Here is a 115343-nt window from a genome sequence, read left to right on the forward strand (position 1 = left end):
CTGAGCGCCTTCACGGACTATAATATCGATGAGAAAATGGGGCCCGAAGCGGCCGGCTGGAAGATCGATGGCAAATATTATGGTGTACCGACGACAAAAAGCTCCTTTTTCGTCGCGCTGAACAAGGATGCGCTGGATGCAGCCAACCTCCCGGTTCCAAAGGACTGGACCTGGGACGAGATGAGGGAATACGCCAAGAAGCTGAAGAAGGGCGAAGGATACGGTTTTATCCAGAATACCGAGCCGTTTGTCGACCCGATCGACTCCGTGCTTGCCAAAGAAGGCTATACCAAGGCGGACGGCAGCTCCAACTTGGATCATCCGCTTGTGCGCAAATGGCTGGAAAGCTTGTACGGCATGATGAAGGATGACAAGACGACGCCTCCGCTCGGCGAGCAGCTGACGTCCAAAATGCCGGTCGAGCAAATGTTCCTCAGCGGTGAAGTGCCGATGCTGAACATCGGGGCCTGGCTGCTCCGCAGCTCCAACAACTTTACCGATTATCCGCGCGATTTCAAAATTGCGTTCGCCCCGGTACCGCGGCTGGAGGAAGATGCGGCCAACTATGTCACGCGCGGCGGTATAGGCGATTATATATCGATCAACGCCAAGTCCAAGTATCAGAAGGAAGCGTGGGAGTTCCTGAAATGGTACGCGGACGGCGGCATGGCACCGATGGCAGCCGGCGGGCGTCTGCCTGCATCCAAGGATGCGGATCAGGATACGGCGCTGAAGAGCATGCTGGGAGACAAGGGAGACACCTACGATCAGGAATCCTTGATGTACGTCATGTTTGACAATAAGACGCCGACCTTCGTCCGTACCGTCCCGCAGGAGGTTATGGATCTGCGCTCGCAGGAATACGAGAAGTACTTCCTGGGGTCCCAGGACCTGGACGCGACGGTGGCGGCTATGGTGAAACGCCATGACGAATATTTAAAATCCAATCCGCAGCAGTGACCTATCGCCACGAGAGTGGTGCGCTCATCTGAACACAAGGGATGGCCAAGTCTATTGGCTGTCCCTTGCCGCATTCTGGATAACTTCTTGCCCCCTTTATTGATCCGATTGCCCGATTATAGATAGAACGATTTGATGAACAAGCGCAGCGAGTCGTCCTCGAAGCGCTTTTTTTGCATCATTTTGTGATATGAAGACGATGGTTTTGTTCCTTCTGCGAAACGTCCCGGCTTGCTAGACTGAGGACATCAAAAATATGAAAGTAGGCGAAACGCATGAACAACCATTGGATGAGAAGGCAGCGCAGGCTGGGTTACGTCTTCATCGGGCCCAGCATGATCGGCGTGCTCCTGTTCTTTCTCATACCGGCCGCATACTCTCTGGGTTTGGTCTTCACGGATTACAAATTCATGAATCCCAAGGTCGGGTTCGTCGGTCTTGATAATGTAACCCGGATGCTGCACGACAAGCTGTTTTACCTGTCCTTGAAAAACACCGTGCTGTTCCTCGTGGCGGTGCCGGTGTCCATCGCGCTCGGCTTTGTCGTCGCGGTCATCCTGAACCAGCGGATTTACTTGAAAAAGCTTCTGCGCGCCCTGTACTTTATGCCGTACATTACGAGCGGGGTGGCCGTCGCGTTTGTGTGGATGCTGCTGTTCCAGCCGAAACAGGGGCCGATCAACGGATTCCTCCGCGGCATAGGCATCGATCATCCGCCGGGCTGGCTGTCGACGACAACCTCTTCGATGTTTGCGATCGACATCATCTGGATCTGGTTTCTGATGGGGTATAACATGATCATTTATTTAGCCGCGCTGCAGGAGGTATCGCCGGAGCTGCTGGAAGCCGCGAAGATCGACGGCGCCCGGGCGGGACAGCTGCTCCGCAAAATCATCTGGCCGCTCGTCAGCCCCACCACGTTTCTGCTGCTGGTGACCGGAATGATCATGACGATCAAGACGTTCGGCATCATTCAGGCCACGACGCAGGGCGGCCCTGGGAACAGCACGACCATCTTGTCCCTGTACGTCTACCAGAACGCCTTCCGGTACTACGACATGGGCTACGCCGCCACGATATCGTGGGCGCTGTTCATCATCATCCTGATCATTACGGTGATCCAATGGATCGGCCAAAAACGATGGGTTCATTACTAAGAGAAAGAGAGGCCTGAAGCATCATGGAACTCCAAAAACGACTGCTGGCCGGCACGCCGGGCAGGCTGCTGGTGACGCTGATCATGCTGGCGCTGGCCATCGTGATGGTTATGCCTTTTCTATGGATGATCAGCACGTCTTTGAAAACACCGACCGATGTATTCAAATACCCGATCGAGTGGATTCCCGCGCATCCGACGTGGGAACACCACCTCAAGGTGTGGACCGGACCGAAAAGCTTCGGTACTTACTACCTGAATTCGCTAAAAATTGCCCTGATCGGCATGGCGGGCGCCACGTTCCTGTCCGCGTTTGCGGCATACGGTTTTGCCCGGATCGAATTCAAGGGAAGAAACGCATTGTTCATGCTATATTTATCCATGATGATGATTCCCCCGCAGGTACTGTTCGTGCCCAAGTTCATCATGTTTGAATGGGCCGGCATTTATAATACGCATCTCGCCCTGATTCTGCCCGGCCTGTTTACGATTTTCGGTGTATTCATGCTGCGCCAGTTCTTCCTGTCCATTCCCCATGAGATATCCGAGTCGGCTTTTATCGACGGGGCAGGGCATTTCCGGATCTTCTTCCGGCTCATTCTGCCTCTCGCCAAACCGGCGCTGGCCACCTTGGCCATTATCGATTTTTCCTGGCAGTGGAACGATTACGAGAACGCGCTGGTCTTCCTGATCGATGAGCGGCTGTACACCATTCCGCTTGGACTTCAGAACTTTATCCTGGAAAATACGGTGGACTACAACGGCATGATGGCCGCGGCGTCTGCGGGCATTATCCCGATGATCGTCGTGTTTGCGATCGGCCAGCGCTACATTATTCAAGGTTTGACCAACTCTGCGGTGAAAGGGTGAGAGGATGAAAACCACGACGATGCGAAGCGACGTAACCGTCATTGGCGGCGGACTGGCCGGCGTATGTGCCGCTATTGCGGCGGCAAGGCTCGGCAGCCAGGTCGTGCTTGTGAACAACCGCCCGGTACTTGGCGGCAATTCAAGCAGTGAGGTGCGGGTGTGGGTATGCGGGGCGACCGCGCACGGCATCAACCGGTACGCTAGGGAGACCGGCATCATGGGCGAACTGTTCGTCGAGAACCAGTACCGTAATCCGGAAGGCAATCCGTACCTGTGGGATTTGGTGATCCTGGAAGCGGTGCGGGCGGAGCCGAACATTACGCTGCTGCTGAATACCGATGTGCATGAAGTCGAAGCGAACGGGCCGGAGGAGAACCGGACGATCCGGTCGGTGACTGGCTGGATGATGGGCTCCGAGCGGCGCATCCGCATGGAAAGCCCTGTCTTTCTCGATTGTACCGGCGACGGTCTCGTCGGCTTTATGGCGGGCGCCCGCTACCGGATCGGCCGGGAAGCCTCCCGTGAATACGGGGAAGCGTGGGCGCCGGAGGAGGCGGACGGCATCACCTTGGGCAGTACGCTGTTGTTTTACACGAAGGATGCGGGTCATCCCGTCCGGTTCGTACCGCCTTCTTTCGCCAAGGACATTACGCAGACGCCGATTCCGATCAAGCGGGTCATCCGAAGCGGCGACTCGGGCTGCCATTACTGGTGGATCGAGTGGGGAGGCGAACTGGACACGGTCCATGATAATGAAGTCATCCGGGACGAACTATGGTCGGTCATCTATGGGATCTGGGATTATATTAAAAATTCAGGGCGGTTCGATGCCGAAACCATGACGCTGGAATGGGTCGGTTCCATTCCGGGAAAAAGGGAATATCGCCGCTTTGTCGGCGACTATGTGCTGAACCAAAACGACATCATAGGGCAGGAGCCGTTCCCTGACCGCATCGCCTTCGGCGGCTGGTCCATCGATCTGCACCCGCCGCAGGGGATGTATGCCGAAGCCAGCGGATCCAAGCATATGCACGCGGACGGCATCTACCATATTCCGTACCGCAGCCTGTATTCGGCGAACGTCTCCAACCTTTTGTTCGCCGGCCGCAACATCAGCGCTTCCCACGTGGCTTTTGGCACAACGCGCGTCATGGCGACCTGCGCGGTGATGGGGGAAGCGGCCGGAACAGCCGCTGCGCTTTGTGCGTCCAAGGGCGTGCCGCCGCGGGCCATTTACCGCTCGCATCTGCACGAACTGCAGCAGACGCTGCTGCGCCAGGACGCGGCCGTCATCGGCTTGCGGCATGAAGACGACCAGGATCTCGCCCGCCAGGCAAAGGTATCGGCCTCGTCGGTCCGCGGCAGCATCGGCGCCACCAAACCGCACTCAGCCTACCGGCTGGAGCGGGATGCCGCAATTTTGTTTCCGGTGGAGCCGGCAGTTGAAGGGCTGGAGCTGCTCGTGAACGCGAGCGGGGATACCCGGCTTGCCGTGGAGTTGTGGGACACCGGCCGTCCGGAAAATTACGTGCCCTGCACAAAGGTGGCTGAAGCCGAAGCAGCTGTTTCCAAGGGCGAAGCGCAGTGGATATCCCTTCCGCTGGCTTGGGCACCGGACACGCCGCAGAATGCTTTTGTCATCATCCGCGGGAATAAGGACATCAGCCTGTACCGGGCGGCTGAACCCCTTACCGGCGTCCTCGCATTTGAGAAGGGGGCGGTGCCTAACGCTTCAGCTGATTTGGAGGACCATGACGAGAATCAGCCCGTCGTGGCCTGGAGCATGAAGGCGCTGGTTCGGCAGCCGTTCTGCTTCAATGTTCTGGGTACGACCGCTGCCTATTCGCCGGCGAAGGCGGTCGGCGGATACAAGCGGCCATTCGGCGGACCCAATCTGTGGGCGTCAGATCCGATTGGGCCGGAAGACGAGGCATGGCTGCAGTTGACATGGGAGAGTGAAATCACGCTGCAGGAGGTGCGGCTGACATGGAACGACGACGTCAACGAAGACCTGATTAATCTGCATCATCACCGTACACCGTTCGAAATCATCCCTGAACTGGTCAAGTCATACCGGATCGAGGCATGCATCGGTGGGGAATGGGGCACGATCGCCAGTGTTAAGGATAATCGGCGAAGAAGCAATCGGATCGCTTTGAATGAGCGCATTTCCACCGACGCGCTGCGCCTCGTGATCGAAGAAACGAACGGGGCTCCTGCCGCCGAACTCTTGGAGATTCGGGTATATTGATTGGAAGGTCAAAGGAACCAATCATCGCAAAAGTACGGTTTAAGGCAGCCATCCACTAAGATGGCTGCCTTTTCGAGTTAGCGCAAGTTAGATAGATGGTCCTATGTCGAACCGCAGTATGAGACGATGTTCCCTTTTTGTTGGAAAAGTGAACCAAATTCGGGGTGATGAACGTAGTACCGAATAGTCCAACAAAAGGAGGTTCATTCATGAAAAAAAGGATGGCATGGCTTCTGACCGCCGCACTGACCTTGACCCCGCTGGTTCCAACCGCAGCGATGGCGTCCGGCACGGAAGCGACGGTTCCGGCCGCCAAAGGGCTTGAACAAATCGCCGCAGAGAAAGCGGAACTGCTCACGAAGCAGTACGGGACGATCAGCGTGCAGTACGCGCTCATCGACCAAGGAAAGATTCAAGTCTCCGGCCAAACCGGAACGAATGATCAAGGGGGCAAGGTTCCGTTAACGAGCGGCACGATGTACGGCATCGGCTCTACGAGTAAAATGTTTACGACCGCCGCCGTCATGAAACTGGTTGACGAGGGGAAGATCAACCTGGATACCCCGCTTGTACAGTACATACCGGAATTCAAAATGAAGGATGAGCGCTACAAGCAAATTACCCCGCGCATGCTGCTGAACCATTCCTCCGGGATTCAAGGTTCCAGCCTGAATAATGCGTTTTTGTTTGAAGACTCGGACCCTTACGCGCACGACACCCTGCTTGAGCAGCTGTCCAAGCAAAGCTTGAAGGCCGATCCGGGCGCTTTCTCGGTGTATTGCAACGACGGCTTTACGCTGGCGGAGATCTTGGTGGAACGCGTAAGCGGGATGAAATTTACCGCCTTCGTTCATCAATATTTCACCGGACCGCTGGACATGAAGAATACCAAAACTTCGCAGGATATGGTGGATCCTTCCAAAACGGCAGGTCTCTATTATCCCGGCATTCAGCAGCAGCTGCCGAACGAAACGGTGAACGTGATCGGCACGGGAGGCATTTATTCCACAGCGGAGGATTTGGCGCGGTTCTCGCAAATCTTTACCGGACAACAGCAGGGCATCCTGTCAGCCAAGTCGGTGGAAGCTATGGGTCAGCCTGAATACAAAAAAGGATTGTGGCCGAAAGATGCGGACAATTCCATTGATTATGGCCTGGGCTGGGACAGCGTAAGGCTGTATCCGTTTAATGATTATGGCATCAAAGCGGTCGTCAAAGGCGGGGACACGATTCTGTACCACGCTTCGCTGATCGCCCTTCCGGAGCAGAATATGGCTGCGGCTGTCGTATCATCGGGCGGAAGCAGCTCGACGAACCAGCTCCTGGCGACACAAATTCTGCTGGAAGCACTGAAAGAAAAAGGGAAGATCAAAGAGATCAAGCCGGACAAATCGTTCGGGAAGCCGGTTCCGGCCAGCATGCCGGAAGATCTGAAGAAGGATGCCGGATATTACGGCTCGACCAATCAACTGGTCAAGGTTGACCTGAAGGATGGAATGATGTCCGTCTCGGTTCCGAATGTGCCAGAGTATCCTGCGGAGAAATATGTGTACACTTCGGACGGAACGTTCGTGAACGAAGCGGGTACCGCGAAAGTAAGCATTGTGAAGGAAAAGAATGGCTTGACTTACCTATGGGTACAGGAATACAGCAGCGTTCCTGAGCTTGGGCAAATAGCGTTGTCCCATTACCTGGCCCAAAAGCTGGACAGCAACCCGCTTTCAAAGGACACGGCCAAAGCTTGGGATCAGCGTGAAGGTAAAACCTATTATCCGGTGAACGAAAAATACACGTCGGTCATGTATTTGATGAAGCCTACGCTGGAGATCAAGCGGGCCCAAGATTTCCAAGGGTATTTGAACGACAAAAAAATTACCGGACCGAATACGGCAGCCAGCGTTCTTCAGGTTCCGGGCATGGGCGGCCGGGACACGTCGGAATACAGCTTCTATAAAAAAGACGGAGCCGAATACCTGGAAGCCGCGGGCAGCGTATTCGTCAGCGAGGATCTGGTGAAGCCGCTGTACCATGGCAAACAATCGACCGTCAGCATCAAGGCCGATGGTTATGCAAGATGGTTCACGGTTCCGAAGCAAGCCGCCGGAAAAACGATGACAGTGAAGCTTCCGGTTGAAGGAGGATTCGTCGTTTATGACGCCGAAGGCACGCTCGTAAATATGAGTGAAGTCAGCGGATCTAACCAAGTTGTCCTGCCTAAGGACGGAACCGTTGTTTTCGCAGGAGACGCCGGATCTTCGTTCGACGTCAAACTCGATAAAAAGTAAGGTATAATACGTAACCTGCAATCATCATTCATCATTTCATAGCTATTGAATGCAGAACCACCGCATCCTTCATTTACTAAAGGGGCGGTGGTTTTATATTACAGAGGGAGCGAAATTCTGGCTGTAACCAACGAGCTGCCATTCACTTGGATTACCCGGCTCAAATACAGTAGAATAAGTAAAACCTAAGCTAACAGGGGGCGGTCGAACAATGAACAACAGTAACGAGTGGAAGCAGGCCGAACATGCTCTATCCCGAATGGAAGTGCTGAAACAAGGCAGCAACGAGCCGGTGGCGATAACCGGTGAATCGGAGGATTTAGTCTGTATCGGCATCGGAACCGACGCGGCTGTGTTTGTATACGAACCGCTTCCAGCGTATGCATATAAGCTGTACACGGAAGCTGCGCTTCCAAAGAAGCAGGCGGAAATTCATGTCTACAGCCAGCTGGAAGGCAGTCCGTTTTTTCCTGTGTTTTACGGATCCGGAGAACGCTATGTCGTCATCAGCCGGGAAGAAGGTATGACTCTGTATGATTGCCTCCTGTACGGAATTCCGGTGCCAAGGCAGGTCATCGACGACGTGGATGCCGCCCGTGCATTTGTAAGGAGCAGAGGGCTTAACCCAAGGGACATTCATCTGAAAAATGTGCTGCTTCAGGACGGGCGCGGGAAAGTCATTGACGTGTCTGAATATGTCCAGAGCGGAAACGATAAGCGGTGGGAGCATCTGGAATGGGCGTATGACAACGTGTATCCGCTGCTGGAAGGCAAAAGGATTCCCTTATGGCTGATCGAAGCCGTGAAGACGGCTTATAACCATCTCGATCCGTTGAACATTAATTTACAGGAATTTTCCGAACGCATACGAAAGCTTTTTATAAAAAATTAATTGGCCTGCCTCTTGACCCTCACATTAGTGTCAGGGTTTACGATAAAGACCTACCGGGCAGGAAGGAGGAGATGAGGCCTTGAACATTGGAGAATTGGCGGAGCGGACCGGTGTTAGCATTCGCTCCCTTCGTTACTATGAACAAAAGGGGCTGCTTACGCCGCTGCGAAAGGAGAACGGGTACAGGGAATATACCCTGTTTGCAGTCGAGCAGGTGCAGGCCATTCAGCTGTATTTGAACCTTGGATTGTCTACAGACGAAATATCCGGAATATTGCAGTGTGTCTTGCAGAATAAAGAAGCCTTTTGTAAAGACGTGCTGCCGATCTACCAGCAAAAGCTTCAGGAGATCGATAAACAGATTCAGGTGCTGACCAGCATCCGGGCCAATTTGACCGAGCGCATCGATTCCATCCTGCTCGAACGATCACTATCAGGTCAGGAGGAAGGTTAAATGAGTATTCAAGCGGTTGACGATACGACGTTTGCGTCGCAAATAAGAGCCCAGGGAACCACATTGGTGGAATTTGGAGCGGTATGGTGCCCTCCCTGCAAGAAGCTGCTCCCCATGCTGGATGAATTGTCTGAAGAGATGGGGGATCAGGTGCATTTTTTGAAGGTGGACTGCGATGAGTCTCCTGCTACCGCTAGCCAATATCAGGTGATGTCCGTTCCGACGGTCATCGTGTTCCGCGACGGTGAGGCTGTCGAGAAGCTGGTCGGCCTTCGGCCGAAGAGCGTTTACGAGCAGGTTGTATCCAAGCATAGCTGACATGGGGATTAAGCTGTAAGCGAAGCTGGACGATTTTCCCGGTAAGAAGGGTGGATTGTCGCATCCGCGGTGAGATTTGATAATTAGGATGAAGTCATCAGTAGACGGCAGTTCCGGAAGCATGGTTCGCATGCTGGCCGGGCGCCGTCTTTGTCTGTTTAGAGGAAGGAATAAGAAAACACAAACTGATCGATAAAAACGACATGTTAAACAGTGGAAAGCCTTGTTAATATGTAAGCGATTTCAAAACAAGAAAGGTGGGATATGATTTGATGGGTTGGAGGAAAAAGGTCAGCGCCAGTCTGATCGTATTGATGATCTGCTCCCAAGCGGCAATGGCCGGAGGGAAGCAGGCAGTTGACGCTGCCGCAGCCGGGGACGTGAACTTGGTGGTTGGCAGTACGGCGACAGCAAGCTCGGGCAGCGCAGCGAACGCGGTGGACGGCAAAGGCGAAACCGTATGGCAGCCATCAGCCGCCGACAGAAAGGATGATATGAACGTGTGGCTTTCCATCGACTTGGGTAAGGAGGAAACCTTCAACAAGGTGATGTTCAACCTGAACCGGGCAGACAATCTTAAGGATTACCAGCTGCTCTATTCGAACGACCAGACGAATTGGGATGAAGTATTCAGCAAAAACAAGGATTTAAGCGCATCGGAAACCGCCAGCTTTGAGGCGGTCAGCGCACGGTATTTGAAGCTGAGCCTGAATCTCAGCAAAGACCTGAACGTGCAGCTGTCCGAGCTGTCCGTGTATAACAGTACGGAGGCACCTGCACCGGCGGACCTTCAGCGGATCTATTTTACCGATGCGGCCGGAAAGGAATACCCGAACAACAGCGAAATCCGGCTGAACAAAGGAGAAGAAGCAGAGCTGTTTTTGAAAGGTGAACTGAAATCCGGCAGCGTCGTGGATTTAAGCGAAGTGGCGAAAACCTTTAAATCTTCCACCATGGACGTGTCCGTATCCCCTTCGGGAACCGTGACGGCGAACCAGGCCGGGGCTTCGCTGATGCAGGCGGTCGTACATACAACGGAAGATTTGAAGACAAGCGATCTATGGGTAGTCGTTGATGATCCCGCAGCCTTTCAAGGTGAAGCCTATGTCGTTAACTCGAAACTGACGCATCCGCGGATGAAGACGGAGATCGGACAGCCGGCCGTCATCGAACCGCGGGACGTTTATCCGACCGTGTCCCTGACGCCTACCGTAAACGGAAATGTCACAGGCGAATTGATTTATAACGGCAACAAGACAGTTGATGCCTTGCCAAAGACAGCGTTGTCTAAAGGAGAAGCGGTGGAATGGACGCCTGTGGGGAAGGCGGACCAGCAAGGGTCCTATCAGCTGCGATTGACGATTGAACAGAGCGGCAAGGAACCCGTGTACGAATCATATTATTTTACCGTGCTTGATCCCAAAAGCGTTCCTGCGGGACAGAGCCCAATCGCTTTCCTGGGTAAAGACGGGAAGATGGTATACGTCGGCGATTACCGCGGCAACCAAATTCTCGACTTCTCGAATGTCGGCTATATGGGCGGCGGTGTAAAGATACCGAACGTGCCTGTAAAAGCCACCGTATCTCCGGGAGACGGAGATGATACCGTACGCATCCAGGCAGCGATCGATGAGGTGGCCCGGCTTCCGCTCGGAAAGGACGGGTTCCGTGGCACGGTCCTGCTGAAAAAAGGCAGATATGACGTCGGTGGCACACTGACTGTCAAAGCCAGCGGGATCGTGCTGCGGGGCATGGGTCAAGACGAAAAAGGAACGCTTATATACGGCACCGGGGCCAATCCGCGCAATTTGATCGAAATCGGGGAGAATGTCGGCCTTGCTTTGGACAGTGGCTCTAAGCAGACGATCTCCGATTTGTACGTGCCATCGGGTGCGCGAACCTTTCATGTGAAAGACGCCAGTGCCTATCATGTAGGCGACCAAATCGTCGTCCGCCGGATCGGGGATAAAAACTGGATTCATGCCATCGGCATGGATTACATTTACAACCGTCCGGGCGGTACGGTAACCCAGTGGTCTCCGTTCAACCTGGATTTTGACCGGGTTATCACGGCCGTCGACGGCAATTCGATTACGGTCGATGCGCCGCTGGCAAGCGCGATCGAGCGCCAGTGGGGCGGCGGTGAAATCTACAAATACACGGATGAGGCCCGTATTCAGCAGGTAGGCGTCGAAAATATGCGGGTGGATTCGGACTTCGATCCGAGCGTCCTCGATACCGTCATGGATAACGATACGACCGACCCGTATTATGCGGACGAGAAGCATGCCGAGCGCTTTGTCGTGTTTAACAGTGTTAAAAACGGCTGGGTCCGGGAAGTGACGGGGTATCATCTGTCGTACTCTCTCGTTCAGATGAGCCGTAACTCCAAATGGATCACCGTTCAAGACAGCAAGATGTACGACATGGTCAGTATCATCACCGGCGGCCGCCGGTACGTGATCCATCAGATGGGCCAGCTGAATTTTGTGCAGCGGATCTACACGGAGACCGCGCGGCATGCATTTGTCGTTGACAGCAGGGTGCAGGGGCCAAACGTATTTCTGGACGGTGAGGCGGTCAAAAATTATAACACCAGCGAACCGCATCACCGCTGGTCCGTAGGCGGACTGTTCGACAATATCAAGGCTCCGATTTCCATCCGGGACAGAGCCTGGCTCGGCAGCGGCCATGGCTGGGCCGGGGCCAATTATGTGAGCTGGAACACAGAGGGAGAGCTCACCTCCCAGCAGCCGCCGACAGCGCAGAACTATGCGATCGGCCATGTCGGCGAGAAGGTGCCCGGTCTGGTTCCGAGCGACTATGATCCCCGTCCGCGAAGCGACGGATACTGGGACAATTACGGCCAGCATGTGACCGTTGAGAGCCTGTATAAGCAGCAGCTGGAGGAGCGGCTGGGCAAAAAAGCGCTGAACAACATACAAAAGTAACCAACAGCTAGTCCCGGCTGAGCAGCATCCACAATTTGTTGAATGAAGCCAGACGATGAAACCATGATTCCCATCCTATTCTCTTTAGAGTACGGCGGGCGGAATCATGGTTTTTTTATCTAAGCATAAAAAAACACAACCGCCAGGAATCTATGCCATGGAGAGACGGGCGGATCAGGAGTAGCATGGAGGCTGGAATTACGTAAGGTGCGGGATATATCTGAAAAGATGTTTTTACTAAAAGGAGGCCTATTTATGAAAGCGCTTCTCGTTGGTTTGGGAGGTTTTGGCGGCGGCTGGTACCGGAAGCTCCGGTCCCAGTACACGGATATAGAACTCGCTGTTGCAGATACAGACTCTGGTAAAAGGACGGCGGTAGAGGCGGATGGAATCCCTTTTTACGAAAATGTACGGGAAGCCATCGAGCGGGAACAGCCAGATCTGTTGATCAACGTTACCCCAAGGGAGGTTCACAAGCTCATTAACGACCTGGCATTTGATCATAAACTGCCGGTATTTTGCGAAAAGCCGATCGCTGACAATTATGAGGATGCCGCCGCGATGGTGCAGCGTGCTGAACAGGAGCAAATTCCGTTTATGATCGCGGAAAACTACCGTACGTTTCCAGCGGTTCGCAGGCTGAAGCAGCTTCTGGACGAAAGGGCGATCGGTGAGCTGCGGTCTATGGAATGCGATTTTTTCAGGCAGCGCCAAAAAATAACGCTGGAACGGGACGAGGTGCTGGAAGAAGTCATCATTCACCATTTTGACCTGCTGCGGTATTTGTCCGGCCGCGAAGTGAGCACGTTGTATGCTTCACGCAGGCATGTGTTTCATATTGTTATGGACCTGCAGGCCGGAATCCAGGCCTCGTTTCGCTGTTCCTTGACCAGCCTGGGGCGGGAAACGCAATGGGCCGGTGATTGGCGGATCGAGGGATCGCTGGGCAGCCTGACCTTTGTGGGCGGCGTGCTCGAGCTCGTGACGGCGGAAGGCGTCCGGCGGATTGAGGATTTTAGCGATGTGGACGCCCCGGGGCCGTTCACCGAGTTTTTACGGTCACTGGAGGAACACCGCCCGGGTGAAACGAATGCCAGGGATTATTTAAAAAATCAGGCTCTGGCGGATTACACGAGGCGGTCTCTCCGGACAGGCGTCCCAGTGGATCCTTCGGACAGCTGGGGTTATGGGCCGGCCGTCATCCGCAATTTTCTTCGGGCCGAACTTACAGGCTCCGTGAGCCATGGGGGGGAAGGCTTGGTGCATGGCAGCAAGCTGTTCGGGAGCGGCGATTTCGATACGCCGCTGAAATTTCTGCATTACACAATCATCCCGCCGGGGTCATCCATCGGCCTGCATGGTCACCGTGAGGATGAAGAACTGTATATTCTGCTTGAAGGCAGCGGGTTGATGACGGTGAACGGAAGAACGTACCGGGTGGAAGCCGGGGACATCGTTCTGAACAAGCCTTGGTGGAGGCACGGCCTGCGAAATGACGGGGATGTGCCGATGAAAGCGATCATTTTTGAGGTGGGTATACCAAAATAGATGTGTATGCAGCAAAGGCCGGAGGAAGAGGAGAGGTGAAGCATGTGGTCAAACAGGATGTCAGCTTGCAAGAGCGTACATCTACAAATACGAGGGACCTTCGATTATGGTACACCCGGCCGGCAGCCGGGTGGAATGAAGCACTGCCCATAGGGAACGGGCGGCTGGGTGCAATGGTGTTCGGCACGCCGGGTCTGGAAAAAGTCCAGCTCAATGAGGATTCGATTTGGTACGGCGGTCCGGGACGGGCGGCCAATCCCCGGTCCCAGCCCTATTTGTCTGAGATCCGGACGCTGCTTAAGGAAGGAAAGCAGGCAGAAGCGGAGCACTTGGCGAGAATGGCGATGACGGCTTCCCCTAAATATGAGCAGCCATACCAGCCTCTAGGGGATCTGATGATCAAATTCCTTGATCAGGAAGGGCCTGCGGAAGACTACGAGCGGCAGCTGGATTTGGAGCAAGCCGTTGTGGACGTTCGATACCGGCACAAGGGCGTCCGGTATCGGCGGAGCTATTTCGCCAGCGAACCGGATGGGGTTCTGGTCATCCGATTGGCCGCGGACCAGCCGGGCCAGCTTACGCTGGCCGTCAATCTCATGCGCCGTCCGCTCGATTATGGCTGCCGGGCTGACCCTTCGGGAGCCATCGTCATGGACGGGGAATGCGGAACGGACGGCGTCCGGTTTAGTGCAGCCCTTCGTGCCGTAATTCAAGGAGGACGGCAGCGGGTTATCGGTGATTACCTTTCGATCGAAGGAGCGGATGCCGTGACCCTGCTGTTGGCGGCGCACAGCACGTTTCGGGTGAAGCAGCCGGCAGAAGTTTGCCTGAAACAGCTGGAGCAGGCGGCGGCCAAACCGTTTGAAACGCTGCTGAAACGGCATACAGAGGAGTACGCGTCCCGGTTCGGCCGCTTTGCGATCGATCTGACGCCGGACGGTGATCCGCATGCCGCACTTCCTACAGACCAGCGGCTGCTCCGGTTGCAGAATGCGTTGGGACATGCAAGCGACGAAGGAAACAGAAACGATTTGCTGCCTAATGAAGCGGAGATTGAAGATCACGGTCTGGCAGCTCTCTATGTCCAATATGGGCGTTATTTGCTGATATCCTGCTCCCGGCCGGGCACCTTAGCGGCCAATCTGCAGGGGATTTGGAACGACAGTTATACCCCGCCGTGGGAATCCAAATATACGATCAACATCAACGTCCAGATGAATTACTGGCCGGCTGAAGTGCTCCATTTATCTGACTGTCATGAACCGCTGTTCGATCTGATCGACCGGATGCGGGCTAACGGACGGGCTACCGCTCGCGAGATGTACGGCTGCCGGGGCTTTACTGCCCATCACAACACGAATCTGTGGGCTGAAACCCGGCCGGAAGGGATTTTGATGACCTGCACGGTGTGGCCGATGGGCGCCGCGTGGCTGTGCCTCCATTTATGGGAGCACTACCGTTTCGGGGGAGATCTGGATTTTCTTGCCGAACGGGCATACCCGGCGATGAAGGAAGCGGCGCTATTTCTTCTTGATTACATGATCGAGGAGGACGGTTATCGGGTTACGGGACCGTCGGTTTCTCCGGAGAACCGGTTTCTTCTCCCGGACGGAGGCAGCGGCAGCCTGTGCATCGGTCCGGCGATGGATTCGCAAATCACGCTGACGCTGCTGTCCGCGTGCTCAGAAGCGGCGGCGATCATTGGCGAGGAGGATCAGACGTTTCTCGGCGAGTTGCGGGAGACGATCGAACGCATTCCGCGCCCGGCTGTTGGTAAACACGGGCAAATTATGGAATGGCTGCGCGATTATGAGGAGGCCGATCCCGGACACCGGCATATTTCGCAGCTGTTCGCTCTGCATCCGGGTGAGCTGATTGATGTTCGGCGCACGCCGGAGCTGGCGGCCGCTGCCGAGCGGACGCTCGCGCGGCGCCTCGCCGCAGGCGGCGGCCATACGGGCTGGAGCCGGGCCTGGATCGTCAATTTCTATGCCCGGCTTGGCATGGGGGAGGAGGCTTACGGGCATCTGATGAAGTTGTTTGCGGTTTCCACGTATCCGAATTTGCTGGACTGCCATCCGCCTTTTCAAATCGATGGCAATTTTGGCGGAACGGCGGGAGCGGCGGAAATGCTGCTGCAATCCCATGCGGGGGAAATCCGGCTGCTGCCGGCCCTGCCAATGGCGTGGCGCTCGGGCCGTGTTGAAGGCCTTCGGGCAAGAGGGGGGTATACCATAGGTCTGTCTTGGAGTAAAGGGACGCTTGACGAGGTGACGATCCACTCCTCCAAGGCGGGCTTGTGCCGCCTGTGGTCGCCCGTCCCCTTGGAGCTGGCGGTTGCCGGTCACTTGGAAGCCGGTGCCTCGGGCGATAAGTCGAACGATGACCCTTCCGGTTTTGAATATGTGATCACCATGGCAGCTGGGGAAAGGTGCGGCATTCGGGCACGCAAAGGATGAACGCGATCGTAATAAAACACAAGTGAAGCGACAAATCCCCATTCCGAGGGTCCGGACAAAAAGATTAACATTAGCGATGAAGCGATCTATACAAAAAGGAGCGATATTTATGCCAGAACAAGCGCCAGCCGCCATCTCAGCCTCCAGTCCGGCCTTGCCCGCACCAAAAAGGCGGATGAGCAATCTGCGCAAATACAAGGCGCTGTACCTGATCTCACTGCCTGGAATCATTTATTTTATCGTGTTTAAATACCTGCCCCTGCTGGGGTCCGTCATGGCGTTTCAAAACTACAACATCTTCAAGGGCTTTACAGGCAGCCCATGGGTCGGACTCGACCAGTTCCGCCGGATGTTCACTTACCCGGAGTTTCTGCGGATTCTTGAAAATACGGTTCTGATCGGATTTTATGATCTGATTTTTGCCTTTCCGGTTCCGATTATTTTTGCGCTGCTCCTGAACGAATTGAGGAAAGTCGTGTACAAGCGGATTCTCCAAACGGTCGTCTATCTGCCTCACTTCCTCTCCTGGGTCATTATCGGGGGGATCATGATCGGCATATTATCGCCGACGACAGGAATCGTGAACCAGGTATTGAACGCGTTCGGACTCAAATCGATTTACTTTCTGGGAGAGGATTCGTATATCCGGAGCATCCTGGTCGGAACGGGGATCTGGAAAGACAGCGGCTGGGGCACGATCGTGTATTTGGCCGCACTGGCCAGCGTCAATCCTGAGCTGTATGAAGCCGCCCGCATCGATGGTGCCAGCCGCTGGAGACAAACCCTGTCGATCACGATCCCGGCCATCCTGCCGACTATCACCATTATGTTCCTGCTCCATATCGGCAACTTCCTTGATTTCGGTTTTGAACGCGTATTCGTCTTCGTCAATTCGCTGAATGAAAGCAAGGGCGACATCCTCGACACCTACATTTACCGGGTCGGCCTCATTGATCAGCAGTACAGTTACACGACGGCGATCGGCCTCTTCAAATCGGTGGTCGGACTGGTGCTCGTCATGATCGGGAATACGCTGAGCAAGCGGGCTTCGGGCGAAGGACTATACTAGAAAGGAGAAGGATGGCACAATGAAAATTAAAGGCAGCTTATTTGACGGATTTAACTATATTTTCTTGACGCTGGTCGGATGCTTGATGGTGTTCCCTCTTCTCCATGTGCTCGCCAAGTCGTTCAGCAGCAGCCAGGCGATCAATGCGGGCAAGGTTAAGCTGATCCCGGTCGATTGGACGCTGACAAACTACCATGTAATTTTGGGTGACAGCTCCATCTGGCGTGCGTTTATGGTAAGCGTATTCATCACGGTCGTCGGGACGCTGATTAACTTGATCCTGACCGCATCACTGGCGTATCCGTTGTCCAGACCCGAGTATTCGATGCGCAAAGTCGTGCTGATTTTTATTCTGATTACGATGATCTTTCAGGCGCCGCTGATCCCTAACTACATGGTGATCAAAAACCTGCATCTGATTGACTCGTTATGGGCCTTGATCATTCCGTCGGCCATCAGCGCGTACAACCTGTTCATCATGCGCTCCTTCTTCGTCGCCCTTCCGTCGGAGCTGATCGACAGCGCCCGGATCGACGGGGCAGGAGAGCTGCGCACGATGTGGAGCGTCATTCTTCCGCTGTCCAAACCGGCCATGGCAACCATGGGGCTGTTCTATGCGGTATCCCACTGGAATTCGTATTCGTCGGCGCTGTATTTTATCAACAACCGGGCGCTTTACCCGCTGCAGCTTCGCCTCCGGGAAATCGTTCTGAGCAATGACCTCGGTCAGGCCGGCAACCTGCTTGAAAATGTGAACGAGATCTCTCCGGCTGGCGTGCAAATGGCGGTCATCGTCGTTTCCGTCGTACCGATCATTATTGTGTACCCGTTCCTGCAGAAGTACTTTATCAAAGGGATGCTGATCGGGTCGATCAAGGCCTGACTCTATCTTTTACAACAAAAAAAGTATACGTTTTCATAGATGTGAAATGTGATAAGATATTAAACATCAGTGTCATGCTATTCGCGCGCGCTCAAGTATAGGCTGGCAGACAAGGGTTTGGACTGGTGAGTGAATTTGGCTTTGCGCGCGCGCAAAACAAGAGAGCGAAGCAAGTCAAACAGGAGTCAAATGGATGCAGGGAGGAGAGACGGCATGAAAAGAGCAGCTTATTTCATTCTGGCAGCGGCCGTTATTCTCCTGTTCTGTTATCTGGCTGGAAGCGCGGACCGATTAGCCTCTCCTTCGCCGCAGCCGGCTCAGGAAGGTGTGAAAGAATCCTCTCCTCAGCCGACGGCCTTCAGCCTGGCGATATCCAACGGTGCCAGCCCTTATGCGGTGAATATGACGGATCCATCCGCGGACCGCTGGGTCAAACAATTGGAAGCGCTGACAAATACGAAGCTGTCCATCTCTTTGATCTCGCTGAAAGATTTCGACCGGCGCATGCCGGTTATTCTTGCAGGCGATACCTATCCGGATGTCGTGCAGATGATTGGCGGGGCAAGCTCGGCCGCCATGGCCGGATCGGTCCAAGCGGGACTGTTCCTTCCGCTAGACGATTGGATCAAGACTTATGCACCGAATTTGTGGAAAGCGGTGCCGCCTGAAGCCTGGAAGGAAACCAGCTATGAGGGGCATATTTATGGAATTCCAGCCTGGCTCGGCAACCCGTCGCGCCGGGCAACGTATATCCGATCGGACCTGCTGGCGCAAACGGGTCTGCCCGTACCGAGAACCGTCGACGAATTTCTGGACGTGCTCCGTGCCTTCAAGAAGCTGGGAGTCGAAATTCCCTATGAGATGCGGGAGAATTTCAAGTATGCGGACGTCATTTTCGGCGCGTACGATGTACTGGGTTACCAGTTTGAAGTCCGAAACGGTGAGGTAGTTCCGAAATTTTTGGATGCAGAGCATATGATGAAGGCGCTGCAGGTATACCGGACGATGCTGATGGAGGGACTCATCCCGGAGGATTTTGCGACAGTCTCGTCAACCGAATATACCCATGACATCGAAGCAGGCCGAGTGGGAAGCTGGACAGCGAACGCCGCCGGATTGCTGGACTTCCGCACCAAGCTCAGGGCATCGGTTCCCGGTGCTCAAATCGATATCATCCCCTCACCGGAAGGGCCGGAAGGGACGAAAGGCTACGGCTTGTACAGCTCCGTCATCAATTCGTTCTACATTAATAAGCATGTGCCCAAGGAAAAATTGATCGGCATTCTCCAATTTTTTGATTGGATGGTTTCGGACGAGGCTCAGCGTTTTTTTTCGTTCGGGATCGAGGGCGACACCTATACGGAAGACCATGGGACGATTTCGTATCATTTTCCGAAGACAAGGGAGGAGCAGGACGAGGAGACCTTCCGCGAACTGCTGTGGCTGACGCACGATCTGACGATCAACCGGGCCAGAACGGAACTGGTGCCGGGCGGGAAGGATCTGCTCCATGCTTTGGACGTGACGCTGCCCAAGGAAGGGCTGGGAAGCATCGTCTTTGTTCCCGAGCTGGAGTCCTTCAGCGCCTACCCCGATCTTGCTTCGGAGCGGCCGAACCAGGCGCCGCCCGTGATCGTTGACCATATGGTCAAAATGATTTACGGCAAGGAACCGATCTCGGATTGGCCGAAGGTCGTCCGGGAATACCGGGAACGCGGCGGAAATGCGATTATTCAGGAAGCGACGGCGAGGTACCGGGCCAAGCAGGGAGTGCTGATTCAGCACAACCGATAGGGATGCGACATTTCTTTCTCTTTTCGATAATGCAGCTGCGCTTTTTCTATCCGCTCTAGGAAGGGGTTTGATACAAGTGCGAGTTTTGATTGTGGAAGATGAGCCTGTCATTCAAAAAGGTCTGGTTAAGATGGTTCAGCGTTATCCGGCTTCCTTCTCCGCGATTTATACCGCCGATGACGGGGAAGCCGCTTTCGAGACGATCCGGAATCTGGAACCGCACCTGGTGCTGACGGATTTGCGGATGAAGCGGATGGACGGACTTGAGCTGTGCGAACGGATACACCGAGAATTCAGCCATGTCCAGGTTGTCGTCATATCCGGTTATAATGACTTTCAGTATGCACAGCGGGCTATGGCTTACGGGGTCAAGCGCTATTTGTTGAAGCCGGTGACCCAGCAGGACGTACACGATACGCTGAAGGAGCTGATATCAGGGATGACCGGCAGCATTATTCCTGTGCAAAAATATGTGGAGTGGGCGCATCAGCTCGAGCAGAGCATCTGGCTGCTGCAGCGGGACGAAACGATTCGCATCATCGAAGAGGGCGAACGGTCGGGCTTGTTCGATGGGCTGAATGTGATCAACATGGAAGCGGTGCTGAGCGACTGCCTTGGCATGATCACAGAACGGCTGGAGAGCCGCGGCTGGAAGCCGCGTTCCGGCTGCAGGGGTACACAAGGCTCGTCCAATACGAAGAAGGAAGTCATGACCGCCTTTACCGCCAGTATGGACCGGATTCTCGAGGAGCTTCAGCTGACACGGAAAGGCAATTTCAAGGATCCGATCGAAGAAGCCAAAGCCTTTATCGACCAGCATCTGTCGGAGGACATCACACTGGAGGAAGTGGCCAAGCGGGTGGGTCTCGCCAGGACCTATTTCAGCGCCCTTTTTAAGAAAATGACAGGGGAGACCTTTGTGCATTACCGGATCAAAAAACGGATGGAAGAAGCGCGCAGGCTGCTTGCCGTACCGACCCTGACGATCACCGATATCGCGGTCAAGGTGGGGTACGAGGATTATCCCCATTTTACGAAGACCTTTAAAAATTTCGTCGGCGTATCCCCGTCGGAGTACCGGTCTTCCTTTGGCATTGAATGATGAGAGTATCCCTGAGGCTGAAGCTGCTTTTGTATTTTACCATCGTGATTCTTCTTTCCCTGTCTGCGGTTGGCATCGCCTTCTACAGCATTTCAGCCAAGCAGCTGCAAAAAAGCGCAAAGAGCCAAATGGTCCAGATCGTGGACAATGCCGTACACCATACCAACCTGTATTTGTCGTCTTATCAGCGGTCGATGGTGGCGCTGCTGACCGACCTCAGGGTCAAACGGTACATCGATCTGCCGGCTGACCGGGAGGAGTACGAAAATTACCGCTACATGACCGATATCCGGGATGCGATCGTGGATCCGGTGTGGATCCGGAATCCCGAGATCGAAGCACTGTATATCATCGGTTACTCCGGGAATGCGCTCTATTATTATAACGGCGGGTCGGAGCCATCCTTTAAGCCGGAAGATACCGCCAAACAGATCCGATACTTTAAGGAGAACACGGATGAAAGCGGCCGGCTGACCATTATGAATTACAGCATTCTGGGCGAAAAGACGCCGATGATGACGCTGATCCGCCGCATCCGTGGACTTCGTTCCACGGACATGAAAGGTTTTGTGGGGATCGAGGTCAAGGCGGAGGAGCTGTCCACCCTGTGGAAGGGGATCGATCTGGGGAAGGACAGCTATTTTTTCATTGTGGACGGCGAAGGCAGGATTCAATACCACAACGATCAGACCAAGGTAGGATCGATCGTTCCGGCCAGCCTGGGCAAGCAGATCAGCGAGGCCGGTACCGAGATGTTCCGCAGTTCGGCGGAGGGAATGGACCGGGTATATATCAGCCGCAAAGCCGAATACTCCGGGTGGAATCTGGTGGTGTCCATTCCGTACAGCCAGCTGCAAAAACCGCTTAACACGATTCGCAGCTCCATTATCGTCGTTGCGGTCATTACGTTCCTGACGGCGTTATTCCTGGCGAGCCGATTCGGCAAGTCGATTACTACCCCGATCCGGACGCTGATGAAGGGGATGAGCCAGACGGAAAAGGGAAACTGGAAGTTCATTCCGCTTCCGAAGCACCGGGACGAAATTACCGAGCTGATGATCCGCTACAACCTGATGGTGAACCGCTTATCGGAGATGGTCGATACGGTGTACCGTGCGGAGCTGAGGAACAAGGAAATGCAGGCCGAACGGCAGAAGGCCGAGTTCCAATCCCTCCAGCTCCAGATCAACCCGCACTTCCTGTACAATACACTGGAAACGGTCGTATGTTACGCGGTCATTCAGGACTCGGACGAAATTACCGAGATCGTAGGGGCTCTGTCTTATATGCTGCACTATTCGGTACGGACCAATCTGGAAGAGATCACGGTAGCGAATGAGCTCAAGCACGTCATGTACTTCATGGTCATTATCAATCACCGGATCGGCCGGACATTCGAGATTGATGTTCGGGTAAGGCCGGAGCTGCTTCTGCGGAAAATGGTCCGGCTCACGCTTCAGCCGCTGGTGGAAAACGTGTTCCAGCACGCCTTCAGGCAAGGGGTGGAGGATCATCATACGATTATCATTGATGCCGGCGAAGAGGGAGATTCCTTCTGGGTCAGCGTGCAGGACAACGGCTGCGGCATGGCCCCAGAGCGGCTTGAGGAGCTTCGCGCCAAGCTGAGCGAGAACCGGCTTGCCGACGAGGAGGACCGGGGCAGTGCGGGCGGGATCGGCGTACCCAATGTCCACAGGCGGATTCAGCTGGTGTTCGGTGAGGACTACGGCGTAACCGTGGAAAGCAGTCCTGAGTGGGGAACCCGGATGATCATGCGGATGCCGATTTCCGGCGTAAAAGAACTGAGCAGCCCAGCGGGGCAAGAGGCAGCCGCGCCTATGCAGACCCTGCCCATGGCGGGCAGCGGCTAGGCGCAAACAAAGAAGAAAGTTAAGCAAATCCTGTATTCCGGAGCATGGAATACGGGATTTTTTTATGGTCAGACAGCCGTAAAAAACCGCAAAAAAACACATCACGACAATAATCCGCCCCATGGGAGCTTCCCTGGTTAAGCCTTATGATGGGGACAGCAGCAAAGAGAATATCTTTTGCACTTTGCATGAAGAGAGGGGATTATAAGATGAAAAAATGGGTCAGTCTGATCCTCGCGGCAGCGCTTGTCACGGGTCTGACCGCAGGCTGTGGAAACAAAAGCGCCTCGAGCGGCAGTGACGATGCGGCCGACGCATCGAAACCGGTGAAATTCAGCATTTCTTTAACCACAAGTGGAAACGCTTACGCGGAAGGCTCCAAGGACATCAACAACGAGAAATGGGTCAAGGAGGTCGAGAAGAGAGCCAACGTGGATTTGGACATCAGGCTGATTCCCTTGAAAGACTTTGATGCGAAGATGGCCGTCATGTTCGCCGGCGGCGATATTCCGGACGTCGTGCAAAACGTCGGCGGGGCAACGGATAAGTCTATGGCCGGTTCGGTTCAGGCCGGCGTGTTTATGCCACTGGACGACTTGCTGAAGGAGTATGCTCCGAACCTGATGAAAGCCGTTCCAAAGGAAGCGTGGGACGAGGTGAGCTACAAGGGGAAAATCTATGGCGTGCCGACCTGGCTCAGCAACCCTTCCCGCCGCGCCACTTACATCCGGACCGACCTGCTGGAAAAAACAGGCCTGCCGGCGCCCCAAACGATGGACGATTTCCTGAACGTCCTGCGTGCGTTTAAAAAACTCGGTCTCAGCGCGCCGTATCAGATGAGGGAGAATTTTAAATACGCGGACATCGTATTTGGTGCGTATGACGCCCTGGGCTACCAGTTTACCGAAATGAACGGCCAGGCCGTACCGAAGTTTTTTAACGCTGAAAATATGGAAAAGGCGCTGACCGTCTACAAAACGATGTATGACGAAGGCCTGATCCAGAAAGATTTCGCGACGATCCAGGCGCCTCAGTACAGCGAAAATATCGAAGCCGGCAATGCCGGCATGTGGACAGCCAACGCCGCCAGCCTTCTCGATTTCCGCACGAAGATCGGTGCGGCGGTTCCTGGCGCCAAGGTCGATATCATCCCTTCACCGATAGGGGACAACGGACAGAAGGGTTATGGATTGTACAGCTCGGTTAACACTTCGCTCTATATCAACAGCAAGGTCAGCAAAGAGAAAGCGGCCCGGATCATCCAAATGTTCGAGTGGATGCAGACGCCGGAAGCGAAAAACTTCTACAGCTTTGGCATCGAAGGCGAGGATTACACGGTCAAAGACGGAAAAATCGATTACAAGCTGCCGGAAGGCAAAGCCGCTCAGGACGAAGCCGGATTCCGCTCGCTGCTTCGCTGGGTCGGTGACGGAACGATCAACCGTGAACGGACCGAATTGCTCCCAGGCGGACAAGACGTGCTGAAGGCGCTCGATGATACGCTGGCCAAAGAAGGCGTGGGCGGCATCGGATTTGTACCGGACCTGGAATCCTTCAGCCAGTTCCCTGACTTGGCTTCCAAGCGTCCGGACCAGGCGCCAAAGCTCATCATCGACCACATGGTCAAAATGATCTACGGCAAAGAGCCGATCAGCGATTTTCCTAAAGTCATCGAGGAGTATAAGCAAAAGGGCGGCGATGAGATCGTCAAAGAAGCCACGGAGCGTTACAACAACAAAGACGGAATTATCGATCAGCAAAGCCGCAAATAGGTTGATTTCGGGGAAGCCTTTCATGCGAAGGGCTTCCTCCTGTTAGGAGGGGAATATATGGTCAGGAAAACCGGAGACGGACGGAATAAGCTGAAGCTTCTGACCCCTTCATCCTGGTGGGGAGCCAAGTGGAGGGAGGCGCTTCCGTCAGGCAACGGAATAACCGGAGCAGCCGTGTATGGCGGAGTCCATTTGGAAACGGTCATGCTGACGCACGGCGGCTTGTGGTGGCAGAGCCGCACGCCGGATCTGCCCGACGTGAGCGGTCGGCTTGGAGAGATGCGCCGATTGATGATGGAGGGGAAGGAGGCACTGGCCGAAAATGTATTGGTCGATGGTTTGAAGGAGCAAGGTTACGATCCGGTCATGGCCGTTCCGCTGCCGCTTGGCGACCTAAACTTGAGCATGGACGTAAGTGAAGGCTTTAAGGACTACAGCCGGGAGCTGGACATGGAAACCGGTGAAGTAACGGTGCGCTGGCAGGACGGGCATACGCGTTATGAGCGGGCGTTGTTCGTATCCCGGGCGGACGATTTGATCGTCTATGCGCTGCGGTCGTCAGGACCAGAACCGGTATCGGCAAAGATCGCCCTTGACCTGCATCATCGCGGGGATGTCAGGCGTCCCCCTGGCAGACCTGACGCTCCATTACCGACAGGATGCGAATCAGGGTCCGACGGTGAGTTCATATGGTATGCCGCATGCCATGACGACGGCAGCGATTTCGGTGCCGTCGCTCGGGTGGTCACGATCGATGGCAGGATAAGCAGCACAGGCAGTGAGTCCGTTCTTGAAGGCGCTACGCAGGCATTGATCCTGGTTAAACTGTTCGTTCATGAGCCGCGTCAAGCGGCCTGGAAACGGTTGAAACACGAGCTGGCCGCAGAACATCGGTCTTACAGCGAGCTGCTGCAACCGCACATTGAGGAGCATGAAAGCTTGTTTCAACGGATGACGCTGAATCTGGATGCTCCCGGACGAGAGGCCACGAACGAAGAGCTGCTGCTGCAGGCCTACCGCGGCGAAGCCCCGCTGGCCATGCTGGAGAAGATGTGGGCCTACGGGCGTTATCTCCTGATTGCAAGCTCGCGCGAAGGCGGGGATCCCTGCCATTTATACGGCTTATGGTGCGGGGAATATCGCGGCTTCTGGGCGTTCCATATGGCCAACGAGAACCTGCAGATGATGTATTGGCAGGCGCTCACGGGACATATGCCCGAGCTGCTGCTGCCCGTATTCGATTACGTGGAGCGGCAGATGGACGATTATCGCCGCAACGCGCGCTGTATCTATGGCTGCAGGGGGATCTGGATCCCCGCACCGACCGCGCCAGACTCCGGCCTGCTGAAGACGATCGCGCCCCACATTATCCACTGGACCGGGGCGGCAGGCTGGATCGCGCAGCACTATTATGATTATTACCTGTACACGGGTGACAGGGAATTTTTAAGAAACCGGGCCCTGCCGTTCCTGCGGGAGGCGGCTTTGTTCTATGAAGACTTCCTGATTACCGGGGACGATGGTCTGTACATCAGCTGCCCATCCAATTCGCCCGAGAACCGGCCGGGTAACGGCGCGGGTGGGCCAAAGGGAACGGCGATGAATGCGACGATGGATTTTGCCATCGCAAAGGAAGTGCTGACCCGGCTGGTTGAGGGTGCCGCTCAGGAAGGTTTGTATGCTGAGGAAGTCGATGGCTGGAAAGACATGATTGCCAAAATCCCGGCGTATCAGGTTAATGCAGACGGCGCAGTCCGTGAATGGATGCATCCTGCCTATGTGGATCAATACCATCACCGGCATCAGTCGCACCTCTATCCGGTGTTTCCGGGCAAAGAGGTAACGCGGGAGAGCGATCCCGGTTTGTTTGCAGCCTTCGAGACCGCGTTAAGAAAGAGGCTGGTCGTTGGATTAAAGGAGCAGACGGGATGGTCACTTGCTCATATGTCCAATTTGTACGCCCGCATGGGCGAAGCGGATAAGGCGCTGGAGTGCTTGGATCTGCTTGCGAGATCAGCCGTGATCAATAATTTCTTCACGCTTCACAACGATTGGCGCGGCATGGGCGTCGGCCTGGATATGGAGTGGGCTCCGTTTCAGATGGATGCGAATATGGGAATGACGGCTGCGCTTCAGGAAATGCTGCTGTACTCCGATCCCAACATGATCCGAATCCTCCCAGCCCTTCCGAAGCGATTCCTCTCCGGAAGCGCCGCTGGAATGCTGGCATGTGGAGGCTACGAGGTAGACATCGCCTGGGACAGGAAGAATGGCACGCTTGATGTTCGGCTCCAATCTTTGAGGGCTGGAGGCTCCGTTACCCTCGTGCTCCCCGAAGCTTGCAGCGGCTTCCGGGACGGGGGCAGACTGCCCGAGAATCGGCAAATCCACATCTTGCTTGAACAGGGAGAATCCCTAACCTTGCAGTTGACGTTCAGCTAATGAGAGGGGAGAGACAAGGATCATGAATATATCTTCATTATTAGAAGAAATTATGCGTCTGCCTGTGATCGATACGCATACGCATTTGATAGGCGACAAGCTGTGCGCGGCCGACTTTTGGGAGATCGCCGATTATTTCTGGTTGAACCAAGAGCTGCAGACGGCGGGATATCCGAAGGATGCGGCACAGCTGCCGGTTCCGGAGCGGGCGGAAGCCTTCGTTAGTGCTTATAAGGCTACCCGTAATACGATGATGAACCGTGCTTTTACGGCGATCATGGGGGATTTATACGGAATCACCATCCATGACACGGCGTCTGTGCTTCAGGCGGACGAAGCTGTACACGCGCAGAGTAGTACTTCAGGCTGGGCTCAAAGCGTGGCCGACCGGCTGCATGTGAAGCGGTTTGTTGTGAACCGCCCAGAACATGCCATATTTGACGGTATGCGGGAGGATGCTCTGCTGCTGCCCCGGATCGACGGATGGCTGCCGGAGCTTGCCGCCGGCATCGTCTCCTCCGCAGCCCATGAACGTCAGGATCGTTTCGCGCAGGCGAAAGCGTTCATTTCCGGGCAATTGAAGTCCTATCATGAGATGGGCTGTCCGGGGATCATGACGACGCTTCCCCATTATGAGGCTGCGGCGCATGAGGATTATAAGCTTGAAACCGCGGGGCGGACCGATGAGGGCATGATGCTGCTGCTCCATGAAATCTGCTCCGGTCTGCAGGAGCGGGGCATGTTCCTTCAGCTATTCCTCGGCGTGGAACGAAGATGGGGGAGCAGTTCGGCCGCCCCTGTGAACGATCCGCTCCGGATCGTAAAGCTGTATGGCTTGTTTGAGCGTTACAATATCCCGTTTGAGCTGGTGGTTGCATCGGAACAGAACAATTTGGACGTCGTACAGGCGGCCTGGAATTTTGCCAATGTTCACGTAGGCGGCATGTGGTGGTATAACTTCCGTGCCAGCACATACACGCAGAGCATGCAGTACCGGCTCGAGGCGTTATCCCCGCTCAAAAGCTCGCTGATCGTCTCGGATGCGCGCTGCATCGAATGGACGTACGGCAAACTGCTGATCGTGAAGCAGCTGCTGGCCCGATTTCTGGATGAACAGATCAAAGATGGATGGCTGAGCCGTGAGGATGCGCTGGCACTGGCGGCGGAATGGCTGCACGGCAGCGCGGCAAAACGGTACGGGTTGGCGGAGTCGACGATCTCATCGTGAAACCGGGACCGCTAAATCGTGAATGACGCGTGCCAGTTGGCAAAAACAGAAGTCGAGAAACTTAATGATGAACGGAGGGAGAACGTGACATTTTCACTGTTTGACCGGATGCTGCCTGCTCCCATGGAAGGGGGCTTTCGGATGGAAGGCTGGTGGGTATGGTGCGGGTCGGTCGTTCGCGGAGAGGACGGGCGCTTTCATATGTTTGCGTCCCGGTGGCCAAAGTGGATGCGGATGCATCCGGGCTGGCTGCTCCGTTCGGAAATCGTCCGAGCCTCGTCCGATACCCCGGAAGGACCCTATACCTACGAAGAAACCGTGTTCCCAGCGCGGGGAGCGGAGTACTGGGACGGAAGGAGCACCCATAACCCGCACATCATCCGGTATGGAGACAAATATTTGCTGTATTACATGGGATCGACGCATCCCTTCCCTGAGCCACGGCCAGGAGAGACGGTAGAGGCGGACGACTGTCGCGTCATTGCGGCAAGGGCGAACAAGCGTGTCGGCCTGGCTGTCGCCGACAGCGTCTATGGGCCGTGGAAGCGTCTCGATACGCCGATTCTGCCGACGAGGCCGGGCAAGTTCGACAGTTTCCTGACCTCGAATCCGGCGCCATGTATCCGGGAGGATGGCTCCGTGCAGCTTGTTTATAAAGCCCGGCGGTATGAGGGCACAGCCCATGGGCAAATGACGCTGGGCGCAGCAGAGGCAGCAGGATATGAAGGGCCTTATCGCGTAATCCGGGATGCGCCGCTGTTTCCGCCGGAACGGTATCATATCGAAGACCCGTTCATTTGGCGTACGGCGGAAGGGTACGCCATGATCGCGAAAGACATGGATGGGAAGCTGTGCGGAGAGAAGCACGGCGGCATTCTGGCACTTTCTCCGGATGGCATAGACTGGAGGCTCGCGGACCAGCCCAAATCCTATTCCCGGCGCGTCCGATGGGAGGACGGATCGGAGCGTTGGATGGGCAGCTTCGAACGGCCTTTCCTTCTGTTTCAGGATGGACAGCCGACGCATCTGTTCGCCGCTGTTGCGGACGGACCGGGGGGCTTCCGGCAAGCGGAACATACCTGGAACATGGTGATTCCGCTGCGGACTTCGCCTTGAAATAAGAATGGAACAATCAATTACAGGAGGAGATCATATGGGAGAGACCGTTTCGAAACAAAAGGGTAGCGAAGGGAGCTCGGCGCTAATATCGGAATCCGTTCAGCAGTGGGCGGAAGGGGCTTGGCAGCAAATCGTAAACAAAGTGGAGCGCACCAGTCAGCGGATTAGCGTCAGTTTTCCGCATGCATCCGTCAACGGGGTCTATGACAACCTGCGCCCGTCCTGGTGGACTGCCGGCTTCTGGCCGGGGATCTTGTGGCATATTGCCGAAGACGGGCACCATCCAGGGCTGCAGGGGATTGCCGAGCTGATCGAGGAGAAGCTGGACGAACCGCTGTATTCGCTCGCTGTGCATCATGATGCCGGATTTATATGGACGCTTTCGGCCGTGGCCGACTACCGGATTACCGGCAGCGAGCGTTCCAAACACCGCGGGCTGATGGCCGCCGCCCAGCTGGCAAGCCGCTTTAATGTAAAAGGCAGCTTCATCCGCGCCTGGCATGACCTGGAGCGGGTGAACCGGGCAGGCTGGTCCATCATCGACACGGTGATGAATCTGCCGCTGCTGTATTGGGCCACTGAAGTAACGGAGGATCCCCGGTTCCGCCATATCGCCGCGGCGCATGCAGATACGGTGCTGGCGCATTTTCTGCGTCCGGACGGATCCAGTTATCATATCCTCGAATTTGATCCCGAGTCGGGTGAACGAATCGGTGCCATGTCCGGTCAGGGGTATGCGGAAGAATCCGCCTGGTCCCGAGGCAGTGCCTGGACCATCTACGGACTCACCCTGTCTTATATTTATACGGGAAAAGAACGCTTTTTGACTGGCGCCAAGCGGGCCGCCCATTTTTTCCTGGCGAATCTGCCGGAGGACCATGTGCCGCACTGGGATTTCCGGGCGCCTGAAGAAGGGGGCAAGCCACGGGATACTTCTGCCGGGGCCTGCGCGGCATGCGGGCTGATCGAGATGTCCCGTCTGGTACCCGAGGCGGAAGCGCAGCTGTATCTCCGTTCTGCAGAACGCATTGTGCGCTCCTTGCATGAGCATTACGGGACATGGGATATGCCGGGGGAAGAAGGGCTGATCCTGTCCGGCACATCCAATCTGCCGGGTGGTGTGCATATCGATACACCGCTGATTTACGGCGATTATTTCTTTGTTGAGGCGGTATCCAAGCTGCGCGGCTCGGCGCTGAGATTATGGTAAAGTGTATCAGCGCTGAGGCAGTAATTCAGCGTGAAAGGAGATATGACGAATGAAACGAGAGGCCGAACAACAGGTCCAACAGACAGCAGCAGGGTCCGCGCCGGAGAACCTGCTCGATGATCCTTTTCATATAGAGACAGCCCCTGATGGCTCTCAGTCTGAGGAGCAAAATCACCGGATGAAATGGTGGAGGGAAGCCCGGCTGGGCCTGTTCATCCATTGGGGACCCTACGCACGGCCGGCAGGCGAGTGGAAAGGGAAGGAGATCCAAGCTTCCTACAGTGAGCACATCATGCTGCGCGCAAAGATTCCGGCCGCCGAATATGAAGAGATGGCGGCAGGCTGGAACCCTTCTTCTTTTGACGCGCTGAAGTGGGTGCGTACCGCCAAAAGGGCCGGTTTGAAATATATCATTTTCACGGCCAAGCATCATGACGGATTCGCCATGTATGATTCGCATGTGTCCAATTACTCCACTGTCCAGCATGCGGCCTTTCGAAGAGATCCACTCCGGGAGCTAGCGGAAGCATGCGAGCAGGAAGAAATGGTGCTGGGTATTTACTACTCGCACGCCATGGACTGGCATGATCCCGATTCCCAGGGGAACACCTGGGACTACCCCGGCAATATCGGTGCTTATGACGACGTGGAGAGCTGGGTGCACAATCCGGATAAGCGAAGCCGCTTCGAGCGCTATCTGAATAATAAATCGATACCTCAGGTTCGCGAGCTGCTGACGGATTACGGGAAGGTCGGCCTGATGTGGTTCGACTGCGGTGGCAAGCTGACCCGCGAGCAGGGGGAGCAGTTTCTGGACACCGTATACTCGCTGCAGCCGGACTGCCTGGTGAACAGCCGGGTGTGGAAGGCTCCCCTCGGGGATTACTCCAACACGTCTGATAATCAGCTGACCATCCGGACTTTGCGCCAGGATTGGGAGAGCATCATCACGCTAAACGATTCATGGGGGTACAAAAAATCGGATCACAACTGGAAATCTTCCGCATCCATCATCCGGCAGATGATCGATGTCGTCAGCAAAAACGGCAATTTGGTCATCAATATCGGACCGACAGAGACGGGAGAGTGGGATCCGGTATCCGAATCGATTTTGCTGGAAATCGGCGGTTGGTTAGATACATACGGAGACAGTATTTACGGGGCGGGGGCATCCCCGACGGCAAAGCCGTCATGGGGCAGGTGCACTGTGAATGGAAACACACTGTATCTGCATGTCTTCGACCGGCCAACGGACCGGAAGCTGGTCGTTCCCGGCCTGAAGACGGACGTTCTGCGGGCCTATATGCTGGAGGACGGCAGGGAACTGAAATTGACCCGGTTATCGGAACAGGATTTGGAGATTGAACTGCCTGAATCGGTGCTTTCCGAAGTGAACGAATTTTCCAAACCACAAGTGATCGCCATCCTTTGTTCCGGTCCGGTCGATGGCAATCCGGTGGGACTATTGGACTCACGGGCAGGCAGCATCCTTGAATTAGGCGTATTCGATGCCGAAATATCCGGAGCCGGACTGAAGTATGATACCGGGAAAAAGGGCCGTGACAACCTCCTGGATTGGACAGACGAAAGTGCCGAGGCGGTCTGGTCTGTCCGGACCATGGGGGCCGCGGATTTCGACGTGTGCATCGAATATGGCAGCGGTGACGCCGAGGGGGGAGGAGGCGGGACCTACCTGGTGACTACCGGAGACCAGTCACTGCGTGCTCAGGTGCAGCCGACCGGCGGACCGTATGACTTCCGTGAGTTTTACGTGGGGAAGCTGCGTTTTCCTGAAGAAGGGGAGTATTTGATCCGTCTTCAGGCGGAAAAAATTACGGGCCAATATTTAATGCAGCCCAGATGCTTGAAGCTGCAGCGTTAACCCGAACCGGATTGTGTTGAATTACGGAAAAGGAACCATTGCTCTGCAAGCCGCAGGCAGCGGTTCCTTTTTTCTTGACTTGGCTTCCTTATATCGCAAGAGAAATCGCCGCTTTAAGCGGTCTTCTTAGAATTTACTTCGATCGGTGTTTCTCTTACGTTCTTCTCGTCTGTTTTCCTTTTCGGGAAAAGAGCTTCTTCATTAGGACAACGGCTGCCAAAGCAAGGGGAATCCAGATTTGGAAAACCGGAAAGTCGTACATCAGGTTTCGCGTAAATCCGATCCAGGTATGGTAAATAAAATTGGGCGCAGCAAAAGAAATGGTATAAATAAACGCGCCGACGATGACCGTTAATTTTTTGTGGCTCATCTTTACCAGATAGGAAAGGCCGATGACCGCCCCCAAGTAAAAAGCCGTCATTTTCACAAAAATGCCGATATAAATCAGCAAAATAATGACCGGATCGAGCCGTTCGAGGAAATCAGCGATTTCGATCAAGCGGACCGATCTGAGCATGGGGAGGGTGGTAATGCTTAAGATTTGGGGGCTCAATATCGTTAAATTCAACAAGTTGAAGATCAGCAGCAGGATTCCCACGAACAGGTAGGATAAGATCGACAGCTTGGACAGGTTTTTTTTATTGTTCAAATGCTTCCAAAACGCAAGAAACACGACAACCTCGCCAAACGGGAAGCTGATGACTTTCGGAATGGCTTCCCTGATCACAGGCATGATGCCATGCTCGAGCACGGGTTGCAGCCGCTCCAGATGAATATTTTTAGAGACGATGAACATCAAGAAAATCAGGAAATAGCCCAAGATGGTAAAGGGGAGCAGAAATTCGACGACGCGAAAAAAAACTTCCGTTCCCTTGGAAATCGCATAGGCGGACAGCAGAATCATGATCAGCATCAGGAGGGACAGCGGCGTTTTGGGAAGAAAGGAAATGTTGATAATGTCCCCAAACTCCCTGGTGTTCCTCATGGATTCATAGGAAAAATAGAAAATATAAGCGATGGTGACGATAGTACCCAGAATACGACCCAGATGCTGGTTCAGAATTTCGAAGAGATTCCGTTCCTCGTTCCCCTTTTGGATGAAAAGGTAAACCAGGAGCAGCAGCAGTCCGGCCAGCATCGCGACAATGACGACCAGCCAGGCGTCCTGCTTGGCTCCTACGCCCAATTCATATAATGGGGTCGTCCCAATCAGAAACAGGATCATCATCGCGATCAGCTCGTATTTGTCTATTTTTTGCAAGTAGGGGCACTCCTTCCGCTAGAATTTTTGGTCTTTGAGCAAGCTGGAGTAAGGCTTTGTAATCATGTTTGTATGCTCAATGTTAATCTTGACCTGAACGCGCAGGCTGATGTCTTCTACTGGGCGTTTGGATTTCATCAATTTTCTCCAGGTAGAGGGATCTTTGCGGTGTATGGCGTTCATGAATCCAGCCAAATCGACGTTCATTTCCTGCAGGTGGCTCCAGGTTGTCATGACATCATCGCCGATTTGTTTGCTAATCGTACGTTCTAATTCCCGTATGACGCTTGGCTTTTTCAGGTCCAGGTTGCAGCCGGCTTCGTCGATCGCTCCGGTTGCCTGAATCTTGGCGAAAATGATCGATCTTCCATGAATGACCTTCGGTTCCAGCTTGGTAGACGATTTCATCACGCGATAGCTGAGCAGCTGTTCTTTTTGGTCTTTTGCGCTGCACGGAAACACGACCATCATGCTGCTTACACGGTCGGAAAGCCACGCTACAGAACTGCTGTCTTTCTGATCAATCCATCCTACCAGCTTGTCCTTACGGAATACGCCCAGCTTTCCGAGCTTAATGACCGCTTCATTTCGCGTCTTTTTCAGCGCGTCGAGAGAGGACTGCTTGGTCAGATCTCCGGATACCTCGAGCTCGGGCGCCATGGCGCTTTCATCCGGGCTGGCTATCATTCTGGCGAAGTCGATGAGCCGCATGTTTTGGACCATGGACAAATTTTTCTGGCTTTGATCGATGATCCGCTGGATGGCGTTGCCGGATATTTTCTCCGAAGGGATGAGCACTTCCAGCAAATTGGAGGCTTTGCCCTTGGTTAAGAGGACGGACATGGTCTCCCTGCTCTCGAACGGACGAAGGAAAAAATCAAGAATTTCTCCGACGCCTTCTTTCCGGGCCACATCTTCACTGAGAATGAGAACAGAGTTATGGGCAAAAAAGAGCTTCCTTGATGTTTCCAGGCTGGCATTCTGCATCGCCTCGGCAATTGAGCGCCCCTTGGTTGAGAAAATGGTCGTCGGAGACTGGCTTCCTGCACTGCCGCCGCCTGTCTGGGTGGCAATCGATTGCGGAATGACGACCTGGAACGAAATCTCCCATTTACCCTTGTTTCGGTCGATTGACGTCGCAGAAATGATGCTCAGCGTATTCAATTCTTGGCTGTCCCAGCATCCGCCCGTCAGCAGCGCGACCGACAGTAAGAGAAACATAAGGCCCAGTCTCCGGAGCATCTTTTCCACCTCTTCGTTTGATCTGGATGTTCACTGCTCTTGTTCATCATTCGATGGCGATGGTTTTTGGATTGATTTTTGGCGTTTGATGTTTTTTTTGCTGATTAGAGTAGGTCGTTTGAGCATAGCCCACCAAGGCACACGCACCAATGCGTCCTTTTGATCGGAAGGAGAAAAGGGCGCCAGCGGAATCAAATACGGGATTCCGAAAGACCGCAGCCCTGACAAATGGATGAGCATCGCCATTAATCCTGCAATGATCCCGAATAATCCCAGCGTAGCCGCAAGCAGCATGAATCCGAAACGAAGCAGCCGAGCCGAATTGGATAAGCTGACCGACGGAGCGACGAAGCCGGCGATGGCGGTAAAAGCCACGATAATAACCATCGCTGCAGATACCAATCCTGCCTGAACCGCCGCTTGTCCAAGCACCAGCGCGCCGACGATCGAAATCGCGGACCCGATCGCCCTTGGCATCCGCACCCCGGCTTCCCGCAAAACTTCGAAAGTGATTTCCATGGCGAGCGCTTCGACAAATGCCGGAAACGGGACGCCTTCCCGCTGGGCCGCGAGGCTGATGAGCAGGGTCGTCGGGAGCATCTGCTGATGAAATGTTGTGATCGCGATGTACATGGAGGGCAGGAGCATGGAAAAGACAAATGCGATAATACGCATCAACCGAAGAAACGTCGCGATATCGAATTTTTGGTAATAATCCTCACTGGACTGAAACAGCTTAAAAATCGTAATGGGGGCAATGAGCACAAAGGGACTCCCGTCCACTAGAATGGCTACTTTCCCCTCTAAAATGGCACCGGCAATAGCATCGGGCCGTTCTGAATTCGTAAGGGTCGGAAAAGGCGTAAAGGTGGCGTCCTGGATAAATTCCTCGATATATCCGCTCTCCAGAACGCTGTCGATGTCAATCCGGTCGAGCCTTCTTAAAATTTCCTGCACCACGTCATCACTAGCGATACCATGGATGTACATGACGACTACGTCCGTTTGGGTTACGCGGCCGATCGTTCGGTCAACGATCCATAGATTCGGATTTTTGATTTTGCGGCGGATTAATGACGTATTGACCCGGAGGTTTTCCGTAAAGCCTTCCCTTGGTCCGCGGATGACGGTTTGGGACTGGGGTTCGTCTACACCGCGCTGTTCCCCACCGGCTGAGGATGCTGATATTCCCTTGGCTGTACCATCTACCAGAATGACTGTATTGCCGGCAAGAATGGCGTCAAACAGTTTCTTCATGGTATCGATGTCCGTGACTTGGCCAATGGCTAAAAACCGGTGTTTGATCCAACCCAGTACCTGTTTTGGCGGGTCCAGCGAACAATCCGCATCGGCCTGGATCTGCGTCAAAGATTTCAAAATGGAATTGTTGATAATCTGCTCATCGGCCAAACCGTCGGTGTAGATGACGGCGACATGGACAGGTTTTCCCAGGACCTGGTCCAACCGACGGATTATAATATCAGAACTGTCGCCCGTCATTTCCTTGATCATTTGGACGTTAACATCCAGGTATTTGGAAAGAGGCGTTTCAGGCATATTAAATTCCGAAGGCTGCTCGTTTTTGTCATGATTTTGGTTGGAATCACCACTGGAATCTTTTTTGGATTTGAAAAAAGGCCGCATCCTAATCCTCACCTTGAAATTTATATTCTGCTTCATCGTTGCCTTTTTCGGAGGAACTTAAACTAGGGGCATCGATAGAGGATCGCTCTTCAGAACACGTGCCGGAAAAAGCAAAACAGACGGCTGGCGGCCGTCTGTCGCGATTTATAAAGACTGAAGGAAAATCATTACCTTTCGGCGTCCACAACTTGCGGGTCACTGCGCAGCGGAAACCAGCCGGGAATACTCATCATGAGGCTCCACAGCGGTTCGGGAATCGATAAATCCTGCAGGTCGAGAGGGGAGGTGGACGTTCGGATCTGCTGTTCACGGCCTTCCAATACCAACTGTACCCAATCCGGTTCCATGATGAGCTCCCGTCCCAGGGCGATGAGCGGGATGCCGGAGGACAGCGCCTCCAGTGCGTCATCGGGCGTGTAAATGCTGCCGACGCCAATAATGGGGATACGCGAGCCGACGCGCTCCTGAAGAATCGCCAATCGTGACCGGCTGTCCTGAATCCCCCTTCGCGGCACGGAACGGAAGCTGGTCAACGATACATGAAGGTAATCGATCCCGGTATCCGACAATGCATCGACGAAAGAGAGGGTATCGGCCATCGTAATACCCGGCGTTCCCGCCTCTTCAGGCGAAAACCGGAAGCCGACCAGGAATGGTTTTTCAGACTCTTTACGAACGGTCCGAAGGACCTCGCGAATAATGGCTAGGGCCAGCGTCATTCTATTCTCCAAGCTCCCTCCATAAAGGTCCGTGCGGCGGTTCGTCATCGGGGATAAAAATTGATGCAGCAAATTTCCGTTGCCGCCGTGAATTTCCACCCCGTCAAATCCGGCGTCAACCGCTCTTCGGGCTGCTTCTGCATAAGCATGAATGATGCCTTCCATTTCCTGCTCGGTGAGACTGCGTGGGACGGGGGCTCCTTCCCGATCTTCCGGGATGTTTCCGGCGCTGACGTAATCGCCTGTCTTGGAGCCTTGTCTGCCTGCGTGGAAAATTTGCAGCACGGCCTTGGCTCCGTTTCCCTGGATCGTCGAGGCAAGCCGGCGGAGTCCGGGAATGAGGGCGTCGTTGTCGGCGCCGGGCGCACCAGGCATTCCTCCTTGCTGCAATACATACGTTGCCGCTGTGATGACCATGGCAGCACCATGAGAACGCCGTTTGTAGTATTGAATTTCCTGTTCGGAAATGGAGCCGTCCGCATTGGAACTCATATGGGTCATAGGAGACATCACGATCCGGTTTTTTAAAGAAATGTTGGCTGACGGAAAATGAAATGGATCAAAAAGGGTGGAATACGATTTCTTCATTGGGTGACAACTCCTTCGTAACGATTCTTTTATTGAGCTTGTTATGATTATAAGAGGAGAAGCAACATCCCGTAAGAACGCAAAATCTTTGGATATAATCCAAGTACCTGGACCAACTAACATAAAGTAAGCTGGTGTCGCAGAGATGCTAAAAGAAATGAAGCATTCATAGGTAGGAAGCTTGATTTATCATCATGTTCTGCATATAATGGACATTACAGGTCCATAATAAATGCGCTGTTATGGTTTGCTGCTTGAAAAGGAGGAATCCAGCATGCAATTTTCAAAAAGTACTGCATACGGTTTACACGCCTTGATGCTGCTGGCGAAATCGGAACGGGGCCGCAACGTGGGAATTAAAGAACTGTCCTCATCTCTGGGCGCTTCCGAGAGCTATTTATCCAAAATTATGTCCAAGCTGCGGCAGGATGGGCTTGTTCGCGCAGTTACCGGTGTGAACGGCGGCTATGAGCTTGCCCGGGCCGCCAGTGAAATTACTTTTCTGGACGTGGTTCAGGTTCTCGAAGGACGTCAGCACTTGTACGAATGCTTTCACGGGAGCGACCATCCGCTGCCGTCCCTGGAAGCTGCGGGGGACGAACCGGAAACGCCGGAATTTGCTTTCGGCGAAGGATGCCCGGTCAAACAGGTGATGGATGCCGCGGAACAGCAGATGAACCGTTATCTCCAGCAGCATACGATCCAATCGGCGCTGAACCAGGCGGGCTCATGTGATGCCCATGCAGCAGGCAAGAAGTAATAAACTTCTTGCGCGTTTATTATGGACAAAAAGGATCTATAAAGGGAGGAATTAGTATGTCAGAAGTATTGTTGGATGCGGTAATTATCGGAGGCGGGCCAGCCGGCATGAGCGCAGCGCTTGCGCTGGGCAGATCAAGACGTTCCGCGGTGGTAATTGACGAAGGTCGCCCGCGCAATCGGGTAACCCATGAGATGCATAACTTCCTGTCTCGGGACGGTATCGCTCCCGCGGAGTTCCGTCGGATCGCCAGAGAACAAATCAGTCAGTACCCTGCAATCAAGTTTGTTCAAGGGAAGACGGAATCCGTGGAAGGAAGTGACGGCGACTTCCGGATCCGCACGGTTGATGGAAAGGTGTTCCGCAGCAAGAAGCTGTTGTTTGCAACCGGCAAACGAGACCTGCCTCTGGATATTTCAGGGTTGGATGAGGTATACGGAAAAACCGCGTTTGTCTGCCCCTATTGCGACGGCTGGGAACTGCAGGACCAGAAGCTCGTAATGATTGCCAAAGGCGAAGGAGCGATGCATTTATCCAAAGTGCTGATGGGATGGTCTACAGATTTAACGCTATGCACGAACGGTCCGGATGAATTGACTGCGGAGCAGCGCGAAGATTTGGAGCGCCACGGCATTACCGTTAAAGACTCGCCGATTCACAAGATTGAGTCTGAAGAAGGCAACGTAAAGCAGGTTCTCCTGGAGAACGGCGAATCCGTTGCCTGCACCGGGATTTTCTTTGCGCCGAAACTGGCTGCTGCCACTGACCTGCCGCAGTCGCTGGGCTGCGAAGTGTCGGAATCCGGAAGCATTGTGGCCGATCGGATCGGCAAGACCAATATCCCCGGTGTATTCAGTGCCGGAGATGCCGCTTCTGACATGTATCAAGCCATTGCTGCGGCTTCCATGGGCGCGTTGGCAGGCATGGGCATCAATGCCGAACTGTTGGATGAGGCATGGAAATCGGTTCGCTGAATCGCAGCCGATGGATCCATTCTTTTGCCAGGTTTGTGAAATCGGAATTTTTTTGCGAAAAAAGGTTTACGTCAGGCGTAACTTCCGATATTATAAGCGTAATGTAAGAACCGTTAATTTGAAATGCGATGAAGAGAAGAGTAGGTAAAGGAAGCATTTCCCAGAGAGCTCCGTCCGCTGAAAAGGAGCATTGAGTCCTTTATTGAATAAAGCCTCTGAGCAGCACGCCGGAACCCGATGTTCAATTAGAGGATGGTGTGCCAGGAGCTCCTGTTACAGAGCTAGAGTATATGCATCAGTTGACTGGTGCCGTACTCGAAGAGGCTAAAATGGCGACATTTTAGCGAATCTGGGGTGGTACCACGAGTATGATATCTCGTCCCTAAGACGGCAGTCTTGGGGGTGGGATTTTTTATTTTTTCGTCATGATCCTGTAAATATCGCTGCTCACAGGCGGATGGGCACACCAATTCAAACGGTTTGAATAGTGTCTAATAGACGGTTTAACGAGCCACGCCTGTCACCATAGTATTTGTTTAGCAGACAACATCTCATACTCTACTTCGAAAGGATTGGAATCACTCATGTCACAAAAACTTAAAGTCGGTATTGTCGGTGGAACCGGCATGGTTGGCCAGCGTTTCGTACAGCTCTTGGATCAGCATCCCTGGTTCCAAGTGACCGCGATTGCGGCAAGCAGCAGTTCCGCCGGTAAAACCTATGAAGAATCGGTGCAGGGAAGATGGAAACTGGCAACGCCGATTCCCGAGGACGTCAAGCAGATTGTCGTTCAGGACGCTTCGAAGGTCGAAGAGGTTGCTTCGGGAGTTGACTTTGTTTTCTGCGCCGTGGATATGAAAAAGGACGAAATCAAAGCGCTTGAAGAAGCATATGCCAAGACGGGTACGCCTGTTATATCGAACAACTCCGCACACCGGTGGACGCCTGACGTGCCTATGGTGATTCCGGAAATTAATCCAGGCCACATCGGCGTAATTGAAGCGCAAAGACAGCGGCTCGGTACCAAGACCGGGTTTATCGCGGTCAAACCGAACTGCTCGATCCAGAGTTATGTGCCGCAGCTGAACGCGCTGCTTGATTTTAAACCGACTCAGGTGGTTGCGTCGACTTACCAGGCGATCTCCGGCGCAGGCAAAAACTTTACGGACTGGCCGGAAATGCTGGATAACGTCATTCCTTACATTGGCGGTGAGGAAGAGAAGAGCGAGCAGGAGCCGCTGCGCATTTGGGGCAGCATCGACAACGGGCAAATCGTTAAGGCGTCCTCTCCGATCATCACGACCCAGTGCATCCGCGTTCCTGTGACAGACGGGCATTTGGCGACCGTGTTCGTCTCTTTTGAGAAAAAGACGTCGAAGGAAGAAATTATTGAGCGCTGGCGCGCGTATCAAGGAAGACCGCAGGAATTGGGCCTTCCAAGCGCACCGAAGCAGTTCATTACGTATTTTGAGGAAGAAAACCGGCCGCAGACGAAGCTGGATCGCGATATTGAACGCGGCATGGGCGTTTCGGCAGGCAGACTGCGTGAGGATTCCATTTATGATTTCAAATTCGTGGGTCTTTCGCATAACACGCTGCGCGGCGCCGCAGGCGGGGCTGTGCTGATTGCCGAACTGCTGAAGGAAGAAGGATATATTCAAGCCAAGTAACAAGTACAAGGGATCGGATCGGTGTATCCGGCCCTTTTTATTTGTTTTCACGAACTTTAGGACAAGTTCTCAAAATCCCTGACCGTATCTGTCAGTAATTATCGTCTATACTGATGATAGTTGCGAGGGAATGAATCACATGTACGAGTTGTGATGAAGGGGAGGACGAGAATGGAAAAATATGCAATGTTCGGCAAACTGACGGCAAAGCCGGGGCAGCGCGATGAGCTCGCGAGAATGATGCTGGAATCCAGCGGGACGCTTGAGGATATGGAAGGCTGCATCTATTATATCCTGCATGAAGCGGAGGACAATCCGGATGATCTTTGGATTACGGAGCTATGGGAAAGCAAGGAAGCTCACGCGGCCTCGTTGAAGAATGAGAAGGTGCTGGAGCTCATCGGACGCTGCAGGCATCTCATTGCTGAAGCTGGCGGCATCAAAGTCCGGCCGATCGGAGGCAAAGGATTCTGATTTCTGATACAAACCATGTATGACAGCAAACCGCGGATGCCGCGGTTTTTTTGTTTCCGGGGAGCGCGATGAATAACACCGCATGCCCCCGTACATAGTATAAGCGAACTCTACTCAACATATGGAGGCATTACACAAAATGAACGTTCAAAGAGCACAGGAAATCGCATCCTCGCCAGTCATGGCAAACGTACTGCTGGATGGAACCCCCATCTATATACAGCATGTGGACGAGCTGAGCGAAACCGCACGCGTCTATCCGCTCGACAATCCGGAAGCTGAGCGGGAAGTACCGCTGTATTCGTTACAGGAGCAGGATCATTTTCTGGGATAAAAAGGAGAGAATTGCGATGAAAGAAGTGCCTAAACAAAATGAAAAAGAGGCAGATCGGTTGAACGACTATGACGTCACCGATGATGTGGTACGCGAAGTGCCCGCTACGACCGATGCCAGTGATGCCGTCGCGGCCCTGACTTCGCATATCAATAAGTATGATGTGCCCGATGAGCTGGAGGAAAAATAATCGACAAAGCTGTTAAAGCGTACAGGCGAACCTGTGCGCTTTATTGTTGTTCCCGATCGATTGTATTCACTTTTTACGCAAGTATAGCAATCGGGAATAAATCCGGCTCATGATGATTTGATAGAATCAGCATGTGAACGAATGTTTTTGATCACATTTCAAAAGGGAGAGATGGACGATGATTCAATGGGGAGCCAAAAACATCGATGTCATCACGTTGTTTGTGGAAGATCTGCCGGAGGCCAAATCATTCTATGAGCGGGTATTCGGCCTTTCCTCTGTATACGAGGACGACAACTCGGCAGTATATAACTTCGGGAACATGAGCGTCAATCTGCTGAAAATAACCGAAGCGGACGAGCTTACGCATCCGGCTCCGGTGGCAGACCGCGGGGCGGGAGCGAGGTTTGTGTTCACGATCCGTGTTGATGACGTGGATGCATTGTGCACAGAGCTGAATTCAGCCGGCGTTGCGCTGCTGAACGGTCCGATGGACCGCCCATGGGGAATCCGGACGGCAAGCTTCCAGGATCCAGGCGGGCATATTTGGGAAATCGCGCAGGAGCTGCGTTGATTCCTTCGGTAATGGATTGCAGGGAGTTGGGGAAGACGAATAGAGCTTAAAGGTGATGATAAGCTGAACTTCATACGCTGAACCCGATGGGTTCGGCGTTTTTTTCATTGACTAACCGTTCAACCAATAGTAATATTAATGACATGATCAGGTAAATGATGGATGGAGGGATCCAAGATGGATTTGTATTATGAGATTCATGGCAGTGGAAAGCCCGTCATTTTTATACACAGCGGAGGCACGGACAGCAGGCTGTGGACATTCCTGGCGCCGTTAGTCGCCAAAGATTACCAGGTCATTACTTATGACGGCCGGGGTGCAGGCAAATCTCCTTCTCCCAAGGAACCGGCGAACTACGTCGAAGACTTGTATGAGCTTATGGACGACCTTCACCTGGATTCCGCCGTCCTCATCGGGCATTCGGGAGGCGGCCAAATCGCCACCGACTTCAGCCTTCAATACCCGAATCGTGTTTCGGGCTTGGTGCTCATCGGCCCCTCATTGACGGGTTATAAGCCATCACCAGAGTTTGAGCGCTGGATGAGTGAGGTGAACGCGGCCGCCCCGGATGCCGATAAAATTATGGAGCTCGCATTTAGCGCTCCACTGTACCGGATCGTGATGTCCAGTCCGCAGCGCCGCTTGATGATTGACATGTTCAGGCATCACCTGGCCAAAACGGCCGAATGGGGGAGCTTCGAATCCGTTTGGCCGCAGCCTCCGGCCATCGGTCGATTGGAAGATCTTCGGGTGGATACCCTGCTTATGATCGGCGATAACGAGATCCCGGATAATGAACGCGTCGCAGAGCTGTTCCGGAGCTTGCCGAATGTTCGTTATGTCCAAATTCCGGGGGCGGACCATATGATGCCCTTAACCCATCCGGAAATAATGTACAGCTATATTGCCGAGTTTTTGAAGGAGAGACGTTAAATGCCTCGCACCCAGGAAGAGAATGAACGGATACGTCAGCAGGCCAAGGCGAAGATCCGGGAAGCAGCCATAGACCTTTTTATGAGAAAAGGTTACCATGCCACCTCGATCGATGACGTCTCCAAACACGCCGGCGTGTCCAAAGGGCTTCTATACAACTACTACAAAGGGAAAGAAGAATTGCTCAGTGCCATGGTCGAAGCCAGAATCGGGGAATTGATACAGGTCATGGAGAAGGCAGAGGCATTGGAGACGCCGGCAGAGCAGCTGAAACATATCGTTGAAGGGGCCGTCGATAATGTGCGGCGTTCTCCTGAGGTGTTCCGGTTCTATCTGCACCTGCAGACCCAGCCGGAAGCCGATGAAACCGTCGCCAAATACGGCAAGCTCCTGATTGAGGAAAGTGCCCGCCAGTTTCAAATCCAGTGCCGCATGTTTGAAAAACTGGGAGCATCCGACCCGGTAGCGAGGTCATTGTACTTTTCCTCCGCACTGCAGGGAATCATGCTCATGATCTCGACTTATCCGGATCAATTTCTGGTCGAGGCTATGAAGCGGCAAATCATCGAGGATTTCTGCCAAGTTTAGCGCCGAATGTATGACGGCAATCACCCGCCTTTTATAAATCCAAATGAACAGGGAACAGCTGCTGATGCAGCTGTTTTTTACTGATCGAGGTCGTGTCTTAGGGATGCGTTTAAACGATAAAATTTATTAATACAGCTGGTAACTATCGGATAAAAACGAATAGAAATACTTCATGAAAGCTTTTTTGCCAGCAGAGGTGTTTTTCTCTATCAATCTATTGACTTCTACGATTAATGACCATATAATCAACTAAAGTGACCCGACGTGTAAGGAGACCTGACATGGTAATTATCGATGAAGTGTACCGCAATATCAGTTTTGATATGCCGGAACAGGAATTATTCATTTTACTTGAACGCGTTAAAGCGATGAAAGAAGAAGACGTAGAAGAGTTAAAGAACAAAATCGATAAATACGAGCAGAAACGCCGGGCGGAAGAGGCACTGTATCAATCCATGTCCCCGATCCGGCGCTTGTTTACAGGGCGGCCAGCCAGCCATCATCAGGCAGTTGAGTATATGGTCCATGTCAAAGAACGGTTCAAGAAGATCGACGCGATAAAGCGCAGTATTCGGGAACTGGATCAGGTGCTTGATAGGCTGCGTTTACCGATAAGGGATTCGAACGAGGTATTTCTGTCTCCTGAGCTGATCCGGGAAATCAGACTGCTTCAGGAAATGGAGGCTTCACAGGAATGAATTTTACGCTTGAATCTTTAGGTACGGGAATGGATACCGTATGGGTCGTTCTCAGCGCCGCTATGATTCTGTTGATGGAGGGCGGGTTCGCCCTGCTTGAGGCAGGATTTGTACGTTACAAGAACAGCGTCAACATTATTATGAAGGTGTTCGCCGATATCACGATCGGCACGTTGGTTTTTTATGTATTCGGATTTGCGCTCATGTACGGAAAGGACGCCGGAGGGATCATCGGGACGAGCGGATTTGTCCTTGGGGGCGATTTATCCCACCTCCAGCTGCCAGTGTCGCTGGATACGTATTGGCTGTTCCAGGCGGCCTTCACCATCGCCGTCATCTCGATCGTATCGGGTGCTGTGGCCGAGCGGATCAATTTTAGAGCCTATTTGCTGTACATCGTCCTGATGACTGGTCTGATCTATCCGATCGGCGGCCACTGGGCCTGGGGCGGCGGATGGCTGACGAAGCTCGGCATGCAGGATTTTGCCGGCTCTGCCGTCATTCACGCGCTCGGCGGCTTCTCGGCCCTGGCGGCTGCGCTGATTGTGGGTCCCCGGAAAGGCAAATTCAATAAAGCGGGCGCCAGCACGATCGCCCTGCCCAGCAACCTGCCTCTCGCTTCGGTAGGGGCTTTCCTTCTCTGGTTCGGCTGGTTTGGCTTCAATGCGGGCAGCACGCTCAGTGCAACCGATGTCCGCATCGGACATATTGCGCTGACAACGATGCTGTCTGCCGCTTCCGGCGGCGCGGTCACACTGGTGTATACGCTGTTCCGCTACCAGCGCTCCGACGCGCCATCCGTGATTAACGGCTCCTTGGCAGGTCTGGTCGGAATTACGGCCGGATGCGCTTTTGTCAGCGACAGCGCCGCCATCCTGATCGGTGCAATCTCGGGACTGCTTATGATGGCGGCAACGAGCTGGCTGGAGGGACGCCGGATTGACGATCCCGTCGGCGCCTTCCCGGTCCACGCCGTATCCGGTGCGTGGGGAACCCTTGCCGTTGGTCTGTTCGCGACAGACGGGGGCCTCTTTTACAGCGGCAGCTGGCATTTGCTTGGCGTTCAGGCGCTAGGACTGGCTGCGCTGGCGGCATGGGGATTTGTCCTTACTTGGGTCGGCCTTAAGCTGATTGGTCTCCTCGTCCCTGTTCGTTCCAGCGAGGAGGAAGAGGAAATCGGCCTCGACATCAGTTATCACGGCATTATGGCAGCGGACCGGTCCCACGAGTTTATCGATCATGAAGTCCGCTATTCAATGAGCGAAGAACATCGGAATGTATAGCTGTTTTGTAATGTTCAAAAGGAACACTTCGAATCACCCTCGAAGTGTTCCTTTTTATTTTGCAGCATTTATTTAGATTCCGGAATGGCGTCTAAGCACCGCACCGCCATATTCCAAGTTAGCAATCAGTAAGAAACGGAAGGTGATCCGCTGTGTTACGCTGATCTGGAAGAGTTAACAATCCACAGGGAAAGGAAGTATTCAAGATGGGCGTATTGAAACCTTTTATTTACTCGGAAGATGCAAGAGGTCAGGCGGATTTCTATATCCGTTCGCTTGGCGGCAATCTGGAATCCGTTATCACTCATGGGGAGTCGATGGGAGTACAGAATGACTTGCAGGATAAAGTGATTCATATGTGCTTATCGGTAGCCGGAGGCAACTATATTTTTATGTCGGACTCAATGGAATCGAATCTTCAAGGCAACAATATGTCGCTGAATATCGACTACCCTTCGTCAGAGGAAGCCCGTGGGGCATTCTCGAAGCTTGCCGATGGAGGTCATGTCATTTATCCGTTTGAACAGCAGCCGTTCGGGTTGTACCTGGGCGAACTTACGGACCGGTTTGGTGTCCGATGGATGATTACTGCACCGTCCGTATCTACCCAATCCTAAGCGTTCCACAATTCAATAGGCCGTATCCGGAACCCCCAGCTTGAACCTATAGGTTTAAGCAGGGGTTATTTTGTTTGTTTCGGCAAATTCCCGTTGGTGGGTGTTTCTGTTATTTCAATGAGCGGAGCTCTTTATCGGGCTGTAGAGTAATGCCTGTAATGTGAAGGAGTCAGGCCGACAATCTGTTTGAATTTCCGGTGGAAATGAGGCATACTGTCAAACCCGCAGGCCGGGGCGATGCTGCTGATGCTGTCGTCGGTGTGAAGCAGCAGCTCTTTGGCCCGGATTACCCGTTTGACGTTGATGTAATCCGTTACGCTCATCCCGGTCAACTGTTTGAACACACGGCTGAAATGGGCGGAGCTAACGGAAGCGAGCCGGCTTAAAGAGCTTAGGCTGATCTGCTCGCAGTAATGCCCGTCGATATACAGCAAGCTCTGCCGCATCCAGTTCGGACCAACGAACGGGCTGCGGGAGCCGCTGCTCCCGGCACTTTGTTCCCGGTGGATCAGCAGCAATAGGTACTGAACGTACAGCGCAATCGAGTGGCGGTAGCCCGGGGGTTGCCCCGTGAGCTCGGACTGAATGGCGGCCAGCTTGTCTTCGAGCTGCGACTCCAGCGCAGCGGGGCATTCCAGCTTATAAGCATGGTTCAAACTGCAGCTGTCAAAGCACTGTAAGTAAGAAAAGGATTCTCCCAAAGAAGATTGCCGGACGAGTTCGGGACTAAAAAACACGGCAGTGGACGTAACCGGATCGTCTTTGTCCGGGAACGCCTGGTGGATCGTGCTGCCGGGGATGATGAACAGATCCCCGCGGCGCATTTCGTAAATCGTCCGGTCGATAAAAAAGGAACCCTTGCCTGAGTGGACATACACCAGCTCATGCCAATCGTGAAGGTGATGCGGCAGTTCCAACTGCGCCGTCTTTCGGTCGCGGTAATTGAATGAGAAAGGAAATTCCGGCTGCGCGTCAAATTGTTTGCGAATGGGATTCATAGCGTTGCCCCTTGAGCTTATTGGGAACCATCAGCCGAATCGTCACCTTCCGTAAACGATTCATAACAGAAGAGGAGGGTCAGCAAATGGGTTCGTTGTCTTGAAGATATCAAAATCGGATATGATTGTGCAAGATTTCGTTCTTTTAGAACCGATCCATAGTTGTTATATTGAGAAAAGAACATCGGTGTACAAGAATGGAGGGAATTGCAATGCGAATAGACGCTCACCAGCATTACTGGAGTATCGCCCGGGACGACTACGGCTGGATTACGCCGTCCATTCCTGTCCTGTACAGGGATTATCAGCCGTCGGATCTGCTTCCGCATCTGGCAGAACATCATCTCGACGGAACGATCCTCGTGCAAGCTGCACCAACGTATGAAGAAACCGATTATATTCTTGAACTCGCGGCACACGATGATCGGGTTCTGGGCGTGGTCGGATATATGGATCTCGCGGATGATGATCACAAGGACCATTTTGAGCGCTTCGCGCAGCATCCCAAATTCGTCGGCTTCCGCCTCATGATCCAGGATATGGAGGATGCAGATGCGATCCTGGAACCTTCATACGCAGCTTCGCTCAAACACTATGCGAGCCTTGGCGTTCCGGTCGACCTGCTCGTCCGGTCCGATCAATTGGATACGCTGGTCCGGCTGATCGAGCAAATTCCGGATCTGCATGCGGTGATCGACCATCTGGCGAAACCGCGCATCGCAGCAGGGGAAATGGAGCCTTGGGCCGGATCCATGAAAAGGCTGGCGTCTCACCCGAACCTGTACTGCAAGCTGTCCGGCATGGTGACCGAGGCGGACCATGACGGCTGGAAGCCAGATCAGCTTACGGCTTATGTCCGTCATGTTCTGGACTGTTTTGGCGCAGACCGGGTGATGTTCGGCAGCGACTGGCCGGTATGCCTGATGGCTTCGAGCTACGACGGTGTCGTGGATGCTCTTTTGAAGGCGCTTCCACCTACTTGGGGGGCAGATGAGAGTTTGAAATTGTTCGGAGGCAACGCCGCAGCATTTTACCGACTGGAGAATAAGACAAGATGACACGCATCGCTGCGGGGAAACGACTGAATAGAAGGGTTGGGTGAAACCGAAATGAAATACCGGAAATTAGGAAAAACGGGTCTGGAAGTATCGTCGCTCAGTTTTGGCGCCTCCTCGTTAGGCTCCGTATTCCGCGACACGGATGAGCAGGAGAGCGTACGAACCGTCCACGAGGCGATTGACAGCGGGATCAATTACATTGACGTCTCGCCTTATTACGGATTGACCAAGGCCGAAACGGTACTCGGCAAGGCGCTTAAGGACATTCCGCGCGACCGGTACCTGCTGTCAACCAAGGCCGGACGATACGGGGAGCACGAATTCGATTTTTCCCATAACCGGATTGTGACGAGTTTGGATGAAAGCCTGAAGCGTCTGAACGTGGATGAAGTGGATATTCTGTTCCTCCATGATATCGAGTTCGTCCCGGCGCAAATCATCCTGGAGGAAGCCATACCTGCGCTTGAAAAGCTCAAGCAGGCGGGCAAAATCCGGTTTGCTGGCATTTGCGGACTGCCGCTAGCGCTGTTTGAAACGCTGCTGCCGCAAATCGATGTCGATGCAATTATTTCCTACTGCCATTATTCGCTGAATGACACCAGCCTGCTGGACTTGCTGCCGCTTCTTGAGGAGAGGAATACGGGACTCGTCAACGCCTCCCCTATCTCCATGGGACTGCTGAGCACCCGGGGAACGCCTGCCTGGCATCCGGCCGATCCGCAAATCAAGGAGGCTTGTTTGAAGGCGGCACAGTTCTGCGCGGACCAAGGGGAGGATATCGCGAAGCTCGCGATGCAGTTTTCCACCTCCAATGAGCGCATTCCCACCACGCTGGTCAGCACAGCCAATCCGGAAAATATCCGCAGGAATGCTTCCTGGGTGGAGGAGCCGGTGGATGAACGTCTGCTAAGCGAAGTGCTCGCCATTTTGGAACCCGTGCATAACCGGACCTGGACCAGTGGAAGGCCCGAATATAACACGAAAATAGGGGAGGCGTGAGATGAAAGGCATCATATGTTCAGCCGTCGGCCGATTTGACATGGCGCTGGATCTGCCGGAGCCCGTGATGGAGCCGGGGCAAGCTGTGGTTGAGATCAAGCGGGTCGGGATTTGCGGAACCGATCTGCACGCATTCCGCGGCAACCAGCCGTTTTTTTCGTATCCGAGAATCCTTGGCCATGAGCTGGCAGGTATCATTAAGGAAATTGGCCCTAACCATGATGGGCTTGAAGCCGGCGATCAGGTGAGCATCATCCCTTATTTGCACTGCGGGACATGCATTGCCTGCCGAAGCGGGAAGACCAACTGCTGTACGGATATGCAGGTCCTTGGCGTTCATACGGACGGCGGCATGCGTGAGCGGATTGCCGTTCCGGTGACCCACTTGATTCGCACGAACGGGTTGACGCTGGACCAGACCGCGGTCATTGAACCGCTGGCCATAGGTGCCCATGCCGTGCGAAGATCGGGGCTGGCGGCCGGCGAGACGGCGCTCGTCATCGGGGGCGGGCCGATTGGGCTCGGGGTCATGGCCTTTGCAAAGGCCAGCGGTGCCCATGTGCTCGCGATGGATGTGAATGACGAACGCCTGGCTTTCTGCAAGCAATGGATTGAGGCGGATGCGCTGGTGAACGCATTGCAGAATCCCGATGAACAAATTGCGGCGGCCTGCGGCGGGGAGCTGCCTTCGGTCGTGTTTGACGCTACGGGAAACGCACAGTCGATGACTGACGCGTTCCGCTATACCGCCCATGGCGGAAGATTGGTCTATGTCGGATTGGTCAAAGCGGATATCTGGTTCCACGATCCGGAATTCCATAAACGGGAGCTGACGCTGCTGGCCAGCCGCAACGCAACACGCGAAGATTTCATGCACGTGCTGCATACGATCCGGTCCGGCGGGATCGACGTCACTCCATACGTCACACACCGGGCCGCATTTGACGAAATGATTGAACAATTTAACCATTGGCTGGACCCGGCTGCCAAGGTCATCAAAGCGATGGTAGATATGTAGGCTCATAGCTGGATGAAGCACTAAAGAGAACGGCCGTCTTCAAAGACGGTCGTTTTTCTCAACTTAGCGGTGATTGGCAGGAACAAGCCGCAGGCGGCTGACTCATTCGATATCCATGAAAGGTCAGGTGGTTCCATGAAACAGGTGTGGCTGAACATTTCGCCGGTATTTCGCAGATTCCTTATGTCTTATCTGATCGTGCTGATGATCCCGCTGATTGCAGGATATGTGTCTTACCGGACGTCGATCGATGTAGCGGAGCAAAGTTCCCTGAAGACCAGCATCATGACGCTGCAGCAGAGCAAGGATCTGATGGAGCGCAGGCTCGCGGAAGTACAGGGCTTTACCAAACAGCTCGCCATAAATCAGGATTTAGCCAGGCTCATGACTGCGCGTTCGGACGAGCAGAATTACGACGTATACGGTCTGTGGAAAATGATGCGGGATATCGCAAGTTACAGTCAGACCAACGACTTCCTTTCGAATTTTTACATCTACCTCCGCAACAGCCATCTGGTGCTTACGCCAAGCACGGTCTATTACCGGCCGGAGCTGTTTTACGAATCGAACCATTATGAAGGCATGACCTTCGAGACTTGGAAAAAGAACTTTCTCGAGAAGAGCAACCTCAGCATGGTCGTTCCCCAGCACGATTACGTGACAAAGACACATCAGCAAACGGTGGTTACCTTCGTGCAAGCCCTGCCCCTGAACAGCTTCGATACACCTCTCGCTTCCGTCGTGGTCCTGATCGATACGAAGAAAATGTCCACATACCTATCAGGGATAACCGATCAATATGGAGGTTGGGCATTCGTCAGGAACCATGATGGGGAAACCGTCCTGTCTGAGGGGATCACTGGCAGCGACATAGCCAAAATCCGAAATATTCCTTCAGGTAAACCCGGCGATATCAGCCGTGCGGCGGATGACATGCTGCTCATTTCCATCCGGGATGAATTAAGCGGCTGGGTCTACACGGCCGGCGTCCCGAAATCCGCCCTCATGATCAACGCGAACCGAATCAAGAACATCACCGGAATACTTACCGCGATTTCGTTGATTTCCGGACTTGTCATCGGACTTGTGCTGGCATACCGGAGCAGCGCTCCGATCAACAATCTGATAATTTCACTCAAGAAACAGCTTGGATTGGAACTCAGTACAGGTATCCAAGATTACGATTTTATTACGGGAAACATTTCAAGCTTGATTACGAGCAACAGACAGCTGGAACAAGAGCTCCACAACCAGGTGCCGTTGATCCGCGACGCTTTCATCAAACGGCTGTTGGTCGGAGAATTTTACAACGGTGAAGAACTGGCCGCTGCTTCCGCACAAGCGGGTGTGAACATAAAGGGTGAAGCAGGTTACGCTGGCCTGGCTAAAATCAACACCTATGGCGGTTCAGACAGCCGCGAATCGCTTGCGGAGTCCAGTGTGGCACGTTACATTGTGCGTCAGTCCCTAGTCGAGGCCGAGCCCGATATGCTGGTAACGGATTGGGGGCAGGACAAGCTGGCCTTTTTGCTGCTGCGCACAAGCAAGCTGGCCCCGGATGAGGCTTTGGTGATACAAAGGCTGCAGGATCTGGCGGGCACGCTGTTCAGCCATTATCACATGCCCGTCCAGTTCGGAATGGGGAGGCCCTTCGAGGCGCTGGCGGATGTCGGGCGTTCGTTCGGCGAAGCGGCGGAGGCTCTGGACTATGCGGCATTCACCGATGAGGGAGGCGTCATTCGGTATGAGGATTCAAGCAGGGACGCGTCGCTATTTTATTATCCGATCGAAACGGAAACGCGGCTGCTGAACACGATCAAATCAGGAGATGGCAGGGAAGCGATGCGGATCCTCGAACATATTGCCGTACGGAATTTTCAGGAGAGGGAGCTGTCCCGTGAAATGACAGAGCAGCTGATCGGCGAACTCAAGGGAACGCTGCTCAAGCTGCTGGATCAAAAGGCGGGAGATGATCCCGAGTTCACAGAGAACCTCCAGTGCCGGATCGCTCAAATCCAGCCGTTCGAAGGGACCGATAGGCTGCTCGGACAAATAGGCGAAATGATCGGTCTTTATTGTTCGATGATTGAGGAGAAAAAGAACGCCCTGCATCATCAGACGGTACAGCAAGTGAAGCACTTTCTTGCGTCTGCGTACGGGGACGCGGACTTGACGCTGTACCACATCGCGAAGCAGGTTGGAAGGCCGGAAAAGTATGTCTCCACGGTATTCAAGGAAAGCGAGGGGGAGCCTTGGTTCGATTACCTGGAACGGCTGCGCATCGATAAAGCGTCCGAGCTGCTGCTGAACCGGGCTTTGAAAATCGACGATATTGCCGAAAGGGTCGGCTATAACAGCGCACATTCATTCCGGCGGGCATTCAAGCGAGCCCGGGGGATCTCCCCGAGCATGTTCCGGGAGGCGGCCGAATTAGGGGACTCGCATTGATTCAGTACTGATAGAATGCGCTTTCATCGCAAAATGTACGCTTGATCGCGGATTGTACGGTCGGGTTGTGGATGCATCCGCTGCAATTGTACCTTTACGGTCGTGGCGCGGAGATTTTACCATGAACTCTGTAAGCGCTACCATTACAAACGGCTCCGGAGTCGTAACGTGAAGGGGGAATATGCTTGTGAAGGCTGTATCGGTTCAGCCGCAGACGGAGACCCGGGAGAGGAGCACTTCCAAAAATTATTGGAAGGAAGCCAAGAAAAGTCTGAGGAAGCACTGGCAGCTGTATTTACTGGTGATACCGCCGGTCCTGTTCTTTATTCTTTTCAAATACCTCCCGATGGCGAACGCGGTGCTTGCATTCAAGAATTACCAGGTGACCAAGGGAATATGGGGAAGCCCCTGGGTGGGGACGAAGTACTTCGACATGCTGTTTAACAATCCGCAATTCTGGACGCTGATCAAGAACACGTTGTTTCTGTCTCTGTATCAGCTGGCAGCCACTTTTCCGATCCCGATCATTCTGGCCCTGCTGCTCAATGAGGTGCGAAGCCTCCGTTTCAAAAAAGCGGTACAGCTGATTACGTATGCGCCGTTTTTTATATCGACCGTCGTTATGGTCTCCATTATTATGATCTTTCTGGCTCCGCGGCTCGGTCTGCTGAACGTGATTCTAAATGCAATGGGCATGGAATCCACGAATTTTCTCGGCGACCCGACCAAGTTCAGATCCGTTTACGTATGGTCGGAAGTGTGGCAAACCACCGGATACTCCTGTGTCATTTATTTGGCGGCATTGGCTGGCGTGGACCCGTCGCTCTATGAAGCGGCAAAAGTAGACGGGGCTTCCAGGCTGCAAAAAATCATCCATGTGGACATTCCGGGCATTCTGCCGGCCGCCGTCATCATCCTGATCCTAAGCGTCGGCAATATCATGTCGCTGGGCTTTGAGAAAGTATATCTCATGCAGAACCCGTTAAACCTGCAATCTTCAGAGATCATTTCCACGTATGTGTACAAAATCGGTTTGCTGAACGCCAATTACAGCTTTGCCACAGCCGTGGGCTTGTTCAATTCGGTGATTAACCTGATTCTGCTCGTGGCGGTTAATGCCGTCTCGCGGCGGATATCCGAGAACAGCCTGTGGTAATTCAAAATGAACAAGGGAGGAGAGGCCATGGCTGTTATACAGACGACCGGTTCCATATCGCCAAGGAGGAAAATTCGCGAATCGGCAGGAGACCGCGTGTTCCTCGGTATCACCTACATCCTGCTCAGTTTGATCCTTGTTGCCGTACTTTACCCGCTCATTTATATTGTCAGCTCATCGATCAGCAGCCCGCAGGCGGTTGCATCCGGCAAAGTTTGGCTGTGGCCGGTTGATATCTCTTTTGCCGGATATAAAACGGTCTTCAGCAACGACCAGATTCTGGTCGGCTACGGAAACTCGCTGTTCTATACCTGCTGCGGGGCCTTGATCAGCGTCATCCTGACGGTGGCGATCGCTTATCCGTTATCGAAAAAGACGTTTTTTGGGCGCAATGTGCTTATGATGTTCATCACGTTCACCTTTCTGTTTTCCGGGGGCCTGATTCCGACGTATCTCGTCGTCAAGGGCCTGCATCTGATCGATACAAGGTGGGCGCTGCTCCTGCCGAATGCGATCTTCGTATTTCAGGTCATTATTGCCCGCACCTTTTTTAAAGCGTCCATTCCGGAAGAGCTGAACGATGCCGCCGAAATCGACGGCTGCAGCGACATCCGCTTTTTACTCAGTGTCGTCATTCCGCTGTCCAAGCCGATCCTGGCCGTGTTGACGCTGGTGTATGCGGTTGCGCAGTGGAACGCCTTTTTCGATGCGCTGATCTATCTGAAGTCGCAGCATTTGTATCCGCTCCAGCTAACGCTGCGCAGCATTCTGATTCAAAATTTCTCCGGCGGCAATATGGACGCAAGCGAGCAGGTCAAGCGGCAGGAGCTTGCCTATTTGATGAAATATTCTCTCATCGTGGTCGCAAGCCTGCCTGTGCTGATCCTGTATCCCTTTATCCAACGGTATTTCGTTCAAGGGATGCTGATCGGTTCGATTAAGGGCTAAACCGCATAACAGTGGATGACTTAGCAGGGGAGCTTTTCAATTTTTGATGGAAAAAGGGGCGTGTCGTGTTCATGAAGAAACGTGTTTACCGAGGCTGGTTCAGCTTGATTGCACTGGTGCTTGTCCTGGCAGGCTGTTCCGGGGGGGCATCACCGAATGATTCGGGAGCGGAGGGCGGATCTGCGGGTACAGGCGGGGAAACCGGAACCGTTCCGATCAGCGTATTCGTCAATACCGACGGCAATATCGACTATAAAACAAACCAGTTCACCAAAGTGCTGGAGAAAAAAGCAAACGTCAAGCTGCAGTTTACCGAGGTACCTTATGACGGCGCAGCGGAGAAACGCCAAATTTCCCTCGCCAGCGGCGACTACCCGGATTTATACATGCTGATCCCGTGGGTCGACAAGTTCTCCCAATCGGATCTGGTGAAGTTCGGACAGCAGGGCGTGATCGTTCCACTGAACGATTTGATCGATCAATATGCTCCCAATATCAAGAAGGCGCTGGACGACCACCCGGATTACAAAGCGATGTCCATCGCTCCGGACGGCAACATCTACGGACTGACCATGCTGAACGAATGTTTTCACTGCTCTTACCCAAACAAAATGTGGGTGAACACCAGCTGGTTGAAGAAGCTCAATTTGGAGGTCCCTAAAACGACGGAAGATTTCAAGAAGATGCTGGAAGCCTTCAAGACCAAGGATCCAAACGGCAACGGCAAAGCCGACGAGGTTCCTCTGAGCGGTTCCATCGAAAATTTTGGCGTGCACATTCTACCTTTTCTAATGAACGGCTTTATCTATGATGACGATAAATACTATCTGACGGTGAATGGCGATAAAGTAGACATCGCGGCCAACAAGCCGGAATGGAAGGAAGGACTTGCCTATGCCAGGTCGCTGTATGCCGAAGGCTTGATTGACCCGGGGGCATTCACACAGAACGCCGACGCATTCAAGCTGATCGGCAACAATACCGCAACCGAGCTTCTGGGTGCAGGAGCATCGATGCATCCGGCGATATTCACGGATACCGGGGAGGGCAACAAGTACAGCTCCCATTACGACGCCATTCCTCCGCTGCAGGGGCCCCATGCCGCATATGCCACGTTCAATTACCCGGTCGAGCCGGGCGCTACCTTCGTCTTGACCAACAAGGCAAGCAAAGAAGTACAAATCGCTGCTATCAAAATGCTGGACTACATTTATACCGAAGAGGGACAGCTGCTGGGCAACTATGGCGAGGAGGGCAAGGATTGGGTGAAGCCGAAAGAAGGAGACGTGCCATTGAACGAAAAGGCGAGACCGATTTTCAAAACGCTGGAGCAGCCGGCGGGCTCCGAGCCGCGAAACAGTGCGTGGGGAGCAACCGCCCAATACGACCATACCCGGGAGTTCCGCGATGGCTGGATTCAGGAAACCGATATTTATAAAAATTCGGGTTATGAGCGCAGATTGCAGGAAGCGACCTACCTGTACGAGAATAAACAACCTAAGGAGGTCTATCCCAATTGGTCGGTCTGGATCGATCCTGCGGCTGCCGACGAGCAAAGCATGCTTCAGCAAAATATTAAGGACTACGTGGATCAAAATGCCCTGCAGTTTGTGACCGGCGCCAAAAACCTGGACAAAGACTGGGATGCCTACGTCAAAGGGCTGGACGCATTAAATTTGAAGCGGTATTTGGAAATCATGCAGCAGGCTTATGACACGACCAAAAAAGCAGAATAATGCGAACTTTTTTATTGAACCGGAGGGGAAGCATGAAACTTCAATATGACAAACCTGCTACAGTATGGACGGAAGCGCTTCCGATCGGCAACGGCCGGATTGGTGCCATGGTGTTCGGAGGCGTGGCCGAAGAGCGGATCCAGCTGAACGAAGACACGCTGTGGTCGGGATATCCGCGGGACACGAATAATCCGGAGGCGTTGGAGGTATTGCCCCGGGTGCGCGAGCTGATCCGCAGCGGGCAATACGAGGAAGCCGACCGCGCGGCGAAAGGGATGATGGGTGCCTACAGCCAGTCCTATCTCCCGCTCGGAGATCTGCATATCGAGTTGGAGCAGGAGGGAGAAGCTTCGTTTACGGGCTACAAAAGAGAGCTGGATCTCGCTGAGGGCATTACCCGTGTTGAATACACGGCTCGCGGCGTGGTGTATACCAGGGAGATGTTTGTATCCCATCCGGACCAGGTGCTGGTCGTCCGTCTGACTTCCAGTGAGGCAGGGAAGCTGAATTTTCGGGCAGCGCTGAGCAGCCCGCTGCGCAGCGTGACGGAGGCGGAGAGCGGCGCCCTGGTCCTCCGGGGGACCGCACCGGAACAAGTGTGGCCCAATTACTACCGCAGCAATGATCCCATTATCTATGGTGATCCGGATACGACGGAAGCGGTGCGTTTTCAAGGACGCCTGGCAGCTGTAACCGAGGGCGGCAGCGCAGCGGTCAGCGAATCCGGCATCCGCGTTCAAGGCGCAACGGCGGTAACCCTTTATTTCAGCGCCGCGACGAGTTTTAGCGGCTTTGATAAACTGCCCGGAAGCCAAGGCAAAGATGAGAAACGGGCCGCCAAGGACGATTTGGACAGAGCCGTTCAAGGCAATTATGAGGGCCAGCGCCAGACGCATATTGCCGATCACCGCTCGTTGTTCGACCGGGTCCAGTTGTCCCTTGGGGTAAGCAAGGCAGGAGAAGAACTATCGACAGAGGACCGGATTGTCCGCTATGGCGCCGACGACCCGGGGCTGGTGGAACTGCTGTTCCATTATGGCCGATATCTGATGATCGCAAGTTCGAGGCCTGGAACACAGCCAGCGAATCTGCAGGGAATTTGGAACCAGGAGATGCGTCCGCCTTGGAGCAGCAACTGGACGCTGAATATCAATGCAGAAATGAATTACTGGCCGGCCGAAACGGCGAATCTGTCCGAGCTGCATGAGCCGCTGCTTCGCTTTATCGGCGACTTGGCCCGGAACGGCGGGACAACGGCCCGGACTCACTATGGCGCCCGTGGCTGGACCGCCCACCACAATTCGGACATTTGGGCGATGTCCAATCCTGTGGGCGATTACGGGCATGGCGATCCGGTATGGTGCATGTGGCCGATGGGCGGTGTCTGGCTGTGCCAGCACTTATGGGAGCATTTTGCATTCAGCCGCGATAAGAAGTATTTGCGGGAACATGCCTACCCGGTGATGAAGGAAGCGGCTATGTTCTGCCTGGATTGGCTGCATGACGACGGCAGCGGCCGCCTGATCACTTCGCCGTCAACCTCGCCGGAGCATAAATTCAGAACGCCGGCGGGCGGTCTGGCTGCGGTCAGCGAAGCATCGACGATGGATCTGATGCTGATCTGGGACCTGCTCACCAACTTAATTGAAGCGTCCGAGACGCTGGGGGAAGACGAAGCGCTGCGGCAGGAGTGGCTTGAGGCCAGGGAGCGTCTCCTGCCGCTGCAGGTCGGAAAGTACGGACAGCTTCAGGAATGGTCCAAGGATTTCGAAGACGAGGATGTCCACCACCGTCACGCGTCCCATATGTTCGGCGTGTATCCGGGCCGGCAGCTCACCAAGCGGCAGTCGCCGGATTTATTCGAGGCCGCCCGGCGTTCCCTGGAACGGCGGGGCGACGACGGAACAGGTTGGAGTCTCGGCTGGAAAGTCGCCCTATGGGCCCGGTTCGGCGAAGGCGACCGTTCGCTTGCTTTGCTCTCCAACCTGCTGCGCCTCGTCCGCGAAGATGAACCGGATAATTATCACCATGGCGGGGTGTACGCGAATTTGTTCGACGCCCATCCGCCGTTCCAAATTGACGGCAATTTTGCGGCGACGGCCGGCATTGCAGAAATGCTGCTTCAGTCGCATCAGGGATATTTGGAATTCCTTCCGGCTCTGCCTGCTTCATGGCCGAACGGATTTGTGAAGGGCCTTCGCGCGCGCGGAGGGTTTGCGGTCAGCCTGGATTGGAAAGATGGAAGGCTTGCGGAAGCTGAGATTGTCTCCCATGCCGGATCAACCCTGTCAATTTATTCGCTGAATCCGCTGACGATCTTGGCGGATGAAAACAGCATTCCTGTTCAACAGACTGGAGAGAACTTGTACTCATTCCCTACGACTGCGGGTATGACGTACCGCATATTGCTTGAGCCATCCGTTCAACAAGGAAGGCTCTGATTGTTGAAGCCCTGCCGAAGGTTCGGCAGGGCTTTTTTATTTGAAATGGCGATAGTCAAGCTCGATCACCTTCGTTAGAACGAGAACGCCTGGAGAGCCAGTCGGCTTCATTCCCTGCGCCGAAAACCGGCGCGGTAGCTGCGGGCAGACATCCTCGTGACCGACTTGAATACTTTTTCAAAATGCGAAAAGTTCTCGAACCCCACGTCCTCCGACACCCGAATGATGCGTTCGTCTGTTTCGCGCAGCAGACGCTTGGCCTCCTTGATCCGGGTAATGCCGATATATTCGATCAGACCAAAACCGGTATACTTCTTGAACGACCGGCTCAGATGGCTGGGGCTCAAGTAGAACTGTTCACTCAGGCCGCTCAGCGTCAGGGGCTCCCGGTAATGCTCCGAGATGTAGCTGGCGATGGCGTTCATGCGGGCTGCGGCGGGAGAGACCGAGTCTTCGGGGACCCCTTGCTTGTACGCTGCGGACTGCCTGGCCGCAAACAGCAATGCCTGTCCCGCAGCATGCCGGACGGCCATCCGGTATCCGGGTGCCTCGTCCTGAATCTCCCGCAGCATTTCATAGAGCAGCTGCTCGATCCGAAGCTTGTCCTGATCCGGTAAATGCACCACGCGGTGGGGACCGTGGAACGGAGCAAGCAGCAGCTCGGCCTCATCCGGGTGGAGCGGCTCGAAATACGATTCGTTGACATAAATGACGATGCGTTCATGGTTCGGCACACCGGTGTCCGAGGTTTTATGCACTTCATTACCCGGGATGAACACCAAATCTCCGGACCGGACCCGATATACCCGGTCTTTAATGAAGTAAAAGCGTTCGCCGCCAAACAAATAATACAGCTCATAATGTTTGTGCATATGATCCTCCGACATGGAGAAGTGTCCTTTGCGGCGGTTATATTCCACAGAAAAGGGATCGGACGCGTTTCCGTACCGCAGCTCCTGGTGTAAAGCCATAATCGATCCTCCACAAGCGCAATAAATGCGGGGTTTTCATCATTCTAGCATAAAATGCGGGGACAATTTGCGGATTTTGCAGTAATCTGCAAATAAACAGATTCATAGAAGGAGAGGGAATGATATGGCCAAAAAAACTTATGTGCAGGTCGGAGCAGGCGGAAGAGCGGAATTCTTTTACGGTGCGATTGCCCAGCGTTTCCGGGAGTCGGCGGAGCTGCTCGCTTTTTGCGACGTGAACCAGACTCGCATGGATTATGCCAACAAGCTGTTGACGGAGAAGTACGATTATCACGCGGTACGAACGTATAAAACCGAAGCTTTTGACGAGATGATCCGGACCGAGAAGCCGGACTTCGTCATCGTAACCAGTGTGGACCGTACGCATCACCGCTATATTATCCGGGCGATGGAGCTCGGCTGCGACGTGATCACGGAAAAGCCAATGACGGTCGACGCGGCCAAATGCCAAGACATTCTCGACGCGGTAGAGAGAACGGGACGAAACGTTCGGGTCACCTTCAACTACCGTTATGCGCCTCATCATACGAAAGCCCGGGAGCTGATTGCAGACGGAACCATCGGGGATGTGACGTCGGTTCACTTCGAGTGGCTGCTTAATACGCAGCATGGCGCGGATTACTTCCGCAGATGGCATCGGGACAAGCGCAACAGCGGCGGACTGCTCGTACATAAGTCGACCCACCACTTCGACCTGGTTAATTTCTGGATCGGATCCGAGCCGGAAACCGTCTATGCGATGGGAAACCTGCTGTTTTACGGACGGGAAAATGCCGAGAAGCGCGGAGTCACCAAGTTTTACGACCGGGCTACAGGCCATCCGAACGCCAAGGACGATCCGTTTGCACTGTCACTGGACAGCAACGCGCACCTGAAAGCGATGTACCTCGACGCGGAGTGGGAGGACGGCTATCGCAGGGATCAAAGCGTATTTGGCGACGGGATTTCGATCGAGGATACGATGAGCGTTATGGTCCGGTACAAAAATAAAGCACAGCTAACCTATTCGCTGAATGCTTACATGCCGTGGGAGGGATACCGGATCGCCTTCAACGGCACCAAGGGCCGGATCGAAATGACGGTAATCGAGCAATCCTATGTCAATTCCGGCGGAGACAAAGCGCTGGAAGGAGCGGTCAAGGGCGTCAATATCCTGGTATTCCCCATGTTCGGCGAGCCGTACAAGGCGGACTTCGAGGAAGGGGCCGGCGGGCATGGCGGCGGCGATCCTGTGCTGCTGAACGACATTTTCGGTGTGCCTGTGGAAGATAAATTCCACCGGGCGGCAAACCATATCGACGGCGCACGTTCGATCTTGACGGGTATTGCCGCCAATCAATCGATCTCCACCGGACTTCCGGTGAAAGTCGACGATCTGGTAAGGTTTTACGGGGCAAAGTAGCATGGTCCACGAATAAGAGTCGAGGCCACCTGAGCGGCAGCCATGGTGGCTTTTGGCTTCCCGATGCGGTAAGAGTTACAAAGACACTGACCGGTAAAGATCAGTGTCTTTGTCATTTTCGCCGATGGGCCGGGGACCTACTGCTGCCGGAAATGGAGTGCTGGAAAGGCATGGCACACAGAGTTAAACCTGATTTGGTATGATGTGTTCAGCAGTATCGCGAAAGCGCTGTCAAATTAACGGGAGGAAGGTTCGTCATGTTCTACTCGCTCAGAAGCAGACTGATCTTATTTTTCGTGTTGTTGTTCGTTTTGTCGTTCGGTGCATTGTCTTTTCTCATTTTTAACGAATCACGAACAATTATCCGTTCCTATATTGAATCGTCCGCGCTGGAGAAAATGAATGAATACGGTTCCTACATCGACATGGTGCAGACGCAAATTTACGACTTGGCTTCCCTGGTCTTTAACAGCGACCAGACTGATACATGGGATAACATAGCATCGGACACATCGGCAACGGAAGGGGAGAAGATGCTTGCCCATATCCAGATGAGCAAGTTTCTGACGCAGACGACCAACAGTTATACCAGCATCTCATCGGTCGCGCTGTACCGCAGGGAAGGCGTGTGGGTCAGCATGGACAACCAGGTCATCAAGGAAAGCTCCTTTCTGGATCAGTCCTGGTACAAGCAGTTTCGGGACGAGACGGTCCGCTGGGTGCCGGCGCATACCGATGATGTGGAATTGAAGATCCGCCGCAGCGACCATCCGGTCGTCAGCATGCTGATGCCGATCGGGGCATTTGAACCGAAGCAGGCGAAAACGGTTCTGAAGGTCAACGTGAGCGCCGATTATTTTCTGGAGCCGCTGAGCAGGATCCATTTGGGCGAGAGCGGGACGATGTATTTAATCGATCAGCACGGCAGCCCGCTCCTGACCCAAGCGGATTATGAAACGAGCGCCAATCTTGCCAAGAACGAGGTCGTCAGGGCACAGGCAGGGCGAAGCAAGCAGGGCGTCGTCTATTTCCGGAACAGCCAAGGTGATGCGCAAATCCTCGTTTATAAAAAGCTGGCTCAAAACGGTTGGATGCTTGTCGGCATCGTCCCGGAGAGCGACCTATATGCGCCGCTGCTTAAGCTGCGCAACAGTATTATGGTGCTGGCGGCTGCGCTGCTGCTGATCTCGCTCTTCGTCGCCTTCTGGCTGTCGAACGGGATTACGCGGCCCCTGTCAAGGCTCGTCTCCGCCATGCGGCATGTGCAGCGGGGGGATTTTGACAGCGCGGAGAGCCGGCTGCCTCTGGAAGGCACCGTCCGAAATGAGGTCGGCTTTGCCACAGCGACGTTCCGCAACATGATCGGCAGGCTGCGGCAGCATATCAAAACCGAATTTGAACTGAAGCTGCTCCGGCAGCAGGCCGAATATAAGGCGCTGCTGATGCAGATTAATCCTCATTTTTTATTCAATACACTGGAGCTGCTCAGCAGCCTTGCGATGCAGAGGCGTACGGACGATACCGTGAAGGTTATCGAATCGCTCGGAAAAATGCTGCGCTTCGGCTTACGGATCAGCGACGATTTGGTCGCCTTGAAAGAGGAGCTGAAATACGTTCATGATTATGCTTCCATCCTGCGCATCCGCTTCGGGGACCGGCTCTGGCTGTCCGTGGAAGAGGACGGCCTGCCGGAGCATGCCGCATGTGTCAAGTTTGTCCTTCAGCCTCTGCTCGAGAACGCCGTAAAATACAGTTTTGCGCATCGGACTGAAGCGCGTGTATCCGTCAGGGTATACCGAAGGGACAGCTGTGTGGTCATGTCCGTCACGGACAACGGGCCCGGGATGACGGAGGAACAGATCCGCGAGGTGCTGGAAGAAGCAGCCGCCGCCCGGCCGGACCAAATTCTTGCCAGCAGGGAACGACAGATCGGACTCGGGAACGTACTTGCACGGTGCCGGCTGTATTATGGCTCGTTGTTCGAGGTTCATCTGGATTCAAAACCCGGCGGGGGAACGCGAATTGAACTGATGTTACCGATTAGGGAGGTGCATAATGATGTATCGCTTATTGATCGTGGATGACGAACCGGAGATCCGCCAGGGTTTGCGGCTCAAGATGGATTTGGACGGTCTTGGCATTGCGCTGGCCGGCGAAGCATCGAACGGGGCGGAGGCGCTGTCCATCCTGGAGAAGGGCGACATTGAGATCGTCCTTACCGACATGAACATGCCGCTGATGGGTGGCGTGCAGTTTATGGAAGTGTGCCGGGAACGTTGCCCGAACGTCAGGGTCATTGTCATTACCGGCTATGAGGACTTTCAGTACGCTCGGGCCGCACTCCGCTTCCAGGCGAGCGAATACCTGCTGAAGCCGGTTGCCCGCGATGAGCTGAATTCCGTCCTGAAGAACGTCACCGCCGAGCTGAACTGGGAACGGGATAAAGCGCAGCTAGAGGCCAAAACGCAGTGGGAGCTGTCGCAATATTACAGGGAGATGAAGGAGCAATTTATCCTTCGGCTCGTCCGCTGGGAATCCGGGCCGGAGAGCGCTGTTACGGACCACGTCCGCAGATTCGGGCTTGGCAGGTGGGATGAGCGTCAAGTGCGCTTTATGACCCTCGGCCTGAAAGTGAGGGATATCGGACATGCACCGGATCGGGCACCCGACCAATTCCTCCTCCCGCTGGAAATGATCTGCCGTGAAAAGGCAGAAGACGCAGCCGGAAATTGCGAGGCGTTCCGGGACGGGCATTATCCGGGGCTGATTCATGTGGTCACCACAGAGTCCGTGGAATGGCTGTACTCTTTTGCAGATCACCTCCGGTCAGAAGTGAAGCGAATGCTTGGATTTGAGTTGGGCTTCGGCATCGGCCAATCCGTAACAGGCTTCAAGGCTTGGAAGGACGGCTACCTCTCATCGCTTGTGGCTTGGAACTATGCTGACAGCTGTTTGCCGGCCGAGCCCCATCTCCAATCCACCGACAAAACGTCCATAAGCGCGGATGAAATCAAAGTCATCGAACGGTACTTGGCCAAAGGTGAATATGCTGCGTTTGATCAGGCCGTCCGCCCCATTCTCCAACTGGCTTTTACAGGGCCTGCGGCAAGCAGGGTGAAAGTCATTTTTCAGTTGTACCTGGCTCTGGAGTCGGCAGCGAGTGATTTGCTCATCAGGATCGAGAGTGCAGAACAGCTGTGGATCCGGCCGGAGCTGGCCTATTCATTGGATTCGGTGGATAAGGCGTACTCTTACCTTACAGGGATCGCCCGGAAAATCGCCAGACAGCGCGAAGAAGGCGCTGACGCCGCCGATGTCAACCTGATTGAATCCGTCCGCCGCTATATTGATGACCACTATGCATCAGACTTGAACTTGAGCGATATGGCTGCCCGTTTTAACTATCATCCTTCCTATTTCTCGGAATTGTTCAAGAAACGGGTCGGGCGCACCTTCATTCAGTACTTGACCGATGTGCGGATGACGCAGGCGATCCGGCTGCTGGAGGAGACCCAGCTCAGCCTGTGGGATATAGCCGAACTTACGGGCTTCAGCAATGCCAGTTACTTCAGCTCGAAATTCAAAAAGATTTACGGCGTTTCTCCTTCCGATTACCGAGAGAGATTACCGAGAGAGGTTACCTGAAAAGATTGATAGCGAAGTGCCGAAGAAATAGAATTCAGCGCGTGCCGCATCTTGCTTATGATGTTCTTACTAACATCAGAAGGAGGATTCGCGATGCGAACATCACGCAGGCTGCCGATCCATACGCACAACCGCACGGCGTACGCATTTTTGCTGCCATGGCTCATCGGCTTTTTTTGCCTCACGCTCGGACCGATGCTCGGCTCGCTGTATTTGTCACTGACCAAATACAATCTGCTGCGTCCGCCTGAATGGATCGGTTTCGCCAATTTCAAGCAGATCTTTACGAATGACGCGACGTTTACGCATTCGCTGCAGCTGACATTCGTGTACGTACTGCTGTCCGTTCCGCTCCGCATCATTTTTGCGCTGCTCGTGGCGCTGGCACTGAACAAGGGGATTCGCGGACTGGGCATCTACCGAACCGTCTATTACATTCCGTCCCTTCTTGGAGGAAGTGTTGCGATCTCCATCGTCTGGCGGCAAATCTTTGACAGCGAAGGTGTCATGAACGCGTTCCTTGGATGGTTCGGCCTGGAAGGGCCGGCATGGATCGCCAACCCGGACTATCTAATTTATCCGATCGTCACACTGTCGGTTTGGCAGTTCGGCTCGGCGATGGTCATCTTTTTAGCGGGTCTGAAGCAGGTTCCGGCTGATCTGTATGAAGCGTCCCAAGTGGACGGCGCCGGGAAAATACGCCAGTTTTTCAGTATATCGCTGCCGATGCTGACGCCTGTTCTCTTTTTTAATCTGATCATGAGCATTATCAACTCGTTTCAGGCGTTTACGCCGGCTTACGTCATCGGCGACGGTCACGGAGGACCGCTGGATGCCTCGATGTTCTACACGTTGTACCTGTATTTGAAAGGTTTCTCCTATTTCGATATGGGATATGCATCGGCACTGGCCTGGATCATGCTGCTCATTATTGCCGTCTTTACGGGCATTATCTTTGCCACTTCGCGCTTCTGGGTGTTCTACGGCGACGGGAAAGGGGGGAGATAAGCCATGCTGACGATGAAAGGAACTTACTCGAAGGCGATCAGGCATGTGCTGATCCTCCTGGTCGGACTGGCTATGCTGTATCCGGTATTGTGGCTGCTCAGCAGTTCCTTTAAGCCAAATCAAGCGATTTTTACCGATACCGGTTTATGGTCGCACAGCTTTACGTTCGATAATTACAAAAATGGCTGGAAGGGCTTTCAAGGCGTATCCTTCAGCCGCTTTTTCGGCAACTCGGCGCTGATCTCCATCCTCTGCGTGCTGGGTAACATCGTGACCTGCTCGCTTGCGGCCTACGCCTTTGCCCGGCTGGATTTCAAGCTGAAAAAAATATGGTTTGCGCTTATGCTGGTGACGATCATGCTGCCTTACCATGTGACGCTCGTTCCGCAGTATATCATTTTCAGCAAGTTGGGATGGATCAACACGTTTGCGCCGCTGATCCTGCCCAAATGGCTGGCTCACGACTCCTTCTTTATCCTGCTGATGGTTCAGTTCATTCGCGGCATCCCGCGGGAGCTGGACGAGAGCGCGACGATCGACGGCTGCGGCCAGGGCAAGCTGTACCTGCGGATCATTCTGCCCCTGTTAACCCCGGCGCTGATCTCAACCGCGATCTTTACGTTTATCTGGACGTGGGACGATTTCTTCAGTCAGATGATTTACATCAGCGATATCAAGCTGTTTACCGTGCAGCTCGGCATCCGGGCGCTGTACGATCCGTCGGGCTCATCCGATTGGGGGGCGCTGCTCGCCATCTCCGTGCTGTCGCTGCTCCCAATCACGTTGATTTTCCTGATGTTCCAGCGGTACTTCCTGGAAGGCATCGCGACGACAGGGCTGAAATAACCCCTGCGCAGTTCTGAAGACACCGAATGAGGAGAGCAGCAGTGCGGCAGGAACGACAATTGTGCAAACGCTTCATAAACTTATAACGATGAAGGAGAAATGGAACATGAAAAAAAGATGGTTCATCTCTGTGCTGGCGGCCATGACCGTGATGCTGTCGGCATGCGGCAGTTCGGGCGGCCCGGCCGCTTCCAGCGAATCCGGCGGGGAAACGAATTCCGGAGGCGACCAGGTCGAGCTCAGGATGATGTGGTGGGGAGACCAGGCGCGGGCGGATTTGACGAATAAGGCGCTTGAGCTGTTCGAGCAGAAGCATCCGGATATTAAAGTCGTGGGCGAGTTCTCGCCGCAGGACGGTTATTTTGACAAACTGAACACGCAGTTGGCTTCGGGAACGGCTCCAGACGTATTTTTTCTGGGAGGCAATGTGGTGGACTACGCCAACAAGGGCGTTCTTCTGGATCTCCAGCCTTATAAAGGCAATGAGCTGAAGCTTGACGATATGGACACGACGATGGTGCAGTACGGAACGATCAACGGCAAGCTGGTTCATATTTCAGCAGGCGCCAACGCCCGTGGCATCGTTATCAACAAGACGCTCTTTGAGAAAGCCGGCATCGAAGTGCCGCAGGATGGCTGGAACTGGGAAGATTACGCCCGGATCAGCAAGGAAATTTCCGACAAGCTGGGCAAAGGCTACTATGGGACTTACAATTTCACGACCGACGGCATGGATATTTATTTGAAGCAGAACGGCAAACAGCTGTATGACATGGCAAACAACAAGCTTGGTTTTGAGGAAGCAGATATTCTGCCATGGTTCCAGTACTGGGACCAAACGTCGAAGGCAGGAGGCGTAGTCACACCGGAGCTTCAGGTCTCCAATCCTTCGAATGATGCGAGCAAGTCTTTGATCATCAAAGGAAAAGTAGCAATGACCCTGCTTCCGTCCAATATGCTGGCCTCGTACCAAAGCTTGACCCAGGATGAATTGACGATGGTGCAGGTACCGCGCGGTCCGAAAGGCACCGGCGTGGTGTTTGAATCCAGCCAGGGCATGTCCGGCTACGCGAAGACTCAGCATCCGAAGGAAGTGGCCGAGCTGATGGACTTCTGGATCAACGATCCGGAGGCTGTGAAAATACTGGGCAGCAACCGGGGCGTTCCGGTGACGGCGAAAGGCCGCAAGACGCTGGAGGCCGAGGCAAGCGCAGCCGACAAAATCGTCTATGACTTCACGAGCCGCGTGTCCGAAGCGAATAAGAAGGAGCCTTTTGCCATCAGCTACAACCCGCCGGGGAACGCCGAGTTTATCAAGCTTGCGGATAATACTGTCCAGCTGATCGGCTTCGGGAAAGAAAACGTGGATAAAGCGGTGTCCGACTTCTATGCGGGAACGGTAAAAATTTTCCAAAGCAATCAGTAAGTATCCGGCAGTATCCGGCGATGACGCCAATCTCATAATCAATGGCCCCGAAAGGTCATCCGCTGCGGCAGAGACTTGGGGGGCTTTTTTCTGATAGAAGAAACACGGAGAGTGAGGAAACGATCATGGATGAGAAAGCGCTGTTAGATAAATTAAGGGCGGTGAACGTGGAACAGCGGATTGGTGAGCCCGGGAAAGCGTCGGACTTAGATGTTGCTGCCGAGTGGAAGCGAAGCGGTGTCCGGTTTGCCGCATCCAAAGGCAAGCTTGAAGGTGTCTATTACAAGGCGATTCGCAGGCTGCTTGACTGCATCGCTATTGTTGGCGGCGTACCGATGCTGCAGGAAGGAGGGATTTATCTTGGCTGCTGGCTCGAAAGCACCGGCACGATCAACGCGGAGCTGCTGTCACGTTTCCTGCCGAGCGTGGCGCAATCAACGTTCCGCTCCTTTGCGCTGCACCAGCGGGCCGATGGTCTGCTCCCTTATAAAATTACTGGTGATGGGCCAACGTACCGCCAAATCCAGCTCGTTACCCCGCTTGCCCGCAGCGTATGGAATCATTATTTGCTGCAAGGGAGAGATCAAGCGTTTCTGCGGATGATGTACCAGGCGATGGAACGCTATGATGTCTGGTTGGCTGCTCATCGTAATACCCGGGGGACCGGCTGTGTCGAGGCATTTTCGGCTTTCGATACGGGCCATGATCTGTCGCCGCGCTTCTGGCATGTGCCGGACACGCCACACCAGGGCGATCCGAGCCGGTTCGATCCCGGTTCGCCGGTTTTACCGTTCCTGGCGCCGGACCTTACGGCGAACGTATATTGTCAGCGTTTGTATTTGGCCAAAATCGCCGAGGAGCTGGGCTTGCCTGGAGAGGGGTGGATTTCCAAAGCTAAGCAGAGTGCTGACAGTCTCTTCCGGTACTGTTTTGACGAGGAAGACGCCTTTTTCTACGACCGTGACCGTCAGAACCGATTTGTCCGCGTTCAGTCCGATCTTCTGCTGCGCGTACTCGCCTGTGAAGTCGGTGACCGTGAATTTTTTGATGCGATGCTGTCGCGTTACTTGCTGAACACGCGCAAGTTTTTTGCCAAATATCCGTTCACCTCCATTGCGATGGATGATCCGCGGTTCGACCCGTTCTCCAGCTACAACAGCTGGGCGGGGCCGTCAAACTTCCTCAGCCTGATCCGGGCTCCGCATGCCTTTGAGCATCATCACCGGCATGTCGAGCTGACATGGGCCATGCAGCCGATCTTGTGTTCATTGGCCAGGGCCGAGCGTTTCGCGCAGACCGTCAGTCCCTGGACAGGGGAAGAAGGTTTTACCGAAGCCTATTCGCCTGCCATCTTGTGCCTGCTCGACTACGTGGAACGGCTTTGCGGAATCCTGCCTAGACCCGATGGGGAAATCTGGTTCACGGGGCTTCTCCCGTCTGCGATGGATCATGGAGAGGAGGTCACCGGCGAAACGGCTTATGCACGATCCGTAGACAGGGTGCTCTACGAGCTGGTCAATCTGCGTGACAAGTCGGTCATTTACCGGGAGGGTCAAGCCTATATGAAATTCCCTTCCGGCATCCGGGTCATTACGGACCGGGAGGGAAGCCTGCGGGGGATTCTTGGAATGAGTGTGCGGACGGTTGATGGCCGATTGGAATGGGAAGGCCGGAGCATCCCTTTTTCGGTCAAAGGAAATGAGTATCTCAAGTACGGCGATGGAGAACTGAAACAAACCAGAGATGCTGGCATCGTTTATCCGACATATTCTTAAGGAGGTCTTGCCATGAACAGGAAGGAGATTCAGATTCGGGACCCGTTTGCATTACCCCTCCGCGAGGAAGGCAGATATTATTTATACGGGAGCACGGATGCTAACATTTGGGGGCCTGGAACCGGATTCGACGCCTATATCAGCAACGATCTGGAGGATTGGGACGGGCCGTACCCTGTATTCAGGCCGGGAGCTGATTTTTATTCCGATACGAATTTTTGGGCACCTGAGGTTTATGCATTGCACGATAACTTCTATATGTTCGCCACGTTTCGCCGGCGCGACAATGGGCGTCTTGGCACGTCGGTTCTGTCGTCATCCGGTCCGCTGGGGCCTTTCGTGCCTCACAGCAGCGGCCTTGTCACTCCGGAAGCCTGGAGTTCACTGGATGGGAGCTTATTTATGGACCCAGAAGGGCAGCCATGGATGATCTTCTGCCACGAATGGCAGCAGGTCGGGGACGGTGAAGTGTGCGCGATGCGATTGAGCAGCGATTTATCCGAGCCGGCCGGAGAACCAATCACACTGTTTCGGGCATCTGAAGCGCCGTGGACGACGCCTTACGAGTCTCCGCGATACAAGGAAACGGTCAATTATGTCACGGACGGACCCTTTTTGTTCCACGGTGAATCCGGCCGTGTATACATGTTGTGGGCCAGCTTTATCGACAACCGGTATGCGCTGGGTGTTGCGCGCTCGGCGACAGGGGGCGTCACCGGACCATGGATTCATCAGCCGGAAGCGCTGTATCGGAATGACGGAGGACATGGCATGGTATTCCGGACGTTTGACGGTAAGCTTGTATTGACCCTACATGCTCCCAACCGTACACCTGACGAACGCCCGTTATTTCTGCGGATTGAGGAAGCAGAGGGATTCATTCAGCTTCGCTGAAAATTAATGAATTCAATCATATTAAAGAAAGACTCCGCCAGTCATACTGGCAGAGTCTTTATGAATGAACCGATTGAACGCGTTTGACGGTCCAAAAGGGGACGATGACAGGTTTACGGTCATTAGAAACGATAACGAATGTCCGGGGGTCATCGGTTCTATGGCAAACTCCGGTATAGAACTCTCCGCTCACCAGATGAATCGTAATTTCTGTATTCGTTTCAGCTGCAGAAAGAATCATTTCCTTATTCAAATTGGAATGGTCACCCCCATACACAATCGTTAATCAACTATAATTAAACAGAATTCCAGAAATTAATCAAGATTTTTGTCGAATGATTAAAAAATCTTTTAACAAAGTACATTTAAAGGAGCCAGACCGCATTTAACAGGTGTTTTTCTGGCGAATCTTGCGATTAGAGGCAGCCATGGCCCAGATACAAGTACTTTCATATTTTTTTTTAAAAAAAAGCCGACTACTTCCTATAAAGGGAGCAGCAGCTTATAAGAAATTACTTCGCTTCGGCAATCTTGTTGAACAAATCGCGGAATACGGCATCCCGGTTCACATGGTAAATATAACGGATCTGATGCCGCGTAGGGTCATTCACCCAACGGAAATCTTCTGAAATTCGCGGGCTGGGAACCAAAATGCTGGGGCAAGCTTCCGGAACAGCCAGCCAGGCGATGACAGAGATGTCCCAAATGACGCGGGAATAGGCGTAATGATCAGGCGAACAATTCCGGTACGTGTCGTAGAGGTATTGTCCCACTTCTCCCTTATGCTTAATATGGGTTTCCAGTTCCGAGAGGGTCGTCAGGAGATGAGATGCCGTTCCCATGCACGGGACGAGAACAAGAGGGACACCGCAGCCGAGCAGCAGCCTTGAGCCATGCAGATCCTGCGCGAGGTTGAACTCGCGCGTATCCGGCCAATGCAGCGAATGGCCGCCTAGCCATACGACGACGATCCGGTTGATAATCTCCGGTTCCAGCAGAATGGCCGAGGCCACATTCGTGATGGCTCCGATCGCAACGACATACAGCGGATCGTCCGGTGAAGAGGCCAGAGCCCGATGGACCAGATCCCGTGCCGCATCGCTGTCCACAGGCACATCAGCGCCGGGAAGATAGCTCCCTGATCCCCGGTGCACGGGGATATCCTCCCGCTGGGCAAGCTGCCGGATTTTCAAGATCTCCTGGTAGCTTTTTTCCATGCCGTCCCATGGGCTTTCCGACAGTTCGTTGTAAAAAGGTGCGGCATACAAGGCTTCAACAGAAACGCTGGTGCTTGATTTCATGGCATAGATGACAGCGAACTGATCATCGATTTCGTTAAAGGTGTCCGTATCCAAAACGATTCTTACCGGTCTTCCGGGATGCTGCAGCCGCCTGATTCGCTCATCGTCTGTGATCTGAGGAAATGTGGTCACGCTTTACGTCCTCCTATTCTCCACTGCATGATTTGGACTTCCAGCTTTAACCTCAATATATCACAAAAACAGGGGGCAAGCCGGTTAAATGCAGATAAATTTTCATCTCTTTAGGTGACGGATCATCCCTGGAACTTACAAGTCTGTAAGATAGGTGTAAGTGAAATCAATAGGTGACAGGCCGGTTCACATGTATACTTTGAGTAAATAAGGAAATGGAAAGTGAAGGTGAACCGTAATGGAAGACAAACAAGAAAACCATCTATTGAATATCGCACTCTACGTCATGCTGTTTATCATTCTGATTTCCTGCTTCGGGCGGCTGATCGATCACTCGGTCTACTTCGCAGAGAATGCTCTAGGTATGCTGGTACGAATCATGGAACGTATTTTATCCTTTTGAGTCCTAGAGCTTGAATCATTGGAATCAATAATCTATAGCTGCGATCCGTCGCAGCTTTTTTGTGCAGATCAATTTCAGGTGGAATAGGGATTGGGGAAATAGAAACCGGGGTCAGCAGGGCAGGGCACCTCCGTTAAAAAAGGGTAAGCCTAATGGCTTACCCTTTTTGCAGATGATTCGAGTTATACCCGGAACTTGCTGATGATTTGCGACAGGTTGCGTGCCATCGTCAGAAGCTGCTCGGAAGAACTCGCGATTTCTTCCATCGATGCGAGCTGCTCCTCGGAAGAAGCCGCAACGCGCTGTGTTTGCATGGCGGAGGAGGTTGTGATGCGCTCCAGCTCTTCCAGCGAAGCTGCAATTTCCTCGCTGCCCGCGGACATCTGCTCCGAGGCAGCAGATACTTCCTGGACCTGGGCGGACACTTCGCGGATGGCCTGCACGATGGCGCGGAAACTGTCGCCGGCCTGAAGCGCGATCTGCGTACCCATGCGGGCCTCGTCGGAAGAACGCTGGAGGGAAGCTACCGCCTCATTCGTCCGGTCTCCGATGCCTTCGAGGATTTCTTTCACCTGTTCTGACGAATTTTTCGACTGCTCTGCCAGCTTGCGGATTTGCTGGGCGACCACGGCAAACCCGCGGCCGTGCTCGCCAGCCCGGGCTGCTTCGATGGAAGCGTTAAGGGCCAACAGGTTCGTCTGGTTGGCCACATCCGCAATGAGGGCCAGAATTCCCCCGATTTGCCGGCTCAGCTCTTCCAGCTCCCGCATGGTTCCAACGGAATCGGACAAATTGTTCTCAATCGTCTGCATCTGCTCCAGTGATTTCTTCATGACGGATTCGCCTTCAACCGCGCGCTCTGTCGTATTCGCAGCAAGATCCGAGACAACGCTGGAGGACTCGGCGATACGCTGGATGCCCACGGCCATTTCGGACATAGCCCGCTGGCTTTCCGTCGAGCTATGAAGCTGCGTCTCCGAATCGGCGGCGACCTGGCTGATCGCTTCGGTAATTTCGTTAGTGGCCTGCGCCGTCTGCTGGGCACTTTCCTGCATCATCTTGGCTTCATCGGTCACTTCGAGGGAAGTATGCTGAACATTGCCAGCCAGCTCACGCAAGCTCGAAACCATACTATTAAACGCATCTGCCGCTTGGCCGATCTCGTTTCTGCTCTTGACCGGGACACTGACGGTCAAATCGCCTCCGGCAGCCATTTGGGACACTTCCGCCAGTCGGCGAAGGGGTTTAAGGGCATATCGGACAGCTACCGATACGATAATGATGGCTGCCACGAGAAACGCGGCTCCAACGGCAAGGCTTGTCCAAAGGATTTCGGAGAGGCGCGTCTGAATTCCGTCATAGTCGAAATCGATGCCGAAGACCGAGACGATGTTCCCTTGTTCATCTGTCACGGCTGAAAGATAGGTCACCCAGGTCCCCAACTCATCGTCGTAAGGAACGGTTACGGCCGAGCCTTCTTTTATCGTTTGATCAAAAGCATGTTCAAAATAAGCAGGCATCACGTATTCCGTTCCCGGCTGCAGCATTTGATCATCCGGGCCCTGCAAATTGATAACGGCTCTGTTACCGTTGCGTTCCATTTTTTGTGTGGCCAGAATATAGGCGTTGCCAATCCCTTGGTCTTTGCTAACCATCGCCTTCAGCTGACTGCGGATGACCTGAAAAGGCTCCGTATCCGCCGGCTCATGATTGGCTACCGCCTTGGCAATCTGCTTCACTTGGCTTATATTGGTATCCAGCTGGGACTCGAGGACGCTTCCGAGCCCCATAAACCGTTCCTGGAACAGACTTTTCTGCTCATTATAGGAGATCCAAGTTTGAGCGCTAATCACGACGACGAACAGAACGGCCAGCAGCAGCGTGCTCAGCGCCATTAAACTCCGGAATCTAAATATCTTCTTTGACTTCACGTTTGTGCACCCTCTCGGATTGGATTAACCAATATATCGGTACCATGCACTCGTTTATTTAGCGGAGAAACCGGGGGAAACAGAGGTAATATATTCCATCCAGGAGACGGTTCAATATTCCGGACTTCTGACCTTCGTCATGACTTCGATACTGCTGAAGGTGGATATCCTTTGATCGACTTAAATACGTTGCTGAAATACGATATATCATGGAATCCGCAGCGGTCCGCAACCTGGGTCACCGTGAAGCCTCCAGTGGACAAGAGCATTTCCGCTTGATTAATCCGGATCTGGTTCACATATTCCTTGAAGGAATATCCCGTGACTTGTTTGAACAATTTGCCGAAATAAACGGGGTTCAGGTTGACGATATCCGCCATCCCGGTTAAATGCAGATCCTCCGGATAGTGGTCGATAATATATTCGAGCACCTTGTTGACGCGTGGATCAACAGGGTGATGTCCGGCGCTGCGGTAGGTATTGGTGATGAGGACATGATGGACGATAAGCATAAACAGCGCTCTTGCATGCATGATATAGCCCGGATGCTTGCGCATCCACACCTGGGTAAACTGCTTGATGTAACCCAGGATTTCGCTCGTGATGAGATTTTTCGTAACGGTCTGAAGTGGAAGCGCTTCCGATCTGCCAGGCGCAAGCCATTTGAAGTTGAATGCGTAAGAGTGCATGGGACAGTCCGTAAAGGTGTAAGCTTCGCGAACGCTGCCCACGGGTATGTAAATCACATCCCCAGCTTCCACCGTATATTTAATGCCATTAATAAAATAATTGGATTTCCCTTCGACAACAAACGTCAAATCCTGAAAATTGATCGTCTGGCGAATAATTTCCCATTGTGGGAAACAGCGCCTGTCCACGAAGAAAACAACGTCTGGAACGAGATTTTGCAGCCTTTTCAAATCCATGCGGAATCCCCCTTGTTCCGTTTTATCCATATTCGGACGACATGATGAAATCTATACTTAATAATTTAATAATTACAAATAATATTTAGTTGCTCTATGGATTCTAAAAATGGTTTACTTTTATAATAAGCATAGTAGTAATGAAGAAATTCAGTCATCATTAGTTATTGCAAGCCGGATTACAGGCTTATGAATGTGAAAATTCCTGTTTACTTGTTACAAATTTTATTTTAGTTTAGTGGAGCATACTTGAGTACCATATCATGAATGGTGCGTTCCATTCAAACCGTTTTTGTAAGCGATTACCGAAATATTTAGCTCTCTGGCTTGCTGCGGTTGCTTGCCGGGATTGTCATGTTCAGAAAACGTTTTTGGTGAGACAGCGTCAATAAATTTTTTATGGATAAGGGGTTCGCATGACAAAGGATACGATGCTACAGGAACTATTAAACTTGGAAGCCCATTTGAAAAAAATCACCCATGGCCTTCGGCAGATTGACGACACGTGGAGTGACCATTTTGACCCGGCTGATCCGGACGATATGTATCTGTGTTCGACATTCGCCAAAGTGGAAGACAAGCTATCCGCCGTCCGCCGCCTGATTCAAGGTATTGGGGCACGAGTGATTGCCCAAGGCACGCTGATAAAGAACGCTGATGGCCAGTATGCCATCGGAAACACTGGTATCATGCTAACTGCGGGATCTGCCGTCGAGGTCTTGTTCCGCAGTTCGGAGCAGGATGCCGAATGGATTGAAAGCGGTGTCGAATTGTGCGGTGATGAGTATGCATTAACGGGTTTTCCAAGACTTGACTTAGAGGGTTTAACGGTAAGGGTCAAGCAGTACCCCTCCGAATAGAGAGCGGTGCGGTGTATAACACGCCCACGTTTGTCACGAGAAGATCGGATGTGCTAGAATGGCAGCAGCTTTAAGCACTGGGAATGAGGGGGCAGCGTGAGTGGAAGTTATGTTAACTCAAGTAAACACCGAAGAGGAGATTGCAGCACTGGCTGATCTGGCCTATGGGATTTGGCACGAATACTTTATCAGCATCATTACACGGGATCAAATCAACTACATGGTCGACAGATTTCAATCGGTTCCCGCGATAACCGACCAAATTCAACATCAAGGATACGAGTATTACTTTATCAATGTTGACGGGGCCCATGCTGGATATATCGGTGTCAAGCAGGAAGAGGGCAAGCTGTTCCTGAGCAAATTGTACATTGCTAAGGAGTACAGGGGGCATGGGTACGCAAGCCGGGCTATGGAGTTTCTGACAACTCTATGCAAAGATCGGAGCTTAAGCGCCATCTGGCTTACCGTGAACCGGCATAACGACTCGACGATTGCGGTATATGAGAAAAAAGGGTTTAAAACCGTGCGCACGCAAGTGGCCGATATCGGAAACGGTTTTGTCATGGACGATTATGTGATGGAAAAGCCGATCGTGTAAAACGAATGAAAGCACCCTTAGGGTGCTTTTTTTGCTGTTCACAGCGTCTTGATATACCAGGCGTCACAGGCAAAATGCTCGGTCGCACTCAGCGGCTTGTCCATCGGAACAAACCCGTGCTTGAGATAAAATTTGTTGGCCGCCGTCATGTTGTGGAATGTTTCCAGGTAGCACTGCTCGTAATGCTCTTTGGCAAAATCGAGCGCAGCCCGCAGCAGCTCCGCCGCGATCCCCGTTCCCCTGGCTTCTTGGTAGGCGTACATTTTCTGCAGCTCGCAAATGTGCGGGAAACCTGGCACCGGTCCAATGCCGCATCCGGCGGCAATACGGCCCTCATTTTCGGCCACCCAATATTTTGATCCTTCAGGGTGATATACGTGATAAAAGTTACCTAAATCGGGATCGGCCCAGGCGGTTCCGGGCTTGTTCGCACCAAACTCAATCAAGCATGTCCGGATTAGCTGCTCGACCGGCTTATTGTCTTTTTCCTCGATTTCTCGGATGATCATGATGACAACCTCCAATACTGAAAACCAATCTACCGTACTATCATACGACCTAACTGGAGATTCTGTATACCCCGCTAAAAAGAGTGGATCAGAATTTTGAATTAGCAATCGAATTTATTAATCCCTACTTGTTGAATCGGATTTAAAATGATAAAGTGCTGTCATATATCCAAGTAATCGGGTAGGAAAATATCGATTTGGCTTGTCGGCATCATTTTCTAAAGGGAGGCAGAGTCATATGGCGGAAACTTTGCTAAGCATCACGGCGCTGAGTAAAAGCTTTGATACAGCCAAAGGACGTGTTGAAGCACTGCACAAAGTGGACTTGAACATCCGGGAAGGAGAATTCATTACGGTCATCGGTCCGAGCGGCTGCGGGAAAAGCACGCTGCTGCGCATCATCGCCGGGCTGGACGGACAGTATTCCGGCACCATCACACTAGCCGGCCAGAACATTACGGGACCGGGAATCGACAAAGGGTTTATTTTTCAGGAGCATCGTCTATTTCCTTGGCTGACGGTGGAGAAAAACATTGCTGCGGATTTGTCACTGCGTGATCCCGAGGTTAGGCGCAAGGTCGATGAACTCATCGAACTGGTCAAACTTGGGGGCTTTGAAAAAGCCTATCCCAAGGAGCTGTCCGGAGGGATGGCCCAACGGGTGGCGATCGCAAGGGCGCTGCTGCGCAATCCCCGGGTGCTGCTGCTGGATGAACCGTTTGGTGCACTGGACGCCTTCACCAGAGCGCATATGCAAGATGTGCTGCTGGATATTTGGCGCAGAAATCAGACGACGATGATTTTTGTCACCCATGACATTGATGAAGCCGTATTTCTGGCCAACCGGGTCGTCATTCTCAAGCCGCGGCCGGGTCAAATCAAAAGCATCGTGCCGATCGATCTTCCCTATCCCCGGAAGAAAACGACGTCATCCTTTCAAGAGCTTCGGCTTCGCGTACTTAAGCTGCTGGATTCCCTGGATGAGTTAGAGCTTACGGATGGGGCCGGTATATAAAATTGTTGTATTCATGTCAGAAAGGCAGGTGATTGTATGAGTCACGAAATTACAGCAGAAGGACCATCCCTCAGAGCGGGCTTCGGAAGGTGGAAGCTTCTAGGGCTAGGACTGATTCTGCCGGTAGCCGTCCTTGTTTTGTGGCAGATCTTCGGACAGCTGGGGTATATATCCGATTTGCTGTTTCCGACACCTCTCGTCATTCTGAAAGCCTTTGTCGGCCTCGCCCAGTCCGGTGATTTATGGGATCATTTCCGGATCAGCGCCGTGCGGGCACTTGCAGGATTTGCGCTCGGGGGGAGCTTGGGACTCTTGTTCGGAATGCTGGTCGGTCTGTTTGCGAAAGTCGAAAAGATGCTTGATCCTACGCTTCAAATGATCCGCATGATTCCGAGCCTTGCTGTCGTGCCGCTGTTTATTCTTTGGTTCGGAATTGGCGAGGAATCCAAAATTCTGCTGATCGCCAAAGGGGCCTTCTTCCCAATCTATATCAATACTTATCTCGGTATCCGTAATGTGGATAACAAATGGTTCGAAGTGACCCGTGTGCTCGGGTACAGCCGCATCCAGCAGATCAGAAGGCTGGTGATCCCGGCGGCGCTTCCTAACATCCTCCTGGGAACCCGGTTATCGATCGGGTTATCGTGGCTGGGTCTGGTGGTAGCCGAATTGATTGCTTCGACTTCCGGGGTCGGTTATATGATGTCCGATGCCCGCCAGTTTGCCGATACGCCGGTCGTTTTCGTAGGCATTATCGTGTTTGCGGCCGCGGGACTCATTACGGATTATATCGTTCGGCTGGCGGAACGCAGGTTGTTAAGGTGGAAGGAAAGCTATAACAGGTAAGGAGGTATTCAAATGAGCCTGCAAAGCGAAATACCGATTCCGCAAACAACGGTTAAACAAGATCGAGATATCCATTCGTCTCCACATTCAAATCCCACGGCTGGGGAGGCTGCAGTTAAGGTTACAGCGGATATCGTACAAACGAACAGGCAGCCGAGGAGCTCCAAGAGATGGTGGGCCGATCTGTTGTGGGCATCTATTATACCGGTTGTGGTGGTGGTGTTATGGCAATGGGCAGGCGTCGCAGGCTGGATATCGCCCGAATTTATGCCGACGCCGTGGGTCATTCTGAAATCGTTGATTCATCTCATTGCCTCGGGTGATCTTGCCTATCAGATTGGAGTGAGTATACAGCGTACGCTCGTCGGATTTGCGATCGGAGGGCTGCTTGGATTGGTGTTCGGATGTTTTACCGGTATGTTCCGCAAGGCGGAGTATTTGCTCGATCCCAGCATCCAGGTGCTGCGGCTGGTTCCACATTTGGCCATCGCGCCCTTGATCATATTGTGGTTTGGCTTTGGCGAAACCTCCAAGATTGCCATCATCATTTCCGGTTCTTTTTTTCCCATGTACATCAATACATACACGGGAATTCGCCAAGTGGACGGTAAATGGTTCGAAGTGGGCAGGGTGCTCGAATTCAAGCCGTATCAACGCTTCACGCGGCTGATTGTTCCCGGGGCACTGCCGAGCATCCTGCTTGGCGTCAGATTGTCGCTGGCTGTATCGTGGATCAGCCTTGTCGTTGCGGAACTCGTAGGTTCTACGGCCGGGATCGGTTTTATGATCAATGAAGCCAAGCAAAACTCGGATACCCCGGTTATTTTTGTCGGCATTCTGATCTTCGCGGTTGTAGGCAAGCTGATCGATTCGCTGGTTCGCGTGCTGGAGCGCAGGTGGCTTCATTGGCGTGATTCCTATCGTGGTTAAATCCAATTACGAAAAAATAGGAGGCGTGGCAAATGGCAATTCAGGAACAGGCGCAGCATTTGAAAACGGACGTATTGGTGATCGGCGGGGGACCGGCGGGTACTTGGGCCGCCGTTACGGCAGCAGCCAAGGGAGCCAGAGTGGTGCTGGCCGATAAAGGGTATTGCGGCTCCAGCGGGGCAACGGCGCCTTCAGGCACGGGAGTGTGGTATGTGAAGCCGGATGAACGGCTGAGGGAAGAAGCCAAAGCCAGCCGCTATGACATGGGCGGAAGGCTGGCGGAACACCGCTGGATGAACCGGGTGCTCGACCGCACCTATGCCAATATGAATCAGCTGGCAGGCTGGGGGTATCCGTTCCCGCTGGATGACGAGGGCAATCAGCACCGGCGCAGCCTGCAGGGGCCCGAATATATGCGCCTCATGCGCAAGGTCGTCAGGAAGGCGGGCGTGACGATTCTGGACCACAGCCCGGCGCTGGAGCTGCTGGCCGACGAGCATGGCGTGGGAGGTGCTGCGGGAGTCAATACGCAGACGGGTATCCCGTGGACGGTGGAGGCCGGAGCGGTTGTGATCGCCACAGGCGGCTGCGCCTTTCTCAGCAAAGCGCTCGGCTGCAACGTCCTCACAGGCGACGGGTATCTAATGGCCGCTGAGGCCGGGGCGAATCTGTCCGGCATGGAATTTTCCAACGCCTACGCGATTTGCCCGACATTCTCCTCCGTGACAAAGACGGCTTATTACAGCTATGCCAGCTTCTATTATGAAGACGGCACGATTGTCGAAGGAGCCGGTTCCAAGCGCGGGCGCTCCGTGATTGCTCGTAATCTTATGGAGGGCCGGCAGGTCTACGCCGTGCTCGATCAGGCGCCAGAACACTTGAAGCCGCTGCTCCGGGTGGGCCAGACCAACTTCTTCTTGCCGTTCGACCGCCGCGGCATTGATCCGTTTACGGACCCGTTCCCGGTTACGCTTCGCCTGGAAGGGACGGTCCGTGGTACCGGCGGCATCCGGCTGGCGGATGAGCTCTGCGCAACCGATGTGCCCGGACTCTATGCTGCAGGAGACGCTGCCACCCGGGAGCTGATTTGCGGCGGGTTTACCGGAGGAGGGAGCCACAATGCAGCTTGGGCTATGTCCTCCGGCTCTTTCGCCGGAGAAGGTGCGGCGGCCTACGTCAAGAAGCTGGGTGCCCGTGATGGAAGCCGCAATTTAGAGCGGAAGTCCACTCAGCCCATCGTAGAGGAAGGCAAGGGCAGCGTTAAACCAAGCCGGGCAGCGGAATGGGTGCAGGCCGTTCAGGATGAGGTCAAACCTTATGACCGCAACCTGTTCCGGACCGGTGAGGTGATGACCCAGTCTTTGAACAGGCTGAACGGCTTATGGAACGAGCAGCGGGAGCAGGCTATTGAGCACACCGTGGATGGCGTCAAAGCAAGGGAAGCGGCCGCCATGACGGCAACGGCCCGTTGGATGTACACGTCCGCCTTGGCTCGGACGGAATCGAGGGGCATGCATAAGCGCAGCGATTTTGCCGGGATGGACGACAATCAGCACTACCGCCTGATCACAGGCGGATTGGACCAATTGTGGGTTCGTCCGGAACAAGTCCGTAAGGAGGTCGTCGTCCATTGATCGAAGTTATCAGTGAAAGCAAATGCATTGCCTGCAATCAATGCGTGTCTGTATGTCCTACCAACGTATTCGATCGCGTGGCTGACGGGATTCCCGTGATCGCTCGGCAAAGCGATTGCCAGACCTGTTTTATGTGCGAGCTGTACTGCCCTGTCGACGCCTTGTATGTCGCCCCGGAATCCGAGTCGGTCATCGGTGTCACGGAAAGCGAACTGTCAGAACAAGGCCTAATGGGAGGATACCGGGAGAAGGTTGGCTGGGGGAAAGGCCGCAAGCCTGTCGCTAGTCACGAATATATGTATCAGCTGTCGAAGCGGAGCGGATTTTAATTATCGACTGAAGTGGGGGAGCCAATCATGAAGACAACGCATCATAAAAACACCAAACACGGCCGCTTTTGGAAGTCAGCTGTCATTCTTGCAGGTCTGCTAGCCGTCATCGTGGTTCAGGGCTGCTCGCCGTCCAAGCGCACCGGGGATGCTGCCGAAGCTGCCGCGGATAAGCCGACTGTGCTCAATTATGGCTACATCGGGATCAATAAATTAAATGTGCCGTCAAGCGGAGCTGAAGGCTGGGGATTCTATAAAGGGATTATTCAGGAGGAGCTGAAGAAGCATGGGATTACGCAGGTGAACCTGACCGGCTTCCCTAACGGACCCGACCAAACGGAATCATTAGTCAGCGGCCGGCTGGACGCGGGCAGCCTTGGCGATACACCGGCGATCATCGCTTACGCCTCCGGCGCGAAAACACGTTTGATTTCCCAGCCAGCGACCTATTCCATCGGGTACTTGTTTGCCAAAAAAGGCGGAGCTAAGTCCATCAAAGATTTGGAAGGCAAAACGATTGCCATTCAAAAGGGATCTTTTATGCACCGCTATGTCGTTGGCCTGCTCAAGCAGGAGGGCGTGAAGGATTATAAGCTGGTTCACATGCTGATTCCCGATGCGCAGGCAGCTTTGGCAAGGGGGGATGTCGACGCGTTGACCAACAATGGCGTGCAGGCCATGAAGCAGATTGACGAAGGTTATCCGCTGCTTGACGATGCCACCAAACATCCCGATCTGATCGGTACGAGTGCTACCGTCGTGTCCGACGCTTTTCTGGCCAAATTCCCCGACTTTCCGAAAATTTGGAACGAAGCGCGCAAAAAGGCGCTGGATGACTTAAAGCAGCACGAAAACGAATACTACCAATTTGTCGCGGATGCGCAGGGAACGACTCCGGATATTATCAAGAAGATTAGTCCGATCAGCGAGATCAAGGATACGCCGTTTACCGATGACGGCTTAAAGCTGATTGAAGGAACGAAAGACTTTCTGGTTGAAGAAAAGCTTGCGAAAAAAGATTTTGATATGAACGACTGGGTGCTGAAATAACCACGTACAGGACGATAGGGGGATTGCAGCGGATGGCACCCAAAATGGATATTCAATTAACCACGGATGTACTGGTTCTTGGTGGCGGGCCAGCTGGCGCTTGGGCGGCATGGAGAGCCGCGTCCAAGGGAGCAAGGGTTGTGCTTGCGGATAAAGGCTTCTTGGGCAGCAGCGGTGCGACGGCACCTGGAGGAACAACCCTGCTGGTGATTCCTCCGGTTGCCGAGCTGCGGGAAGATGCCGTACAGAGCAGGCTCAAGGCAGGCGGCTATCTGTCGGAGAATGCCTGGATTCACCGGGTCCTGGATGAGGTGGAGACCTATTTGGAAAAAGTCGGAGAATGGGGATATCCCTTTCCGAAAGATGATAACGGGAATCCGCTCCGCACGCATTTGCACGGCCCCGAATATATGAAGCTGATGCGCCGGGCGGTCCGGCAGGCCGGTGTGCGCATATTAGATCAGTCCCCTGCGCTGGAGCTGCTGCACGATGCGAATGGCGTCGGGGGAGCAAGAGGCATGAACCGGCTGACGGGCAGAGAATGGGAAGTGCGCTCCAATGCGGTCGTTCTGGCTACCGGCGGCTGTGCGTTTTTGAGCAATGGATTGGGCTGCAACGTACTTACCGGCGAGGGACTGCTTATGGCCGCCGAAACGGGAGCCGAGCTTTCCGGGATGGAATTCAGCCGCCAATATGCGCCGAGCGCCGCCTTTGGCAGTGTGACCCGGGGGAGAATGCTGGCTTGGTCTACGCTCTATGATCAAGAAGGACGCGTGATCGGCCGGGGTGACCGTGCCTTCGGCAGTCTGCAGCAGCATCTCCTGAAAGGACCGGTGTACGCCTCGATCAATTTGGCCGACACGGAGGAGAAGCGGCGGTTTCTTCGTCACGCGCATCCGATCTTCTTTATGCCGCTCGAGCGCGCAGGCATCGATCCGTTCCGGGATAAGTTTCCGCTCACGCTCCGGTACGAAGGGACGATGCGCGGGACGGGCGGGCTGCGGCTCACCGGGAATGACTGCCGCACGAGCGTTCCGGGTTTATATGCAGCGGGCGATGCCGCCTCGCGAGAGAAAGTAACGGGCGCCATTTCAGGCGGAGGAGCGTATAACGCTTCCTGGGCGATATGCAGCGGAAACTGGGCGGGTGAAGGTGCTGCGCAGTATGCACTATCCCAATCCGGGGATGCCTGTAAGCGGGATCTGACGCCGGCAGGACGATATGGCTTGGTGCAGCACTCCGACGCCGGCCGGCTGATGGACGTCCCGGAAATCATCTCGGCCGTTCAGCGCGAGGTGTTTCCCTTGTCGATTAACTTTTTCCGCAGCGAACCGGTCATCAGGGCGTCTCTCGACCGTTTGCACGGGCTTGTTCCTTTTTTGCATGACAGCGTATCTGACGATCACCGTCATCGTGTGCGTGCCCGGGAAGCGGCAGGCATGGTGGCTACGGCGAGATGGATGTACTCGGCCGCCCTTGCGCGCAAAGAGAGCCGCGGGCTGCATGCCTTTGCGGAATACCCCCAGCTGGATCCCCGTCAGACCCACCGTCTCCTGTTGTCGGGGGTCGACCGAATTCACATCCGGGCGGAAAAGGTTCCTCATGCGTCCGAACTCACGCCGGAGGAGGGGATGGTCTTATGATCGAGCTGGTCAGCCGGGAGCGGTGCATCGGTTGTTCCATTTGCGTAAAGGTCTGTCCAACCAACGTGTTTGATATGCAGGATGGACAGCTTGTGATCGCCAGGCAGGAAGACTGCCAGACATGCTTTATGTGCGAAGCGTATTGTCCAGTTGATGCTTTGTATGTTGCCCCTTATGCGGACCGATCCGTAGAGGTCAGCGAAGAGGCGTTGTTGCACCAAGGAATGCTCGGCAGCTGGAGAGCAGAAATCGGATGGACCGCGGGCAGTAAAACGACGATGGCCGCCCGGGATACTACGCCGTTTTTTGAACAATTTACGAAAACCCACCGGCCAAAGGAAAGCTAATGTAACGTACTGAAGCATATGGATGTGTAAAGCCACCCTGATTTCAAACAAAGGTGGCTTTTTTGGTGTGCTGATCGGCTGCCGCGAATGGGTGAGTGAGTTACCAATTTGTATTAGAGTCCTCGGTTTTCACTCAAATGTTGAAGTTTTAAATATGTCTTGGGTACAAGGTAACACAAATCACAAATTTTCCCTAATTATCTATTGCGCTATAGAGTAAAATAAATTACTATACAAAGTAAGGAGGTGCTAAAAAATGGATGAGGAGTTACAGCTTAACGTTCCGCTGCTGCGCCGACGCGTACCCAATCTAACGACGGCGGCACGGGAGGCTGGTCTAAGAGCGGCAACGGTTTCCAATCTATGTACAGGTAAAATCCCCGTCGGCCGCGCTGAAGTAAGGACGTTGGTGGCTCTTGCTTCTTTGGCGGGGTGCAGTCTTGATGAACTCATTATTAGAGGGAGTGGTGTTCGTATGATCGAGACAGGTGTAAAAGCGTTGGACTTGCTCGCCCCGGTAGTTCGCGGGGGAACCGTTGGATTTGTGGCACGGCCGAACATGGGGCAGCTCGTTATGCTCGCAGAGCTGATGCTCCGCATGAAGAAACGGGGATTCGCAACCGTGTTTTGGGACCCGCAATCGGACATTTCGGGCGTCGAGCTGGTTCAGGAACAATCCGAGTTTTCCCATTCGGCCAAAGAGGACGTTTATCAGCAAATTGTGGAGCTGCGCGGGGAAAAAGATATCCTCCTGGGTGTTGATCGGAGCAAAGTTTTATCCGGCGAGTTATTATCCTTGCGAGATCGTCTTAAAGAGGTGGGAGCCCGGCCCATCACGATCGCCCTTGTAGATATTAAGTGTGAAGCGGCTGACGATGATAATGCGTATGGACCTTTGGACACCCTGTGGAGATTTGACACTGATCTGATCAGCAGAGGCATTTATCCGGCTATCGATCCGATCGGGTCGACCTCAACTGTTCTGGAGGGAGCGCATCTGGATGCCGTTCATCTGACCACCCAGCAAGCGGCACGGAAACTGCTCCGCCGTTACAGAGAACTGAGATCGCTGGTGACCGTACTGGGCGCGGAGAAAATTTCCGATAGTGATTTGCTGCTGTACCAACGGGGCGAAAGGCTCGAAGCTTATCTTGCACAGCCTTTCTACGTATCCGAGCCCTATACAAAAAAACCGGGTGAATGGTTGACGCTTTATGATACACTGGCTGATGTGAAGCGGATCTTGGATGGCGAAATGGATACAACCGAGCCTTCCGAATTGTTTTTTAAAGGGCGGCTGGAAGTCACCAGCTGAAGCGGGATGATTGATATCTGGTAAACGGTTGCATGGGGCCGGTTCAGCTGACCGGCTCTTGCGTACCGTATCGAATGGTTATCGAAAGAGGTGAACGGCTTGATTCGCGGCGTCATACTCGAAGGTTTATCCACAACTGGGAAAACATCCGTATTATCTGCATTAAAAAGAGTACATAGTTCAAGTTCGCATGCCGAGCGAACGCTGATCGCGCTAAGTGAACATTACTCGCAAATCCTGCATTCCGATCACGGCGTGCTGAGGTCCTTGGATCAAAATGAACATATCCAGCTGTTAAATCAGCATATCGCTTATCTTGAACAGCTGCACGGTTGGATTGAATCTCTGGGTCAAACGAAACCGTCTAACGGAATTTTTTTCATCTTGGAGAGATTTCATCTGAATCATCGTGCGGCATTCGCAGATCATTCAGAAATTGAGGCTTTGGAACAGCGATTGCTGCGTCTCAATGCAAAATGCGTTCTTTTGACCTTGTCTCCGGAAGCTGTTACGACCCGATTTGTTGAAAGCCGAGGCGAAGCCTGGCGGTCCTATGTCATGGCGAATCATCCGTCTGCAGACGAAGCTTGCCGCAAGTTTGTTGAGGATCAGGAAAAGCTGCACATATGTATGAAACAATCGCTCATTCCTGGAATGGAAATCAACACCGACGAAGCAGCGTGGGATGATTATGCGAATCAAATTTTGAAGGCGTTGGACGAAAAAGCACAATAATACATACCAGGTTAAACAAGCTACAGGCTGCCGAAAAACGGCGGCCTGTTTGGGTTATAAAGGGAGTCATTCCTGAACAAAAGGAGATGTGGTGCTTCGCAACGAAGTAATATTATGGAAACGGTATAAAATCGTGGCAGAGAAGAGGATTTTCCAAAGGAGATAATCGACAATGAGGAAAAAAATAATGGTTATATTCGGCACTCGACCCGAAGCGACGAAAATGTGCCCGGTGATTCAAGAATTGCGCCATCATCAAGAATGGTTTGAGACGAAGGTGGTTGTTACCGGCCAGCACCGAGAACAATTATCTCAGGCTCTTTCACATTTTAATATTCAACCCGATGTCGACTTGGCTTTGATGAAAGAAAATCAATCACTGGCCTACTTAACTTCGGCTGCGATTGTTGGACTCGACAACATCATTAATGAGGACAAGCCTGACATGATACTGGTTCATGGAGATACGCAGACTGCGATGTGCGGAAGCTTGACAGCATTTTTTCATAAAATCCCGGTTGGGCATGTCGAAGCAGGCTTACGTTCTCATCAAAAATATTCGCCTTGGCCCGAAGAAGTAAATCGCAGAATTGTCGATGTTATTACAGATTTACTATTTGCGCCGACATCTGTTAGCAAGAACAATTTGAATAGAGAGGGTTATGATTCCGAACATATTTTTATTACCGGTCAAACTGCCGTCGATGCAGCAATTCTTACCAACAAAGCTGATTATAAGTTTCATAATGAACAATTAAACGATCTTGTCCAACTCCAAGGAAGATTGATTACTGTAACGGCCCACCGCCGGGAAAATTATGGGGAACCTATGCAGCAAATGTTCAAGGCGATCCGACGTGTGGCTGATGAACATCCAGATGTCCATATCGTTTATCCGGTTCATTTGAGTCCATATGTCCAAGATACCGCATTTACGATGTTGTCCGGTCATGATCGGATCCATTTGCTTGATCCCATTGAATACCCTGATATGATCAATCTGTTATCCCGTTCTCATCTTGTATTAAGTGATTCAGGCGGACTTCAAGAAGAAACACCCGTTTTTAATAAACCGTTGATCCTGATGCGAGATACTACAGAACGGCCAGAGGCTGTTGCGGCGAATGCCGTTTACCTGTCCGGAACCCAAGAGGATTCTATTTTTAGCATAGCCAATAAACTATTAACGGACCCGGATCTCTATCATCTGATGGCAAATGCGAGAAACCCATTTGGTGACGGGCTCGCCTCCAAAAGAATCGTACATATTATTGCCCATCATTTCGGATTAACTCAAGACCTGCCAAATGAATTCGAGGAGTAACCCTGATGACCCAACACTACTATATCGCTTCAAGCCGAGAGCTTCCTACCGGCTCCTTCGGTATGAACAAAACGGTAATGACCATTCGGGATTACATTGAAAAAGTGAACCCATCGGCGAAAGATCAGATTGTGATGCAAGCCCTACTGGAAAAGGACCCGGAGGGGGATCAGCTGATGGATATCTTCGAAACGGAATTGGACGCAGCTGGCTTGTATATAGCGGGCCCTATGAAATCAGTAGACGCTTCGTGCCCGTTCCGGCAGCCATACATTTATCAGGTAGACCCTGATGGAGGCTCATTCGAGATGAGTGATGCAAAGAAACGGTCTGCCCCTGAATCTTTCCAATGCAGCAAAAAATGCATAACGGAGCTGTTTCGGTTTATTGATCGTCATTTAAAGACTGGTGAAGAATTGGAACTGTACTCTTGCACGCATTACGGATTTGATCGATCCTGGGAGTTGCCTAACAAGGATGATCTTGTAATTGATTTGTCCACTTTTCCATTGGGGGACAATTTTGAGTGGAAAGAGCGCCAAATGATACGAGTAAGAAAGTAAAGTGTTTGACGAAAAGATATGGGGAAGTATCCATCTGGCCATCTGAAGTGCCCCAAACCAATGCGAACATGCCAATTTGTCCTCCATCCACTGGGATATCGTGCTAAATCAGTGCGGGGAGTGGGGCGGCGGCCGGCTTTGGTTTGATGACGTCTTGGTCAGGGAGAACGGCCGATTTGTATTGGATGAGCTGCAGGGGTTAAATCGTGAATAAGGCGGGATAAAGAAATGGATAAAACAAATCTGGCGAAATCGTATGATATCGATTCACACCGAAGAGCAAACGCGAATCCGGCGGATTGGAAGGTGATCGAGAGGGACAGGTTTCTTAACCACCTGCAGGATTCAGGTAAAAGGAAACTTCTAGAAATCGGTGCCGGAACAGGGATAGACAGCCTTTACTTTAAAGATCATGGTCTAAAGGTAACCAGCATTGATTTATCCAGTGAAATGGTGCGTTACTGCAGAGAAAGAGGGCTGCAGGCATATGTGATGGATTTCTATCATCTAACATTTGAGGACGATTCGTTTGATGCTGTCTACGCCTTAAACTGTCTGCTGCATGTGCCCAAAAATGAAATAGGCGGCGTGCTGTCGGAAATCAAACGAGTGATGAAGCCTGATGGATTATTTTATATGGGACTATATGGAGGTACAGATTCCGAGGGGGTTTGGGAAAACGACTGGTGTGAGCCAAAACGGTTTTTCGCCTCTTATTCAGATTGTTCTATCCGAGCGCTAACGGGACAATATTTCAAGGAAATCAGCTTTCAAACCGTTCCTTTAAAAGAGGGTGAGCCCTATTTTCAGGGACTCCTGTTACAGAAATAAAAAATGAAATCCAGGGCGGGCAGAAAATCGGTTCGCAAACATGAAGATACGGAGGTTTCAAATGGTCACAGCGGATATTTTGTCCAAAGCGGCCGCATCGTTTGACTTTGATGTGAATACGCTGGAGTTTGTTAGCCATTCAACGAATGAGGTATACCGGTTTTCGAAAAACAATGAATATTATTTCCTGCGGATATCAGCTAAGCCTCTCGCCTATGCAGAAAAGATACACGCCGAATTGGAATGGGTACACGATTTGGTACACCATGGCGTAAACGCCTCTATGCCGATCTTAACGAAGGATCAACAGCTAACCGCCGTGTATGAAGAAGACGGGCAATGTTTTATTGCCGCTGTTTTTTGCATGGCACCGGGAAAATTCTTCGATAAAGGCAACCCTCACTTATGGGGGACAGACATCTACCATGCATGGGGAGAAACCATGGGGAAGATGCACAAGCATTCGAAGTCCTATAAACCTTTGGTGAAGGGTAGGCAAAGAGATCATTGGAGCAAGAGCGGGTTCAGCAATCCGAATTTGCAGCGTGGGAAGTACAGGGTGCTTCTCGAAAAATTACAAAGCATTGAAGATCAAATTGATTCGCTCCCTCGGAATGACAATGGTTATGGGCTGATCCACAATGATTTTCATCCCTACAATTTCATGATCGACGGAGATACGATTACCGTATTTGATTTTGACGACTGCATTTATGGCTGGTATGCACTGGACATTGCCATTGCTTCAGCACATGCGGTTTGGTGGGGGTCCCCTGGAGAAGACCGAAAGTCAAAAAATGAATTTTCCCGGAGATTTTTGGATGATTTTCTTGCAGGGTACTTCAAGCATCATCAATTGGACTCTCATTGGATTCAGCGGATTCCCTTGTTTATGGATTACCGAAATATATGTTCCTTCTTCTGGTGGCTGCAGGATTGGGATGGTGATGAAAGTCAACTGAATGATTTTCAGAAGGATGCAATAACAGAGGCGGTGAAAATCATCGCGGATGGCCGCTCCTTTGACGGCTGTGAGATTGAAATGTAGTGTTGCCATATCCAGTGTGTCAGATCAGGGCCCCAGAAAGGCTCTCACTGTATGGAAAGGGGAGTACCGCTTGAATCTTAAGAAAGGCATCTTTGCACTTGCGTGTACCGGGATCGCTCTGTTGTTGTTCTTTATTGTGATTATGTACAACAATCCCCAAACCAGAGGCCAAGTATCTCTTGAAAAGCAATTGAACACGATCATTGCTAACCACGCTGTTGATCAAATCAAGTCTCTTTCGCAAAATGAACAGACTTATCAGTTTATGGCACGCCTGAGCCCGACGATTCAATGCAAGAGAACATCCGACATCCAGGGTATGAATCGTGATTCACAATATTATTATGTGACAACGTTAGACGATAAGAATGTTGATGTTTATATCCGCAAAGGTGATTGGAAGGTCATGGGGATTCATTTGCAGTAAACCTTTGGATTCAGAATCAGCGATAGATCGGCCACCTTGAGGTACAAGATTGAACGATAAGCAAAAGCCGGAGATTCCAGTTGAAGGAATTCCGGCTTTGATTTTGCTGCCCTTGATTTATGCCTTAGGCCGTGAGCTCCTTCAAAATCTGTTTCGGCAGAATCCCCGATTCCTGGTAAACGAGCTTGCCATCTTTAAAAATAAGGGTGGTCGGTATGCTCATAATCTGAAATTGGGAAGAGGTCACCGGGTTATCATCTACATTCACTTTAATCACGTTAACCGAACCGCTTGTTTCCCTTTCAAAATCCTCCAGAATAGGAGCAAATATTTTACAAGGACCGCACCATGATGCCCAAAAATTCACGACCGTTACGCCTTCTGTCTGCATCATATTTTTAAACGTTGCGTCTGTTGCATGCTGAATCGCCATCGTTATCTTCCTTTCAATAATAGATTTCCCGACTCAAATCTCTCTGGTGTACATGTTCTGATCCTGCAGTCGAATCAGTACTTTGCCAAAACGCCCGCCCTGTTGGAAGGTTACTTGTCCAGACGGATATGCTTGGTCCAGATAGTCTGCAACGATTGTTTGGTTGCGCTCATCGACAGGAAGACCATGTCTGCGAAGCCAGCTCATCATCTCCTGCAGCGCCTCTTCTTTCGACATCTCTACCGTTTTCGTTTCCCTGGTGACTAGGGACTCATAGGAATAGCCTTTGAGATACAGTAAATGGAGCAAATATCCCATTTCCGCTGGTTTGGACTTGTAAGCTTCGCCGGTGACGAGCGGCCAAATTTCGTTGACCAGACTATGTTCTGCAGAAGAAACAGGCAGACTGATATAACAGAATTTTCGGGCACATTGGAGCACTTTCTCTACGCTCTCCCAGTCGCGAATGACCGGGCACATCGAAACGAAGACGAGATCGAAAGCCTGGCTCAAGCCATTGGCTTGAACGTCGATTTCCTCAAACGGTACGGGCATAATCTTTAATTGGCCTTCGTCAAACTTGGCTATGTTTTCCTTCAGCAATTCAACTTGTGGAGGAGAGGACTCAACGGCCGTTACACGGGCTCCCCGTTCTGCAAACGGCACCGAAAATACGCCCGAAGCGGCGCCGATGTCCAGCACTGAGGCATTCTTAAATGATACCCCTTGTCCCTCAATCCAGTTCAAGATCCGATGGGTTCGTTTTCTTCCCTCCGGGCTAAATGACTGCTCATGGAAAGCCTTGGCTTTATGATCAAAGTCTCGAGAAGGGTCGATGCCGGCCTGTTTGGACCTGTTGATATAGGTGTCGGGATCTTCTTTCCACGCTTTTTCCCAGCGGGCTTCATTAAAAAAATCGCTCATGATCTTTTAAACCTCCATAGATCTGTTATATCCATAATTGGAACAAAAAAATAAATTTGTCTGTATGTTTAAAACGATAAGGCTCTTGCTTGACCGAAACCATCGTAAACCTCACACCAAAATACTTATAGAGAAGAGGGATGGTTCAAGTGAGATCCTCCTTTCAGTTCGATAATATTATAGACCTACAATATCCATAATAAAATATACTCCATGGATTTGCAATGCTTTCTTCAGAAAATTCATTGTATAGCTGTTCATATCCCTTCATAATTTTGATACGAGAGACTAAGATCTTAATTAAAGAACGTTAATGTTTGACAAAGGAGGAGTCATTCGATGTACAAGGCTATAGTCAATGATGATACATACATTTCGATTCTGGAAGACAGGCATGCGAACGAGCTTTATCATTTAATTGACAGCAGTCGTGAATCTATACGGCAGTGGCTTCAGTTTCCTGATCTTACGCATAAAGTCGAGGACACAAGAGCTTTTATAAGCAGGTCATTAAAAAGATTCGCCAATAACGATGGGTACTGGGCTGGGATATGGTATAAGGAACAGATTGCAGGGTCCATAGGTTTTCTAGGGATCGATTGGGAAGCGGGTCGGACAGAAATAGGCTACTGGCTAGGCTCTTCATTTGAGGGGAATGGTTTAATGACTTCTGCATGCAGTACGTTTGTCGCTCATGCGTTCCGTGATCTGCGGCTTCGTAAAGTCGAGATCGGCGCAGCTGCAGGCAATATCAGGAGCCGAGCGATTCCGGAACGATTGGGCTTCACGCAGGAAGGGATTATCCGGAATTACGAACGTTTACATGACCTATATTTAGACAGAGTCATTTACGGTCTTACGCAAAAGGAGTGGTTAGACCAGCAAGCCATGTCCTAATTGACCGCCTGATCTTCGGTAACCTCCAAAACGAATATAAACGAATGTTACCAAACAAGTGTAACGTAAAATGGTAAAATCAACCTGTTAGAGAAGAGTTACAGATCATTCAAAAGTGAGGTTCGTGAATGACACTGATTGGAGTCCGCCATTTTACGAATGAAGATTTTCAGATGCTGGGTGATTTGTATGCTGCCGTAACTTCAAGGGGAGAAACGGTGTTCTGGTGGGTTGGAGACGAAGCCAATTGGCCGAATGTGTTCATTGCGTTGGAGGGAGAACGAATCATCGGAAAAGGGCAGGTCAGCGTTATTTCGGAAATCCCGGCTGAAAGCCCGCAGGACCATAAACACCGTATCTATCTCAACTTGAAGACGCGTCCGGAAAGGGAGAATGACTATAATCTCTATGATCTGCTATACGAACCTTTACTGAATAGGGCTTACGAGTTGAAAGCAGCCCTTCCCCCAGCTCACCAGACGTTGATTGGGATCGGTAACCAGTCCACGGAAGTGAACAACACCCAATATTTTATATCGAAAGGATTCAGTTACAGTAAAAGTTTGTATACCATGCAAAGAGCACTGGTTGGAGAAATGGATCCATTGGCTCTTTCCGCACCTAATCGCTGTATCCAGTGGGACATGCCGTCGGAAGCCAGCATCCATGAATACTTGGCAGCAGACATGGAAATTTGGCCGGGGGCTCCCATTGGGATGGAGCGGCTCATGGAAAACCGGAAGAATCGAGCGTGGACTTCTTTTGTCGTCAGGGAGAATGATACGCTGGTCGGCAGCGTGATGGCATGGGTGGATGCAGAGGGGGATGGCGTCATCGAGGATGTTTTTGTCAGAGAACCTTGGCGACAACAGGGCATTGCCAAGCATTTGCTGTACCAAGCGCTGACCTATCTCAAACATATCGGATGTGAGTGTGCCGTACTGCAGGTTGAAACGGCCAATTCATCGGCCTTATCCTTGTATCATGCCGTGGGGTTCAAAGAGGTACCGGAGGAAGTACGATATGAGCGGGACTTCTAACCGCTTAAAAACAATCAGGCAGCCGGATCGTTTTGTCGACCGGCTGCCTGATTCGCATTAGGATGCTTAATTTTTATTTATTCATCGTATCATCCAAGCCGGGCTGTGGGGCGAACCACCAGCTCGTTCACATCGACGTCCGCCGGCTGCTCGATCGCATAGGCGATGGCTCGGGCAATAGCGGAAGCAGGAAGAGCGTTACGCCGGTACGTTTTCATAAATTCCCTTGCCCCGTCATCCGTAATGCTCTCAGCGAGCTCGGATTCCGTTACGCCGGGAGAAACGAGCGTTACCCGAATGTCTGCATCAATTTCCTGCCGCAAACCTTCCGTGATGGCGCGAACGGCGTATTTGGTTGCACAGTATACCGCCGCCGTCGGCGTGACCGAATAAGCCCCGATGGAAGCCACGTTAATCATATGGCCGGATTGCTGCTCCTTCATTACGGGTAGACCTGCGGCAATGCCGTGCAGAACCCCGCGGATATTGACGTCGATCATCCGGTTCCATTCGTCGATTTTCAAAGCTTCCAATGGTGATAGAGGCATCACGCCGGCATTGTTCACGATGACATCGACCCGTCCGAACTTGCTTTGCGCCAAGCGGATGATGGACTGCATTTGCTCGATATTCGTTACATCCAGCTGTTGATATAGGGCGGAGCCTCCTTCTGCCTCAATAAGGGAAGCCAGTGCTTCCAGTCTTTCTACGCGTCTGGCCCCCATGACGACGTGGGCGCCCCGGCTGGCGAGAAGCTTCGCTGTAGCTTCGCCGATCCCGCTGCTTGCACCTGTAATAACAACTACTTTTCCATTGATTTCGGACATTGAACATTTCTCCTTTGGATTTGATTTATGCTAAGTTGCTCGATTCGAACTCCTGTGATGAAAAAGGGGCATCTCCCTGCTAATTTTCACGATAGAGAATCATGCCGGCGTGGTAGAGCACCGAATCACGGAAGTCGCCGTCCGCTGTAAACCCTGTATCATCCACATATTCGATATGGTCGCCTACAATGGTGTACCTGCCTTGATAAGCGCTCTTCCGATTACCGCGCGCTTCGTCATACCGCCCGTTCGGCAGCAGCTCATGCCGGATGTAACCGTCTTTTGTCACCCACATGCCGACATACGGATGGGATTGTACGTTTTGTGCAGCCATTGAATATTCTCCTTTCCTTTGCGAAAACCGGATTGAATTCTGCCTTGTCATCGTTTTCTACAGTTATGTTATCCGGACCCTGTTTCGCATTTCTTACATGTTCATTATCGTTCTTTCGGGAATAGGGACGGTAGCCGGATCATACAAGATGATTGCCTAATCCTCCAGAAGCGGATAAAGTTAAGCTAATCATATTGATCAAAGGGGGAAGAAGAGGATGGATGAATGGTTCGAGAAACAAAGAAATGAACTGCTCCGGATCATCGAGAAGTTCACACCGGAGGACGGTACGCATGAGACAGAAGTTCCCGGTTTGCGCTTCATTCGCTCTTCCCGGTTATCCGAACCGGTATATTCTGTCTATGAGCCGTCCCTTTGCGTCGTAGCGCAGGGTTCCAAGGTGGTTATGCTGGGACAAGAGGTGTATCAGTATGACCCGAGTAGTTACCTAACCGCTTCAGTCCAATTACCGATTACAGGGCAAGTGATGGAGGCATCGAATGAAACGCCGTATTTAAGCCTGCAGATCCTTTTTGATATGAACCAAATTCTTGATGTGATTCAAGCATCTGATGATGCCATCCGAGCTGGGAATGAGACCAGCCGGGGGTTGAAGGTAAGCCAGCTCAACGATACGCTTCTGGATGCCGTGCTGCGGCTTGTGAAACTGGTCGAAACACCGAGTGATATTCCGGTGCTTGCGCCCTATGCCATGCGGGAAATTATTTACCGGGTTCTTCAGAACGAGCACAGCGCATCTCTGATGCAATTTGCCGTGATCGGAAGCCACGCACAGCGAATCGCGGGGGTGGTTGAGAAGATTAACCGCGATTTTGCCCTTCCTCTTCGCGTAGAAGAATTGGCTGCGGAGGCCCGTATGAGCACTTCGTCTTTGTACGATTATTTCAAGGAAGTCACAGGGATGAGTCCGATCCAGTACCAAAAGCAGATCCGTTTGCAAGAGGCGCGCCGGCTGCTCTTCTCCGAATCGATCGATGCGGCGGAAGCTGCGTTTCAGGTCGGATACGAGAGTCCGTCGCATTTTAGCAGGGAATATGCCCGGATGTTTGGGATGCCGCCGGTCCGGGACCTACGCCGATTGCGGAGCACGATTGTTGACGAAATGATGATTTCGGCGGAAATCAAATGAAAGGAAATGAATTTATGGATTTTAAGTTGTGCCTTATTCCTTATGAAGATAAGACACTGCTGTACAATCTCATACAGCTATACCGCTACGACAGCAGTGAGTTTGATGGGCATGTGCTGAACAGGCACGGTCAATACTTATACAAATACATTGATCACCAATGGACAGATGAATATCGGAGGCCCTTTATGGTCTCTGTGGACGGGGAAATCGCAGGATTTGTTCTGGTCAGTCTGGATGTACCACAGGAGTATATGAAATTGAGCAAGGCTGAGAAAACAAATTTAATCAGCGATTTTTTTATCATGAGAAAATACCGGAGGAGAGGGGTAGGCAAAAAAGCTGCCTTTACCTTATTCGGGGAGTTCAAAGGGATATGGGAGATCAGGCAAACGGTTGGCAACAAGCCGGCGTATGCTTTTTGGAAACATGTGATTTCAGAGTATACACAACACGATCGTTATTGCGAAGAATTTCTTCAAAACGAGCAGTGGCATGGTCCGGTCTTTGTCTTTCATTCTGATACAGACGAGTCCGATGAAATACAGTGACATGAGGTATAAGTGTAATCAAAATAACAAGTTGTTGGCTTAGTTGGCTTGCAGATAGTAAGGGTTTAACAATACTTTTACCGTCATGTTGACATATCGGGAATTATCGATATAATAAAAATCATGAAATCATTTGAACCCATTGAAGTGTTTAAAGCATTGTCCAATGAAGCGCGTTTGCAAATTTTAGAGTGGTTGAAAGATCCTCCAGCCTATTTTGGCCCCCAGGAAGGGGTGGACCTGATCGAAGTTGGGGTTTGCGTAAGCCAAATTACTGCCAAGCTGAACATGACTCAATCGACCACATCCCAGTATTTGTCCGTGCTGCAGCGGGCAGGTCTGATCCATGCAACCCGGATTGGCAAGTGGACCTATTACAAAAGGGATGAAGAAGCGATTCAGGCCATCGCCTCGTACATCCAGAAAGACCTGTAATGATAGAGACTGGATTCAATTCAATGAATTCAGTTTTTATATACAAAACAAATCGATAATTCGAGATATGTGATATCGATATTATTTTTTATCCAATACATCGACATATCCCGAAATGCAATTGGATGATAAGGAGATGTTTGAAATGACTAACCCTTCGATCTTGACCAACGATACGCATTCCAGCCAAACTAACCGATCCTCAAGGACCGCTACACTTGTGATCGTTGCTCATCCCGATTTGGAGCATTCTCGGATCAACAGGCGACTGGCCGAAGAGCTGGAGCGGCGGGGCAATGTGACCGTACATCGGCTGTATGAAGCCTATCCGGATGAAAAGATCGATATCGCAACCGAGCAGGCGCTGCTTATGGCGCACGACCGTGTCGTTCTTCAATTTCCTTTTTTCTGGTACAGCTCGCCTTCCTTACTGAAGAAATGGATGGATGAAGTGTTCGAGTTTGGATGGGCCCATGGACCAGGCGGGGTCAAGCTGAATGGAAAAGAGCTAATCATCGCCATCTCTTCCGGAGGTTCTCCGAGCATGTACCAAGCCGGCGGCTTTCACAATTACTCTTATAGCGAGCTGCTCCGTCCCTTCCAACAGACGGCAAACCTGACCGGGATGGTTTATCGGTCTCCGTTTGTCATTGGCAGAATCCGCGAAGTCAGCGATGAGCAGCTGGAGAAGTATGCCGCAGAATACGCGGACTATGTAGAAGGCGAGAAAGCCTTATCAGGCACAACAAGTGCTTAACACGGTAAAAGATTAGTTCTCACGCATAAGTTAAAGCCCCTTCCAGGCGCCAAGCGCTGCTGTGAAGGGGCTTCTTTCGTTTAGCTGGTAGAACTTCCACTATGACGGATGTTTTCGCGTGAATGCAATCCGTTTTACAAGGAAGCCGGCTATTGTACCGCTTTTTGCTGGCTCGTAATCGTTCCCAGGTGGATAGCTTCGTGCATCAAGGCAAAGTTGAACAACTCGGCAGCGGTCGTGAATTCAAAGGGCCCCAACACGAACGGGGACTTCAGATCCTGCTGAAGCATATCCGGCGTAATCTCCGAAATCTGGGACAGCTGATTGGCAAGCTGCTGCACCAATTCTTCTTGGGATGGCGGAGCAATCGTCCAGTCGGCCGGCTTTGTACCGCTGTTGAACAGCGTTTCGTAGGAAGCCGGAATAGTCGACGCTGAACCGAAGCACAGCTGCTGATATCGATCGAGCCAAAATACGATATGCCCGACGTTCCAGCGGATCGTATTTCGAAAACCTGCCGGCGTTATGTCGAAGAGCGATTCCGGTATGCCCTGTACCTGACCGATCACCAATTGATGCAGCACCTTGCCCGTATTCACGATAGATTGTGTACTCATTTGTAATTCCTCCTTAGTGGTTTGTGGGGTGGTTTATTTCGTTCTTGTTACCAAGTTTACCGGTCCAGACCATAAGCAACAATCACGTAATTCCGATGGTATGAATCGTTTTCACTAATGGATCTTTCATCGTATGGGAAATCCTTCCGTCCTCCGTTATACTGGATATAGAACTTAACATGGCAGCATACGAAACAATGGGAAGGAGACGTTCATGGAACTTCGACAGCTTGAATACTTTGCAGCGATATGTAAAGAAATGCATTTCTCCCGGGCAGCCGAGAATCTCTGCACGACACAGTCGAATTTGAGCCAGCAAATTAAGTTTCTGGAAAAGGAGCTGGGGATGCCTCTGTTTGACCGTATCGGCAAAAAGATTGCCTTAACCGATGCCGGCCGGATCCTGCTCGAACAGAGCCAGCTGATCTTTGAGAGGGTGGATTACATTCAGGGGGCCATCTCGGATCTTAAAAAAATGGAGGGCGGCAAGCTGGACATCGGCATTCTGCCAGGGGATGGGGACCTGCTGTTTGACGCGCTGCTGCTTGATTTTCACCGGGCTTACCCCAAACTGTCCATTTCGGTCAACGAAACGACGAACGTATATGAAGAGGTTTTGGCCGGGAACAGAGACTTGGGCGTTACGACGATGCCTGAGCGGCCCGACGACCGTATGGCCATCATCCCGCTGTTTCATGAGGAGTTTGCGCTTGCCGTACGATCGGATCATCCCGCTGCCCGATTTAAGGCCATCCCCTTTGAACAGCTAAAGGAGCTGGATATGGTCACATTCGGCCCCGATCACCAGATCACGAAGCTGATTCGATCCTGCTGCCAGGAAAAAGGCATGGAGCTGCATCACGCGATGGTGACCTCGACGCTTTCGACGCTTCTCTCTATGGTAGAGCAGGGAATTGGAGCATGCATTCTTCCCCGGTTGCTGCTCGACAACCTTGGCCGGGAACAAATCACTGCAGTCACACTTCTGCATCCAACGCCGAGCCAGGAGATCTGCATCATTTACCGGACGGATAAATATCTGGGTAAGGCAGGCCGCATATTCATTGAGGCATTACAAGCTTACATAGAGCGTGTAATTGAAAGCGCAAACCGTTCGCTTGGTTAAACGGATCATGAAATGAAGTGGAGGGAAGTCAATGGAAGCCTTTCAGGATCAACCACAATCGGATTTTACAGGGATCAAGCTTGTGTTGATTTACGTTCTGAATGTGATGACCATGAACAAAATTCCTTGGACACGCAACACGCTGGCGGCTATGAAAATAAAGATGGATCAACAGTAGCGAATTCATATATACCGGTAAACGATTGTCACTAGATTACAAAAGAGGAGAGACGACATATGCGCATCCAATTGGACCGTTTTCCTAACGGTGTGAATAAGGCGGTGACGCTCAGCTTTGACGACGGGCGGGACCATGACCGCAAATTAGTCAGTCTGCTGAACGACTATGGCCTCAAGGGGACGTTTCATCTGAACAGCGGGAATCTCGGGAAAGCAGGATATATCGACAAAACGGAAGTCGCAGCCTTGTTTCAGGGGCATGAAGTTTCGGTTCATACGGTGGACCATCCCTTTCTGGAACAGACGCCGCCGGATCAAGTGCTGGAGCAGGTGGTGGCAGACCGCAAGGCATTGGAGGAGCTCGTCAACTATCCGGTCAAAGGGATGAGCTATCCGTTTGGTACCTACAGCGATCAGGTTGTGAACATATTGCGGTCCATCGGTATCGAATACGCCCGTACGGTGAACAGTCATGGCGGCTTTCATAAGCCGGACGATTGGCTCCGCTGGCATCCGACCTGCCATCATAAGCAAATGGTCGAATACGCCGATCAATGGATTCATATGCAGCAAAGATATTCGAGAATGTCGCTTTTTTACGTCTGGGGACACAGCTATGAATTCGATAACGACAATAACTGGGACTTGGTAGAGCGGTTCGGTGAGATGATCGGCGGCAAGGACGACATTTGGTACGCGACGAATGCGGAAATTTACGCCTAATGCAAAGCCGTGGAAGGACTCCGGTACTCTGCCGATTCACGCCTCATTCATAATCCGTCGGCCCAATCGGTATGGGTCAGCGTTGATGGGGACCCGATCGAAGTCCGCTCCGGAGAAATCATACGTTTATAAACAGACTGTATGAGTCAGACCCGTTTACGAGGAAGCCGCTAGGTCGGCTTTCTTTTTTTTGTCGCCAATTCAGATAGGCCCGGATTGTCGTTTCGTAACAAATTCCATGTCCATCGTAACTTATTCATACTGGCAGCATCCCGCACACGATTAAGATAGACATGGATTCACCATTAAGCGTGATCGTCTAAAGTTTTTTCATCACACACGCAGGGAGTGCAGGCCAGTGAAAAAAGCAGTGGAATCTCCAAACATCAACATGCGCGAGCATGTCTCACGGGCGGATTTGCATTACCGTCATACCGTGGAGCGAAGTGAGGGCGGCCTTCCGCTCGGAAACGGCCGGATGGGCAGTCTCATTTGGACTTCTCCCTCGGCGCTCAAGTTTCAAATCAACCGGGCCGATGTGTATGCGAACGGCAGCCGTACCAACAGCTTCAACCAGCGGCACTCGGATTATGCTTACGGCTGCGGCTTTGTCGATATCGACCTGGTGGATTATGGCGAAGATGTATTTCATGACAAAGGAATTCGTCAGCATCTAAGTCTGTATGACGCGACGGCATCGATTGCGGGGATTGGGGTGGAGGCGGAGGCGTTTGCTGCGTCCGGGCATGATGTGTTCGGCGTCCGGATACATGATCGGCGGCCGGCGCCGCAAGGGGTCAACATTAAGCTCAAAATGCTGCGTCCGGCAGAGGTCGTGACCAAAAACCACTCCGCCGTATCACGCCTCATAATAAGGGACGGCATGATGGTGCTTCATCAGCAATTCCGCGAAGGAGACTATTTCTGCGCTTCAGCGGTTGTTATTGCGATAACGGGAAGGGACGCGCAGGTGAGGATGAACGACGAGTACGGCGGCCGGAAGCCAGTCGGCGCTTATCGGGAAAATCTGATCATCGGGCAGCCGAATGAGACAGAAATGCGCCTGTGTGTTCAACCAGGAAACGGCAGTTTTGATATCTTTATGAGCAGCGCAGCCAGCTTTGATGAGCAGGAAGATGTCATCGGGGAAGCGATCCGAACGGTGCGGCATGCCATGCAGTCGGGATATGACGTGCTGCTGGCGGAGCATCGCAAGTGGTGGCATTCCTTTTGGGACAAATCGTATATCCGCCTTCATAGCGAGGACGGCCATGCCGAATTTGTCGAGCAGCATTACACGTATTATGTATACCTGATGGCTTCCAATTCGCGGGGTTCACAATTTCCTCCGAATTTCGGCGGCATGCTGCTCAGCCCGCGCGGAGATCTTCGGCACTGGGGGGCCATGCATTGGTGGAACAACATGAATTTGTATTATAACGCCGTACTGCCAACCGGGCATGATGAACTGTTCCATCCGTATTTCAACATGTATTCGGCCATGTACGATTCGTGTGCAGCCGCCGCAAGGCAGCAGTGGGGAAGCCAAGGCATTTATATCCCGGAAGTCGTGTCCTTTGATGGCGTGGAGGAACTGCCGGAAGACATTGCCGAGGAAATGAGGAACCTCTATTTGCTGCGCAAGCCGTGGGAGCAGATGTCATCCCGGTTTCGCGAGTATGCTTACTCCAAGCGGCCGCATGAGAGCCGTTGGAACTGGAAGTATCACGAAAAATATGTGGACGGCAGGTTTACGTACAAGGAACGAGGTTACGGCCCCTTTGGATTCACGACCCACATGTTCGCCACCCAGGTCGGAATTGCGTACCACTACTGGTTGTACTATGAGTTCACCAAGGATGAAGAATGGCTGCGTGAGCGCGCATATCCGATCATTCGGGGCGTCGCCGAGTTTTTCCGCCACTACCCCAACCTGCGGAAGGATGAGGACGGACTGTATCACATGTATCACACGACCAGCGACGAAAAATATTACGGCGGCAAAGACACGATGGATTCGATGGCGGGCATGCATACGATCTTCCCGATCGTCCTGCGGGCTTCGGACCTACTCGGATTGGATCGCGATATACGGCCGGCGTGGCAGGAGCTTTACGAGCATCTGGCCCCGCTTCCGCGAAGCGACCAAGCAGACGCCGTCCTGAAAACGGGAGAAGGGGAAGCGGCCGTATGGGTCGGCGCTCTCGGTCCCGTATTGGATCAGAAGAGCCATATCGACGTGAAGCCTGCCTTTTTCGGCGGCTTATGTTCCCTCGAGACCGCCGGGAGTAACCAAGACATGTTTAAGACGACTATGGCGACGGTTCGGTACCAGGAGGAGCTTCTCGATCACGACTGGAGCCGGGCTGCCTCTGAAATGTCGGGGATGGCACGCGTCTTGGCCAATATGGGGCTTGCCGAGCCTTTTAAGCAGGTCGTGCTGGCCCAGTTGGAATGTGTAAACGCGGAGCGGGATTACTGCTATTTCAACGATACAGGCCGAATCAAATCGTTTGAAAACCGTTTGACCGTCAGGGAAGGGGTGAACTGCATCAGCATTCAGCGTCTTGGTAACGCCGCGGCTGCGCTGCAATCGACGCTGTGCCAAAGCCAACCTGCTGGCCCAGGCCAGGATTCGGTTATCCGTCTGTTCCCTGCAAGTCCAGTGGATTGGGACTGCGAATTTTCGCTATGGTGTCCTGGTGGATTTAACGTCAAATCGGCTGTTCAGGATGGCGATATACAATATGTAACGATCACGTCCTCCCTTGGAGGAACATGCCGGATTCGGAATCCATGGGGAGAAGGCGAAGTATGCCTGCAGAAGGTAGGAGGCGAGGTTCACTTGTTGGAGGGTTCGCTGCTCCAGTTTGAGACGGAGTTAGGTGATGAATTCGAGCTGTATCCGAATCGATAAATGAGTTGGAAAAGGCCGTTTCACAGTGATGTGAATCGGCCTTTTTGGATGTGCTGCTGTTACTCTTACTCTCGAACGTTCATAGGTTCATGAATTTCATTACGCCGGGCCAAGCATTCCCATCGTTTGGATCGGGCCTGGCAAGCGCTATGCTCCGGTAATTCTCGGCATCGGCATGGACTCTTTGCCGAGTTCCGCCCAGGCATATTTGAGCAGAAGTTCGGTTTTGAGCGGCGCATGCTCCGGATTGTCCCATAAATTGTTCAGCTCTCCGGGGTCTTCCTGCAGATCGAAGATTTCACCGTAGGTCTGGTTGTAGTAGACTGTGATTTTATAACGATCGTCGACGTACGTTTTTTGGTGGATAGTGGTCGGTTCATGCCTGAACTCGCAGATGGCGTGATCCCGCGCCTGTGCGGCTTCGCCGAGCCATACCTTTTTCTGGTCGATGCCCGTCATCGCATAAGGAACCGGCAGATCGCACAGGGACAAGAAGGTCGGAGCCAGGTCCACCAAAGATTGAATGGCGCTGCTCCGCTTGCCGGCAGGCACTTCACCGGGATACCGGACGATAAATGGCAGCTTGATCAAGTCCTCGTAATGAAACCCGCCCTTGGCCTGCAGACCGTGCTGTCCGAAGAAATGCCCGTGATCCGTCGTAAAGACGACGATCGTGTTATCGGCCATTCCCAGTTCCTCCAGCTTATCGAGAATATGCCCGATGTACTTATCCATCATGCTGATCATGCCGTAATAGACAGCGACCAGCTTTTTCTTGTCATACTCTGTCAATCGCTTCCTGCTGCCGTACTCGTAATAATGATGCGAACGGTAACCGTGAATGCCATGTCCCGTTTCCTGCAGGTCTGTGAAGTCAGGTTGCTCTTCTTGCGTTTTGGCAAAATGAGGCGGGTTACGGTCATGCTCGCCCGGAACCATCTCGGGAATGGTGAGCTGCTCGGGATCGTACATCGTATCCCATGGCTCGGGAACGAGGTATTCCGGGTGCGGGTCGAAGAAGCTGGACCACAGGAAAAAGCTTTCGTCGTTTTCATGATATTGTTCCAGCAAAGCATTGGTCCGTTCGGCGATCCAGGTATTGTAATGGTACTCTTCAGGAATCGGCCATTTATATGTTTGATCCCGGTCCATGGTACCTGTAGGCGGCAGGAAGTAGTCTCTCCAGTTATGGCAGCCTTTCTCTTCCATCCAGAGCGCATAATGCTGCCCTACATGGGCTTCATTGGTGTGATTCCGCGCCAGCTCCACATGGTCAAAACCGTAGAATCCGTCTTTGTAATTTTTCCAAAACTCCAAATCCTGAAGAATGGGATAGGCTTCAAGCGACGGAAATTCCTCGGTCGAAGTGAGCGGCTGAAAATGTGCTTTACCGATCAGCCCGGTCCGGTACCCGGCATGCTTGAAATCTTCGCCTACCGTATGGCGGTCCTCCAGCAATTTGGTGCCGAGCGTCCACGCGCCATGCTGGCTCGGGTACATGCCGGTAATGATTGAGGCACGGCTCGGCGTGCAGGTCGGATTGGGGCAATACGCCCGGTCGAATGTGGTCCCTTCCCGGACAAGCCGGTCCAGATTCGGGGTATGTATTTCAGGATTAAAGGCGCCAATCGTATTCCAGTGCTGCTGATCGCTGGTAATTAACAAAATATTAGGTTTCTTCATCCGTCAACCTCCTCGAACTGATTATATGTAAAGGGGTGCCCAAAGAGAATAGCGTATTGTATGATAGATTTATCATTTTGTCAGTTCATGTAAGGATGATGGGGAGGATGATAACGCATGCTGCAGGAGTATGATCACGAATTTGCTGAGTTTTTATATTACACGCCGACCAGGATCGACAAAGGTACACCGTTCTGGCTGGTCAGGGCGGGTCAAAGTACGGCAAAGCCGGGTTACCGGATTGGTCCGCGGAGAATTGAATGCTACAGTATTCATTTTGTCAGGGCAGGCAGCCTGATGGTTGAATATGAGGGGCACACGTACAGGCTGCAGACAGGGGATGCCTTTTGCATGTATCCGAACCGTACCTATATGTATTACAAGCCGGACGACGATCATTCTCTGCAGTTAACATGGCTGGCCATGGATGGACCGGGCATGGAACCGATGCTGAATCTGGCAGGCTTTCATCCGGATGTACCCTGCTCCAGAGGGCTGTGGAGTCCAGAGGTAGCGAACTTGATCCGGCGTCTGTTTACGGAGTGGAAGGATGGCAAGACGGACCAGGTCGCCGCCGCCCTGAACCTGAAAGGACTGCTGTACCAGGTGTTATCCCAGCTGATCGCAAGCGCCAAAGCCGTGGACGAGCCTCATCGTCCTGCTGCGACAACGATAAAAAATAACAAGGCATCCCAATGGACCGAGTACATCGAATGGCATGCCGCCGAGGGGATCACCGTACAGCAAGTAGCCGAGTATGCTGGCCTGAACCGCACCTATTTTTCGACACAGTTTACGAGGTTTGTAGGCATGACGCCAGCCGAGTATATTGCCAAGGTCAAGATGGACAAGGCCAAGCAAATGCTGTCCGGGACGTCGGCTGCCGTTACGGAGATCGCTTATTCCCTTGGGTATCCGACCCTGTTTGCATTTACCCGTGCTTTTAAAAACTACTGTTCGATGTCCCCGTCAGCGTACCGGAAGCAGCACTGAATTTAAGAACGGATGATGCGTTAAAGGACGCCATTTGCTATGGCGTCCTCTTCACCTTGCTCTTACTATTGTCTTACACCCGGCTAATGAACCACCTCGATAAATCTTGTCGCCGCCGCCGATATCGGCATGTTACGCATCACCATAAGGCCCACTTTGGAAGGAGGGATCTCCACATCCAGCTCAATTTCAAAAAGAGAGCCTTCCTTCAGCTCCTTGGCTACGAATTCGCGCGTGACATACGAAATGCCCAGCCCACGCTTGGCGAATTCGATCAGCAAATCGACGCTTCCCACCTCGATGTCGGGCTTCAGCTCATATCCGTATTTTTCAAACAGCTCCGTGATGGCCATACGCACCCGGCTGTTCCGTGAGAACAGAATAACGGGATATTCCATCAGCTGTTCCATGGACAGCGCCTGCCCCTTCAGCTCCGCGTACCGTTCGCCCGCCACAAAGCAGTCCTGCAGCTCAATGCTTTCCGTTACCTCCAGCTGCGAGTCGAAGATCGGCATCCTTACAACGCCAAGGTCGATCCGCCCCTCCTTTAGATAGGAGATCACTTCCGGCGTCGTGCCGTGATTCAGGTGCAGCTTGATTCCCGGATACTTGACATGGAAGTCCTCGAGAAAAGGAAGTAGGTAGTGCTTGAACAACGAATCGCTTCCGCCGATCCGCAGCTCGCCGCTGTCCAAATTTTTGAGCGCCACCATTTTTTCTTCAGCGAGCGTAATAAGAATTTGCGACTGCTCTATATAGGAAAATAAAATCTTGCCTTCCTGCGTCAGGCTTACACCTTTGGAGTTGCGGTAAAACAACGTAACGCCGATCCGCTCCTCCAGCTGCTTGATGGCATGGCTGACGCTGGGCTGAGTCAGGTACAGCGCCTTGGCAGCCTGCGTTAAACTTCCCGTCTTTGCGGCCCAATAAAACACTTTATACAACTCGTAATTGTTAGTCATAGATATGGTCTATATCTCCTCAGAAATATATTGATTACATGTATGGCACATATTTGTATTATAGTGAATCCAAGACACAGAAACCAGAGCTTTTTCGACAGAATGAGAAGTGGAAGTCGGGGAGCTTTGAAAGGAAGGAGCAATTGAGATGAATCCTACAACTTTTGTATTGTTTGGAGCGACTGGCGATTTGGCCAAGCGCAAAATATATCCTGCTCTGTATCATTTATATATCCACGGAAAGCTTCCGGAAGCTTTCTCCGTGATCGGCCTCGGCCGTAAAGAAATGACGGATGAGACGTTCAAGGCTCACGTCAAGCAGTCGCTGTACGATTTTTACCGGCTGAATGTGAAAGAGGACGATTCCCTGCAGTCCTTCCTGGGACTCTTTGGCTTCAACATCCTGCACATCGATGACACGGATCACTTCGTCCGGTTAAAAGACCGGGTGGAGGCTTGGGAGCAAGGAATCGGCGGAACATCGAACCGCTTGTTCTACTTGTCCGTTGCGCCGAACTTCTTCGGCACCATCGCCTCCCAAATCGAAAACAGCGGCCTTGGCAGCGTAACGGGCTGGAAGCGCCTCGTGATCGAGAAGCCGTTTGGCCATGACGTCGCTTCGGCCCGTGAGCTGAACGACCAGCTGAGCCAAGCTTTTGCGGAAGAAGAAATTTACCGGATCGACCATTACCTCGGCAAATCCATGGTGCAGCGGCTTGAAGCATTGAAGCAGGCGAATCCTGTTATTCAGGCGCTGTGGACGAACCGCTTTATCGCCAACGTCCAAATTACGGCTGACGAGACCGTAGGCGTTGAGGAGCGCGCTGGATACTACGACAAAGCCGGTGCCCTGCGGGATATGTTCCAGAACCACATGATGCAGCTGCTCATGATGCTGACCATTCACGCACCACACAACATGGCTTCGGCGGAGAACGTACAGCTCAAGAAGAAGCAGGTGCTTGAAGCACTGGATCCGCTGCAAAAGCAGGATGTGCTTACCAACATCGTGCGCGGACAATACACAGCAGGATCCATTCAAGGTAAACCGGTTCCAGCATACACAGCTGAGCCCGGCATTTCCGAAGGTTCGACGAACGATACGTTTATCGCGGCCAAGCTGCATATCGATAATTACTATTGGCGCGGCGTTCCGTTCTACATCCGGACAGGTAAACGTCTGGCCTCGAAGAGCACGCGCATCGTGATCGAATTCAAGGAACCGCTCACCACGGCGACGCAAGCAGAGCAGGCAACCGTACCGAACCTGCTGGTCATCGAGATCGGGCCGAAAGAAGGCATCACGCTTCAGCTGAATGCGAAGGACCCGGATCATCCGAACGGCTTTAAACCGGTATACATCGATATGTATCCGGATCGCAAGGAAGCCCAGGAAGCGTACGAAACACTGATTCACGATGCACTGAACGGAGATTCGACGTTCTTCGTCCATTGGGATGAGGTCGACCTGTCCTGGCAGTGGGTGCAGCCGATCCTGGAAGCCTTCGCTGCTAATGAGGTGCCGCTGCATCCTTATGCCGCCGGTTCGCACGGTCCGGAAGCGGCCCATGAGCTGCTTGCCGCAGACGGATTCCATTGGTGGTTCGATGAGGAAGACGAAGCCGGAAAGGCTGCTTCCGAGCCGCTTGTCGAGCAAGTTACCGCCAGCTGATTTTGGGTTCTATGCTCGGTTTACCGAGCCAATCATATATTGAACATTCACAGGAGGTTGTAAGATGAAATTTTTTATTGATACCGCCAATCTGCAGGATATTCAATCCGCCTACAAAATCGGGGTTCTGTCCGGAGTCACTACGAACCCGTCCCTGGTTGCCAAGGAAGGCGTGAAATTCGAAGACCGGATCGCCGAAATTTGCCAGGCTGTGCCGGAAGTGGAGTCCGTGTCGGCGGAAGTGACGCCGGATGCGGAGACCGCTGAGGAAATGATTGCCCAGGCGAATGAGCTGATCAAGATCAACAACAACGATGAGAAAATCACGATCAAGCTGCCGATGACCCTTGCCGGTCTGGAAGCCTGCCGTTATTTGTCCCAAAAAGGGGTCAAAACGAACGTGACCCTGATCTTTACCGTGAATCAGGCGCTGCTGGCAGCCCGTGCCGGGGCAACTTACGTTTCGCCATTCCTGGGTCGTCTGGACGATATTTCTGAAGACGGCGTCCTACTGGTGGACAAAATTGCGCAGCTGCTCCGCACGCATAACCTGGACACGCAAATTATCGCGGCTTCGGTGCGTCATCCGGACCATGTCACCCGCGTTGCCATGGCCGGCGCGCACATTGCGACCGTACCGTTCGGCGTGATTGCGCAAATCGCCAAGCATCCGTTGACGGATCAAGGCCTGGTTAAATTTGCGGCTGACTGGAAAAGCAGCGTCAAGTAAAAAGAGAGAGATCTGGAGGAGAGAGAAACGATGAGCAAACAGCAAATCGGTGTGGCCGGTCTTGCCGTCATGGGCAAAAACCTGGCTTTGAATATGGAAAGCAAAGGCTTTGCGGTCGCTTTATATAACCGTTCGCCGGAAAAAACGAAAGAACTGCTCGCCGAAGCCGAAGGAAAAAACTTTGTCGGTACATTCAGCATCGAGGAGTTTGTGCAGTCGCTGGAAACACCGCGCAAAATCATGATGATGGTCAAAGCTGGCGGACCGACGGACGCGCTGATCGAGCAGCTCGTTCCGCATTTGGAAGAAGGAGACATCCTGATTGACGGCGGGAACGCCTTCTTCCCGGACACCGAGCGCAGATACCGGGAGCTTCAGGCAAAGGGCATCCGCTTTATCGGAGCCGGGGTATCCGGCGGCGAAGAAGGAGCCCTGAAAGGACCGGCGATTATGCCTGGCGGCCAGAAGGACGCTTACGAGCTCGTTGAACCGATTCTTACGGCCATTTCGGCCAAAGTCAACGGAGATCCTTGCTCGACGTACATCGGCGAAGGCGGATCCGGCCATTACGTGAAAATGGTCCATAACGGCATCGAGTACGGCGACATGCAGCTGATCGGCGAAGCTTATCACCTGCTGAAGGATGTGCTGGGACTCGGGACGGAAGAGCTGCACGACATTTTCACCGAGTGGAACCGCGGGGAGCTAGACAGCTATCTGATCGAGATTACCGCTGATATTTTCTCGAAAAAGGATCCGGACACCGGCAAACCGATGGTTGACGTCATTCTGGATGCGGCGGGACAGAAGGGAACAGGGAAATGGACGAGCCAAAGCTCGCTGGATCTCGGCGTGCCGCTGTCCATCGTGACCGAATCGGTATTTGCCCGCTTCTTGTCCGCGATGAAGGAAGAGCGTGTAGAGGCGAGCAAGATCCTGAAAGGGCCGCACACCGCTCCGTATGAAGGGGATGAGCGGGAGTTCGTGGAAGCCGTACGCAAGGCGCTGTACGCCAGCAAAATCAGTTCGTACGCCCAAGGCTTCGCCCAGCTCCGTGCTGCCTCCGAAGAGTTTAACTGGAATTTGAACTTCGGCAGCATCGCGATGATTTTCCGAGGCGGCTGCATCATCCGCGCCCGCTTCCTGGAAAATATCAAGCAGGCCTATGATAAAAATCCGGAGCTGAAAAACCTGCTTCTGGACGATTACTTCGGCTGGGTCGTTACCAACTACCAGGATGCTTGGAGAAACGTTGTGTCCGTTGCCATGCAGCGCGGCATTCCGGTTCCGGCCTTCGCTTCCGCACTGGCTTACTACGACAGCTACCGCACGGAGCGTCTGCCGGCCAACCTGCTGCAAGCGCAGCGCGACTACTTTGGCGCGCATACGTTCCAGCGTGTCGACAAAGAAGGCACCTTCCATTTCCAATGGATCGAGTCCGAAGAATAATCGGTTGTGGATAACAAAAAAACGTTCCGATGCTAGAGCATCGGAACGTTTTTTTGTTCATAGGAGCGGAACCCTATTCATCGAGTGAGCCTGTATCATATACAACTTGCCCTTGAGCGTCGTATCCGGTGAATCGCATTGGCGGGTTTTGCGGTTCATCCAAGAGCACATACCAGTATACGGTACCGTCGGATGCAGGGGTCAACTGGGCTTTGGATTTAACTTTACGTGTCTCCACGACGACGGTCCGAATATCCTTGTTATTGACAGTCCCGACAAACATCGGGCTAAGCTCATTCAGGTTGCAGTAGCTCCAGTCGATATCCTGCTCAGGATGGATATTTGTGTATGTGCCGACGATCCAAGTCCAACTTTGACGGTTGTGCTTCAAAAGGCCGACGTTATATTGATTGTCATTACTATAGAACACCACACTATGCTTATTGTCTGTATCAAAGGTTTTTAAAATGTCGTCATAAGGGATGTTGGATTTGTGCATCGCTTCTTCTATCGTTGATGGGGAATTTGAACAGCCCGCAATCAGTACGAAACATAACAATAGGATACATCTGATTTTCATTCGTCACGTCCTTAACCCGAGATCACAGTGAACACACATTTTTCACTTCAATAGTAAAACGCAGTATTTCGCGGTTAAGTTGGAGCGGTAAATACACATTTTATTTATGCATCCGATTTCTGTTCGCCCATCATCTCCACAATACACGAAATCGCCCTTGCTGCCGCCGGAGAGCACTTCTTAAAAGAGACCGCGGCCAGAGCGATGGACCTTGAAGCTTCCGGGGCAATCGGCCGGGCCACGAGCCCTGAAGGAGCTGAGGCAAGAATCGTTTCCGGCAGGATGCTGATGCCAAGTCCGCTACGCACCATCGCCATGATGGCATGATCGTCCTCAAGTTCAAATCGCATACGGGGAACTGCTGCTTGACCGTCAAACCACGCCCTTACATCGGTATCGCAGCCTTTCGCAGGCATAATAAACGGTTCATCCGCAATATCCTCCAGTGATATCGTGGATTTTACGTTGTGTTTATGATCAGCCGGCATAACGCAGACCATCCGATCCTGTATGAGCATTGTGGTCTCAAGGCCATGCGAAGAAGGCATGTTCACAAATCCAAAATCTGCAGTACCGTCCGCAATCCATCGCTCGATATCTTGATAGTGCCCGTCGAGCAGCCGGATTTTGATCTGCGGGTACTTTTGCTGGAAACGTTGAAGGATATCCGGCAGCCAATGGATCGATACGCTGGTAAACGTTCCGATCGTGACAGTTCCCCGCACGAGCCCCTTGATCTGATCTACCTCCTGCAGCATGTTTTCCTGCAATTGAAGCATTTCCTTCATATATTTCCACAGCCGTTCTCCGTCATGGGACAGTCGGACGCTTGACCGGCCCCTGGTAAGCAGCTGAATGCCTAGTTCCAGCTCCAGGCTAATGATGGCACGGCTCACCGCCGATTGTGTTAAACTCAGCTGATCCGCCGCTTTCGTCAAATTTTCGGTTTCGACGACTTTTCCGAGAATTTCATACTTTGCCAAGGTCATTTTATAACACTCCCGCCATGAGAAATAATCATTACAACCATTTTAAACATTCATTTTATTTATTGTAAGTGGCTCGGTATAATGCAGATAGAATGACGGATAAGGGGAGAACGAGGATGGGAGCTATTGCAAAAACGCCGCAACCGCCGTATTACGCGGTCATTTTTACTTCGGAAATGTCTGAAGGAGAGAACAGAGGGTACGGGAAAATGGGAGATAAGATGGTCGAGCTTGCTTCGAAGCAGCCGGGTTTTCTCGGAGTCGAAAGCGTTCGGGGAACGGATGGGGTCGGAATTACCGTCTCGTATTGGGAGTCACTTGAGGCGATCAAGGCCTGGAAGGAGAATTCCTTGCACAGGGTGGCTCAGGACAAAGGGAAGAGCGAGTGGTACGCAAAGTTCGGTCTGCGGGTGAGTAAGGTCGAGAGGGACGATTTTATGAATATCTAAGCTGTAATTAACCCAGTCTGAATGGCAGCCCCCGCTGCACAAACACTCATAACTATAATGTATGATTTCGCGGTAAAAATATATTTTTAATATGCAGCGGATTAACATACAATGAATTTAATTAATCGACAGAGTACGAATGGGGGGATTCAAATGGGGAAACAATTTCCGGCTATGCTGCCTGAGCATATGGACTTTATCCGGAAGCAGCACATGTTTTTCGTTGGTACAGCGCCGTTATCGCAGGAGGGACACGTCAACTTGTCGCCAAAAGGTTATGACACGTTCCGGATCTTGTCCGAGAAACGGGTCGCATACCTAGATTTGACCGGAAGCGGCAATGAAACGAGTGCCCACCTGGAAGAAAATG

102 protein-coding genes, 1 pseudogene and 1 other annotated feature (2 of these 104 cut by a window edge) are annotated in these 115343 nt (G+C 52.7%); of the genes and pseudogenes, 84 read left to right on the top strand and 19 right to left on the bottom strand.

Annotation, left to right across the window (positions count from 1 at the left end; translation table 11 throughout):
- From IAE55_RS02010 to IAE55_RS02115, 22 genes are all read left to right on the top strand, one after another.
- On the top strand, nucleotides 1-960 hold the 3' portion of the coding sequence (locus tag IAE55_RS02010; RefSeq protein WP_200630785.1) for an extracellular solute-binding protein. 381 nt of this gene lie to the left of the window's left edge; the window shows 960 of its 1341 coding nt (coding positions 382-1341); its start codon lies off the left edge, out of view; the stop codon is at nucleotides 958-960.
- Nucleotides 961-1235: 275 nt separating this feature from the next.
- On the top strand, nucleotides 1236-2117 hold the full coding sequence (locus IAE55_RS02015; protein ID WP_145946094.1) for a carbohydrate ABC transporter permease: 882 nt from the start codon (nucleotides 1236-1238) through the stop codon (nucleotides 2115-2117).
- Between the two features lie 23 nt (nucleotides 2118-2140).
- Nucleotides 2141-2986: a carbohydrate ABC transporter permease gene (locus IAE55_RS02020; protein WP_200630786.1), complete on the top strand. Its 846-nt coding sequence runs from the start codon at nucleotides 2141-2143 to the stop codon at nucleotides 2984-2986.
- A 4-nt stretch (nucleotides 2987-2990) separates the two neighbouring features.
- Nucleotides 2991-5237: an FAD-dependent oxidoreductase gene (locus IAE55_RS02025; protein ID WP_200630787.1), complete on the top strand. Its 2247-nt coding sequence runs from the start codon at nucleotides 2991-2993 to the stop codon at nucleotides 5235-5237.
- A 209-nt stretch (nucleotides 5238-5446) separates the two neighbouring features.
- Nucleotides 5447-7522: a serine hydrolase domain-containing protein gene (locus IAE55_RS02030; RefSeq protein ID WP_145157218.1), complete on the top strand. Its 2076-nt coding sequence runs from the start codon at nucleotides 5447-5449 to the stop codon at nucleotides 7520-7522.
- 211 nt (nucleotides 7523-7733) lie between these two features.
- Nucleotides 7734-8414, top strand: coding sequence for a serine/threonine protein kinase (locus IAE55_RS02035; RefSeq protein ID WP_200630788.1), 681 nt, complete (start codon nucleotides 7734-7736; stop codon nucleotides 8412-8414).
- A 79-nt stretch (nucleotides 8415-8493) separates the two neighbouring features.
- Entirely contained in the window at nucleotides 8494-8868 is a 375-nt protein-coding gene (locus IAE55_RS02040; protein ID WP_145157220.1) for a MerR family transcriptional regulator, read from the top strand.
- Nucleotides 8869-9186, top strand: coding sequence for a thioredoxin (trxA, locus tag IAE55_RS02045; RefSeq protein ID WP_105443161.1), 318 nt, complete (start codon nucleotides 8869-8871; stop codon nucleotides 9184-9186).
- Nucleotides 9187-9458: 272 nt separating this feature from the next.
- A complete protein-coding gene (locus IAE55_RS02050) occupies nucleotides 9459-12137 on the top strand; it encodes a discoidin domain-containing protein (RefSeq protein WP_200630789.1) in 2679 nt (892 codons plus the stop codon).
- A gap of 255 nt (nucleotides 12138-12392) precedes the next feature.
- A complete protein-coding gene (locus tag IAE55_RS02055) occupies nucleotides 12393-13685 on the top strand; it encodes a cupin domain-containing protein (protein WP_200630790.1) in 1293 nt (430 codons plus the stop codon).
- 44 nt (nucleotides 13686-13729) lie between these two features.
- On the top strand, nucleotides 13730-16144 hold the full coding sequence (locus IAE55_RS02060; protein WP_325168593.1) for a glycoside hydrolase family 95 protein: 2415 nt from the start codon (nucleotides 13730-13732) through the stop codon (nucleotides 16142-16144).
- Between the two features lie 109 nt (nucleotides 16145-16253).
- Nucleotides 16254-17213: an ABC transporter permease gene (locus IAE55_RS02065; protein WP_084203699.1), complete on the top strand. Its 960-nt coding sequence runs from the start codon at nucleotides 16254-16256 to the stop codon at nucleotides 17211-17213.
- 19 nt (nucleotides 17214-17232) lie between these two features.
- A complete protein-coding gene (locus tag IAE55_RS02070; RefSeq protein WP_145157224.1) occupies nucleotides 17233-18096 on the top strand; it encodes a carbohydrate ABC transporter permease in 864 nt (287 codons plus the stop codon).
- Nucleotides 18097-18309: 213 nt separating this feature from the next.
- Nucleotides 18310-19890, top strand: a complete 1581-nt coding sequence (locus IAE55_RS02075) for an extracellular solute-binding protein (protein ID WP_200630791.1) — start codon at nucleotides 18310-18312, stop codon at nucleotides 19888-19890.
- A gap of 76 nt (nucleotides 19891-19966) precedes the next feature.
- Nucleotides 19967-20992, top strand: coding sequence for a response regulator transcription factor (locus IAE55_RS02080; protein ID WP_200630792.1), 1026 nt, complete (start codon nucleotides 19967-19969; stop codon nucleotides 20990-20992).
- Between the two features lie 29 nt (nucleotides 20993-21021).
- Complete coding sequence (locus IAE55_RS02085; RefSeq protein ID WP_234489241.1) at nucleotides 21022-22863, top strand: cache domain-containing sensor histidine kinase; 1842 nt, start codon at nucleotides 21022-21024, stop codon at nucleotides 22861-22863.
- 209 nt (nucleotides 22864-23072) lie between these two features.
- Nucleotides 23073-24635 (top strand): extracellular solute-binding protein, encoded by a 1563-nt coding sequence (locus tag IAE55_RS02090; RefSeq protein ID WP_105443155.1) that lies wholly within the window; start codon nucleotides 23073-23075, stop codon nucleotides 24633-24635.
- A gap of 57 nt (nucleotides 24636-24692) precedes the next feature.
- Nucleotides 24693-27077 carry a glycosyl hydrolase family 95 catalytic domain-containing protein gene (locus tag IAE55_RS02095; protein WP_145157228.1) on the top strand — a complete coding sequence of 795 codons (2385 nt, stop codon included), beginning with the start codon at nucleotides 24693-24695 and terminating at the stop codon, nucleotides 27075-27077.
- 22 nt (nucleotides 27078-27099) lie between these two features.
- A complete protein-coding gene (locus tag IAE55_RS02100) occupies nucleotides 27100-28305 on the top strand; it encodes a glucuronate isomerase (protein WP_200630794.1) in 1206 nt (401 codons plus the stop codon).
- A gap of 84 nt (nucleotides 28306-28389) precedes the next feature.
- Nucleotides 28390-29421, top strand: coding sequence for a glycoside hydrolase family protein (locus tag IAE55_RS02105; protein WP_260986778.1), 1032 nt, complete (start codon nucleotides 28390-28392; stop codon nucleotides 29419-29421).
- 37 nt (nucleotides 29422-29458) lie between these two features.
- A complete protein-coding gene (locus tag IAE55_RS02110) occupies nucleotides 29459-30634 on the top strand; it encodes a glycoside hydrolase family 88 protein (protein ID WP_200630795.1) in 1176 nt (391 codons plus the stop codon).
- 49 nt (nucleotides 30635-30683) lie between these two features.
- A complete protein-coding gene (locus IAE55_RS02115) occupies nucleotides 30684-32516 on the top strand; it encodes an alpha-L-fucosidase (RefSeq protein WP_200630796.1) in 1833 nt (610 codons plus the stop codon).
- Between the two features lie 154 nt (nucleotides 32517-32670).
- Here the strand turns inward: IAE55_RS02115 and IAE55_RS02120 are convergent, their stop codons facing one another.
- The 4 genes from IAE55_RS02120 to IAE55_RS02135 form a co-directional block, all read right to left on the bottom strand.
- Complete coding sequence (locus IAE55_RS02120; protein WP_200630797.1) at nucleotides 32671-33777, bottom strand: GerAB/ArcD/ProY family transporter; 1107 nt, start codon at nucleotides 33775-33777, stop codon at nucleotides 32671-32673.
- Nucleotides 33778-33795: 18 nt separating this feature from the next.
- Nucleotides 33796-34998, bottom strand: a complete 1203-nt coding sequence (locus IAE55_RS02125) for a Ger(x)C family spore germination protein (RefSeq protein WP_234489242.1) — start codon at nucleotides 34996-34998, stop codon at nucleotides 33796-33798.
- Between the two features lie 51 nt (nucleotides 34999-35049).
- Complete coding sequence (locus IAE55_RS02130; protein WP_234489243.1) at nucleotides 35050-36663, bottom strand: spore germination protein; 1614 nt, start codon at nucleotides 36661-36663, stop codon at nucleotides 35050-35052.
- 167 nt (nucleotides 36664-36830) lie between these two features.
- Nucleotides 36831-37970 (bottom strand): NADH-dependent flavin oxidoreductase, encoded by a 1140-nt coding sequence (locus IAE55_RS02135; RefSeq protein WP_200630799.1) that lies wholly within the window; start codon nucleotides 37968-37970, stop codon nucleotides 36831-36833.
- A gap of 274 nt (nucleotides 37971-38244) precedes the next feature.
- On the opposite strand from IAE55_RS02135, the gene IAE55_RS02140 reads away from it, so the two are divergent.
- The 12 genes from IAE55_RS02140 (at nucleotide 38245) to IAE55_RS02195 (ending at nucleotide 47065) form a co-directional block, all read left to right on the top strand.
- Complete coding sequence (locus IAE55_RS02140; protein ID WP_200630800.1) at nucleotides 38245-38730, top strand: RrF2 family transcriptional regulator; 486 nt, start codon at nucleotides 38245-38247, stop codon at nucleotides 38728-38730.
- Between the two features lie 56 nt (nucleotides 38731-38786).
- A complete protein-coding gene (locus IAE55_RS02145; protein ID WP_200630801.1) occupies nucleotides 38787-39704 on the top strand; it encodes an NAD(P)/FAD-dependent oxidoreductase in 918 nt (305 codons plus the stop codon).
- A gap of 119 nt (nucleotides 39705-39823) precedes the next feature.
- Nucleotides 39824-40091 (top strand) — a binding site (T-box leader).
- A gap of 197 nt (nucleotides 40092-40288) precedes the next feature.
- Nucleotides 40289-41374, top strand: a complete 1086-nt coding sequence (gene asd, locus IAE55_RS02150; RefSeq protein WP_076166265.1) for an aspartate-semialdehyde dehydrogenase — start codon at nucleotides 40289-40291, stop codon at nucleotides 41372-41374.
- 171 nt (nucleotides 41375-41545) lie between these two features.
- A complete protein-coding gene (locus IAE55_RS02155) occupies nucleotides 41546-41848 on the top strand; it encodes a putative quinol monooxygenase (RefSeq protein WP_076166262.1) in 303 nt (100 codons plus the stop codon).
- A 139-nt stretch (nucleotides 41849-41987) separates the two neighbouring features.
- Nucleotides 41988-42182, top strand: a complete 195-nt coding sequence (locus tag IAE55_RS02160; RefSeq protein WP_145020213.1) for a small acid-soluble spore protein H — start codon at nucleotides 41988-41990, stop codon at nucleotides 42180-42182.
- A gap of 16 nt (nucleotides 42183-42198) precedes the next feature.
- Nucleotides 42199-42372: a hypothetical protein gene (locus IAE55_RS02165; protein ID WP_186325861.1), complete on the top strand. Its 174-nt coding sequence runs from the start codon at nucleotides 42199-42201 to the stop codon at nucleotides 42370-42372.
- A gap of 178 nt (nucleotides 42373-42550) precedes the next feature.
- A complete protein-coding gene (locus tag IAE55_RS02170; RefSeq protein WP_105443145.1) occupies nucleotides 42551-42946 on the top strand; it encodes a VOC family protein in 396 nt (131 codons plus the stop codon).
- A gap of 177 nt (nucleotides 42947-43123) precedes the next feature.
- Nucleotides 43124-43879 (top strand): alpha/beta fold hydrolase, encoded by a 756-nt coding sequence (locus tag IAE55_RS02175; RefSeq protein ID WP_145157236.1) that lies wholly within the window; start codon nucleotides 43124-43126, stop codon nucleotides 43877-43879.
- A complete protein-coding gene (locus IAE55_RS02180; RefSeq protein ID WP_145157237.1) occupies nucleotides 43880-44467 on the top strand; it encodes a TetR/AcrR family transcriptional regulator in 588 nt (195 codons plus the stop codon).
- 281 nt (nucleotides 44468-44748) lie between these two features.
- Nucleotides 44749-45165 (top strand): hypothetical protein, encoded by a 417-nt coding sequence (locus tag IAE55_RS02185; RefSeq protein ID WP_145946066.1) that lies wholly within the window; start codon nucleotides 44749-44751, stop codon nucleotides 45163-45165.
- The gene (locus tag IAE55_RS02190) at nucleotides 45162-46448 is read left to right on the top strand and encodes an ammonium transporter (protein WP_200630802.1); all 1287 of its coding nucleotides are present in this window, start codon (nucleotides 45162-45164) and stop codon (nucleotides 46446-46448) included. The genes IAE55_RS02185 and IAE55_RS02190 overlap by 4 nt, the downstream gene beginning before the upstream one ends.
- Before the next feature lie 206 nt (nucleotides 46449-46654).
- Nucleotides 46655-47065, top strand: a complete 411-nt coding sequence (locus tag IAE55_RS02195) for a VOC family protein (RefSeq protein ID WP_200630803.1) — start codon at nucleotides 46655-46657, stop codon at nucleotides 47063-47065.
- A gap of 131 nt (nucleotides 47066-47196) precedes the next feature.
- Here the strand turns inward: IAE55_RS02195 and IAE55_RS02200 are convergent, their stop codons facing one another.
- Nucleotides 47197-48063: an AraC family transcriptional regulator gene (locus tag IAE55_RS02200; protein ID WP_200630804.1), complete on the bottom strand. Its 867-nt coding sequence runs from the start codon at nucleotides 48061-48063 to the stop codon at nucleotides 47197-47199.
- Nucleotides 48064-48275: 212 nt separating this feature from the next.
- On the opposite strand from IAE55_RS02200, the gene IAE55_RS02205 reads away from it, so the two are divergent.
- The 8 genes from IAE55_RS02205 to IAE55_RS02240 all read left to right on the top strand — a co-directional run bounded on the left by IAE55_RS02205 (nucleotide 48276) and on the right by IAE55_RS02240 (nucleotide 59867).
- Nucleotides 48276-49121: an amidohydrolase family protein gene (locus IAE55_RS02205; RefSeq protein WP_200630805.1), complete on the top strand. Its 846-nt coding sequence runs from the start codon at nucleotides 48276-48278 to the stop codon at nucleotides 49119-49121.
- Nucleotides 49122-49172: 51 nt separating this feature from the next.
- A complete protein-coding gene (locus IAE55_RS02210; protein ID WP_200630806.1) occupies nucleotides 49173-50120 on the top strand; it encodes an aldo/keto reductase in 948 nt (315 codons plus the stop codon).
- A 1-nt stretch (nucleotide 50121) separates the two neighbouring features.
- A complete protein-coding gene (locus IAE55_RS02215) occupies nucleotides 50122-51138 on the top strand; it encodes a zinc-binding alcohol dehydrogenase family protein (RefSeq protein ID WP_200630807.1) in 1017 nt (338 codons plus the stop codon).
- A gap of 135 nt (nucleotides 51139-51273) precedes the next feature.
- A complete protein-coding gene (locus tag IAE55_RS02220; RefSeq protein ID WP_200630808.1) occupies nucleotides 51274-53586 on the top strand; it encodes a helix-turn-helix domain-containing protein in 2313 nt (770 codons plus the stop codon).
- Between the two features lie 301 nt (nucleotides 53587-53887).
- The gene (locus tag IAE55_RS02225) at nucleotides 53888-54742 is read left to right on the top strand and encodes an ABC transporter permease (protein ID WP_076169336.1); all 855 of its coding nucleotides are present in this window, start codon (nucleotides 53888-53890) and stop codon (nucleotides 54740-54742) included.
- 27 nt (nucleotides 54743-54769) lie between these two features.
- A complete protein-coding gene (locus IAE55_RS02230; RefSeq protein WP_200630809.1) occupies nucleotides 54770-55690 on the top strand; it encodes a carbohydrate ABC transporter permease in 921 nt (306 codons plus the stop codon).
- A 71-nt stretch (nucleotides 55691-55761) separates the two neighbouring features.
- Nucleotides 55762-57426 (top strand): ABC transporter substrate-binding protein, encoded by a 1665-nt coding sequence (locus IAE55_RS02235; RefSeq protein ID WP_105443134.1) that lies wholly within the window; start codon nucleotides 55762-55764, stop codon nucleotides 57424-57426.
- A 32-nt stretch (nucleotides 57427-57458) separates the two neighbouring features.
- On the top strand, nucleotides 57459-59867 hold the full coding sequence (locus tag IAE55_RS02240; RefSeq protein ID WP_200630810.1) for a glycoside hydrolase family 95 protein: 2409 nt from the start codon (nucleotides 57459-57461) through the stop codon (nucleotides 59865-59867).
- 107 nt (nucleotides 59868-59974) lie between these two features.
- Here the strand turns inward: IAE55_RS02240 and IAE55_RS02245 are convergent, their stop codons facing one another.
- Nucleotides 59975-60838 (bottom strand): AraC family transcriptional regulator, encoded by an 864-nt coding sequence (locus tag IAE55_RS02245; protein ID WP_145157245.1) that lies wholly within the window; start codon nucleotides 60836-60838, stop codon nucleotides 59975-59977.
- A 124-nt stretch (nucleotides 60839-60962) separates the two neighbouring features.
- Here IAE55_RS02245 and IAE55_RS02250 point away from each other — a divergent pair, with 124 nt between their 5' ends.
- The 8 genes from IAE55_RS02250 (at nucleotide 60963) to IAE55_RS02285 (ending at nucleotide 71855) form a co-directional block, all read left to right on the top strand.
- Nucleotides 60963-62261: a Gfo/Idh/MocA family oxidoreductase gene (locus tag IAE55_RS02250; protein ID WP_200630811.1), complete on the top strand. Its 1299-nt coding sequence runs from the start codon at nucleotides 60963-60965 to the stop codon at nucleotides 62259-62261.
- 257 nt (nucleotides 62262-62518) lie between these two features.
- On the top strand, nucleotides 62519-64345 hold the full coding sequence (locus tag IAE55_RS02255) for a cache domain-containing sensor histidine kinase (protein ID WP_200630812.1): 1827 nt from the start codon (nucleotides 62519-62521) through the stop codon (nucleotides 64343-64345).
- Complete coding sequence (locus IAE55_RS02260) at nucleotides 64317-65906, top strand: helix-turn-helix domain-containing protein (RefSeq protein WP_200630813.1); 1590 nt, start codon at nucleotides 64317-64319, stop codon at nucleotides 65904-65906. The genes IAE55_RS02255 and IAE55_RS02260 overlap by 29 nt, the downstream gene beginning before the upstream one ends.
- A 93-nt stretch (nucleotides 65907-65999) precedes the next feature.
- On the top strand, nucleotides 66000-66914 hold the full coding sequence (locus tag IAE55_RS02265; RefSeq protein ID WP_145157249.1) for a carbohydrate ABC transporter permease: 915 nt from the start codon (nucleotides 66000-66002) through the stop codon (nucleotides 66912-66914).
- 12 nt (nucleotides 66915-66926) lie between these two features.
- Nucleotides 66927-67760 carry a carbohydrate ABC transporter permease gene (locus tag IAE55_RS02270; protein WP_076169332.1) on the top strand — a complete coding sequence of 278 codons (834 nt, stop codon included), beginning with the start codon at nucleotides 66927-66929 and terminating at the stop codon, nucleotides 67758-67760.
- A gap of 106 nt (nucleotides 67761-67866) precedes the next feature.
- Nucleotides 67867-69186, top strand: coding sequence for an ABC transporter substrate-binding protein (locus tag IAE55_RS02275; protein WP_145157250.1), 1320 nt, complete (start codon nucleotides 67867-67869; stop codon nucleotides 69184-69186).
- A gap of 125 nt (nucleotides 69187-69311) precedes the next feature.
- Complete coding sequence (locus tag IAE55_RS02280) at nucleotides 69312-70961, top strand: MGH1-like glycoside hydrolase domain-containing protein (protein ID WP_145157251.1); 1650 nt, start codon at nucleotides 69312-69314, stop codon at nucleotides 70959-70961.
- A 12-nt stretch (nucleotides 70962-70973) separates the two neighbouring features.
- A complete protein-coding gene (locus tag IAE55_RS02285) occupies nucleotides 70974-71855 on the top strand; it encodes a glycoside hydrolase family 43 protein (protein WP_200630814.1) in 882 nt (293 codons plus the stop codon).
- Nucleotides 71856-72367: 512 nt separating this feature from the next.
- Here the strand turns inward: IAE55_RS02285 and IAE55_RS02290 are convergent.
- Entirely contained in the window at nucleotides 72368-73288 is a 921-nt protein-coding gene (locus IAE55_RS02290) for a nucleoside hydrolase (RefSeq protein ID WP_105443128.1), read from the bottom strand.
- 238 nt (nucleotides 73289-73526) lie between these two features.
- Between IAE55_RS02290 and IAE55_RS02295 the strand changes: the two genes are divergently transcribed.
- On the top strand, nucleotides 73527-73691 hold the full coding sequence (locus IAE55_RS02295; RefSeq protein ID WP_181152814.1) for a hypothetical protein: 165 nt from the start codon (nucleotides 73527-73529) through the stop codon (nucleotides 73689-73691).
- Between the two features lie 182 nt (nucleotides 73692-73873).
- Here IAE55_RS02295 and IAE55_RS33705 read toward each other — a convergent pair whose 3' ends face one another.
- Nucleotides 73874-75622, bottom strand: coding sequence for a methyl-accepting chemotaxis protein (locus IAE55_RS33705; protein WP_145946049.1), 1749 nt, complete (start codon nucleotides 75620-75622; stop codon nucleotides 73874-73876).
- A gap of 137 nt (nucleotides 75623-75759) precedes the next feature.
- Nucleotides 75760-76548: an AraC family transcriptional regulator gene (locus tag IAE55_RS02305; protein ID WP_181152813.1), complete on the bottom strand. Its 789-nt coding sequence runs from the start codon at nucleotides 76546-76548 to the stop codon at nucleotides 75760-75762.
- Nucleotides 76549-76964: 416 nt separating this feature from the next.
- Between IAE55_RS02305 and IAE55_RS02310 the strand changes: the two genes are divergently transcribed.
- Together IAE55_RS02310 and IAE55_RS02315 are read left to right on the top strand one after the other, a co-directional pair.
- On the top strand, nucleotides 76965-77408 hold the full coding sequence (locus tag IAE55_RS02310; protein ID WP_145157253.1) for a DUF5348 domain-containing protein: 444 nt from the start codon (nucleotides 76965-76967) through the stop codon (nucleotides 77406-77408).
- A gap of 109 nt (nucleotides 77409-77517) precedes the next feature.
- Nucleotides 77518-78009 (top strand): GNAT family N-acetyltransferase, encoded by a 492-nt coding sequence (locus tag IAE55_RS02315; protein WP_234489300.1) that lies wholly within the window; start codon nucleotides 77518-77520, stop codon nucleotides 78007-78009.
- Between the two features lie 38 nt (nucleotides 78010-78047).
- Here IAE55_RS02315 and IAE55_RS02320 read toward each other — a convergent pair whose 3' ends face one another.
- Entirely contained in the window at nucleotides 78048-78518 is a 471-nt protein-coding gene (locus IAE55_RS02320; protein WP_145157255.1) for a GNAT family N-acetyltransferase, read from the bottom strand.
- 238 nt (nucleotides 78519-78756) lie between these two features.
- Between IAE55_RS02320 and IAE55_RS02325 the strand changes: the two genes are divergently transcribed.
- The 15 genes from IAE55_RS02325 to IAE55_RS02395 all read left to right on the top strand — a co-directional run bounded on the left by IAE55_RS02325 (nucleotide 78757) and on the right by IAE55_RS02395 (nucleotide 92555).
- Nucleotides 78757-79533 carry an ABC transporter ATP-binding protein gene (locus tag IAE55_RS02325; RefSeq protein WP_145157256.1) on the top strand — a complete coding sequence of 259 codons (777 nt, stop codon included), beginning with the start codon at nucleotides 78757-78759 and terminating at the stop codon, nucleotides 79531-79533.
- A 36-nt stretch (nucleotides 79534-79569) separates the two neighbouring features.
- Nucleotides 79570-80379, top strand: a complete 810-nt coding sequence (locus tag IAE55_RS02330) for an ABC transporter permease (protein ID WP_145157257.1) — start codon at nucleotides 79570-79572, stop codon at nucleotides 80377-80379.
- A 12-nt stretch (nucleotides 80380-80391) separates the two neighbouring features.
- Nucleotides 80392-81309, top strand: a complete 918-nt coding sequence (locus IAE55_RS02335) for an ABC transporter permease (protein WP_145157258.1) — start codon at nucleotides 80392-80394, stop codon at nucleotides 81307-81309.
- 32 nt (nucleotides 81310-81341) lie between these two features.
- Complete coding sequence (locus IAE55_RS02340) at nucleotides 81342-82943, top strand: FAD-dependent oxidoreductase (RefSeq protein WP_200630815.1); 1602 nt, start codon at nucleotides 81342-81344, stop codon at nucleotides 82941-82943.
- Nucleotides 82940-83272 carry a 4Fe-4S dicluster domain-containing protein gene (locus IAE55_RS02345; protein ID WP_076166160.1) on the top strand — a complete coding sequence of 111 codons (333 nt, stop codon included), beginning with the start codon at nucleotides 82940-82942 and terminating at the stop codon, nucleotides 83270-83272. The genes IAE55_RS02340 and IAE55_RS02345 overlap by 4 nt, the downstream gene beginning before the upstream one ends.
- 27 nt (nucleotides 83273-83299) lie before the next feature.
- Nucleotides 83300-84322, top strand: a complete 1023-nt coding sequence (locus tag IAE55_RS02350) for an ABC transporter substrate-binding protein (protein ID WP_145157260.1) — start codon at nucleotides 83300-83302, stop codon at nucleotides 84320-84322.
- A 32-nt stretch (nucleotides 84323-84354) separates the two neighbouring features.
- Nucleotides 84355-85965: an FAD-binding protein gene (locus IAE55_RS02355; protein WP_145157261.1), complete on the top strand. Its 1611-nt coding sequence runs from the start codon at nucleotides 84355-84357 to the stop codon at nucleotides 85963-85965.
- The gene (locus IAE55_RS02360; protein ID WP_145157262.1) at nucleotides 85962-86312 is read left to right on the top strand and encodes a 4Fe-4S binding protein; all 351 of its coding nucleotides are present in this window, start codon (nucleotides 85962-85964) and stop codon (nucleotides 86310-86312) included. Before IAE55_RS02355 ends, IAE55_RS02360 begins: the two co-directional genes overlap by 4 nt.
- 256 nt (nucleotides 86313-86568) lie before the next feature.
- Complete coding sequence (locus IAE55_RS02365; protein WP_145157263.1) at nucleotides 86569-87627, top strand: ATP synthase beta subunit C-terminal domain-containing protein; 1059 nt, start codon at nucleotides 86569-86571, stop codon at nucleotides 87625-87627.
- A gap of 99 nt (nucleotides 87628-87726) precedes the next feature.
- A complete protein-coding gene (locus IAE55_RS02370) occupies nucleotides 87727-88362 on the top strand; it encodes a hypothetical protein (protein ID WP_186381868.1) in 636 nt (211 codons plus the stop codon).
- Between the two features lie 172 nt (nucleotides 88363-88534).
- A complete protein-coding gene (gene wecB / locus IAE55_RS02375) occupies nucleotides 88535-89686 on the top strand; it encodes a non-hydrolyzing UDP-N-acetylglucosamine 2-epimerase (RefSeq protein ID WP_200630816.1) in 1152 nt (383 codons plus the stop codon).
- A gap of 5 nt (nucleotides 89687-89691) precedes the next feature.
- The gene (locus tag IAE55_RS02380) at nucleotides 89692-90249 is read left to right on the top strand and encodes a hypothetical protein (protein ID WP_145157266.1); all 558 of its coding nucleotides are present in this window, start codon (nucleotides 89692-89694) and stop codon (nucleotides 90247-90249) included.
- 228 nt (nucleotides 90250-90477) lie between these two features.
- Nucleotides 90478-91080, top strand: a complete 603-nt coding sequence (locus IAE55_RS02385) for a class I SAM-dependent methyltransferase (protein ID WP_200630817.1) — start codon at nucleotides 90478-90480, stop codon at nucleotides 91078-91080.
- A gap of 61 nt (nucleotides 91081-91141) precedes the next feature.
- A complete protein-coding gene (locus IAE55_RS02390) occupies nucleotides 91142-92128 on the top strand; it encodes a phosphotransferase enzyme family protein (RefSeq protein WP_200630818.1) in 987 nt (328 codons plus the stop codon).
- Nucleotides 92129-92198: 70 nt separating this feature from the next.
- Nucleotides 92199-92555 (top strand): hypothetical protein, encoded by a 357-nt coding sequence (locus IAE55_RS02395; RefSeq protein ID WP_145157270.1) that lies wholly within the window; start codon nucleotides 92199-92201, stop codon nucleotides 92553-92555.
- Nucleotides 92556-92679: 124 nt separating this feature from the next.
- Here IAE55_RS02395 and trxA (IAE55_RS02400) read toward each other — a convergent pair whose 3' ends face one another.
- Both trxA (IAE55_RS02400) and IAE55_RS02405 read right to left on the bottom strand, forming a co-directional pair.
- Entirely contained in the window at nucleotides 92680-92988 is a 309-nt protein-coding gene (gene trxA, locus IAE55_RS02400; protein WP_145157271.1) for a thioredoxin, read from the bottom strand.
- A 33-nt stretch (nucleotides 92989-93021) separates the two neighbouring features.
- Nucleotides 93022-93912, bottom strand: coding sequence for a class I SAM-dependent methyltransferase (locus IAE55_RS02405; RefSeq protein WP_200630819.1), 891 nt, complete (start codon nucleotides 93910-93912; stop codon nucleotides 93022-93024).
- 339 nt (nucleotides 93913-94251) lie between these two features.
- Between IAE55_RS02405 and IAE55_RS02410 the strand changes: the two genes are divergently transcribed.
- Both IAE55_RS02410 and IAE55_RS02415 read left to right on the top strand, forming a co-directional pair.
- Nucleotides 94252-94809 (top strand): GNAT family N-acetyltransferase, encoded by a 558-nt coding sequence (locus tag IAE55_RS02410; protein ID WP_200630820.1) that lies wholly within the window; start codon nucleotides 94252-94254, stop codon nucleotides 94807-94809.
- 128 nt (nucleotides 94810-94937) lie between these two features.
- Nucleotides 94938-95849, top strand: coding sequence for a GNAT family N-acetyltransferase (locus tag IAE55_RS02415; RefSeq protein WP_200630821.1), 912 nt, complete (start codon nucleotides 94938-94940; stop codon nucleotides 95847-95849).
- Nucleotides 95850-95938: 89 nt separating this feature from the next.
- Here the strand turns inward: IAE55_RS02415 and IAE55_RS02420 are convergent, their stop codons facing one another.
- A complete protein-coding gene (locus tag IAE55_RS02420) occupies nucleotides 95939-96676 on the bottom strand; it encodes an SDR family oxidoreductase (RefSeq protein WP_200630822.1) in 738 nt (245 codons plus the stop codon).
- A gap of 79 nt (nucleotides 96677-96755) precedes the next feature.
- Nucleotides 96756-97010 carry an Atu4866 domain-containing protein gene (locus IAE55_RS02425; RefSeq protein ID WP_200630823.1) on the bottom strand — a complete coding sequence of 85 codons (255 nt, stop codon included), beginning with the start codon at nucleotides 97008-97010 and terminating at the stop codon, nucleotides 96756-96758.
- 217 nt (nucleotides 97011-97227) lie between these two features.
- Between IAE55_RS02425 and IAE55_RS02430 the strand changes: the two genes are divergently transcribed.
- The 4 genes from IAE55_RS02430 (at nucleotide 97228) to IAE55_RS02445 (ending at nucleotide 99903) form a co-directional block, all read left to right on the top strand.
- Complete coding sequence (locus IAE55_RS02430) at nucleotides 97228-98160, top strand: AraC family transcriptional regulator (protein ID WP_200630824.1); 933 nt, start codon at nucleotides 97228-97230, stop codon at nucleotides 98158-98160.
- Entirely contained in the window at nucleotides 98157-98711 is a 555-nt protein-coding gene (locus tag IAE55_RS02435; protein WP_234489244.1) for a GNAT family N-acetyltransferase, read from the top strand. Before IAE55_RS02430 ends, IAE55_RS02435 begins: the two co-directional genes overlap by 4 nt.
- A gap of 123 nt (nucleotides 98712-98834) precedes the next feature.
- On the top strand, nucleotides 98835-99146 hold the full coding sequence (locus IAE55_RS02440; RefSeq protein ID WP_200630825.1) for an ArsR/SmtB family transcription factor: 312 nt from the start codon (nucleotides 98835-98837) through the stop codon (nucleotides 99144-99146).
- 145 nt (nucleotides 99147-99291) lie between these two features.
- Nucleotides 99292-99903, top strand: a complete 612-nt coding sequence (locus tag IAE55_RS02445) for an NAD(P)H-dependent oxidoreductase (RefSeq protein ID WP_200630826.1) — start codon at nucleotides 99292-99294, stop codon at nucleotides 99901-99903.
- 149 nt (nucleotides 99904-100052) lie between these two features.
- On the opposite strand, the gene IAE55_RS02450 is transcribed toward IAE55_RS02445, so the two are convergent.
- Nucleotides 100053-100520: a DinB family protein gene (locus IAE55_RS02450; protein WP_076166093.1), complete on the bottom strand. Its 468-nt coding sequence runs from the start codon at nucleotides 100518-100520 to the stop codon at nucleotides 100053-100055.
- Nucleotides 100521-100734: 214 nt separating this feature from the next.
- On the opposite strand from IAE55_RS02450, the gene IAE55_RS02455 reads away from it, so the two are divergent.
- The 4 genes and pseudogenes from IAE55_RS02455 (at nucleotide 100735) to IAE55_RS02470 (ending at nucleotide 105466) form a co-directional block, all read left to right on the top strand.
- Nucleotides 100735-101646: a LysR family transcriptional regulator gene (locus IAE55_RS02455; protein WP_200630827.1), complete on the top strand. Its 912-nt coding sequence runs from the start codon at nucleotides 100735-100737 to the stop codon at nucleotides 101644-101646.
- A gap of 31 nt (nucleotides 101647-101677) precedes the next feature.
- Entirely contained in the window at nucleotides 101678-101824 is a 147-nt protein-coding gene (locus tag IAE55_RS02460) for a hypothetical protein (protein WP_186325855.1), read from the top strand.
- A 59-nt stretch (nucleotides 101825-101883) separates the two neighbouring features.
- Nucleotides 101884-102681: pseudogene (locus IAE55_RS02465) on the top strand (polysaccharide deacetylase family protein).
- 226 nt (nucleotides 102682-102907) lie between these two features.
- Nucleotides 102908-105466, top strand: coding sequence for a glycosyl hydrolase family 95 catalytic domain-containing protein (locus IAE55_RS02470; RefSeq protein ID WP_200630828.1), 2559 nt, complete (start codon nucleotides 102908-102910; stop codon nucleotides 105464-105466).
- 147 nt (nucleotides 105467-105613) lie between these two features.
- On the opposite strand, the gene IAE55_RS02475 is transcribed toward IAE55_RS02470, so the two are convergent.
- Nucleotides 105614-107149 (bottom strand): sulfatase family protein, encoded by a 1536-nt coding sequence (locus IAE55_RS02475; RefSeq protein WP_200630829.1) that lies wholly within the window; start codon nucleotides 107147-107149, stop codon nucleotides 105614-105616.
- A gap of 117 nt (nucleotides 107150-107266) precedes the next feature.
- Between IAE55_RS02475 and IAE55_RS02480 the strand changes: the two genes are divergently transcribed.
- The gene (locus IAE55_RS02480; RefSeq protein WP_200630830.1) at nucleotides 107267-108142 is read left to right on the top strand and encodes an AraC family transcriptional regulator; all 876 of its coding nucleotides are present in this window, start codon (nucleotides 107267-107269) and stop codon (nucleotides 108140-108142) included.
- Between the two features lie 83 nt (nucleotides 108143-108225).
- Here IAE55_RS02480 and IAE55_RS02485 read toward each other — a convergent pair whose 3' ends face one another.
- Nucleotides 108226-109104, bottom strand: a complete 879-nt coding sequence (locus IAE55_RS02485) for a LysR family transcriptional regulator (protein ID WP_105443095.1) — start codon at nucleotides 109102-109104, stop codon at nucleotides 108226-108228.
- A gap of 148 nt (nucleotides 109105-109252) precedes the next feature.
- Between IAE55_RS02485 and zwf the strand changes: the two genes are divergently transcribed.
- The 3 genes from zwf (at nucleotide 109253) to gndA (ending at nucleotide 112955) form a co-directional block, all read left to right on the top strand.
- Nucleotides 109253-110776: a glucose-6-phosphate dehydrogenase gene (gene zwf / locus IAE55_RS02490; RefSeq protein ID WP_145946017.1), complete on the top strand. Its 1524-nt coding sequence runs from the start codon at nucleotides 109253-109255 to the stop codon at nucleotides 110774-110776.
- Between the two features lie 64 nt (nucleotides 110777-110840).
- The gene (gene fsa / locus IAE55_RS02495) at nucleotides 110841-111506 is read left to right on the top strand and encodes a fructose-6-phosphate aldolase (protein ID WP_200630831.1); all 666 of its coding nucleotides are present in this window, start codon (nucleotides 110841-110843) and stop codon (nucleotides 111504-111506) included.
- Nucleotides 111507-111536: 30 nt separating this feature from the next.
- Nucleotides 111537-112955, top strand: coding sequence for an NADP-dependent phosphogluconate dehydrogenase (gndA, locus tag IAE55_RS02500; RefSeq protein WP_116230639.1), 1419 nt, complete (start codon nucleotides 111537-111539; stop codon nucleotides 112953-112955).
- Nucleotides 112956-113028: 73 nt separating this feature from the next.
- Here gndA and IAE55_RS02505 read toward each other — a convergent pair whose 3' ends face one another.
- Together IAE55_RS02505 and IAE55_RS02510 are read right to left on the bottom strand one after the other, a co-directional pair.
- A complete protein-coding gene (locus IAE55_RS02505; protein WP_200630832.1) occupies nucleotides 113029-113535 on the bottom strand; it encodes a hypothetical protein in 507 nt (168 codons plus the stop codon).
- 104 nt (nucleotides 113536-113639) lie between these two features.
- Entirely contained in the window at nucleotides 113640-114524 is an 885-nt protein-coding gene (locus IAE55_RS02510; protein ID WP_200630833.1) for a LysR family transcriptional regulator, read from the bottom strand.
- Between the two features lie 116 nt (nucleotides 114525-114640).
- On the opposite strand from IAE55_RS02510, the gene IAE55_RS02515 reads away from it, so the two are divergent.
- Nucleotides 114641-114973, top strand: a complete 333-nt coding sequence (locus IAE55_RS02515) for an antibiotic biosynthesis monooxygenase family protein (protein WP_200630834.1) — start codon at nucleotides 114641-114643, stop codon at nucleotides 114971-114973.
- Nucleotides 114974-115126: 153 nt separating this feature from the next.
- Nucleotides 115127-115343 carry the 5' end (the start) of a pyridoxamine 5'-phosphate oxidase family protein gene (locus IAE55_RS02520; RefSeq protein ID WP_200630835.1) on the top strand. Its footprint extends 344 nt past the window's final position, so the window shows 217 of its 561 coding nt (coding positions 1-217); the start codon lies at nucleotides 115127-115129; its stop codon lies off the right edge, out of view.

Origin of the sequence: Paenibacillus sp. S28 (assembly GCF_016624415.1) — a bacterium.
Lineage (GTDB): Bacteria > Bacillota > Bacilli > Paenibacillales > Paenibacillaceae > Paenibacillus_AQ > Paenibacillus_AQ favisporus.

Excerpts from the sequence above, each read along its gene's own strand:
- IAE55_RS02305 (WP_181152813.1), bottom strand. The coding sequence starts at position 76,548 with ATGGATTTGAAAAGGCTGCAAAATCTCGTTCCAGACGTTGTTTTCTTC.
- IAE55_RS02335 (WP_145157258.1), top strand. The coding sequence starts at position 80,392 with ATGAGCCTGCAAAGCGAAATACCGATTCCGCAAACAACGGTTAAACAA.
- IAE55_RS02425 (WP_200630823.1), bottom strand. The coding sequence starts at position 97,010 with ATGGCTGCACAAAACGTACAATCCCATCCGTATGTCGGCATGTGGGTG.
- IAE55_RS02195 (WP_200630803.1), top strand. The coding sequence starts at position 46,655 with ATGGGCGTATTGAAACCTTTTATTTACTCGGAAGATGCAAGAGGTCAG.
- IAE55_RS02295 (WP_181152814.1), top strand. The coding sequence starts at position 73,527 with ATGGAAGACAAACAAGAAAACCATCTATTGAATATCGCACTCTACGTC.
- IAE55_RS02205 (WP_200630805.1), top strand. The coding sequence starts at position 48,276 with ATGCGAATAGACGCTCACCAGCATTACTGGAGTATCGCCCGGGACGAC.
- IAE55_RS02065 (WP_084203699.1), top strand. The coding sequence starts at position 16,254 with ATGCCAGAACAAGCGCCAGCCGCCATCTCAGCCTCCAGTCCGGCCTTG.
- IAE55_RS02055 (WP_200630790.1), top strand. The coding sequence starts at position 12,393 with ATGAAAGCGCTTCTCGTTGGTTTGGGAGGTTTTGGCGGCGGCTGGTAC.
- IAE55_RS02145 (WP_200630801.1), top strand. The coding sequence starts at position 38,787 with ATGTCAGAAGTATTGTTGGATGCGGTAATTATCGGAGGCGGGCCAGCC.
- IAE55_RS02115 (WP_200630796.1), top strand. The coding sequence starts at position 30,684 with ATGAAACGAGAGGCCGAACAACAGGTCCAACAGACAGCAGCAGGGTCC.
- IAE55_RS02125 (WP_234489242.1), bottom strand. The coding sequence starts at position 34,998 with ATGTTTCTCTTACTGTCGGTCGCGCTGCTGACGGGCGGATGCTGGGAC.
- IAE55_RS02355 (WP_145157261.1), top strand. The coding sequence starts at position 84,355 with ATGGCACCCAAAATGGATATTCAATTAACCACGGATGTACTGGTTCTT.
- IAE55_RS02230 (WP_200630809.1), top strand. The coding sequence starts at position 54,770 with ATGGCTGTTATACAGACGACCGGTTCCATATCGCCAAGGAGGAAAATT.
- IAE55_RS02440 (WP_200630825.1), top strand. The coding sequence starts at position 98,835 with ATGAAATCATTTGAACCCATTGAAGTGTTTAAAGCATTGTCCAATGAA.
- IAE55_RS02460 (WP_186325855.1), top strand. The coding sequence starts at position 101,678 with ATGGAAGCCTTTCAGGATCAACCACAATCGGATTTTACAGGGATCAAG.
- IAE55_RS02020 (WP_200630786.1), top strand. The coding sequence starts at position 2,141 with ATGGAACTCCAAAAACGACTGCTGGCCGGCACGCCGGGCAGGCTGCTG.
- IAE55_RS02320 (WP_145157255.1), bottom strand. The coding sequence starts at position 78,518 with ATGATCATCCGAGAAATCGAGGAAAAAGACAATAAGCCGGTCGAGCAG.
- fsa (WP_200630831.1), top strand. The coding sequence starts at position 110,841 with ATGAAATTTTTTATTGATACCGCCAATCTGCAGGATATTCAATCCGCC.
- IAE55_RS02210 (WP_200630806.1), top strand. The coding sequence starts at position 49,173 with ATGAAATACCGGAAATTAGGAAAAACGGGTCTGGAAGTATCGTCGCTC.
- IAE55_RS02455 (WP_200630827.1), top strand. The coding sequence starts at position 100,735 with ATGGAACTTCGACAGCTTGAATACTTTGCAGCGATATGTAAAGAAATG.
- IAE55_RS02415 (WP_200630821.1), top strand. The coding sequence starts at position 94,938 with ATGACACTGATTGGAGTCCGCCATTTTACGAATGAAGATTTTCAGATG.
- IAE55_RS02510 (WP_200630833.1), bottom strand. The coding sequence starts at position 114,524 with ATGACCTTGGCAAAGTATGAAATTCTCGGAAAAGTCGTCGAAACCGAA.
- trxA (WP_145157271.1), bottom strand. The coding sequence starts at position 92,988 with ATGGCGATTCAGCATGCAACAGACGCAACGTTTAAAAATATGATGCAG.
- IAE55_RS02275 (WP_145157250.1), top strand. The coding sequence starts at position 67,867 with ATGAAAAAAAGATGGTTCATCTCTGTGCTGGCGGCCATGACCGTGATG.
- IAE55_RS02075 (WP_200630791.1), top strand. The coding sequence starts at position 18,310 with ATGAAAAGAGCAGCTTATTTCATTCTGGCAGCGGCCGTTATTCTCCTG.
- IAE55_RS02050 (WP_200630789.1), top strand. The coding sequence starts at position 9,459 with ATGGGTTGGAGGAAAAAGGTCAGCGCCAGTCTGATCGTATTGATGATC.
- IAE55_RS02175 (WP_145157236.1), top strand. The coding sequence starts at position 43,124 with ATGGATTTGTATTATGAGATTCATGGCAGTGGAAAGCCCGTCATTTTT.
- IAE55_RS02330 (WP_145157257.1), top strand. The coding sequence starts at position 79,570 with ATGAGTCACGAAATTACAGCAGAAGGACCATCCCTCAGAGCGGGCTTC.
- IAE55_RS02350 (WP_145157260.1), top strand. The coding sequence starts at position 83,300 with ATGAAGACAACGCATCATAAAAACACCAAACACGGCCGCTTTTGGAAG.
- IAE55_RS02140 (WP_200630800.1), top strand. The coding sequence starts at position 38,245 with ATGCAATTTTCAAAAAGTACTGCATACGGTTTACACGCCTTGATGCTG.
- IAE55_RS02180 (WP_145157237.1), top strand. The coding sequence starts at position 43,880 with ATGCCTCGCACCCAGGAAGAGAATGAACGGATACGTCAGCAGGCCAAG.
- IAE55_RS02215 (WP_200630807.1), top strand. The coding sequence starts at position 50,122 with ATGAAAGGCATCATATGTTCAGCCGTCGGCCGATTTGACATGGCGCTG.
- IAE55_RS02445 (WP_200630826.1), top strand. The coding sequence starts at position 99,292 with ATGACTAACCCTTCGATCTTGACCAACGATACGCATTCCAGCCAAACT.
- IAE55_RS02405 (WP_200630819.1), bottom strand. The coding sequence starts at position 93,912 with ATGAGCGATTTTTTTAATGAAGCCCGCTGGGAAAAAGCGTGGAAAGAA.
- trxA (WP_105443161.1), top strand. The coding sequence starts at position 8,869 with ATGAGTATTCAAGCGGTTGACGATACGACGTTTGCGTCGCAAATAAGA.
- asd (WP_076166265.1), top strand. The coding sequence starts at position 40,289 with ATGTCACAAAAACTTAAAGTCGGTATTGTCGGTGGAACCGGCATGGTT.
- IAE55_RS02315 (WP_234489300.1), top strand. The coding sequence starts at position 77,518 with ATGTTAACTCAAGTAAACACCGAAGAGGAGATTGCAGCACTGGCTGAT.
- IAE55_RS02135 (WP_200630799.1), bottom strand. The coding sequence starts at position 37,970 with ATGAAGAAATCGTATTCCACCCTTTTTGATCCATTTCATTTTCCGTCA.
- IAE55_RS02070 (WP_145157224.1), top strand. The coding sequence starts at position 17,233 with ATGAAAATTAAAGGCAGCTTATTTGACGGATTTAACTATATTTTCTTG.
- IAE55_RS02250 (WP_200630811.1), top strand. The coding sequence starts at position 60,963 with ATGGCCAAAAAAACTTATGTGCAGGTCGGAGCAGGCGGAAGAGCGGAA.
- IAE55_RS02310 (WP_145157253.1), top strand. The coding sequence starts at position 76,965 with ATGACAAAGGATACGATGCTACAGGAACTATTAAACTTGGAAGCCCAT.
- IAE55_RS02185 (WP_145946066.1), top strand. The coding sequence starts at position 44,749 with ATGGTAATTATCGATGAAGTGTACCGCAATATCAGTTTTGATATGCCG.
- IAE55_RS02025 (WP_200630787.1), top strand. The coding sequence starts at position 2,991 with ATGAAAACCACGACGATGCGAAGCGACGTAACCGTCATTGGCGGCGGA.
- IAE55_RS02095 (WP_145157228.1), top strand. The coding sequence starts at position 24,693 with ATGGTCAGGAAAACCGGAGACGGACGGAATAAGCTGAAGCTTCTGACC.
- IAE55_RS02485 (WP_105443095.1), bottom strand. The coding sequence starts at position 109,104 with ATGACTAACAATTACGAGTTGTATAAAGTGTTTTATTGGGCCGCAAAG.
- IAE55_RS02515 (WP_200630834.1), top strand. The coding sequence starts at position 114,641 with ATGGGAGCTATTGCAAAAACGCCGCAACCGCCGTATTACGCGGTCATT.
- wecB (WP_200630816.1), top strand. The coding sequence starts at position 88,535 with ATGAGGAAAAAAATAATGGTTATATTCGGCACTCGACCCGAAGCGACG.
- IAE55_RS02015 (WP_145946094.1), top strand. The coding sequence starts at position 1,236 with ATGAACAACCATTGGATGAGAAGGCAGCGCAGGCTGGGTTACGTCTTC.
- IAE55_RS02365 (WP_145157263.1), top strand. The coding sequence starts at position 86,569 with ATGGATGAGGAGTTACAGCTTAACGTTCCGCTGCTGCGCCGACGCGTA.
- IAE55_RS02235 (WP_105443134.1), top strand. The coding sequence starts at position 55,762 with ATGAAGAAACGTGTTTACCGAGGCTGGTTCAGCTTGATTGCACTGGTG.
- IAE55_RS02435 (WP_234489244.1), top strand. The coding sequence starts at position 98,157 with ATGAAAGGAAATGAATTTATGGATTTTAAGTTGTGCCTTATTCCTTAT.
- IAE55_RS02480 (WP_200630830.1), top strand. The coding sequence starts at position 107,267 with ATGCTGCAGGAGTATGATCACGAATTTGCTGAGTTTTTATATTACACG.
- IAE55_RS02450 (WP_076166093.1), bottom strand. The coding sequence starts at position 100,520 with ATGAGTACACAATCTATCGTGAATACGGGCAAGGTGCTGCATCAATTG.
- IAE55_RS02200 (WP_200630804.1), bottom strand. The coding sequence starts at position 48,063 with ATGAATCCCATTCGCAAACAATTTGACGCGCAGCCGGAATTTCCTTTC.
- IAE55_RS02475 (WP_200630829.1), bottom strand. The coding sequence starts at position 107,149 with ATGAAGAAACCTAATATTTTGTTAATTACCAGCGATCAGCAGCACTGG.
- IAE55_RS02410 (WP_200630820.1), top strand. The coding sequence starts at position 94,252 with ATGTACAAGGCTATAGTCAATGATGATACATACATTTCGATTCTGGAA.
- IAE55_RS02340 (WP_200630815.1), top strand. The coding sequence starts at position 81,342 with ATGGCAATTCAGGAACAGGCGCAGCATTTGAAAACGGACGTATTGGTG.
- IAE55_RS02220 (WP_200630808.1), top strand. The coding sequence starts at position 51,274 with ATGAAACAGGTGTGGCTGAACATTTCGCCGGTATTTCGCAGATTCCTT.
- IAE55_RS02390 (WP_200630818.1), top strand. The coding sequence starts at position 91,142 with ATGGTCACAGCGGATATTTTGTCCAAAGCGGCCGCATCGTTTGACTTT.
- IAE55_RS02100 (WP_200630794.1), top strand. The coding sequence starts at position 27,100 with ATGAATATATCTTCATTATTAGAAGAAATTATGCGTCTGCCTGTGATC.
- IAE55_RS02165 (WP_186325861.1), top strand. The coding sequence starts at position 42,199 with ATGAAAGAAGTGCCTAAACAAAATGAAAAAGAGGCAGATCGGTTGAAC.
- IAE55_RS02110 (WP_200630795.1), top strand. The coding sequence starts at position 29,459 with ATGGGAGAGACCGTTTCGAAACAAAAGGGTAGCGAAGGGAGCTCGGCG.
- IAE55_RS02265 (WP_145157249.1), top strand. The coding sequence starts at position 66,000 with ATGCGAACATCACGCAGGCTGCCGATCCATACGCACAACCGCACGGCG.
- IAE55_RS02270 (WP_076169332.1), top strand. The coding sequence starts at position 66,927 with ATGAAAGGAACTTACTCGAAGGCGATCAGGCATGTGCTGATCCTCCTG.
- IAE55_RS02420 (WP_200630822.1), bottom strand. The coding sequence starts at position 96,676 with ATGTCCGAAATCAATGGAAAAGTAGTTGTTATTACAGGTGCAAGCAGC.
- IAE55_RS02035 (WP_200630788.1), top strand. The coding sequence starts at position 7,734 with ATGAACAACAGTAACGAGTGGAAGCAGGCCGAACATGCTCTATCCCGA.
- gndA (WP_116230639.1), top strand. The coding sequence starts at position 111,537 with ATGAGCAAACAGCAAATCGGTGTGGCCGGTCTTGCCGTCATGGGCAAA.
- IAE55_RS02155 (WP_076166262.1), top strand. The coding sequence starts at position 41,546 with ATGGAAAAATATGCAATGTTCGGCAAACTGACGGCAAAGCCGGGGCAG.
- IAE55_RS02130 (WP_234489243.1), bottom strand. The coding sequence starts at position 36,663 with ATGCGGCCTTTTTTCAAATCCAAAAAAGATTCCAGTGGTGATTCCAAC.
- IAE55_RS02430 (WP_200630824.1), top strand. The coding sequence starts at position 97,228 with ATGGATGAATGGTTCGAGAAACAAAGAAATGAACTGCTCCGGATCATC.
- IAE55_RS02190 (WP_200630802.1), top strand. The coding sequence starts at position 45,162 with ATGAATTTTACGCTTGAATCTTTAGGTACGGGAATGGATACCGTATGG.
- IAE55_RS02505 (WP_200630832.1), bottom strand. The coding sequence starts at position 113,535 with ATGAAAATCAGATGTATCCTATTGTTATGTTTCGTACTGATTGCGGGC.
- IAE55_RS02090 (WP_105443155.1), top strand. The coding sequence starts at position 23,073 with ATGAAAAAATGGGTCAGTCTGATCCTCGCGGCAGCGCTTGTCACGGGT.
- IAE55_RS02030 (WP_145157218.1), top strand. The coding sequence starts at position 5,447 with ATGAAAAAAAGGATGGCATGGCTTCTGACCGCCGCACTGACCTTGACC.
- IAE55_RS02380 (WP_145157266.1), top strand. The coding sequence starts at position 89,692 with ATGACCCAACACTACTATATCGCTTCAAGCCGAGAGCTTCCTACCGGC.
- IAE55_RS02360 (WP_145157262.1), top strand. The coding sequence starts at position 85,962 with ATGATCGAGCTGGTCAGCCGGGAGCGGTGCATCGGTTGTTCCATTTGC.
- IAE55_RS02280 (WP_145157251.1), top strand. The coding sequence starts at position 69,312 with ATGGATGAGAAAGCGCTGTTAGATAAATTAAGGGCGGTGAACGTGGAA.
- IAE55_RS02285 (WP_200630814.1), top strand. The coding sequence starts at position 70,974 with ATGAACAGGAAGGAGATTCAGATTCGGGACCCGTTTGCATTACCCCTC.
- IAE55_RS02240 (WP_200630810.1), top strand. The coding sequence starts at position 57,459 with ATGAAACTTCAATATGACAAACCTGCTACAGTATGGACGGAAGCGCTT.
- zwf (WP_145946017.1), top strand. The coding sequence starts at position 109,253 with ATGAATCCTACAACTTTTGTATTGTTTGGAGCGACTGGCGATTTGGCC.
- IAE55_RS02255 (WP_200630812.1), top strand. The coding sequence starts at position 62,519 with ATGTTCTACTCGCTCAGAAGCAGACTGATCTTATTTTTCGTGTTGTTG.
- IAE55_RS02245 (WP_145157245.1), bottom strand. The coding sequence starts at position 60,838 with ATGGCTTTACACCAGGAGCTGCGGTACGGAAACGCGTCCGATCCCTTT.
- IAE55_RS02260 (WP_200630813.1), top strand. The coding sequence starts at position 64,317 with ATGATGTATCGCTTATTGATCGTGGATGACGAACCGGAGATCCGCCAG.
- IAE55_RS02160 (WP_145020213.1), top strand. The coding sequence starts at position 41,988 with ATGAACGTTCAAAGAGCACAGGAAATCGCATCCTCGCCAGTCATGGCA.
- IAE55_RS02325 (WP_145157256.1), top strand. The coding sequence starts at position 78,757 with ATGGCGGAAACTTTGCTAAGCATCACGGCGCTGAGTAAAAGCTTTGAT.
- IAE55_RS02385 (WP_200630817.1), top strand. The coding sequence starts at position 90,478 with ATGGATAAAACAAATCTGGCGAAATCGTATGATATCGATTCACACCGA.
- IAE55_RS02170 (WP_105443145.1), top strand. The coding sequence starts at position 42,551 with ATGATTCAATGGGGAGCCAAAAACATCGATGTCATCACGTTGTTTGTG.